Source organism: Paraburkholderia phenazinium (assembly GCF_900141745.1).
In the GTDB taxonomy this organism is placed as follows: Bacteria; Pseudomonadota; Gammaproteobacteria; order Burkholderiales; family Burkholderiaceae; genus Paraburkholderia; species Paraburkholderia phenazinium_B.
On record NZ_FSRM01000001.1, the window covers coordinates 3,442,083 to 3,557,425 of the forward strand.

At 62.6% G+C, this 115,343-nt stretch carries 93 protein-coding genes (2 of these 93 cut by a window edge); 42 read left to right on the top strand and 51 right to left on the bottom strand.

Annotation, left to right across the window (positions count from 1 at the left end):
- Positions 1-195 carry the beginning of a LysR substrate-binding domain-containing protein gene (locus BUS06_RS15470; protein WP_074265061.1) on the bottom strand. 693 nt of this gene lie to the left of the window's left edge, so 195 of the gene's 888 nt are visible here — the first part of the coding sequence; its start codon is at positions 193-195; the stop codon falls past the left edge of the window.
- Between the two features lie 145 nt (positions 196-340).
- Here BUS06_RS15470 and BUS06_RS15475 point away from each other — a divergent pair, with 145 nt between their 5' ends.
- Together BUS06_RS15475 and BUS06_RS15480 are read left to right on the top strand one after the other, a co-directional pair.
- A complete protein-coding gene (locus BUS06_RS15475; RefSeq protein ID WP_074266115.1) occupies positions 341-1,237 on the top strand; it encodes an NAD-dependent epimerase/dehydratase family protein in 897 nt (298 codons plus the stop codon).
- A gap of 162 nt (positions 1,238-1,399) precedes the next feature.
- The gene (locus BUS06_RS15480; protein ID WP_074265062.1) at positions 1,400-1,582 is read left to right on the top strand and encodes a hypothetical protein; all 183 of its coding nucleotides are present in this window, start codon (positions 1,400-1,402) and stop codon (positions 1,580-1,582) included.
- A gap of 62 nt (positions 1,583-1,644) precedes the next feature.
- Here BUS06_RS15480 and BUS06_RS15485 read toward each other — a convergent pair whose 3' ends face one another.
- From BUS06_RS15485 to BUS06_RS15500, 4 genes are all read right to left on the bottom strand, one after another.
- Entirely contained in the window at positions 1,645-2,376 is a 732-nt protein-coding gene (locus BUS06_RS15485) for a DUF899 domain-containing protein (RefSeq protein WP_074265063.1), read from the bottom strand.
- A gap of 21 nt (positions 2,377-2,397) precedes the next feature.
- Positions 2,398-2,826: an SRPBCC family protein gene (locus BUS06_RS15490; RefSeq protein WP_074265064.1), complete on the bottom strand. Its 429-nt coding sequence runs from the start codon at positions 2,824-2,826 to the stop codon at positions 2,398-2,400.
- Positions 2,733-3,158 carry an ArsR/SmtB family transcription factor gene (locus BUS06_RS15495; protein WP_074265065.1) on the bottom strand — a complete coding sequence of 142 codons (426 nt, stop codon included), beginning with the start codon at positions 3,156-3,158 and terminating at the stop codon, positions 2,733-2,735. The genes BUS06_RS15490 and BUS06_RS15495 overlap by 94 nt, the downstream gene beginning before the upstream one ends.
- Before the next feature lie 259 nt (positions 3,159-3,417).
- Complete coding sequence (locus tag BUS06_RS15500) at positions 3,418-4,800, bottom strand: NCS2 family permease (protein ID WP_074265066.1); 1,383 nt, start codon at positions 4,798-4,800, stop codon at positions 3,418-3,420.
- Between the two features lie 588 nt (positions 4,801-5,388).
- Between BUS06_RS15500 and BUS06_RS15505 the strand changes: the two genes are divergently transcribed.
- Complete coding sequence (locus tag BUS06_RS15505; protein ID WP_074265067.1) at positions 5,389-6,384, top strand: PRC-barrel domain-containing protein; 996 nt, start codon at positions 5,389-5,391, stop codon at positions 6,382-6,384.
- A complete protein-coding gene (locus BUS06_RS15510; RefSeq protein WP_074265068.1) occupies positions 6,381-7,625 on the top strand; it encodes an MFS transporter in 1,245 nt (414 codons plus the stop codon). The genes BUS06_RS15505 and BUS06_RS15510 overlap by 4 nt, the downstream gene beginning before the upstream one ends.
- Positions 7,626-7,704: 79 nt before the next feature.
- Here BUS06_RS15510 and BUS06_RS15515 read toward each other — a convergent pair whose 3' ends face one another.
- Entirely contained in the window at positions 7,705-8,598 is an 894-nt protein-coding gene (locus tag BUS06_RS15515; RefSeq protein WP_074265069.1) for a LysR family transcriptional regulator ArgP, read from the bottom strand.
- A gap of 98 nt (positions 8,599-8,696) precedes the next feature.
- Between BUS06_RS15515 and BUS06_RS15520 the strand changes: the two genes are divergently transcribed.
- The 4 genes from BUS06_RS15520 (at position 8,697) to BUS06_RS15535 (ending at position 12,679) form a co-directional block, all read left to right on the top strand.
- On the top strand, positions 8,697-9,341 hold the full coding sequence (locus BUS06_RS15520; protein WP_074265070.1) for a LysE/ArgO family amino acid transporter: 645 nt from the start codon (positions 8,697-8,699) through the stop codon (positions 9,339-9,341).
- Positions 9,342-9,471: 130 nt separating this feature from the next.
- On the top strand, positions 9,472-10,383 hold the full coding sequence (locus tag BUS06_RS15525; protein ID WP_074265071.1) for a LysR family transcriptional regulator: 912 nt from the start codon (positions 9,472-9,474) through the stop codon (positions 10,381-10,383).
- 132 nt (positions 10,384-10,515) lie between these two features.
- Positions 10,516-11,706 (top strand): CaiB/BaiF CoA transferase family protein, encoded by a 1,191-nt coding sequence (locus BUS06_RS15530; RefSeq protein WP_074265072.1) that lies wholly within the window; start codon positions 10,516-10,518, stop codon positions 11,704-11,706.
- A 22-nt stretch (positions 11,707-11,728) separates the two neighbouring features.
- Positions 11,729-12,679, top strand: a complete 951-nt coding sequence (locus BUS06_RS15535) for a hydroxymethylglutaryl-CoA lyase (RefSeq protein ID WP_074265073.1) — start codon at positions 11,729-11,731, stop codon at positions 12,677-12,679.
- An 18-nt stretch (positions 12,680-12,697) separates the two neighbouring features.
- Here the strand turns inward: BUS06_RS15535 and BUS06_RS15540 are convergent, their stop codons facing one another.
- The 8 genes from BUS06_RS15540 to BUS06_RS15575 form a co-directional block, all read right to left on the bottom strand.
- Positions 12,698-13,636 carry an endo alpha-1,4 polygalactosaminidase gene (locus BUS06_RS15540; protein ID WP_074265074.1) on the bottom strand — a complete coding sequence of 313 codons (939 nt, stop codon included), beginning with the start codon at positions 13,634-13,636 and terminating at the stop codon, positions 12,698-12,700.
- A 9-nt stretch (positions 13,637-13,645) separates the two neighbouring features.
- Positions 13,646-15,019 (bottom strand): exopolysaccharide Pel transporter PelG, encoded by a 1,374-nt coding sequence (pelG, locus tag BUS06_RS15545; protein WP_074265075.1) that lies wholly within the window; start codon positions 15,017-15,019, stop codon positions 13,646-13,648.
- The gene (pelF, locus tag BUS06_RS15550; RefSeq protein WP_074265076.1) at positions 15,019-16,647 is read right to left on the bottom strand and encodes a GT4 family glycosyltransferase PelF; all 1,629 of its coding nucleotides are present in this window, start codon (positions 16,645-16,647) and stop codon (positions 15,019-15,021) included. Before pelF ends, pelG begins: the two co-directional genes overlap by 1 nt.
- Positions 16,644-17,657 carry a tetratricopeptide repeat protein gene (locus tag BUS06_RS15555; RefSeq protein WP_074265077.1) on the bottom strand — a complete coding sequence of 338 codons (1,014 nt, stop codon included), beginning with the start codon at positions 17,655-17,657 and terminating at the stop codon, positions 16,644-16,646. Before BUS06_RS15555 ends, pelF begins: the two co-directional genes overlap by 4 nt.
- Positions 17,650-19,074, bottom strand: a complete 1,425-nt coding sequence (locus tag BUS06_RS15560; protein ID WP_074265078.1) for a PelD GGDEF domain-containing protein — start codon at positions 19,072-19,074, stop codon at positions 17,650-17,652. Before BUS06_RS15560 ends, BUS06_RS15555 begins: the two co-directional genes overlap by 8 nt.
- Before the next feature lie 49 nt (positions 19,075-19,123).
- The gene (locus BUS06_RS15565) at positions 19,124-19,675 is read right to left on the bottom strand and encodes a penicillin-binding protein activator LpoB (RefSeq protein ID WP_074265079.1); all 552 of its coding nucleotides are present in this window, start codon (positions 19,673-19,675) and stop codon (positions 19,124-19,126) included.
- Between the two features lie 116 nt (positions 19,676-19,791).
- Positions 19,792-23,931, bottom strand: a complete 4,140-nt coding sequence (locus BUS06_RS15570) for a tetratricopeptide repeat protein (RefSeq protein WP_074265080.1) — start codon at positions 23,929-23,931, stop codon at positions 19,792-19,794.
- On the bottom strand, positions 23,921-26,776 hold the full coding sequence (locus BUS06_RS15575; RefSeq protein ID WP_254368851.1) for a bifunctional glycoside hydrolase/polysaccharide deacetylase family protein: 2,856 nt from the start codon (positions 26,774-26,776) through the stop codon (positions 23,921-23,923). Before BUS06_RS15575 ends, BUS06_RS15570 begins: the two co-directional genes overlap by 11 nt.
- Positions 26,777-27,552: 776 nt before the next feature.
- On the opposite strand from BUS06_RS15575, the gene BUS06_RS15580 reads away from it, so the two are divergent.
- On the top strand, positions 27,553-28,959 hold the full coding sequence (locus tag BUS06_RS15580) for a sensor domain-containing diguanylate cyclase (protein WP_083611433.1): 1,407 nt from the start codon (positions 27,553-27,555) through the stop codon (positions 28,957-28,959).
- 117 nt (positions 28,960-29,076) lie between these two features.
- On the top strand, positions 29,077-29,238 hold the full coding sequence (locus BUS06_RS15585) for a DUF1328 family protein (protein ID WP_074265082.1): 162 nt from the start codon (positions 29,077-29,079) through the stop codon (positions 29,236-29,238).
- Between the two features lie 109 nt (positions 29,239-29,347).
- Here the strand turns inward: BUS06_RS15585 and BUS06_RS15590 are convergent, their stop codons facing one another.
- The 3 genes from BUS06_RS15590 to BUS06_RS15600 form a co-directional block, all read right to left on the bottom strand.
- Complete coding sequence (locus BUS06_RS15590; protein WP_074265083.1) at positions 29,348-29,692, bottom strand: hypothetical protein; 345 nt, start codon at positions 29,690-29,692, stop codon at positions 29,348-29,350.
- A 51-nt stretch (positions 29,693-29,743) separates the two neighbouring features.
- Positions 29,744-30,376, bottom strand: coding sequence for a GNAT family N-acetyltransferase (locus BUS06_RS15595; RefSeq protein WP_074266117.1), 633 nt, complete (start codon positions 30,374-30,376; stop codon positions 29,744-29,746).
- A gap of 152 nt (positions 30,377-30,528) precedes the next feature.
- Positions 30,529-31,569, bottom strand: coding sequence for a glycosyltransferase (locus BUS06_RS15600; RefSeq protein ID WP_074265084.1), 1,041 nt, complete (start codon positions 31,567-31,569; stop codon positions 30,529-30,531).
- A 307-nt stretch (positions 31,570-31,876) separates the two neighbouring features.
- Here BUS06_RS15600 and BUS06_RS15605 point away from each other — a divergent pair, with 307 nt between their 5' ends.
- The gene (locus BUS06_RS15605; protein ID WP_143787525.1) at positions 31,877-33,325 is read left to right on the top strand and encodes a hypothetical protein; all 1,449 of its coding nucleotides are present in this window, start codon (positions 31,877-31,879) and stop codon (positions 33,323-33,325) included.
- Between the two features lie 50 nt (positions 33,326-33,375).
- On the opposite strand, the gene rfbC is transcribed toward BUS06_RS15605, so the two are convergent.
- Both rfbC and BUS06_RS15615 read right to left on the bottom strand, forming a co-directional pair.
- Positions 33,376-33,927: a dTDP-4-dehydrorhamnose 3,5-epimerase gene (rfbC, locus tag BUS06_RS15610; RefSeq protein ID WP_074265086.1), complete on the bottom strand. Its 552-nt coding sequence runs from the start codon at positions 33,925-33,927 to the stop codon at positions 33,376-33,378.
- Positions 33,928-34,155: 228 nt separating this feature from the next.
- Entirely contained in the window at positions 34,156-35,403 is a 1,248-nt protein-coding gene (locus BUS06_RS15615; protein ID WP_074265087.1) for an oligosaccharide flippase family protein, read from the bottom strand.
- Between the two features lie 134 nt (positions 35,404-35,537).
- Here BUS06_RS15615 and BUS06_RS15620 point away from each other — a divergent pair, with 134 nt between their 5' ends.
- A complete protein-coding gene (locus BUS06_RS15620) occupies positions 35,538-36,809 on the top strand; it encodes a glycosyltransferase family 4 protein (protein WP_074265088.1) in 1,272 nt (423 codons plus the stop codon).
- 78 nt (positions 36,810-36,887) lie between these two features.
- On the opposite strand, the gene BUS06_RS15625 is transcribed toward BUS06_RS15620, so the two are convergent.
- Positions 36,888-38,054, bottom strand: coding sequence for an acyltransferase family protein (locus BUS06_RS15625; protein ID WP_074265089.1), 1,167 nt, complete (start codon positions 38,052-38,054; stop codon positions 36,888-36,890).
- A gap of 272 nt (positions 38,055-38,326) precedes the next feature.
- Here BUS06_RS15625 and BUS06_RS15630 point away from each other — a divergent pair, with 272 nt between their 5' ends.
- A complete protein-coding gene (locus tag BUS06_RS15630; protein ID WP_074265090.1) occupies positions 38,327-39,526 on the top strand; it encodes a glycosyltransferase in 1,200 nt (399 codons plus the stop codon).
- Between the two features lie 80 nt (positions 39,527-39,606).
- On the opposite strand, the gene BUS06_RS15635 is transcribed toward BUS06_RS15630, so the two are convergent.
- On the bottom strand, positions 39,607-41,355 hold the full coding sequence (locus BUS06_RS15635; RefSeq protein WP_074265091.1) for an FAD-dependent oxidoreductase: 1,749 nt from the start codon (positions 41,353-41,355) through the stop codon (positions 39,607-39,609).
- 281 nt (positions 41,356-41,636) lie between these two features.
- A complete protein-coding gene (locus tag BUS06_RS15640; protein WP_074266118.1) occupies positions 41,637-42,275 on the bottom strand; it encodes an LbetaH domain-containing protein in 639 nt (212 codons plus the stop codon).
- A 275-nt stretch (positions 42,276-42,550) separates the two neighbouring features.
- Here BUS06_RS15640 and BUS06_RS15645 point away from each other — a divergent pair, with 275 nt between their 5' ends.
- On the top strand, positions 42,551-43,123 hold the full coding sequence (locus BUS06_RS15645; RefSeq protein ID WP_074265092.1) for a hypothetical protein: 573 nt from the start codon (positions 42,551-42,553) through the stop codon (positions 43,121-43,123).
- 29 nt (positions 43,124-43,152) lie between these two features.
- Here BUS06_RS15645 and BUS06_RS15650 read toward each other — a convergent pair whose 3' ends face one another.
- The 10 genes from BUS06_RS15650 to BUS06_RS37455 form a co-directional block, all read right to left on the bottom strand.
- Complete coding sequence (locus tag BUS06_RS15650) at positions 43,153-44,511, bottom strand: glycosyltransferase WbuB (protein WP_074266119.1); 1,359 nt, start codon at positions 44,509-44,511, stop codon at positions 43,153-43,155.
- A gap of 77 nt (positions 44,512-44,588) precedes the next feature.
- Positions 44,589-45,734 carry a glycosyltransferase family 4 protein gene (locus BUS06_RS15655; RefSeq protein WP_074265093.1) on the bottom strand — a complete coding sequence of 382 codons (1,146 nt, stop codon included), beginning with the start codon at positions 45,732-45,734 and terminating at the stop codon, positions 44,589-44,591.
- A 1-nt stretch (position 45,735) separates the two neighbouring features.
- Positions 45,736-46,692 (bottom strand): GDP-L-fucose synthase family protein, encoded by a 957-nt coding sequence (locus BUS06_RS15660; protein ID WP_074265094.1) that lies wholly within the window; start codon positions 46,690-46,692, stop codon positions 45,736-45,738.
- 17 nt (positions 46,693-46,709) lie between these two features.
- The gene (gene gmd, locus BUS06_RS15665) at positions 46,710-47,828 is read right to left on the bottom strand and encodes a GDP-mannose 4,6-dehydratase (RefSeq protein WP_074265095.1); all 1,119 of its coding nucleotides are present in this window, start codon (positions 47,826-47,828) and stop codon (positions 46,710-46,712) included.
- A gap of 111 nt (positions 47,829-47,939) precedes the next feature.
- Positions 47,940-50,171, bottom strand: a complete 2,232-nt coding sequence (locus tag BUS06_RS15670) for a polysaccharide biosynthesis tyrosine autokinase (RefSeq protein WP_074265096.1) — start codon at positions 50,169-50,171, stop codon at positions 47,940-47,942.
- 84 nt (positions 50,172-50,255) lie between these two features.
- Positions 50,256-51,428, bottom strand: coding sequence for a polysaccharide biosynthesis/export family protein (locus BUS06_RS15675; protein ID WP_083611435.1), 1,173 nt, complete (start codon positions 51,426-51,428; stop codon positions 50,256-50,258).
- Positions 51,429-51,447: 19 nt separating this feature from the next.
- Positions 51,448-52,836 (bottom strand): undecaprenyl-phosphate glucose phosphotransferase, encoded by a 1,389-nt coding sequence (locus BUS06_RS15680; protein WP_074265097.1) that lies wholly within the window; start codon positions 52,834-52,836, stop codon positions 51,448-51,450.
- Positions 52,837-52,886: 50 nt separating this feature from the next.
- Positions 52,887-54,431, bottom strand: coding sequence for a mannose-1-phosphate guanylyltransferase/mannose-6-phosphate isomerase (locus BUS06_RS15685; protein WP_083611436.1), 1,545 nt, complete (start codon positions 54,429-54,431; stop codon positions 52,887-52,889).
- Between the two features lie 156 nt (positions 54,432-54,587).
- Complete coding sequence (locus tag BUS06_RS15690) at positions 54,588-55,586, bottom strand: GlxA family transcriptional regulator (RefSeq protein ID WP_074265098.1); 999 nt, start codon at positions 55,584-55,586, stop codon at positions 54,588-54,590.
- Positions 55,587-55,642: 56 nt separating this feature from the next.
- Positions 55,643-55,930, bottom strand: a complete 288-nt coding sequence (locus BUS06_RS37455) for a hypothetical protein (RefSeq protein ID WP_143787526.1) — start codon at positions 55,928-55,930, stop codon at positions 55,643-55,645.
- Between the two features lie 51 nt (positions 55,931-55,981).
- On the opposite strand from BUS06_RS37455, the gene BUS06_RS15695 reads away from it, so the two are divergent.
- The 3 genes from BUS06_RS15695 (at position 55,982) to BUS06_RS15705 (ending at position 59,874) form a co-directional block, all read left to right on the top strand.
- Positions 55,982-56,251, top strand: a complete 270-nt coding sequence (locus BUS06_RS15695) for a hypothetical protein (protein WP_143787527.1) — start codon at positions 55,982-55,984, stop codon at positions 56,249-56,251.
- Between the two features lie 509 nt (positions 56,252-56,760).
- Positions 56,761-59,301, top strand: coding sequence for a hypothetical protein (locus tag BUS06_RS15700; protein WP_143787528.1), 2,541 nt, complete (start codon positions 56,761-56,763; stop codon positions 59,299-59,301).
- A 120-nt stretch (positions 59,302-59,421) separates the two neighbouring features.
- Complete coding sequence (locus BUS06_RS15705; protein WP_074265101.1) at positions 59,422-59,874, top strand: GDP-mannose mannosyl hydrolase; 453 nt, start codon at positions 59,422-59,424, stop codon at positions 59,872-59,874.
- A 77-nt stretch (positions 59,875-59,951) separates the two neighbouring features.
- On the opposite strand, the gene galU is transcribed toward BUS06_RS15705, so the two are convergent.
- A complete protein-coding gene (gene galU / locus BUS06_RS15710; protein WP_074265102.1) occupies positions 59,952-60,845 on the bottom strand; it encodes a UTP--glucose-1-phosphate uridylyltransferase GalU in 894 nt (297 codons plus the stop codon).
- Between the two features lie 250 nt (positions 60,846-61,095).
- On the opposite strand from galU, the gene BUS06_RS15715 reads away from it, so the two are divergent.
- The 8 genes from BUS06_RS15715 (at position 61,096) to BUS06_RS37850 (ending at position 70,269) form a co-directional block, all read left to right on the top strand.
- A complete protein-coding gene (locus BUS06_RS15715; RefSeq protein WP_174567531.1) occupies positions 61,096-61,464 on the top strand; it encodes a hypothetical protein in 369 nt (122 codons plus the stop codon).
- 319 nt (positions 61,465-61,783) lie between these two features.
- On the top strand, positions 61,784-62,707 hold the full coding sequence (locus BUS06_RS15720) for a LysR family transcriptional regulator (RefSeq protein WP_074265104.1): 924 nt from the start codon (positions 61,784-61,786) through the stop codon (positions 62,705-62,707).
- Between the two features lie 28 nt (positions 62,708-62,735).
- Positions 62,736-63,410, top strand: coding sequence for a response regulator transcription factor (locus tag BUS06_RS15725; protein ID WP_074265105.1), 675 nt, complete (start codon positions 62,736-62,738; stop codon positions 63,408-63,410).
- A 284-nt stretch (positions 63,411-63,694) separates the two neighbouring features.
- Complete coding sequence (locus BUS06_RS15730) at positions 63,695-66,946, top strand: efflux RND transporter permease subunit (protein WP_074265106.1); 3,252 nt, start codon at positions 63,695-63,697, stop codon at positions 66,944-66,946.
- Positions 66,936-68,153, top strand: coding sequence for an efflux RND transporter periplasmic adaptor subunit (locus BUS06_RS15735; protein WP_074265107.1), 1,218 nt, complete (start codon positions 66,936-66,938; stop codon positions 68,151-68,153). Before BUS06_RS15730 ends, BUS06_RS15735 begins: the two co-directional genes overlap by 11 nt.
- Entirely contained in the window at positions 68,146-69,633 is a 1,488-nt protein-coding gene (locus BUS06_RS15740; protein WP_074265108.1) for an efflux transporter outer membrane subunit, read from the top strand. Before BUS06_RS15735 ends, BUS06_RS15740 begins: the two co-directional genes overlap by 8 nt.
- 152 nt (positions 69,634-69,785) lie before the next feature.
- Positions 69,786-70,058 (top strand): DUF4148 domain-containing protein, encoded by a 273-nt coding sequence (locus BUS06_RS15745; protein ID WP_074265109.1) that lies wholly within the window; start codon positions 69,786-69,788, stop codon positions 70,056-70,058.
- Positions 70,059-70,119: 61 nt separating this feature from the next.
- The gene (locus BUS06_RS37850; protein WP_167379391.1) at positions 70,120-70,269 is read left to right on the top strand and encodes a hypothetical protein; all 150 of its coding nucleotides are present in this window, start codon (positions 70,120-70,122) and stop codon (positions 70,267-70,269) included.
- Positions 70,270-70,386: 117 nt separating this feature from the next.
- Here the strand turns inward: BUS06_RS37850 and BUS06_RS15750 are convergent, their stop codons facing one another.
- From BUS06_RS15750 to BUS06_RS15760, 3 genes are read right to left on the bottom strand one after another with little or no spacing between them, the layout of a single operon-like run.
- Entirely contained in the window at positions 70,387-71,100 is a 714-nt protein-coding gene (locus BUS06_RS15750; RefSeq protein ID WP_074265110.1) for a winged helix-turn-helix transcriptional regulator, read from the bottom strand.
- 38 nt (positions 71,101-71,138) lie between these two features.
- Positions 71,139-72,542 (bottom strand): sensor histidine kinase, encoded by a 1,404-nt coding sequence (locus BUS06_RS15755; RefSeq protein WP_074265111.1) that lies wholly within the window; start codon positions 72,540-72,542, stop codon positions 71,139-71,141.
- 10 nt (positions 72,543-72,552) lie between these two features.
- A complete protein-coding gene (locus BUS06_RS15760) occupies positions 72,553-73,230 on the bottom strand; it encodes a response regulator transcription factor (protein ID WP_074265112.1) in 678 nt (225 codons plus the stop codon).
- Positions 73,231-73,639: 409 nt separating this feature from the next.
- On the opposite strand from BUS06_RS15760, the gene BUS06_RS15765 reads away from it, so the two are divergent.
- From BUS06_RS15765 to BUS06_RS15795, 7 genes are all read left to right on the top strand, one after another.
- Entirely contained in the window at positions 73,640-73,987 is a 348-nt protein-coding gene (locus tag BUS06_RS15765; RefSeq protein WP_074265113.1) for a DUF4148 domain-containing protein, read from the top strand.
- Between the two features lie 913 nt (positions 73,988-74,900).
- Entirely contained in the window at positions 74,901-75,602 is a 702-nt protein-coding gene (locus BUS06_RS15770; RefSeq protein WP_074265114.1) for an energy transducer TonB, read from the top strand.
- Positions 75,603-75,682: 80 nt separating this feature from the next.
- Positions 75,683-76,603: a MotA/TolQ/ExbB proton channel family protein gene (locus tag BUS06_RS15775; RefSeq protein WP_074265115.1), complete on the top strand. Its 921-nt coding sequence runs from the start codon at positions 75,683-75,685 to the stop codon at positions 76,601-76,603.
- A gap of 3 nt (positions 76,604-76,606) precedes the next feature.
- Positions 76,607-77,032 (top strand): ExbD/TolR family protein, encoded by a 426-nt coding sequence (locus BUS06_RS15780; RefSeq protein ID WP_074265116.1) that lies wholly within the window; start codon positions 76,607-76,609, stop codon positions 77,030-77,032.
- Positions 77,033-77,047: 15 nt separating this feature from the next.
- The gene (locus BUS06_RS15785) at positions 77,048-77,476 is read left to right on the top strand and encodes an ExbD/TolR family protein (RefSeq protein WP_074265117.1); all 429 of its coding nucleotides are present in this window, start codon (positions 77,048-77,050) and stop codon (positions 77,474-77,476) included.
- Positions 77,477-77,492: 16 nt separating this feature from the next.
- A complete protein-coding gene (locus tag BUS06_RS15790) occupies positions 77,493-78,695 on the top strand; it encodes a tetratricopeptide repeat protein (RefSeq protein ID WP_074265118.1) in 1,203 nt (400 codons plus the stop codon).
- 278 nt (positions 78,696-78,973) lie between these two features.
- Positions 78,974-80,359, top strand: coding sequence for a Fic family protein (locus BUS06_RS15795; protein ID WP_074265119.1), 1,386 nt, complete (start codon positions 78,974-78,976; stop codon positions 80,357-80,359).
- Between the two features lie 54 nt (positions 80,360-80,413).
- On the opposite strand, the gene BUS06_RS15800 is transcribed toward BUS06_RS15795, so the two are convergent.
- The 12 genes from BUS06_RS15800 to uvrA form a co-directional block, all read right to left on the bottom strand.
- A complete protein-coding gene (locus BUS06_RS15800) occupies positions 80,414-83,626 on the bottom strand; it encodes a multidrug efflux RND transporter permease subunit (protein WP_074265120.1) in 3,213 nt (1,070 codons plus the stop codon).
- 11 nt (positions 83,627-83,637) lie between these two features.
- A complete protein-coding gene (locus BUS06_RS15805; RefSeq protein ID WP_074265121.1) occupies positions 83,638-84,192 on the bottom strand; it encodes a GNAT family N-acetyltransferase in 555 nt (184 codons plus the stop codon).
- The gene (locus tag BUS06_RS15810) at positions 84,167-84,739 is read right to left on the bottom strand and encodes a GNAT family N-acetyltransferase (RefSeq protein ID WP_074265122.1); all 573 of its coding nucleotides are present in this window, start codon (positions 84,737-84,739) and stop codon (positions 84,167-84,169) included. The genes BUS06_RS15805 and BUS06_RS15810 overlap by 26 nt, the downstream gene beginning before the upstream one ends.
- 4 nt (positions 84,740-84,743) lie before the next feature.
- Complete coding sequence (locus BUS06_RS15815) at positions 84,744-86,093, bottom strand: TldD/PmbA family protein (RefSeq protein WP_429287511.1); 1,350 nt, start codon at positions 86,091-86,093, stop codon at positions 84,744-84,746.
- A gap of 11 nt (positions 86,094-86,104) precedes the next feature.
- Entirely contained in the window at positions 86,105-87,541 is a 1,437-nt protein-coding gene (locus tag BUS06_RS15820; protein ID WP_074265123.1) for a TldD/PmbA family protein, read from the bottom strand.
- Positions 87,538-89,181 carry an ABC transporter ATP-binding protein gene (locus BUS06_RS15825; protein ID WP_074265124.1) on the bottom strand — a complete coding sequence of 548 codons (1,644 nt, stop codon included), beginning with the start codon at positions 89,179-89,181 and terminating at the stop codon, positions 87,538-87,540. Before BUS06_RS15825 ends, BUS06_RS15820 begins: the two co-directional genes overlap by 4 nt.
- Positions 89,181-90,293, bottom strand: a complete 1,113-nt coding sequence (locus BUS06_RS15830) for an ABC transporter permease (protein WP_074265125.1) — start codon at positions 90,291-90,293, stop codon at positions 89,181-89,183. Before BUS06_RS15830 ends, BUS06_RS15825 begins: the two co-directional genes overlap by 1 nt.
- On the bottom strand, positions 90,247-91,299 hold the full coding sequence (locus BUS06_RS15835) for a microcin C ABC transporter permease YejB (protein WP_074265126.1): 1,053 nt from the start codon (positions 91,297-91,299) through the stop codon (positions 90,247-90,249). The genes BUS06_RS15830 and BUS06_RS15835 overlap by 47 nt, the downstream gene beginning before the upstream one ends.
- An 8-nt stretch (positions 91,300-91,307) precedes the next feature.
- Complete coding sequence (locus tag BUS06_RS15840) at positions 91,308-93,248, bottom strand: extracellular solute-binding protein (protein WP_074266123.1); 1,941 nt, start codon at positions 93,246-93,248, stop codon at positions 91,308-91,310.
- A gap of 324 nt (positions 93,249-93,572) precedes the next feature.
- Complete coding sequence (locus tag BUS06_RS15845) at positions 93,573-96,278, bottom strand: TonB-dependent receptor (RefSeq protein WP_074265127.1); 2,706 nt, start codon at positions 96,276-96,278, stop codon at positions 93,573-93,575.
- A 383-nt stretch (positions 96,279-96,661) separates the two neighbouring features.
- Positions 96,662-97,237, bottom strand: a complete 576-nt coding sequence (locus BUS06_RS15850) for a helix-turn-helix domain-containing protein (protein WP_074265128.1) — start codon at positions 97,235-97,237, stop codon at positions 96,662-96,664.
- 553 nt (positions 97,238-97,790) lie between these two features.
- Positions 97,791-103,679: an excinuclease ABC subunit UvrA gene (gene uvrA, locus BUS06_RS15855; protein WP_074265129.1), complete on the bottom strand. Its 5,889-nt coding sequence runs from the start codon at positions 103,677-103,679 to the stop codon at positions 97,791-97,793.
- A 307-nt stretch (positions 103,680-103,986) separates the two neighbouring features.
- Here uvrA and BUS06_RS37855 point away from each other — a divergent pair, with 307 nt between their 5' ends.
- A complete protein-coding gene (locus tag BUS06_RS37855) occupies positions 103,987-104,133 on the top strand; it encodes a hypothetical protein (protein ID WP_167379392.1) in 147 nt (48 codons plus the stop codon).
- Positions 104,134-104,182: 49 nt separating this feature from the next.
- On the opposite strand, the gene BUS06_RS15860 is transcribed toward BUS06_RS37855, so the two are convergent.
- Together BUS06_RS15860 and BUS06_RS15865 are read right to left on the bottom strand one after the other, a co-directional pair.
- Positions 104,183-104,551, bottom strand: a complete 369-nt coding sequence (locus BUS06_RS15860; RefSeq protein ID WP_074265130.1) for a single-stranded DNA-binding protein — start codon at positions 104,549-104,551, stop codon at positions 104,183-104,185.
- An 86-nt stretch (positions 104,552-104,637) separates the two neighbouring features.
- A complete protein-coding gene (locus tag BUS06_RS15865; protein WP_074265131.1) occupies positions 104,638-105,429 on the bottom strand; it encodes an SDR family NAD(P)-dependent oxidoreductase in 792 nt (263 codons plus the stop codon).
- A gap of 231 nt (positions 105,430-105,660) precedes the next feature.
- On the opposite strand from BUS06_RS15865, the gene BUS06_RS15870 reads away from it, so the two are divergent.
- Positions 105,661-106,632, top strand: a complete 972-nt coding sequence (locus BUS06_RS15870; protein ID WP_074265132.1) for a LysR family transcriptional regulator — start codon at positions 105,661-105,663, stop codon at positions 106,630-106,632.
- 54 nt (positions 106,633-106,686) lie between these two features.
- Here the strand turns inward: BUS06_RS15870 and BUS06_RS15875 are convergent, their stop codons facing one another.
- Positions 106,687-107,580, bottom strand: coding sequence for a LysR family transcriptional regulator (locus tag BUS06_RS15875; protein WP_074265133.1), 894 nt, complete (start codon positions 107,578-107,580; stop codon positions 106,687-106,689).
- Between the two features lie 183 nt (positions 107,581-107,763).
- On the opposite strand from BUS06_RS15875, the gene BUS06_RS15880 reads away from it, so the two are divergent.
- The 8 genes from BUS06_RS15880 to BUS06_RS15915 form a co-directional block, all read left to right on the top strand.
- Positions 107,764-108,510 carry an SDR family oxidoreductase gene (locus BUS06_RS15880; RefSeq protein ID WP_074265134.1) on the top strand — a complete coding sequence of 249 codons (747 nt, stop codon included), beginning with the start codon at positions 107,764-107,766 and terminating at the stop codon, positions 108,508-108,510.
- A 54-nt stretch (positions 108,511-108,564) separates the two neighbouring features.
- Positions 108,565-109,458, top strand: a complete 894-nt coding sequence (locus tag BUS06_RS15885) for an SDR family oxidoreductase (protein ID WP_074265135.1) — start codon at positions 108,565-108,567, stop codon at positions 109,456-109,458.
- A gap of 97 nt (positions 109,459-109,555) precedes the next feature.
- Positions 109,556-110,362 (top strand): hypothetical protein, encoded by an 807-nt coding sequence (locus BUS06_RS15890; RefSeq protein WP_074265136.1) that lies wholly within the window; start codon positions 109,556-109,558, stop codon positions 110,360-110,362.
- 129 nt (positions 110,363-110,491) lie between these two features.
- Positions 110,492-111,538 (top strand): LacI family DNA-binding transcriptional regulator, encoded by a 1,047-nt coding sequence (locus tag BUS06_RS15895; protein ID WP_074265137.1) that lies wholly within the window; start codon positions 110,492-110,494, stop codon positions 111,536-111,538.
- Between the two features lie 245 nt (positions 111,539-111,783).
- A complete protein-coding gene (locus BUS06_RS15900) occupies positions 111,784-112,728 on the top strand; it encodes a substrate-binding domain-containing protein (protein WP_074265138.1) in 945 nt (314 codons plus the stop codon).
- A 19-nt stretch (positions 112,729-112,747) separates the two neighbouring features.
- The gene (locus BUS06_RS15905; protein WP_074265139.1) at positions 112,748-113,539 is read left to right on the top strand and encodes an ATP-binding cassette domain-containing protein; all 792 of its coding nucleotides are present in this window, start codon (positions 112,748-112,750) and stop codon (positions 113,537-113,539) included.
- Positions 113,536-114,555 carry an ABC transporter permease gene (locus BUS06_RS15910; protein ID WP_254368852.1) on the top strand — a complete coding sequence of 340 codons (1,020 nt, stop codon included), beginning with the start codon at positions 113,536-113,538 and terminating at the stop codon, positions 114,553-114,555. Before BUS06_RS15905 ends, BUS06_RS15910 begins: the two co-directional genes overlap by 4 nt.
- Before the next feature lie 3 nt (positions 114,556-114,558).
- On the top strand, positions 114,559-115,343 hold the 5' portion of the coding sequence (locus BUS06_RS15915; protein WP_074265140.1) for a phosphotriesterase family protein. 310 nt of this gene lie beyond the right edge of the window; 785 of the gene's 1,095 nt are visible here — the first part of the coding sequence; it begins with the start codon at positions 114,559-114,561; the stop codon falls past the right edge of the window.

Here is a 115,343-nt window from a genome sequence, read left to right on the forward strand (position 1 = left end):
CAGCACGCCCTCTTCCGTGAGCTGCAAGCGCCGCGTCGTCCGGCGAATCAACGCTGTATCCAGCTTTTTCTCCAGCCGCGTCAACGCACGGCTCACGCCGGAGACGGTCTGCTGCAGCTTTTCGGCGGCAGCCGTAATCGAGCCGCTGTCGATCACGGTTACGAATACCAGCAGTTCGTCGGTGGATGTCTTCATTGTTGATTTCAAATCAAGATTGATTTGAGACTAACACGCTTTTTGCCAGAATCAAGACGGCGGATACTCACGGTATGCCATCGCCGATCCGATGATCGGGCCGATGCCAATCAATGCAGTTGTTCCAGCAAGCAAGGAGAACATCTTGAAGATTTTCGTTACTGGTGCCAGCGGTTTCATCGGCGGCTCGATCGCCGCGGGACTCGTGCGCGCCGGACATCGCGTGCGCGGCCTGATCCGCAATCCTGAACACGCCGCCGAACTCGAGCGCCTCGGCATCGAACCGGTGATCGGCACACTCGACGACCGCGCGTTGCTTGTCGCGCAAGCGCAGGCTGCCGACGCCGTCATTAACGCCGCCAGCAGCGATCACCGCGCGGCAGTCGAAGCGCTGATCGAAGGGCTCGCCGGCTCCGGCAAGCCGTTTCTGCATACGAGCGGCTCGAGCATCGTCGGCGATGCGTCGGGCGGCGAAGCCGGCGCGGCCAGGATTTATAGCGAAGACGCGCTGCCCGAACCGACTGCGGATAAAGCGGCGCGTGTCGCAATCGACCGTCTGGTGCTCGAAGCAGCGCAGGAAAATATCCGCTCAGCAGTGCTATGCAACACGCTGATCTACGGTCATGGTGCTGTTGCCGGCAGCGCCAGCGTGCAGTTGCCGCGCCTCGTGCGCCAGGCGCAGAAAAGCGGTGTGGTCCGGCACGTGGGGAGTGGCGGCAACACCTGGTCCAACGTGCATATCGACGACGTGGTCGAGTTATATCGCCTCGCGCTGGAGAAGACCCCAGCCGGCACTTTCTACTTCGTCGAAAGCGGCGAGGCGTCGTTTCGCGACATGACCGCCGCCATCGCCCGCGCGACGAAACTAGGTCCTGCGCAAGACTGGCCGCTCAAGGACGCCGAACAGGAATGGGGTTATGAAATGGCGAACTACGGGCTTGGTTCGAACAGCCGGGTACGTGGCGAACGCGCTCGCAAACTGCTGGGTTGGCAGCCGCAGCGCACGTCGGTGATCGAGTGGATTGAGCGGGAGATGATGTAGCGTCAAAGGTTACTCCAGGGCGTCCACCGAAGGGCGCCCTGGAGAGCAAGTAATCTCTGTAAGCGAAGCTGTTGCGAATCCGTAAGATCAACTCGTTAGAATGCCGCCCAATTGATGGGCCGATTCGACAAAGCGAGTGGCCCCCTGAGCCCGGATTCTTCGATGAGCATCGCGCTAAATTTCGATTGGCTGACCAACCTTCTCGCGATTCTCTTCATCGTGGCTTGCCTCTATGACGCGCGCTACGACGAATACGGCACGCTGACCCTCGCGGCGGCGGCGATGGGACTGGTGGTCATGGCCATCGAGCTGTTCCTCAGGCCTGCTTTCGAAATGTCCTTATAGCGAGCGGCGCGGATGCCGTCCGCTCAACCGCACGCCGCCTGCTCCACCGCCCTATCCCCTCATCACGAACCGCATGCCGGACAACCGCGCGGCGCGTCCTCGTAGCGATCATGGTGCTTGACCCACTCGCCGAGATTCCTGACTTCGTTACGCCCCTTCGGCGCGATATCCAGATGCGTGTACGTGCCGATAAACGGCTCGCCACCGCGCGCGTAGCTTGAATACGTGTGGAAAATATTGCCGGCCTCGTCCTTGTAGAAAACGCTGTGGCCGGGTGCCTCGTCACCGGAAATCTCCTGCTCTTCGAAGTTGTAGAAGCCTTTGCCGTTTGCGACCTGCTCCGGCGTAAACGATACGTGATAGTCGAAGTTGAAATCGCTCTCATGCGACGAGACCCAGCGAAAGCGCCAGCCCATGCGCTTTTTGAACGCCTCGATCTTCTCGAGCGGTGCGCGCGAAACGGCCATGTACGAAACGTCGTGATGCTCGAGATGCGGCAACACGCCATCGACACTGTCCGAGAGGAACGAGCACCCGGGGCAGCCCTCTTTCCATTCCGGGCCCAGCATGAAGTGATAGACGATCAGCTGGCTGCGCCCGTCGAACAGCTCCGCGAGCGTCTTGCGACCCTGCGGCGTATCGAAGGTATAGGTCTTGTCGACCTTGACCCATGGGAGCGCCAGACGCTTGCGGTTGAGCTCGTCGCGTGCGCGTGTGAATGCCTTTTCTTCAGCCAGCAGCGCGCGGCGCGCAGCCAGCCATTCTTCTCTTGAGACAGTGCTATGCGGTTCCATCTGCATCTCCTTCCTCAGTGGTCAGGCAAGGTAACGCTCGAGTCCATCCAGCGTGGACGTCCAGCCCTCTGCGTGCTGGTCGCGCGTCTCTTCGTCAAGGAACTGGGCATGCGTCAAGGTAAGCAGCGTGCCGCCACCATCGGGGCGCAACGCCACCGTCACGAGCGACTCGCTCTCCGGCGCCGAGCGCCAGCTCCACGTGAAAACCAGCTTCGCGTCCGCCACGACTTCCAGATAGCGGCCACTGGCTTCGTGTTCCGCGCCGTCCGTGCCGCGCATCACGAGCCGGAAACTGCCGCCCTCCCGCGCATCGACTTCAGCATGAATCATCTCGTTGCCGCTCGGGTGCATCCACTTCAGGATTTGCGCCGGCTGCGTCCAGGCCCGGAAGACTTTGCCGGGCGACGCGTTGAGACGGCGCTGGAGCGTGAGACTGGGACGGGCGGACATGCCTCCTCCTGTTCGACAAAAGCGGCGAGACGATCGAGCTGCTCGCTCCAGAAGCGTTCATAGCGGTTCAGCCACAGCATGGCCTGCTCCATGGGCCCCGCGGACAACCGGCACGCCACCGTGCGGCCGGTTTTCGTGCGCGTGACGAGACCGGCCTCGGACAGTACGTCGAGATGCTTCATCACCGCCGGCAACGACATCTCGAACGGCTGCGCGAGTTCGCTGACCGACAGGTCGTGATGGGTGGACAGGCGCGCGAGCAACGCCCGCCGCGTGGGGTCGGAAAGCGCGGCAAACGTGCGGTCGAGAAGATCTTCTGAAAACTTAACCATAAGGTTAAGTGTAGTCGCGCGATTGTGGATGTCAAGGCGACAGTGCTTGAGGTGCGGGAAAAGATGCTGGAGATGCGCGCAGACCCGTGAGGGTAGCGTGGAGGAAAAAAAGACACGCGGCGCATCACAGCCCAAAAGACTGCAACACGCCGCGTCAAGGGTGGAGATTAAAGCGACTACTTACGCAAGCAGGGCTGCCCAGACCACCCTGCTCACGCGTCAAAACAAGGACTACCAGGGACCGCGGCAAGAGCCGCGATCAGATCGCCCAGCCACCAAGATAGAACGCGGCCAGAACAACTGCGATCGCTACCGTGCCGACGTTCAGCTTGCGATACTCGCCGCTCACGACACGGCCGATCACCAGCGTGCTGAAGCCGAGCATGATGCCGGTCACGATGTTGGCGGTCAGCACGATGAACACCGCGCACACCAGACCCGACATGGAATCGACCATGTCGTCCATATTCAGCTTGCTCACGCTCGACAGCATCAGCAGACCGACGTACATCAGCGCAGGAGCCGTCGCATATGAAGGCACCAGACCGGCGAGCGGCGAGAAGAACATCACGACGAGGAACAGCAGACCGACGACAGCCGCGGCCATCCCCGTCTTCGCGCCTGCTGCGACACCGACGGTCGATTCAATGTAGGCCGCAGCCGGCGCACCGCCGAGGAAGCCCGAGAAGATCGAGCTGAGTGAGTCCGCCGTCAGCGCACGGCCACCGTTGATGATTCGGCCGTTGGCATCGAGCTGCCCGGCCTGCCCTGCGACAGCGCGGATCGTGCCGGTCGCATCGAACACGGCTGTCATCACCAGCGCCAGCACACTAGGCAGTACCGCCAACGACAAGGCACCCTTGATGTCCATCGCACCGATCAGCGAAGCATGACCCGGCGCGCTCAGCGACGGCAGCGCAAACACGCCGTGATACGTCACCGCCGGATCGATCAGCAGTCCAAGCGCGGAGATCGCGACGATCACGATCAGGATCGAGCCCGGCACGCGACGGCGCACCAGCCCGAAGATCGCAGCCAACCCCGCCACCGACATCAGCGCCGGCAGCGCCGTGATATTGCCGAGCGAAACCGGCAGCCCCGCACCCGGGTTCTTGACCACGAGCCCAACGTCGTTGGCCGCAATCAGCAGCAGAAACAGCCCGATGCCGATGCCCGTGCCGTGCGCCACGCCCGAGGGCAGGTTGCGCAGGATCCACGAACGCACGCCCGTCACCGAAATGCCGGTGAAGACGATCCCCATCAGGAACACGGCGCCGAGCGCCACGGTCGGATGCAGGCCCTTGCCGAGCACGAGACCGAAGGCGGTGAAGGCGGTCAGCGAGATCGCGCAGCCAATGGCGATCGGCAGCCTGGCCCAGATGCCCATCAGCAGCGAGCCGAATGCCGTCGTCAAGCACACGGCCACGAATACCGCGCTGGTGTCGAAGCCCGCCTTGCCGAACATGCCCGGCACGACGAACACCGAATAGACCATCGCCAGAAAAGTGGTGACGCCGGCAATGATTTCCTGGCGCTGCGAACTGCCGCGCGAGGAGATTTCAAAGTACCGGTCGAGAAAGCCCTTGGAGTCGAAGCGTTCGACGCCGACATCGGAAATCGGCTGGGCGTGGGGTTCCATCATGATGAGTGCCTCCTTTATCAGCATGCTGAAACAGCCGGGGCACCGGCTGTCATCAGGTTCGTCTCGTTGCGTTTATGTAATGTGGTGGGCAAGGTTTTGAACGTTCGTCGCGGCGGATAGTCTGTGTTTCAGGCCGGCCCGCTTTGATCCGAAGATTCCCGACATCCCTTACAATCGGCCATCTGCTCATCGCGTTAAACCGGCAAAGTCAAACCCGCGTTAGCACCGTTCGTCATTTGCTGTCCCGAAATGTAGGCGAATACCAATATGTCTCCCATCGCATGAATGGCATGCCGGTCATGTCGCGATGCTTATATCGTTTAAGGCACGGCGGCACGCGGCTTCGGCCCGCGTGTTTACACCTACGGTCTGTAACGCACGTGTCGTATGCCTGTGGTCCCGCTTTGCGCGGACCGCAGACCGGGAGATGTCCCGTCGACGTCGCCGGCCGACTGCTTTGCAGTGGCCATGTGCCGGAACGCAGCGTGCAGCGGGTTAAACTCTGAGCCATTCGCCGTTTCAATTGCAGCGGTGGAGAGTGCGGCAAGCCAATCGCACCCTTCGCTCGCGCCCATGGAGTCTTTCTTGATGAGTGGCGGTTTTCGACGTCCAGCTTTCCGTTACCCGATCCTTCTCGTCCTCGCGGCTGTCGCCCTGTCGGGTTGCAGTCTGCTGCGCGGACCGCAGCAGGCGCCGATCACCGAGGCCGTCCCGGATCTCGTCGAACCCGCCAGTTCCACCCTCGTAGCCGGACCGCCTGAGACGACGGTGCAGACGGAAACCAGCAAGCCCGAAACGCCGGCCAAACCCAAGCGACCGCCTGCGCCGCCGCCGAAGAAGGAGGAACCGCCTCCGCCGCCGGTCGCCACGCCCGCCCCGCCGCCGCCCACGCCTGCGCCGCTGATCGTGACGCGGGTGATCGATCGCAACCAGGCGCACGGACTGCTCGACAGCGAAGTGCAGAAGCCCGACGGCAAGGTCGTGGGACGCGCCGTCGATCTCGTCACCGACCCGAGCGGCAAGCCGATCGAGATGATCGTCAATCTGCAGGGCTTCCTCGGGGTCGGCGACCGCAAGGTCAATTTCCCATGGAACGTATTCCGCTTCACGCCGGGCGCGAAGACCGCGCCCATCACGCTGAATCTCGCTCCGGGTCAGGCGCCGCCGGCCGACCGCGCAAAGGCCGCCGCGGCAGCGGCCGGCACCGCAACCGCCACACGTTTGCCGTTGCTCGACGCCACCGTTGAGCGCCCTAACGGCGCGAAAGTCGGCCGCGTGATCGACGTGCTGATCGACGCCAATGCCCAGCCGCAAGCAGTCGTGCTCGACGTGAGCGGCATGGTGAGCGCCGACCGCCGCACGATTGCGGCGAACTGGTCGGCGCTGCGATTTGCGGTAAAAGACAAGACGCTCTATCCGCTGATGGACCTGAGCGATGCAGCGATCGCCGCGTCGCCGCCGTATGCGTCGGATCAACCGATCCGCGCCGTTTCGCCTGCCCCACCCGCGCCGCCGGCCACGCCTGCGCCCGCCGCCGCTGCATCATCTACCGCGACTGCATCTACCGCACGGGCGGCCCGATGACAGGCCGGCTTATGGTGACAACACGCAGCCTGCGCGCGCTCGACTGGATGAATTTCTTCGTCGCGAACGTGCAGACCGGCTTTGGTCCGTTCATCGCGTCCTACCTCGCCTCGCACAAGTGGACCCAGGGTGAGATCGGCATGGCACTCTCGGTGGGTACGATCAGCGCGATGGTGAGCCAGGTGCCGGCAGGCGCCGCTGTCGACGCAATGAAGAACAAGAAAGGCGCTGCCGCCTGGGCGATCTTCGCGATCATCTTCTCCGCGGTGCTGCTCGCCAGCAGTCCAACCGTGCTGCCCGTGATCGCCGCGGAAGTCTTCCACGGCTTCGCGAGCTGCATGCTGGTGCCGGCCATGGCCGCGATCTCGTTCGCTTTGGTCGGACGCCAGAACCTTGGCGACCGGCTCGGGCGCAATGCGCGCTGGGCGTCTATCGGCAGTGCGATTGCGGCCGGGTTGATGGGGTTATTCGGCGAGTACTTCTCGTCGCGCGCGGTGTTCTGGTTGACCGCTGCGCTCGCCATGCCCGCGCTGATTGCGCTGAGCATGGTGCAGAACACTGGCACCGTCGACGCCATGCCCCAGGCCAAGCCAGTTCCGGACGCGGATGAAAAGCGCGAGAGCCTGCGCGAACTGCTGCGCGACAAGCGCATGCTGATCTTCGCGGCCTGTATCGTGCTGTTCCACCTGTCGAATGCGGCGATGCTCAACCTCGCGGCCGGTGAAGTGACTGCCGGCATGGGAGACAACGTGCAGCTCGTGATTGCGGCCTGCATCATCGTGCCGCAGGCGATCGTGGCGATGATGTCGCCGTGGGTAGGACGTTCGGCACAACGCTGGGGACGCAGGCCGATCCTGCTGTTCGGCTTCGCTGCGCTGCCGGTTCGCGCGCTGCTGTTTGCCGGAATCAGCAGCCCTTATCTGCTGGTGCCGGTGCAGATGCTCGATGGTTTGAGTGCAGCTGTGTTCGGGGTGATGCTGCCGCTGATCGCTGCGGATGTCGCTGGCGGCAAGGGTCGCTATAACCTGTGTATCGGGCTGTTCGGTCTGGCGGCCGGGATCGGCGCGACGTTGAGCACGGCAGCGGCGGGTTTCATTGCGGACCGGTTCAGCAATACGGTCAGCTTCTTTGGGCTCGCCGCGGCTGGGGCGCTGGCGGTGCTGCTCGTGTGGGCGGCCATGCCGGAGACGCGTGAGAGCGAGACTGTGCCGGAGGCGGAAGGGGTGCCCGAGGCGCGGTAATTACAGCGGGTCTGTTGCACAGAAAGGCCCGTGTCGCGCGAGCGATACCGGCCTTTTTTGTTTGCATCAACCAGCCGGTTCAATCCAGTAACTCCGCTGCCCGCTTGCGCAACTCCGTGCCGAAATCGTCCAGCCATCCGATCGACAAGCGCCAGCTCTGCCAGTACAGATCCACATCGACGGGCTTACCGGGCGCCATATCCACGAGTTCGCCGCTCTCGAGATGCGAGGCGATCATCCGCTCCGGACACAGGCCCCACCCCATTCCCGTGGCGCACGCTCTGAGAAAGCCCGCAACGTGAGGAATCCAGTGCAACGGCGGATCGACCTCCGCGCGAGTAATCCGGCGCATAAAGCGCTTCTGCAGCTGATCCTTCGGATTGAAGTCGATGCAAGGCGTGCGCCGCAGCGAATCGCGCGTGACCCCATCGGCGAAGTAGCGCTCGAAGAAATCCGGCGCACACACGGCCAGATAACGCATCCGTCCAAGCCGTACTGACCGGCAACCCTGCACCGGCTCCGCCTGCGTGGTCACCGCGCCCTGCACGCTGCCATCGCGAATCCGCTGTGCCGTATGATCCTGATCGTCGATGACGAGATCGAGCAGCATCTCCCGCTCCACACAGAACCCAGCCACCGCATCGATAAACCACGTGCCGACGCTGTCATCGTTGACCGCCACGCGCAAGGTCGGCCAGGACTCGACCAACGCTCCCGGCAGCGCAGGCAATCGCCCCGTCAGTTCCGATTCGAGCAACTGCACCCGCTCCGTATGGCGGCACAGCAGCGCGCCCGAAGTCGTCGCCACACACGGCTGGCCGCGTTTGACGAGCACGCTGCCCACCCGCTCCTCCAGCAATTTCACACGCTGCGACACCGCCGACGGCGTCACGTTCAGCTCGCTCGCCGCGCGGTCGAACGATCCGTGGCGCACTACAGCAGCCAGCGCATCCAGCAAAGCATAGTCGAGCATTAGCATTCCTTAATCGGCATTAACTGAATTAGCTTCTCTTACGAGCTGGAAAACCGCAGACTAGCGCCAATTCGTCTCATCCGTCTACTGGATCTCTCATGGATTGGCTTGCTTTCTCCCACGGAGCGGCGCTGTGCGCGTCGCTGATCGTCACCATCGGCGCCCAGAACGCCTTCGTGCTGCGCCAAGGCATCATGCGCTCGCACGTCGGCAAGATCGTGCTGCTGTGCGCGGTATCGGACTTCATCCTGATCGGTGCGGGGGTGGGCGGCGCATCGGCGCTGGTCGAGCGCTATCCGGTGTTCGTCCATGCCATGCTATATGTTGGGCTCGCCTACCTTGCCTGGTTCGGCATCAACGCGCTGCGTCGCGCGGTGCGTCCCGGCCATGCCGTGCTCGACGTCAGCGTCTCCGGTGACCCGACCAACGCGCCGGCAACCACAGCGACGTCCGCACAACGCACCATGCCGATCATCCTGATGACGCTCGCTTTCACGTGGCTCAACCCGCATGTGTATCTCGACACCTTCCTCCTGATCGGCACAGCCGGCGCCCGCGAAGCACAAACCGGCCGGGTGGCCTTCGCGCTCGGTGCGATGGCGGTCAGCGGCGTGTGGTTCGTCGGCCTCGGCTACGGCGCGCGAGCACTCGCCCCCCTGTTTCGCCGTGCGACGGCCTGGCGCGTACTCGACGGCGCGATCGGCAGCATGGTTCTGCTGCTTGCCGTCACGCAATTGCGCTAAGCGAACGCCAGGCAGAGCGAAGCACTCGGCAAACACAAGGACCACTACAGGGCAAACAAAGGACAATCAGCGGGACAGGAAGCCGTAGAATCGTGCTTCCTGTCCCGCTTTTTGCCTATTCGCCGCCCTCATGGTCAATCCGACGCACTTCGATCTGCATTCCCTGCGCGTGTTTCTGACGGTCGCCGAAACCGGCAGCCTGACCCGCGCGGCCGAACGCAGCCACATGACGCTCTCCGCCATCAGCAAGCGCATGGCCGATCTCGAACGGGCCACCGACTGCGCCCTCCTCGTGCGCCATCCGCGCGGCGTCGAACTCACGCCGGCGGGCCACGGGCTGCTGAATCACGCGCTTCAGGTGCTCGACCAGGTCAACCGCATGGCGAGCGAAATGAGCGACTTTGCCGTCGGCGTACGCGGTCATGTACGGATCTGGGCCAACACATCGGCCATCGTGCAGTTCCTTCCCACCGATCTGCAGCGCTTTCTCGCCAACAACCCGAGCGTCAAGGTCACGCTCGAAGAACGCCTGAGCGGCGAGGTGATCGAAGCGCTCGGCGCGGGCCGCACCGATCTGGGCGTATTCGCGGACAACGTCCCCGCGCCGATGGTGGACAAGCGCGTCTACCGGCGCGATCGGTTGATCATACTGGTCCCCGCGGACCATCCGCTGGCGGGCGTCAAAGAGATCGCCTTTGCCGACACGCTCGAATACGACTACGTCGCCCTGAACGCCGGCAGCTCGTTGCTGCTGCGCATGATGGACGCCGCGCTCGCCGCCGAAAAGCCGCTGCGGCTGCGCATCCAGATGCGCAGTTTCGACGGCATCTGCCGGATGATTGAAGCCGGCCTCGGCATCGGCATGCTGCCCGCCGCGGCAGTGCGCCCGGAAATCCTCGCAGCGGGCCTGCGCGCCGTGCAATTGACCGACACCTGGTCCGAACGCACGCTGTGGATCGGTGCGAAGGACGCCAAGGCGCTCACACCGGAGGCAGCCAGGCTGTTCGATTTCATGGCGGCCATGCCGGCGGCGGCAGGCTGAGCGGAGCCTGGCCGGCAGGCGCCGCCGCGCCCTTTCCACCCGGGAAAGGGTCCGTGAAGAATCCGACATTCCCAGCGCCGCCGCGCTGCGTCACTATCCTGTTCAACGGAACACACTCGATGGAGACGCAGCATGGCTGGACCGCTCGACGGGATCCGCGTCCTTGAACTCGGACAACTGATTGCAGGCCCGTTCGCGAGCCGGATGCTCGCCGAATTCGGCGCCGACGTCATCAAGATCGAAACGCCCGTGACGGGCGACCCGCTGCGCAAATGGCGCATGCTGCATGAAGGCACCTCCGTATGGTGGGCAGCGCAATCGCGCAATAAACGTTCGGTGACGCTGAACCTGAGAGACCCTGAAGGCCAGGATATTGCACGACGCCTCGCCGCCGAGGCCGACGTCGTCATCGAAAACTTCCGCCCTGGCGCACTCGAAGGCTGGGGCCTCGGCTGGGACACACTGCATACGCTGAACCCCAGGCTCGTGATGCTGCGCGTCTCCGGCTACGGCCAGACTGGCCCGTATCGCGACCTGCCTGGCTTCGGCGTGATCGGCGAAGCAATGGGCGGCCTGCGTCACCTGAGCGGCGAACCGGGCCGCACGCCGGTGCGCGTCGGCGTGTCGATCGGCGATTCGCTCGCTGCCCTGCATGGCGTGATCGGCATCCTGCTGGCGTTGCGTCATCGCGACCAGAACGGCGGTGAAGGCCAGATGGTCGACGTCGCCCTGTACGAATCGGTCTTCAACATGATGGAGAGCCTGCTGCCCGAATACTCCGTGTTTGGCGCGGTCCGCCAGGCGGCGGGCAGCAGCCTGCCAGGCATTGCGCCGAGCAATGCCTATCGCTGCCGCGACGGCAAATTCGCGCTGATTGCCGGCAACGGTGACAGCATCTTCCGACGTCTGATGGAAGTGATCGAGCGCTCCGACCTTGGTGAGGATCCGGCGCTCGCGCAAAACGATGGCCGGGTCGCGAACGTCGAACGGATCGATGCAGCCATAAGCGCCTGGACGGAACAGCGTTCGCTCGACGAGGTGCTGGCGCATCTGAACGAAGCGCGCATTCCGGCCGGCAAGATCTACGATGTCGCCGACATTGCTGCCGATCCGCACTACCGTGCCCGCGAAATGATTGTGGATAGCACGCTCGCCGACGGCACACCGGTGCAAGTCCCCGGCGTTTTGCCGAAACTGAACGCCACTCCGGGCACGATCCGCACACTCGCGCCCGAACTCGGCCAGCATACCGATGAGGTGCTCGCCACCCTCGGCCTGGACGATGCCAAACGCGCCGCGCTGCGCGAACGCGGCATCATCTGAACAAGTATTCAGGAGACCTTCGATGAGCGCCACCCGCCCTCGCCTGTACATCCAGGAAGTCGCCACCCGCGACGGCTTCCAGAACGAAGCCCGCTTCATTGAAACCGACGACAAGGTTGCCTTGATCGATCGACTGAGTGCCTGCGGTTTCGCCAAAATCGAAGTGACTTCGTTCACCTCGCCGCGCGCCATTCCGGCGCTGCGCGATGCCGAAGCGGTAATGCATCGCATCGAGCGCCGCGCCGGTGTGGTCTATACCGTACTGGTGCCGAACGTGCGCGGTGCCGAACGCGCGTTGTCATGCGATGTCGACGAAGTCAATCTGGTGATGTCGGTCAGCGAAAGCCACAATCGGGCAAATCTGCGCATGAGCCGGGAAGAATCGTTCGCACAACTGCGGGATGTGATCGAAGTAGTGAGCCGCACGCGAGTAGCGATTAACGTGTCGCTGTCGACCGCGTTTGGCTGCCCCATGGAGGGCGACGTTGCGGAAGACGAAGTGCTGAGCTGGGTTGCGCGCTTCGCCACGCTCGGCGTGCACGGGGTCACGCTGTGCGACACGACCGGCATGGCGTATCCCAACCAGGTCCGGCAACTGGCACAACGCACGCGCGATGAATTCGCCGGACTGGAAACCACGCTGCACTTTCACAACACGCGGGGGATGGCGCTCGCCAACACGCTGGCTGCATTGGACGCAGGCATCGACCGCTTCGACGCCTCGCTGGGCGGCCTGGGCGGTTGTCCCTATGCACCGGGCGCGACGGGGAACGTGTGCACCGAAGAACTCGTGCATATGCTGGAACTGAACGGCTACGATACCGGTGTCGATCTCACCCAGGTGTTGCAGGCTGCCGCACATTTGCCAGGGCTGATCGGCCACGACGTACCGAGCCAGTTGCTCAAGGCCGGCCGGCGGCTCGATCTGCATCCGGCTCCGGATGCGGGTGAGCAGCGACCTTCCGCGGCCTGAACGGCGGCGTTCCGCTCGTCAGGGCTGCGCGCCCGGTATCTCGTCAGGGCAGATTCCCGCACGTCCGACTCCAACGGTCTGCAGCGCGCCGTCAGCCACATACGGCACCAACCCGTCCTTGCAGATTTTCAGCACGGTGTCGCGCGTGCATTGTTCGTCGCCGGGAGCACAGTAGTCGATTGCGATCACTGGCAACTCATATTTTTCGCTCACAACCCTCGCCTGCCCCAGCAGCCAGTCGCGGTCTGCCTGTGACACCGTCGTATAACGCTGGTTCGGCTGATCCCAGCCGCTGTAGAGCGATTCGAAGGCCACCGCGTACACGAGATCGTGCACCTGCGGCAGGATCTCGAAGCCGCGGTTAAACATCAATCTGGCTCGTGGATAGCGCTTCTTGATCGCGCGGATCACCTCCACCAGTCCTGCTTGCTGGCGGGCGCGGTCTGCATCGGTTTTGGCGATCAGTTGATACGAATCGAGCGTATCCAGAAAGAAGCCGCGATAGCCTTTACGCCAGAGCGGCGCAATCACCTGCTTCACATAGAACGCTGGCCAGCCGGGTGCGTCCTGATCGACGACCTTCGACGCCCACGCGGGGTTATTGCCAGCCAGCCAGTCCTGCGGCATCGCAGCGTAGTAGGCGCGTTGCGGCGTGACTTCGCCGACGCTGACGTATGCGAACCAGGCGATATGGCGATTATGTTGGATTGCAGGATCGAGGTTGCTATCCGGCTCGACCACCACCACATCGAATCCGGACAGTGCCTCGACAGGTACCTTGTCGCCGTAAAAGAACGCCACTGAGGGCTGCATGGAAGCATTCGCCGCCGTGGCGGAGTGACTCCCCGCGCTGGCGGCGCTCTGGGCTTGCGCGAGAGGTCCCAGTCCGGCGGCCGTGCCGAAGCAGGCCACCCAGGCAGCGAAGCGGCACAGCGCGCGCACCATAAACATTCGCATCCCGCACTATCAGTTATGCAGCATGTAGGTTTCGTATTCGAGTTTGGCGAACTTGCGATCCAGCGTCAGCACCGCGCCGACTACCAGAATCAGCAGCGCCAAAGCAAAACCATACCCATACGTATTGGGACTCATCTGCAACGTGATCCACGTCAGCGCGCCGTTGAGCACCACAAACGCCACACACAGCTTCAACACCGTACGTCGTGCATCCAGATAGAAGAACACGTTCAGGAGACCCAACAGCACCACCTGCAGACTGGCCGCAATCACGTCGACGGTGAGAAGCGGCATGTATAGCGGCGAAATATTCAGCGCCGCGAGCACGTTCGACCCAAAAGCGAAAATCAGCAGCAGCACGACAACCTGAATCTTGATGATCTCATACAGACCCGCACGCACGCTGCCCACCATCATGTCGCGCATATCGTTGATGTGGCGCAGCGTCGCGCCGCTGCGCACGGCATCGTAGAACGCGTCGTAATACTCGACGAAGTCCGCCTCGATACGCACCAGGAAGGTCGCCATGCCAGGCATCACGCACACATAGGCGATGAACACCGGGATATCGTAGATCACCGATGCATGCAGCGGCCCGATGACCGGCGCGCCCGTGCCTGGCGAATACCAGAACATGAACTTGTCGAGCCACACGCCGAGATTGAAGAACAGCCCCACCAGCGCGAGCGTCGGATAAGCGAAGCGCTTGTCGAACACCTCGAAGGAAATCAGCCGGCCGCTGCGGTAGTTACGGTAGATCAATCCGGACAGACCGCCCAGCAACACCAGGTGGCCCGCAACAAAGCCGCCGAGCAGCCCCGACAGGCCGTGCCGGTTGAGCATCAGCGCGAACGCGACGGTGCAGCCGTAGCCGATCAGAAACACAAACAGGATCTGCCGGTACTGCTTGACGCTGGAGAGAAAAATCACGGCGATCCAGATGTTGCTGATCACCACGAAACCCGCCACCATCAGCACGCGATAGGCCAAAGGCTCGCTCTTGAACCCCACCAGCATTGCCACCACGCCCACCAGCCCGGAAGCGATCGTGCTGACCAGCACGACCCCGTTGTAGTTCGACAGCACCAGATCGTCGCGCTTTTCAAACAGGCGGTCGGAGATGAAACGCGTAAACGACAGTTGCAGCGGACCCGTCAAAATCAGGCTCAGCGCAATCAGATACGTCACCGATATCTGAAACTGCACGATCGCGTATTTCGGTATCACGAACGCGAGGCTCATCACCCCGATGATCAGGATACCGAAGATCGACAGGATCAACGGCCCCGAGCTGATCAGGCCAGCGTAGGCGTAAGCCCGCGCGACACCGAACAGCGTGTCGTGCTTGAGGATCTTGCGCAGTTCGAAACCAATCCCGGCCATTAGCGTGTCTCCCCGGCTTGAGCGGTGCGCGGGCTCGTCTGCGCGCCATGGTGCACCGGGCAGCCGCCCGCGGCTGCGTTGCGCGAGCCGCGCGGAACATCCGGGGCCGCTGCGAGCTTCTCGTACAGGGTCCGGTAGCTGTCGGTCATCTGCGCCTTCGTGTAATAGCGGCGCACCCGTGCGAGGCCAGCCTGCTGCGCGGCCTGCCAGCGGGCGTCGTCGTTCAGCAGCGCCACCACGGCCTGCGCGAAGGCGGCCGGATTGGCGATCTGCACCACTGCGCCCGCACTGCCGAGCGCGCGGTCTTCCGCATCGAGTCCTTCGATCATCTGGCGGCATGCGCCGACATCGGTCGTGATGGACGGAATACCGGCTGCAAACCCTTCCAGCACGACCAGTGGCAACGCCTCGCTGATCGACGTGAGGGCGATGACGTCGATTTTCGGCAGCACATCGTCGATGCGCTGAAAGCCGAGAAACTTCACGTTTGCGGCCAGCCCCAGACTCTCCACCAGCGCACGGCATTCGAGCGCGTAACCCGGATCTTCTTCTTCCGGCCCGATGATCCAGCCTTCGATCTCGGGCATGCTGCGGGAGGCCACGAACATGGCGCGAATAAACGTCTTGATGTCCTTGATCGGCACCACCCGGCCGATCAGCGCGACCACCTTGTGCGGCCCTGCCTTGCGCTGCTCGACAAGCGGTGCAAGGCCGTCGACGTCCACGCCATTCGGAATGCTGCGGGTGCGCTCGGCAACCGCGCCGTCTGCGACCTGGCGCAAGCGGTTCGTTTCGTACAGGGCGACGATGTCGTCGGCGGCGTCGTACGCGAGCTTGCCGATCGCCTCGAAAAAGCGCACCCAGAGTTCGCGGAAATAACTGATACGCGAGATGTCACGCTCGAATGCGCCGCGATTGTCGCGAATCCACTGACTCTGCAACAGATCGATCTTGCGCTCTTTCGTGTAGATACCGTGCTCGGAAATCAGCAGCGGCCGCCCCGTGCGGTAGTGCAGCAGCGCACCGAGAAAGCCTGCGTATCCCGTCGAAATCGTGTGATAGACCTTCGCCGGTATCAGCTTCTCAGCGACGTTCGCGAGTAACCACAACGGCTTGTGCATGATCCGCACGGTCCAGAAGTAGTCGGTAAACGACGGGTCGGTGCAGTGCTTTTCGTACTGCTCGACGATGAACTCCCACGACTGGCGGCTCGCCAGAAACTGCGCTTCGTTGAGCGCGCCGTGTTCGCCGAGCGTCGGCACCATCTCGGCCATCAGCTTGCCCACATCCGCACCGCGCACGTCGCGCAAAGCCGCGTGCAACTCGGCCGACTTCGCAAACGCCGCGGCGTCGCCTTCAATCTCGCGCGGCCGGCTGGCGTCTACGGAAGCCGTCTCATACAGGTAATGGGTCTCGAAGTGCACGACGTTGTCGGGCAACTTGTAGGCCGCACCGTGATAGTCCTGCTCGCGGCTGCCGATAAAGACAATCGCAAAGCGCGTCTGCGGGTACGCGCGCAGCATTTCGTTGACCCAGCTCGACACCCCGCCCCGCACAAACGGGAAGGTGCCTTCCAGCAGCAGGCAGACATCGGCATCGGCGGCACGCCGCATCAAGGACTCTTTCATGATGACCAGTAAGTCACAGCAGGTTTGAGCGTCGGCAGCGCTGCGGCATTGCCGAGCGTCGCGAGCCATTGACTGGTTTGAGCGTAGTCGCCGCGCAGGAACGCCACTTCGGCGAGCCAGGGCGTCAGGCGTTCACGCGGAAAGCCCAGTTCGAGGGCGCGTTCCATGTACTGTCCCGCTTCATCGGGGCGGCCCTCGGCAAGCGCGAGGCGGCCGCGAATCAGCCACAGCGCCGCGTCCTTGTCGTCGGTAGCGAGCGCGTCGCGTGCGTAGCGGTCGGCCTGCTCGAGCGTATGGCGATACACCGCGCCCTGCACGAGGTTCTGATAGACCAGCTCGAAATACAGTTCGGCGAGGCGCCGGTTGATCGCATGGCGCTCGCTGTCGTCCTTCGCCTGTTCGAGGGCTTTAGCGGTCGTGAAGATCTTCTGCATGATCTCGTTCTCGGCCTGGTCCAGCGTGCCGTAAGCAATCAGACGCACGTCCTCGATCGGATCGGCCAGCAGATCGCGCAACAGTGTGCCCGTGGTGCGGGTGGGCATGCTCTGGATTGCGACGAGTGCGGTAAGCCGGTCGGTCGAAGAGACCTGCGTGTTGATCAGGCGCGCCTGCAGCCGGGCTCCGCCACCGTGCGAAACGCGCGAGACGAGGTAGCTGACGAATTCAGGGCGCGGCACATCGGTCAGTTGATCGCTGTCTCTCGTGCCCGGGAACCACGCTGCCCAGATACAGCTTGCCAGCAGGACGAGGCCGGCGCCGAGCGGCACGAACGTGCACAGCACCCACAGCAGCAGGAGCGTCCAGAAGCGCGGCTCGCGGTAACGCGACGGCAGCATCACGCGCAGCAGCAGCGCCTGCACGAGCGCAACCAGCGCCTGCGCGACAAAGCCGGCCAGCAGCGGATCGACGCCCGCAGGTGCGCGCAGGAAGCTCAGGTACGCGAAGTATTCCACCAGCACATAGCCGGCGAACGACAGCACGTTGACGAGGGCGGAAATGAGCTTAGACATCGAGGCCGCTACGCTTGAGAAGGCGCTGCAGCGCCGGACCGGGATCCATGGTGCCCAGATGCAGCGTATGCACGCCGACGCGGGCGCTCTCCAGATTCAGGTTGAACTGGGCCGAGAGGCTGCCTTCGATACGGGCGAGATAACCGTCGATGCCGGTCGTGTCCGTTGCAGGCATGAGGTTGACCAGCACCGACTGCGACGCCGTTTGCACCGGCCACATCAGGTCGAGCGCACGACGGCGGCGAATCACGTGTTCGAACAGCGAGTCGCCCGCTTCGTCGCGCGGGAACGCCAACGCGACCATCGACGAAGCGATTCCGGCGTCGCGCTGCAGACGCGTCAGGCGTCCAAGGTCGAGCGCGAAATCGTACGGACAGCCAGGCACAGCGGCAAGGATGCCCTGCACGAGGCCCGAGTGCTCCACGCCGTCCGCGTAATAGCCGAGCAGCACCAGCAGCAGTTGCAGGTTATCGAAGTTCAGCGACAGGAACGGCATGCGCTTGATCACCAGCACCGCCAGCAACTGGCCGTCGGCGCTGACAAGAGGCGCGCACACCAGGTATTGCGACTGGGCGACGGGGATATCCTCGCTTTTCAGATGCGCGACGCTCATCGTGCTGATAGCGTGCGTGACAAGCTCGTCGTCCGGCGCGAGCGCGAAGTCATCGCCCACGCGGGCAGCAGCCTCGCGGCCGACCTGGCCGTTGCGCACCGGGAACAGCGCCGCGACTTCGATCTGGCATACCTGGGCGACAAATTCGAGCAGACCATGCGCGCCCGGCAACGCGCGCAACGAAGCAGGAGGTGTGACGGTGTCCTGAGCACCGCTCTCTCCCTGCACCGACAGGCGTCGCAACTCGGTAATCGAATCGCGCAGCGTGGTGGGCCGGGACAGCAGATCTTTTTCGAGCCGCTCGTGCGACAGGCGCATCAGATAGTGGCTGTTGGTGATCGCCACGAGACGGTCGTTCAGGTAGTCATTGATGGTCGAAGCACGCGCGGCGCGATGGCCCCACGTATCGCCGAAGTGACCCGCGACGATGGTCTGCAGCAGCCCGCCGGTGAAGAACATCAGGGGCCACGGCTGGCCGTGGCTGCCGCCCAGCAGATACCATGCGCCCACCGTCATCGCGCTCGCCAGCAGTCCGAGCAACGTGCCGTAGCGCAGGGCGATCACGAACGGCGCGAACCACAACCACGGGAAACCCGAATTCAGCAGCAGCGGATCCGTACGGTCGAACGCCCAGCACAGCCCGAACACCACGAGCATGAAGATGATCGTTTCGACAATAGCGAAGGGCCGTGTAACAGCGGGCGCGACCAGCCGACGCACGGCGCCAAGGTTGCCGAACGGGTTCGAGTGGCGCGGTTTCGACGCGGCGGCGCCGGTTTGCGCGGTAGCGGTAGCTGTATTCACGGCGTGTTCCTCATGACGGAGCGAATTGCGGATGACGGCGTGCCGTCACTCACGAATGCGCGTGCAGCGGTGCAAGCAGGCCACCGATCAGCGTCGTGGCGACACTCGAGAGACTCGAGCGGCTCCAGCCACTGCGCGTGCCCGTAGCACTCCAGACAACCTGGCCCGACGTCACGTCGATCAGCTGGAACGTAAGACCAGCCACCGGTTCGCCGTCGACACCGACCTTGTAGCGCCACTCTTCGACCGCACCGGTCAGCACGTACTTGATGTGCTGATCGCGCGCCCAGCCGAGTTGCTTCTCGCCCGTGTCGCGCTGCGCGGTGTCGAACATGGCGGTATTCGCGCCGTCGACCGGTGCAAGGCGCACGTCCGCGAAACCGTTCGCGCGCAGCACGTTCGCAGCGATCGCAGCTGCGCTGCCACCGGCGGCCGGCGTTTCGGTGAAGTTAGCCATCGACACCACCGCAACCGAATCCTGTGACGTCAAAGCCGGCATGCCGGTCTGCCGGATCGAGCTGCATGCGCCGAGCAACAGCGCGCATGTCGCCAGCGCGGCGGACCAGCCGGCCATACGGGACCATCCTTTAGTCTTGCTCATCGAACCACTCCTCAGTTTATGTCGTCTTTCTTGCCGAATTCGTAGCTTGTGTCTACGTTATCTACGTTACATAAGCGTTGCGGCAACCCCGCCGCCCGCCCCCGACCTCGCCCGGATCAATAAAACCAGTTGTAGCGCATACCCACCACCGTCTGCGGCGTACCCAGCCGCGACACGGACTGATGCTCGAAATACAGCGCGAGATGATCGCCGCCGAACACCGAACCCGCGAGTCCAACGCTGACGTCAGGCCCCCACCCCTGGATCGAGTTGTGCACGATGCCGACATCGAGAAACGGCCGCCATGCATGCGTGTACTGATTGAGCAGGTCGTTGCCGAAGCCGAAGTACAGGCCATACTGCGTATAGCTCTGCGGTATGAAGTCGCTGGCGAGAGCCGGCTGCAAGGCCGCCGGCTCGAGCTGCGAAATCAGGCTGTCGGCCGAACCACTCGCACCGTAACCGCCGTGTTCGCCAACCAGACGGAACGTGTAATCGGGGTAGCCCGTGCGGATCCGGTAGCTGATTTCACCGGTTTCCAGCAGCCCGCTGCCGATGTAATCGCGCGCCTGGCTGTAGAAGCGGTCGCCTTCGACGCTACCGGTCATCGTGATTTGCTGGGTTGCGCGCCACGTGAAGTCGCCGACCAGGTTGTCCTTCATGCCGCCAATCTGGAGGAACTGGTCCTCGTCTGCGAGCTGATTGCGGCCAGCGTGCACGCCGAACTGCAGATCCGAGTTGCGGCCCGTTTCCGCTGCGAGTTGCACCGTGTAGAAACTGTCGAGCGCCTCGCGGCGGCCGATCGTCACGCTCGCCGTTGAATCCACCGTCTGCCGCTGCAGGAAAAAGCTGAGCGAGCGATCGACGGACGGAACATTGACGAGCTGGGTAATGTCCGTCGAGCGCTGGAAGTTCTGCACTTCCGTCGCGCCGATCAGGTAGTGGTCGGCGATTTTCTTGCTGCCGGCGAGCGTCTGCGCGACGTAGTCGAGCGGATGTTCGACATAGTTCACGACGCTCGCGTCGATCGACTGCGGCCAGTCGAGCGCTGTTTCGGTCAGGCGTGTATGTACGTCGTTGTTGTCGGGAGCGCCGTCGAGTCCGTCGAAGGCGAGCTGCTCTGCCCGGCCCTGCCGGTCGGTTGCCACCTCGGCGTCGATGCGATCGTCCAGCGGCAGGCGCGAGCGCTCCTGCGCGAGCAGTTGTTCCATCGCGCCGGTATCGTTTTCCGCGAGTGCGATCGTGAGACGCGCATCGGCTGGCTGAGCAAGGCGCGCCGCGTATTGCTGGGCCAGCCAGCGCTTCGCGAGCGGATTGCTCTCGTGCGACACACCCCAGGCGATCGCTACGTCCTTGGCGACTGCATCGCGCAGGCGGTTATTCTGCGCGGTATCGATACCGGCTTCGGGCGCCGCGCCGGGCAAACCCTTGGCAGTACCGAGCAGCGAACGGCGGGCAAGCTTCACGCTCTCCGTCGACTGGGTGCCGGAGAGCAGATCGTTCAGCATGGCGGCCGAGTCGTCGCCGGTCTGGAAATCCGTCGAGAGCGTCACGCGCCGGCCACGAATGTCCGCGAGGGTTTCAGCGTCCTGGCCGGAACGGCCCCGCTGCGCGGCACGTGCCGCGCCGTGCAGTTTGGCCAATGCCGCTTCATCCTGCTGCAGTTGCTGCCAGACCTTATGACGGATCGACCAGGCGAGATCGGGGCGGCCTGCCATTTCCTGGGCGTCGGCATACGTCATCAGCCACAGCGGATCCCGCGACAACGACGCGGATTCGCGCCGCAGATAGTCGAGCGCGCGCACCGGACGGTTCAGGCGCATCTCGGCGGCCGCGTACGGTTCCCATAACGCAGCACTCCTGTCTTCCGTGCCACGCCAGCGTTTCAAGGTCGCATCCAGCTGCGCGTCGGTGCCGTAGTCGACCAGGGTCCACAAATAGGCCGCGCGCAGGTCCGAAGTCGCACCCGGCAGATTGACCGCGTGCTTCAGATCGTCGAGCGCCTTCTCGGGCTGGTCGGTCAGGCGATAGTATTCGGCGCGCACACCGAGTACGCCGGGCGACTGCAGCGCTTCGTCGCGCTCCTGCTCCGTGAGGCTCGCCAGCAGCGCGGCCACACGGTCGAGCGCCTGTGCGTCGGTGTAGTAGTAGATCGCGTTTTGCAGCGCACGCGGCGAATGATCGCGGCGGTACTGCAACTCGGCAACCCGTGCTGCATCGATCGGATACGGATCGAAGAAGTACGTCATGTCACCAAGGTCTTCCGGCGTGCTGTCACCGCCCGCGAGCAGGTGACGGTACGCTTCGCTCGCCTCGGCGTCACGCTGCAACAGGCGTGCGAGTTCGGCGTAGTTGCGCCAGTAGTCGGTATCGCTGTCTTTCGCATTGCCGCGTGCGCTTTGCAGTGCTGCGAACGAGGCCTCGTAATTACCCTCGCGATACAGCACGCTCGCCGTACGCAGCGCAGCGCCCGCGTTGCCGGGATCGCGCGACTGCACGGCGCGGTACGCCGCGAGCGCCTGATCGTCGTGGCCCGCGCGTTCGGCGAGCGCGCCGATGCGCTGATCGATTGCATCGGCGTTGTGTCCGCGCGGCAAGCCTCGCAAAAACGCGAGGCCGTCGTCCGGCCGGCCGAGCCGCTCGTAAGTCGCGATCACGTTGTCGACCAGCTTCAGATCGTCGGGCGACGCCTGGGACGCGTGAACGAGGGCCGCAAGATACGCGTTGTCGTCGTCGAGCATCGGTGCGATGCGCAGGACGTTTTGCCAACCTACAGGGTCGTTCGACAGTCTTGCGTAGTCGAGCCAGGCATTCAACGCGAGCGACGGATTGCGGTCCCACTCGGCGGTCTGCGCGAGACGCTTCGTCCACAGGACCGAGCGCGGATCCCGCTGGACCTGCTGCTGGGCGATTTTCTCGGCATTTGCAAGGTCACCCGATTCGACGAACGACTGGAATACGAGGTCGGCTACCTTCGGATCCTTGCCGCCGCCCGGCGCGGTGCCGTCGGAGGCCGGTGCGGGCGCCGCGGCGGGTGCCGGGTCGGCTGGCGCAACGGGCTTGGGACTGGCCGGCGCGGCGGGTGCCGGGCTGGGTGTCGCGGCGGCTGCCAGCGTAGCCGTAACGGCGGGCGCTGGGCTCGGCGCCGCAACGGGCTTCGTGCCCGGCGCCGGCGTGGGCACCGGGTTTGCACCCGTGCTCGCGGCAACCCGGATCACGCCCCACCACTCCGTCGCCTTGCGCATGCTCACCGAGGCGAAACCATGGTGCGTCGGCAGCGGACCATCCATATAGGCATACGCCGACTGCGGCGTGTCTTGCGACACGTCTCGCTCCCCACCCTGCGGAGCGTCGGATGCGATTGCAGCCGTACCATCCTGTGCCAGAGCCGTGTCAGGCCCGGATGGCTGCGCCTGCGCGTAGCGCGCGAGCATCTTCGCGTAGTAATCGACGCGATCGGGCCGGTTGGCGGCGCGCGCGAGATTGAGCAACACGACCAGGGTTGCCGGATCGGTATCGAGCGCGCCGAGATGTTGATCGGCAGCCGTCAGCGCCTCGTTCAACAGATTGCCTGACTGCAGCGTGCGGATCGCCGCAATGAAACAGCGCCGCTGTTCTTCGCGCGTCTTCGCCGCGGCCTGCTGGCGGAACCAGGCATCGGCCCCAGCGCGGTAGTCGCCCGTCTGAATGGCGTAGCGTGTGATCTGCGTATCCCAACCGTTGCGCCCGCCCGGGTCGCCCGCCGAAAGACGCGTGTAGAGTTGCAACGCCAGATCGGGCAAACCAACCGCGGCGCAACGCTGCGCCAGCCATTCGAGATCCTTCGGCGCCCACGGCAAGCGCGCGGCCTGCGTCAACTGCGCACGCAGATTCGCAAGCGCGGCTTCGCGGCGGGGGTCGTCCTCGGGAATCGCAAACGTACGCTGTTCGGCGATCGACAGCCGCAGCATCATCGCGGCAAGCCGCATGTGAGTCGAACCGAGCGCCTCCATCCGCCGGGCTACCCGGGCGGCGTCGTCCATCCGCCCGAGCGACGTGTACTGCGCACCCAGCAGCGAGAGGAATTCCTCGTTGTTCGGCTGGACCTTCGACCAGGCTTCGAGGTAGGCAGCACTCAGATCGCTCGGCGCGCCTACTGATGCCAGCCGTTGCTGCAGGCCACCGCGCGGCGACGACGCGATCATCGTCAGCGGCACCACTGCAGCAAGCAGCAGGACGAGCTTGGTCGGAGCGATACGCGGACGCTCAGCGCGCACAGTTGACCTCGACCGGTTGATAGTTCATCTGCAAATCCGCGCTCGCGGACGTGTCGAAACGCAGGGACGAGCCGTTGCGTTGTACAGCCACGGACCGGCCGGCAACCTCGACACTGCAGGTGCCAGCATTGGCCAGTTGTACGAACGGCTGGTAATAGCCACCAAACTCGAATGCCATCCCGCGCGCCGTACGTTTGAACTGACGGACGTAACCGTTGGCGACGGCGATGTAGGGCAGTTGTGCATTCGCCGTCTGCGCCGCATCGGCCTGGGTGATCGCAAATGACGCGGCGCCATCCGCGAAATGAATGTATGTGCCGTCGGCGCCCACGTCGTAACCGGTGACACCGGCCGACGCGCGCAGATCCGGTACGCTGCCTGGAGGCGCACGCAGTTCGCGCACTTCGCCGTCGCCACGCACGATCCAGTTCGAATCAGGGCTGCGTGCGGCGCCCGCCGGCGCAATCGCACGCGCAACCGCGAAGTTATGCCAGTCGAGCACCTTGTGCGTGTAATCCGTGATCCTGACCGGCAGCACCGGCTCTTTGAGCACCGTCGAGAAAATCTGGTCGAGCGCACGCAGTGATGCGACCTTGGTACCGCTGTACATGTGGTAGTAAATGTCGATCGGCTTGAAGCGCAGCGGTTTGTCGGTCAGGTCGAAGGTCTCGAGTACGCGCGTAAAACCGTAGAACGGGCCGAGCCAGTCGTTGGTGTAAACGTTCTCATCCTGATTCGGTGCGTACACCTGATACGCGCCCGGCCCTTTGTCGACACCGATCGGCGCGATATTGGTCCAGCTGTTCGCGCTCTTCGTGATGACCGTGTCCCCGCCATTGATGTTCTGGACGCCCGCCGCATAGGTTTTGCGCACGACGATCGCGGGCGGCTCGCAGTTGCCGGGCCACTGCAGGATGACCGTCTTCTTGCCCGGCGGCGCGAGGCGCGTGTTGATGTAGTCGATCGAGCCGGTAATCTCGCGATCGATATTGAACTTGTAGTTCGGGATGTTCAGCGAAAACGCCGTATCGCCACCGCCGCGATCGATCCGCTCACCCGTCGTCGCATCAATGTCCTCCCACTCGAACGGGTGAGAATAGGTGTGCGTACCAATCTCGACGTACGGCAGTGCGAACATTTTGCGAGCGATCTCTTCGAGACGCGGCGAGATCTGCGGATACAGGCCCTTCGGCCCCACTTCGCCTTCGATGACCGACAGGGTCATCGGGATCTTGTAGCGGCTGAATACCTGTTCATAGAGCGCTTCACCCGAGTAATCGGCCCCGGGGAATTCGACGCGTGACGCGAAGCCGTCGCCGTCCACGTGCGTCATGAAGAGGCGCCGGCCGTTTTCCGTCGTCACGTTGGGGGCCGGCATCTGCCGCAGGCGCAACGCTGCCGTGAGAAACGAAATGGGCTGGATCGCCCAGCGTTCCTGACCGATACCGTTGAGCGATACGATCGTGTATGGGTTCATCGCGTAGCCGCCCCACGGCGTGACCGCGACTTCATCGAGCGTGGCGTTGCCCGAGCGCACGCGCAGCAGCGAATGGCTCGCGGCGCCTACCTGAATACCGACGAGGTCGCGCGGCCCCGGTTTCGGGTCGATCTCGAAGCCGATCATCGGATCTCGCGAAACGATTTCCAGCGGATCGTTGAAGGGACCGGCAACGGCCAGCAGATCGAGCGCCGCGCCGTCGTCCTGCTCGGCGTCAAAACCGAACTGGCCAAGAAATGCGACCGGGACGTGCGCCGCCATGCGCGCCTCTACCCACGAGCGCCATGCACTGCTGTCACGCAGATCGTCGCCCTGGAACCACGCGACGACACCGGCGTACCGATCCGGGGTGATGTCGCTGGGCAACTGGCCATTGGCGTCGGCGTATTCGACGTCATAGCCGAGATAGTTGAGCGGCGTCGCGAGATCGCGCACGCCCGGAGTTTCGTCCAGCGGCAGACCCGCAGCCGGATCTTGCACCACCAGGATCTTGCGCGGCAGCACTTCGATTGCTCCCACGCCGACTACATCGGCGGCAGCGTCCGTCACATACGGCGCCACGCCCGTCGCCAGCACCGTGGCCGCCGTCGCGCGGGCGCACACGCGGTCGGCAGGCGGGCAATATTCGAGCGAAATGACCGGCACGCCGGTCTGCTGCGTGAAGGCGCGGTCAGCGGCGACACGGCTCGCGCGCGTGGCGTCCGGCACGTCGAGCAGCTGTGCACCGCCGTTGCCCAGCCCACGCACCAGCGAATCGCCAATCACCGCGTACAAGGCTTTGGCATGCGTTTGCGCCGCTTGCAGCGCGTCCGGGCCGGCGACGACGAGGCGTGCATCCGGATGGGCGGCACGAATAGCCTCGGCGGCCGCGATCGCCGCTGGCGTGTCGAGCAGGAAGCCGCGATAGCCCCGCTGCCACAGCGGCGCGAGGGATTGTGCAAAAGCGTTGGGTGTGACGCCCGGATCCGACGGGTGCGTGCGGGCTATCCACACGGTATGCGCCAGCGGGTGCGCTGCGGGATCAAAACCACGCGTGGGATCTACCACCACGGCGTCGAATGCCTGCAGCAGATCGACCGGGACGTTCGAACCGAAGAAAAGCGCCAGGTTCGGCTGTGCCGGATGGCCGGAGACGCCGGCAAGCGCCTCGCCGGCATGGGCCGGCGACGCTGCCTGCGCGTACGCAGCCTGGTTCGGCGCGAGGCTCGTTGCCAGAACGATGAGTGTAGCGGCGCAGCAACGCACCGCTCTCGTCGCCAGCGTACTCAGCTGTAGTCGTTTGATGAGCGCCACCACCCCCGGGGCCCCCACTTGCGCGCCGAATCTCGGCGCAATCCTCGTTCGCATCTGATTTCTTATGATCGCTTTGAATGTTTTATTGGCGACCGGCGATACACGGCCCAGCTATTCAGGCCAAATCTACCGATTCGACTTCATAATGCTGACCACACTACCCCGCGGCATCCCCTCCCCGGGACAAAACAGGTAACCGGATTCATGCTGCTACAGACAGGATCGATCGACGCGCAAAAGGCATCGTTTGATACGATGATTCGGCGCGCATTTTAGCGCGTTCGCCGAATAAAGTAAGTATTATTTTTGAGACAAGTGATAACGCCAATGCCAATTAGATCAACAGGTTGGCCGGCAATTATGAGATGAAGCCCCCGCCAATAGGCGCCCGCAAACGTTTCCGCCAAGGTTAATAACCACCCAATCTCCGTTGTTAAAATTTAACGATCGTTGACTATTGAATGGCAACGTACGCCAGCGAACGGTCGCACTATTTAATTGATGATACGAATAGGCCGCAAACGTTATCGTCCGCATTCGCAAAGCGCTGACTTATTTTCTATGCCGGAATAAGCGGTGCGCGAATTGTGCTCTTTCTGATGTCATTCCGGACCCCATTCTCAATCGTCATTCGACCTCAGTGTCGTGGCGATCCTGGGCGCGCGTCAATTCCCAAATATTCGGCCATCCCATCCTTCCTTACGGGTACAAGCGTCGCCCAAACGCCACACCAGTCGATAGAATGCCCGTGGGACACAAGCCACGCCCTGCTTTCATACGTCTTTCAATATTCTTTCGCAGTCCAACTCATCACTTCACTCTAGCGTCGCATGAAGAGCAGCATCATGAGCCTGCCGGCCAGCCGGCGTCATCGCCTTGCGGCGTATGCCGTAGCGGGCCTTATTCTGAGCGTGGTTCTGGCCGTGCTGCCGGTGGCAAATGTCCGCGAGCCGAATATCGCGGCCTTCCTGCCGCTGTTCGCGATGGCCGTGTTCGTTACCGAGGGCCTCACCGCCTATTTGTTGTGGACGCAGTTCATGATCACACGTGGGCCGTTTCTCGCTGCATTGAGCGGCGCCTACGCGTACACGTCCGTCACGGTCGCGATCCAGTTGATGGTCTTCCCCGGCGTGTTCTCGCCGCAAGGGCTGCTCGGCGCCGGGCCACAGAGCGCGCTATGGATCTGGGCTTTCTGGCATAGCGGCTCGCCACTGCTGATCCTCGCCGCGCTGTTCGTGCGCCGCCGCTTCCAGGCTCCAGTGCCGCATGCGAAGACGCGTCTTGTCGGCCTGCTTTCGTTAGGTGTCCCGGTTTGTTTGTCGCTGCTGCTTTGCCTCATCGCGATCCGCGGGGATGCCTGGTTGCCCCAACTGGTCGACCCCCGGTCGTACCAACGGCTGCCGAACAGTCCCTCGGGTGTGAACATCGCCATCTTGACCGCCGGGACATTTCTCTACCTGGTCTACAGCACCCGCCTGCAGACCTTGCTCGAACTCTGGCTGGGCGTAGCCCTCTTTGCCGGACTTGGCGACGTGCTGGTGACGATTGCGGCGAACTCGCGCTATAGCATCGGCTGGTACGTGGCCCGGCTCGAATCGGTGCTGGCTTCGAGCATGGTGCTCGGCGTGCTGATCTGGGAAATCAGTCACCTGTATCGCGAGTTGCACGCGGCCAATGCAAGGCTGAGCGAATTCGCGTCGCGCGACGGCCTGACCGGCATCTTCAATCGCCGCTACTTCGACGAGCGCTACCCCATGGCGTTGGGCCATGCCCAAACGGCGCGACGTGCATTGTCGATCCTGATGGTGGACATCGATCATTTCAAGCGCTTTAACGACACGCTCGGGCATCTGCGCGGCGATGAATGCCTGGTCGCCGTTGCCGGTGCGCTGCAGGCCAGTCTGCGGCGCAGCGGCGATTTTGTAGCGCGCTTCGGTGGCGAAGAGTTCGTCGTCGTGCTGCCGGACTGCGACCACGAGATGGCCACGAAGCTTGCCGAAAACGTGCACGCGGCAGTCGCACGCCTCGCCGTCGCGGCCCCGTTCACCGACGCGGGCTGCGTAAGCGTCTCGGTGGGTGTCGCGACTTCGCAGCCCGAGGCGGCCATACCGGCCGCCGAGCTTCTTGCCCAGGCCGACGCCGCGTTATATCGCGCCAAGGAAGCCGGCCGCGACCGCGTCACGGCCTGGCAAGCAACGCCGCTCGGCCTTGCCTCGATTCAGGCCCGTTCGCTGTGACGGGCACAGGAGTTGCTGCCAGACGCTCAGTGGCACGCGCGTGCTGAGCCGTTGAGGCGCAGCGCAGACCGACGTCCGCCGCTTCGACCATTCCAGCCATCCAACGAGGAGACGCCCATGCTTCGCTACGCTGCAATTTTCTTCATCATTGCCATCATCGCTGCAGTGTTCGGTTTCGGTGGCATCGCCGCCGGCGCCGCTGAGATCGCCAAGGTCCTGTTCTTTATCTTTATCGTGATCTTCCTCGTGACCTTGCTGATGGGCGTGGTGCGACGCTGACGGCTAGCGAGGGCCAAAGGAACACCGGACTGGGCCGTCGCGCATTGCAATTGTTGCGCCTCCGGATTGCAATAGTTGCGGCCCAGTTTGCGACTGCGCCTCGATGAGATCAGAGCGCCGCAGCCGCAGGATTAAGCTCGATATGCAGCACGACCAGCCAGCGCCGCGGACAATCGGCCGCGATGCGCGGCCCCGGTTGACCGTCGCGCGCGGCGGCGACAAAACCCTTCTCTTTGGCAAAGCTGAACGCGCGGCGCGCGTCGGCCTGCAGCCACATCGAAACGAGTCCGCAGGTCACGAAACCGAACACGGAAACAATCTGCGGCGAGATGCCCGCGTCGATCTGCCGTGCAAGCACCGTGAACGCAGTGGTCAGGATCTGGCTTGCCGCAATCGCGATCAACACGACCTTGAGCATGCCCCGGAACATCATCCCCGGTCTTGGGTGCACCATCTCTTTCTTCGGTCCTTCTGCTGGTTTGTTTAGGGGGTCTCGCATGGCAGCCTATGCCGCGCGGGCAATCTGGCGGCGCGGCAGTTCGAGCCGCTGCGACCACGTGGCGAGGGTTCGCGCCGCCACTGCGGGTTTGCTGAGAATCGCGCTGTCGTAGCGTTTGCCGTCAAAGCGCATGAAGTCGACAATGCGAAAGCCGTGGCCGCGATAAAACGCAACCAGATGTGCAGCGGGCTGCGGGGTATCCAGAGCGAGTTCCGCATAGCCGCGGGTGGCCGCCCAGTGATCGGCGAAGGCCAGCAGCAGCGTACCGATGCCGCGCGCCTGCCAGGCCGGTTCGACGCCGAACTGGCGCAGGCTCGCGATATCGTCGCGGCAGTACAGTTCGCAAGGCGACTCGCGATCGGGCGCATACAAGGTCATGGTGCCGACGATGCGGCCATCGCATACAGCCACGTAGCAATCGCCGCGTGAAGCCCGCGAACGCGTCACCGCGACGCTCTGATCGACGCAGCTACAGTTCAGGCCCATCGTGCCGAGCCGCTCAAACGCGCGATGCAGCATGGTTGTGAGCGCATCGAACGAATCGCGCGCCGGATCGAAGCGCCGCAGTTCGATACGGCCAAGGCCGCGCCGGACATACTCGATCCGCTGGGGCTGCTGCAGGGCTGCGCGCTGATTCATACTCACCTTGACCATCCACATTCATCATCAGGTGATTGAAGTGTAGATTTGGCCTGTGAGCACCCGCAAGAAAAAATGTCGTAAAAACTGCATACATCGCCGGGCGGCCGGGTGGCCGCCGCCAAGGCTTGCAGCAGGAAAGCGGGCGTGTATCAAACGAAGTGACCACACTCGCGGACAATTTCGCCCGTGCTGCCGACGATCGCCGCGGCCGCGATTTCATCCATGCTTGCGCTCCACCTGTCACGCACGACCTTGTCGTGAGCTTGCGCCCCCTCCATGATTTCGCTTCGTTCGAAGTGAGCTTCTGCATGCTTTATATATGCGCCGTAAGCGGCACCTTGCGGCACCAGCACGCCGAAGCCACCGAAGTTCTCCCTGAAAGTTGCGCGGTCAGGAACGACCGGACGGCAGCCACACAGCGCCGCTTCGAGAACCGGCATGCAGAAGCCCTCGAGGTCCGAGGTCGAAATGACCGTGGCGGAACGACGGTAAATACTCGAAAGTTCGTCATCGCTCAGGCCCGTGAATACCTTGATTCTCTTTGCGAGCCCTAGCGCCTCGACCTCTTGCGTCAGAACCGGCGCCGCCTCGCGCGGCACGACCATCGCGACAGTCCCCGTGCCCTCGGCGTCTTCCTTGACGTATCCCAGCACGCGCTGATAGTTCTTGTGCTCAGCCAACGTCCCCACCCACACCGCTTCGTAGCGTTCACCGGCAGGCGCCTCGCCGACAGAGGACAGAAACTGCCTGTCTATCGGAACGCCGCAGATGTGGTACGGCAACTTTCCGTAGACCTGATTGATCATGCGTCCAGTCGCATGGGTCACGCTGTAAATAAAGCCCATTTTTCTGGAAGCCCATGGCAGGTAGTAGCGATAAAACAGAAGCGACTTTCTGTTGCGCGGATAGAAGTACTGGATGATGTCGTGATAGATCGGAATCTGCTTTGAAAATGCGAACGGAACCACGTATTCCTGGGATGTCACGACAATCAACGGATAACCCGCCGAGCGCCACGCATCGAACACGAAAGCCCAGTAAATCACGAGCCAGGGAACGTGCAGCCTGCCGAGGATTCTCAATACGGCATGATTCCGCTGCGCGTCTTCCAGCTCCTTCGCCCCTAGCACGATGACTTCGCAACCGTGCGACCTGAGCGCCCCGGTCATGTGCGTCAGAAAGCGTGCCATGCTCCCCGGCCCACCCACATTGGCTCCTGGCCCGCATACCAAAACTGATTTCACCTGGCCTCCGCGCAATCGATAAACGTGCGATGAATTAATGGTCCACTGAGCTATACGCGCTCGCCCGCCAACATAGCGGCGTTCGCAGACAGGCCGTAGACGATCAACCTGACGAGTGTGCGCCACCGATCCGTGCGGCGCCGCCGAAAATTAGTCGTTTGACGCCGCGCGTCCGAATGGCGGGGTACCCACTGTTATATTCAGAAAAAAAGGGGGATACGGTCATGGCAAATACCATCTGCCGGGGCGATCCATGTGGAACAAGAGAGAGCCCGTGATGCGCAATTTCTTCACTTCGTTCTGGCTATGGATCTTCCTGTTGCCGCTCGCGCTGGACTACAAGGCGGCCGACGACGCGCGCAGCCATCTCGCGCAGATCCTGCTCGTCATACCGGTGCTAGGCGCCGGCTTCGTCCTCGAACTGATTGCACCACGCTTTGCACGCAAGGCCAAGCTTCGTTCGATCGTCAGCGTTGCGGTGATGGTGACTGTCCTCGGCAGCATCGTGCCGCAACTGCTGGAAGGTAACGATTTCGGCAACTACCTGCGCGTTCTGCTGCCATTTCTGCTGTTCCTGCTCGGCTACCGGGTAATGTGCCATCCCTGGCACGAACAACGCATCGGGCAGATCGAGAAGGCCCTGTTCTGGGCGAACGTCCTCTGTCTGCTGTTCACGCTGGTGTACGGCATGAAAACCACGGCCACCGGTCTCGACGACGTCCGCTACCGCATCGTCTCCCCCACCTTCCTGGTCCTTCAGGCTGCCCTGCTCCACGAATTCGTCATTGCGAAGCGCTTTACCAAGTTCTCTATCTTCATCTTCATGATCACGGTGGTGATCGAACTGCTAAGCGTTACGCGAAGCCTGATGCTGGGCACACTGCTCCTGCTCATGCTGGCGACCTGGCTGGGTGCGCCGTCGATCCATCGTCTGATGCGCGCAGTGCTGCGCGCGGCGCTCGTCGCCGTCATCTGCGGTGCGGTGATCGCAGGCGGAGCCTCGTTCTTCCCGACCGTCGCCGAACACTGGACTATCCGCATGTCCGCATCGAAGGCGACCGAGTCGGGCAGAGATCCCACCACGATAACGCGTCTGGCTGAAATGAAGGATCAGTATGACCAGATCACGTCTTCGCCCGATTCGCTGCTGTTCGGCAAGGGCTATGGACACTATTACCGCTACTCTCCGTCGTATTTACCGGATCTGGCAGGACAGATCAGTGCCAAGGACTTCTACGCAATCCACGAGTGGTTCGCCGGGCACAACTTCTGGGTCTACCAGTTGTTCGCAGGCGGCATCGTATTCGGTCTTGCGCTACCGTTAGCGCTGCTCTACTCGCTCTACCGCTGCTGCATCGCTTACAGAAAATGGCGGGCAGTCGCACCCAATTCACTGTACCTGCCGGTGATGGGACGCGCGATTCTGATGGTGGCGGCCTTGCCGGCGACGTCGATAGGTGGCAATCCGCTCGGCCCACGCTTTGCGGGGCTGGTGTTCGGTGTCGCCTTGGGCCTGATGATCTCGATGCACGCGCACCTGCATCGGATGCACGTAGCACGCACTCGCCGCGCGATGCCGATCAACGTTGCGCGCGCCAGGCTGAACGCGGGCGTCACGGGTGTGAAGGGCATGCCGCACCTGCCTGGTGTGCCCGGGGTGACTCGTGTGCCGGGCTCGTCCGGAATGCCGGGCATGCAATAGCGCAGCCTGGCGACGAGACAGAAGCAGAAGCGATTACGCGTAATGCCTGCCTACGCGTAAAACTCGCTCTCGTACAGCCGCTTGCCGGCTTCGTCCTTGGGCGCGAGGATGGGCGCAAACTCGATCGGCCAGTCGATGCCGATATCCGGGTCGCTCCACAGGATGCTGCGCTCGTGTTCGGGATACCAGTAGTCGGTTGCCCTGCACAGGCACTCGGCCATATCCGACATCACCACGAAGCCATGCGCGAATCCGGGCGGCACCCACATTTGCCGGCGGTTGGCTGCGCTCAGATGCACGCCGATCCATTTTCCGAAGGTATGCGAACTAAGGCGGACATCCACCGCCACATCGAAGACGTCTCCCACTACTACACGCATGAGCTTGCCCTGCGGGCGGTGAATCTGGTAATGCAGACCACGCAACACGCCGCACTTCGAGCGTGAATGATCGTCCTGTACGAATTCGACGCCACCGGCCACCGACTCGGCGAATTCGTCGGCGTTGAATGTTTCGAACGAGCTGCCCGCCTCGTCGCAGAACAGGTCTGTTTCGACGATCTTGACTTCCGGAAGCGCCGTTCGTGTCACCTTGATGCTCATGCCGCTCTTCCCGTGAAGAGGTGCTGCCGTCCCGCCATGAGGACCGGCGCGTCGACTGGCTAGCCGTTCGTAACCGCTGCACACACTGCGCGTGACGCCCTGCTTCGCAGCATGTGAAAAATGTGCGCTCATGCGATCACTCCTTCGATCCCGCGGGCGATCGCCAGGCACCGCTTCGCCAGAGATCCTGCGCCCCGTCGACGACACGTGGGCACTCAAAAACCTGCATCACGTCCTCTTCACACTCCGGTAAAACATCCAGCCGGCGCTGCCGACGAGACCCACTGTCATGGACCACGCCACACCCGTGACGCCCCAGAAGTGCGTCGCAGGCGGCACGGTGATGACGAGCGTGATGATCTGCAGAACCGCAGCCTGGGTCGCTACCTTCGGCAACCCGATTGCACGCACGTAGGCAACCAGCACGGCGATGAGCGAGCCGATCGCCATGTTGATGACAAAGATCCTGAAGAGTGGTACCGCAGACATCCAGGCCGGTCCGAGCACGAACATGAACAGCGGCCCGGCGACGGCGCGCAACACGAGCACCAGAAGCACCAGCCCAACCGTAGCGATGGCAAAGTAGCGCACAAACAGCTTTTGCGCCGAGCCGTCCTCGCGCCGATGATGGGCGGAAAAGGTCGGAAACAGGTACTGCTGCATGGCGATGGCCGCGTCCGCGAGCAACATCTGCGCAAACTTCGACGACATCTGATAAGCGCCCAGCGCCGCCGGCCCAAGCAGTTTGCCGACCAGCACCTTGTCGAACTGGTTGAGCAGCAGGTTGACGATACTGCCCGCCCAGATCCAGCGGCTGAAGTTCACGTAATGACCAATGCCGTGCCACGACAGACGAACCGGCGGCCGTGGCGACATCGTGGTCCACGTCAGCGCCGTCTTCAGCGTCTCTCCGGCGATCATGCCGATCAACATGGCGTAAGCACCTGTACCCGCCCAGGCACACGCGAGTCCGAGCGCGCAATCGGTAAACGCCGCTGAGGTTTCGACGCCAGCCAGCTGCTGAAAACTCCGCTCGCGCTGAAGCATGAAATATGCTGGCGAGGCGAGGCCACGGATCAGCGGCAACGCAGCGGCCAGTTGCAACAGCAACAGCGAACCGCCCAGATGGAATTGCGAATTCATGAGCGGTGCAAGCGCGATCAACAGCAGCGCAATCATGGCGCCACGTGTGGTCAGCGTCGTCCACACCGCACCGAGTTCCGTGCGAGTGGGCGTGCTCTTCGCCTGCACCACGGCCTGGGCGAGGCCGGTATCGCTCAGGGACTCGGCAATCGCCACCGCGAGCAACGCGACACTGACGCTACCGATCGCAGACGGTCCGAGCAGACGTCCAATCGCGAGAAATTTGATCGCCACGAGGCCACGTACGACAATCTGCTGGATCAGGACCCAGGTCGCCGCACTGCTATTGAAAGCAGGCCTCATCGAGACAAGCGGAACCCTGATCGATCTCACAGCGGACCTCCCCTTTAGTATTTGCTACAGCATGCCTGACACGGTAACGCGGCTGTTTATGCGGGGACCGCCATCTCCTAGCCGATATCGGCCCCGCGCAGGCCTGTGACAATGTTTTTCGCTACCTTCGGGGTATGACAAAAGACACTATCCTCGTGATCGAACCCGACTTCTCCGGACACCGTTGGCGCTATGCCGAGTGGGCCGGACAAGCGTGTGTCGAAGCCGGCTACCAGTGCGTCATCGTGACCGCCTCGGCGAACGCGACGCATCCGCTTGCGCAACGCCTTGCCGCCGGTAACCGCAACGACAACGGCACCGGCAGCAACGCGGACCTGCAGATCACCTTCGTCGACCCGCCTGCCGAAGCGAGCCGCGCGAGCCTCAGCTCAGTGAGCTACGTGCGCTACTTCCGCCATTTCCAGCACATCTATCGCACCGTCAGCCGCGAGTACCGCGTGGTGCTGGCAGTCGTACCGTATGTGGACTACTTCTTTTATGCGTTGCCATTTCTCGGCTCACCGTTCGGCAACACACCGTGGATCGGCATCACGATGCGTGCGGCCTTCCATCATCACGAGGCTGGCGTGCGCGCACCGCGCCGTCCGCTGGTCAATGCCATCAAGGAGCAGCTATTTCGCCGCGCAGTGCGGACAAGCGGCCTGAAAACCTTGCTGACCATCGACCCGACGCTCTCCGACTGGTGCGCGAGCCATCCTGAACCCGGCGCTGCGCCGGTGCAGTATCTCGCCGACCCCTCCCCTGATGCCGTGCCTGGCGACCCGTGGCTCGCCCGCGAGCGGCTCGGTCTGCCCGGCTACGGGCAGTATGTGCTGGTGTATGGCTCGATCGGCGAACGCAAGGGCATCTTCGAGCTCATCGAGGCGCTGGCTGCGCGAGAGGACGCACCGACGCTGGTGATCGCCGGCGCCCAGGAGAAGGACGCACGAGCGCCTCTGCGCGACGCGCTCGCGCAACTGAGCCCCGAGCCCGTGGTGCTCGACCGCTTCATCGACAGCGACGCCGAACAGGATCTCTTCTCGGCCTGCGACATCATCTGGCTCGGCTATAAAGGACACTACGGCATGAGCGGCGTGCTGGTGCAGGCGTATCGCGCAGGGCGGCCGGTCATCGCCACAGCGGACGGACTGATTGGCTGGTTTTGCCGGGACGGCGAACTGGGCCCGGTGATCGACGATCTCACGCCAGACTCGATCAATCAGGCTCTCGACACGCTGCTGGATTCCATCTGGGTGAGGCCGGGCGCATCGAACGGCCATCTGCTCGAGCGCAACACCCTGGCTCACTTCAAGCAGACGCTGCAGTCCGCGATTCAAGTGTCGTCGGCGCGCCAGACTCGCGGCGCGGCCTCACTGCCCACTCAGGCGGCAGTGCCACGCCCATAAGTGGCTCCTTGAGCAGTTCCCTGAGCAGGGATTTAAGCGAAGAACCCCTAAGCAATGCCTGCCAGTGGGGTTCCTCTGTTACGAGACCTGTCCGCCGACCGCCGGCACTTCCAGTTCCTCCGGCATGCCCTCGCCCTTCGCGCCCTTGCGGCGAGCCGGGAAAATCGCATCGCGGATACGCAGGAACGGGAACTCGATGGCGCGCGTCGTCACATAGCCGATCACGATCGCAATCGCAAACTGCGCGATCAGCACCGGCGCCCATGCGGCGATGGCCGGCACATGCAATGCGGCGAACTTGCGGATCAACATGTCGCCGGGTGCAAGCGCCAGCGAGTGCCACAGGTAGATACCGTACGAGTAGACGCCGATCCACGCCACCGCACGGAACAGCCATGCTTCGCGCAGCTTCTGCGAGTACTCGATGGTCAGCACGATCAACGCGCAAAAGCCGAGCGCCTGGATCGTGTAACCGATGCTCTCGTCGAGCGGAATGTTCTTCGTGGCGAGCACGAGCCATGCAACAAGCGCCAGCACCAGCGCTATCAGGGTTTTCTTGTGCGCGGCCAGGCGGCGATAAAGCTCCGGCTTCATCCAGTACACCGCCGCCAGAATCACGCCGAACAGCAGGCTGTCGATGCGGTATTGCGTGTAGAAGAACGCGGCATCCAGATTGCCGTTCGCGACCACCGCGCAGCGCGCCGCCAGTACGATCACGCAGATGGTCAGCAGCGTGGCGATGACCGCATTCGCCCGCAGTCTGAGCGCCGCGACGATCATCAGGAGTGCTGGCAGAAACAGATAGAAGTGCTCTTCGACCGCCAGACTCCACGTCTGACTAATCGAGGAGCCCAGATAGTTCTGCATATGCGTGAGATTCTGAACCAGGAAAGTGCTGGCCGGATGGCGTCCCGAGAGCACATGGAACAGGATCAGCACATAGTAGGCGGGCCAGATCTTGAAGATCCGCCGGATAATGAAGCGTCGCGCATCGATGTGGCCCACCTTGGCATACTGCTTGAGCAGCAGCCCACCCACGAGGAAACCGCTCAACGTGAAGAACAAGTTGACCCCTTCACGGCCGAAACTCTTCAGCGGATACTCGATGGCCGCGATAATCGCACTGCCCGTTTGTACGCTGTGGAAATGAAAACCCATCACCGCAATGATCGCAATGCCCCGAATGAAATCGAGCTCGATCGAGCGTTGGGGCCCTTTGCTATTTTCTGTCCCAAACCAGCGCATGATTTTTCCCCCTGACACGGAATTGACGTGTTCAAAACGTGTTTCCGCGATCCGTCCTCTTATCTTCTTGTGACGGATACGGTTTGATCCGCCAACATCACGGCTTTCACGGCCATTGTGTGTACTGTTGGCGAACTCCAACACCCGTGTGCGAAGACGTACCAAGGCAGCAGTCGATTCACGCCGAAGGCTAGCCGCCTTGCGCCTCGCGAGGCGGTTACGCGAATGTGCACTGCTATATTCGAAACCATAATTGGGGGGAATACGGTGCCATGAAGATTCTGCATTTGCTGTCGACGCTCGACCCGCGCGCAGGTGGTCCCACGGAAGGCGTGCGGCAAAGCGGCGTGAACATGACAGCGCTCGGCCATCGGATTGAAGTCGCGACTGTCGACGACCCGTCTGCGCCATGGCTCGAATCGTTCCCACTCCCCGTTCATGCACTCGGCCCCGCCAGAGGCTCGTACGGCCTCACGCCGAAGCTGGTGCCGTGGCTCAAGGCACACGCTGCCTCATTCGATGCCGTGATCGTCAACGGTCTATGGCAGTACCACGGCTACGCCGCCTGGAAAGCACTGCGGCATCTCGACGTGCCGTATTACGTGTTTCCGCACGGCATGCTGGATCCATGGTTCAAGCGCACCTACCCGCTCAAGCATCTCAAGAAGTCCCTCTATTGGCCGTGGGCCGAGTACCGGGTCTTGCGCGATGCGACGCGTGTGATGTTTACCGCCCAGGAAGAATGTCGCCTCGCGCGCGAATCGTTCCGCCTCTACCGGGTCAATGAAGAAGTCGTCGCGTTCGGGACCAACCGGCCGCCCGCCGACGCGGGAAGTTTGCGCGAAGCGTTTTACGCGACCTATCCGGCCCTGCGCGGCAAGCGGTTGATCCTGTTCCTCGGCCGTATCCATCCCAAGAAGGGTTGTGACCTGCTGTTGCAGGCGTTTGCCGCGGCGCGCGATCTCGATCCAGCGGCACATCTTGTGATGGCCGGCCCGGACGGCGGCCAGTGGAACGCGACGTTGAAGACCCTGAGTGCCAAACTCGCGATCGAGAGCCGCGTCACATGGACTGGCATGCTGCAGGACGATCGAAAGTGGGGGGCGTTCTATGCCGCTGATGCGTTCGTCCTGCCGTCACACCAGGAGAACTTCGGCATTGCTGTGGCCGAAGCGCTCGCCTGTGGCCTGCCAGCGCTGATCTCCGACAAGGTGAATATCTGGCGCGAAGTCGAAGCGGATGGTGCGGGCTTCGTGGCGCCTGATACGGTTGCAGGCACACTCGCCAGCCTCACCCGCTGGCTGCAACTCGACGCAACCGATGCGCAGAAGATGCGCAAGCAGGCCTTGCACTGCTTCGAGCAGCACTTCACGGTGGATGCAATGTCGGCCGATCTGCTGCGTGTGCTGCAGCAGGGCCGCCGCAAGCAAGGCGCAGAGGAGCGTTCGCCGCTAGCGCTGGGGCAAGGTTAGGTTTAGTCAGGTTACCGAAGCATAGTCGCCAAAGCCCAGAGCCCCACGCGCGCCCCAACTCCGGGCGCCCGCGCTTCTCCTCACTTCTTCGCCAGAAACAGCAGATCCTCGCCCAACGGCCGCACCTCGGCTGCGAACGGCAATTTTTCGCCCACCAGTTCCCCACCCGCCGCCGGCGCTTGCGTCAGCGTAGCGAGGTTCGCCTGCAGCCCGGGCTCGCGGCCCTTGAGCGCGTGCGCCACGTGTTCGGCGAGCCGCAACGTCAGGGCCACAATCGTGATGGTCGGGAAATTTGCGCCCACGGTCGGAAACACCGAACTGCCGGCTACGTACAGATTGGCAATGCCATGCACCTTGCAATCGCGATCCACTACACCCTGGCGCGGCGAATCGTGCATGCGGGTGGTCCCCATGTGGTGCCATGTGCCTTCGATCTGTTCCGGCCATGGCCGCCCTTCGAGCGGTGCATCGAGCGAGACGCTCGCCACCCCGCCCAGTTGCATCTCCTGTGCGAGCAATGCGTTGGTGCGGTCGAAGGTGCGCTTCACCAGTTCCGTCAACTGCCAGTCCACTTTCACACGCTGCATGCCGAGACGGTCGCGCTGCGTCGACAAGGTCACGCGGCTATCGCGATTCGGCTCTGCCTCCACGATGGTCTGGAACTTCACGTCGGTGATCAGCGCGCGCGGCTGAAACAGGCGCGCCGCGCCAAAGCAGCCAGCCTCGACCGGATGCAACGCCATCGTGGCGATATCGCGGCGCAGGCTCCAGCCCGGCTGGTCCTTTTTCAGCAAGGCCTGCTTGCAGCGGATCAGTGCTTCAGCACCATCGGTGTTCTCACCATAGAACATCGAATAGAACCACACGCGCGCGTTGAGCAGCTTCTCGCGTTCGAGCACCTCCTGGGTCAGCGCGAACTGCGACGAGATATGCTGGCCGTGAGCCTTCACCGCGTCGTTCTGGTAGTGATACTTGATGTCGTAGAGCTTGTTGCGCGCCCACGCCGGATTGAAGCGAATGCTGCCCGACATGATGCGCGGATGGTCCATGAAATACCGGCCCACCAGATCGTGGCCATTGCCGAGACCCACCGCCTGCACCTTGTTGGCCGCCAGCAGCAGACGCGCATTCTCGATGCCGCCCGTGGCCAGAATGAAGATCTTTGCAGTCACCACGAAGTGGCGCCCGCTCAGCGTGACGACCTGCACGCGCGAAACGTTCTGCGCCTGGGTATCCGTGTCGATGTCGAGCACGTTGGCGTTAAGGAAGACGCGCACATGGTGCGACTTCTGCAATTCGCCGCGGTACAGTTTGCCAAAGCGCACCGGCGGGCTGAACTGCGAGATCGTGTCGCGTACGTTGCCGCTCGGCAGCGGATGCCGGCGCACATCGGAACGGTTGATCGAGCTCTCCCAAAACGCCGGATCGAAATTCTGCGGTCCGAGCTTGAGCAAGCCATGCGTCGCCGCGTAATAGGGTTTCAGTTCCTCGAGCCCGAACGGCCAGCCGCTGTCTTTGACCCAACCACGCTTTTCGAAGTCCCAGGGATCGAGCGGGCGGCACCAGCCACCCCAGCAATTGCTGCTGCCGCCGAGAAAGCGGCTGCGGCTGCCATCCGCGAACGTATAGGGAATGCCGACGTTCTCGCCGCGATACAGGTCGCGTGTTTCGTCGTCGGCCTTGTAACCGCCGCTCTCGAGCAGGCATGTGTCGATGCCGAGCTTGTTCATTTCGAGCGCGAACGTAATACCGGCTACGCCTGCTCCGATTATGCAAACGGTGGTCCTAATGACCGACCGCTCTTCCACACCCCGGCTGTCGATGAACATCCCCGCTCCCGTGATTCTTGTGCAGCCGCCGTACCGGCACTCCACGCCGTGCCACCCAATGTTCCTGAGCACTGCCGAGGACCTTTGCGGTACACGCACTTGCCATGCCGCCACCTGGCCCGCGGCGACATTCAGTGGTACGTGTTCAGGCACCTCTGCACTGCTGTCGACATGCCGCTCGATACGGTCTGCTGTCGCCCGGGATGAACGGTCCCGAATACGCCAAGTACTGCCATCTATCTTTCATGCGGATTGCGAACAACGGTGTGCGCTATCACGCATTACTGCACGCGTTGTGGCGCAAACCGCTGCTTGATAAATCGCGCCGGATTGCCTCCATAGACACCGTTGGCCGCCAGCGATCGATGCACCACCGAAAGCGGCGTCACGAGCGCAGAACGGCCGATCGTCACGCCCATCTGCACGACGCATTTCGACGCTATCCACGCACCGTCTTCAATCACGATCGGCGCCACGCGCAGATCCATGTTGGTGGCGTAATCGTGTGAACCGGCGGTGAGAAAAACGCCCTGCGAGATGCACACGTTCGAGCCGATACGGATCAGCGCCTGGTTATAGATCCACGCATCGACGCCGAACCACGAGTTCGCACCGACCTCGAGATTCCATGGCGCCTTGATGCGGAGTGGATGCACGAAGCGACAGTTGGGGCCGATCTTCGCGCCGAACCAGCGCAACAGTGTGACGCGCAACGCCGAGAACGGCACCAGCTTGTTGTTGATGACGCACGCTTCCACCACGAACCACAACGCTTCGGTCAGGCGGCTCACCTGCCGCACATAATTGCCCTTGCCCGCGAGGCTGAGATCGATGACCGGGCAAAGCGCCGGCGTCGCCTTTGCGGCATCCGCCTGCCATTCCCTCGCTGCATCGAGTTCGTTGAGTTCGTCGCGTTTCATCTGAGTATTGCGCTCCACTTGCATGCTGCTACCTCGATGTGGACCTTCGTCCATCGTCGCTGCCAGGCACTATTTCGCCTTGTAGCATTACGTAATAAATTGGCACAGTCCTCGCAAGGTTTCGTTCTTGCTAGCGACGATTGGCTTGATGCGCACAGGCTTTGTCGGCTTTGGACTGGCATCTTATTAGGGACGTTGCGCGGTTGACACTACCATTAGCATGACGCAGCGCGATAGCGCGTGCCGCCAACCTGTAGTACCCCGGACGCCTTGCCATGAAACCTCGTGCCCTGCGCATCACGCTCTCCTTCTCCCTCGCACTGGCCAGCACTGCAACCTGCGTTGCGAGCTATGGCCAGTCGCTTGCAACCTACGGCAACGCCCCCGCTGCCGAAGCAGCAGGCGCAGCTGCCGCTGCGAATCGCGCTGGCGACCGGGCCGCGTTTGCACCCGGCACTAACGATGCCTCGCTACTGGGCGGCCCGACTGCGTATGGCGAGGTCTACCGCGCACAGACGCTTGACGACGACCAGCAGCAAAACGTTCCTGCTACGGCGGCCAATCCGCAAGGCCGTGGCGTCACGCCGGTCGAACATATGCTCGCCACCCCCGGCACGCCTCAGCCCGGCGGTGTTGCCCTGCGCACCGCAAACGCCGGCACCCCAGGACTCAAGGCTGGCGGCAATGCCGCCACTGCGGGCCGTGGCGTCGCCACAGGCGTGTTGAGCGAGGATCCGAATATCGCCGCACAGCAGCTCTACGGCAGCAGCAAGGCGACACAACAGCTCTATGGCGGCGGTGCAGCAGCCGGTGCCGGTCAACGCGAAATCTACAAGTCGCCCTGGTAAAAGCCGCGCGTCCAGCGGGGCGATCACGCTCAGTCGACCTGGGTCGGCTCCAGCGGTGCAGCCGCCAACTTCTCCTGTACCAGACCGTTGCCCGTGTTCGGGCCTCGCACGACACCGCCAGGACCAGCGCCCTCAGCGCCGCTTACCACCGCGCTATCCCGTCCACACAACTCCAGTAGTTTCCTGTTCAACGCACCGAACACGCTTGTGCTCGACAATGCGCGTTCGGCATATTCGCGTCCCGCTGCACCGAGCGCTGCACGACGTGCCGGATCGGCGGCCAGCGTCACGATTGCTTCAACCAGCGCGCCGACGTTCTCGGGCGGCACAACCACTCCGCGCGGCGCCACGACGTCATGGAGCTCGGTGCCTGGGCATGCCATCGCGACAATCGCGCGGCCGCTCGCCAGCATGCCGTTGAGCTTCGATGGCATCACCAGATCCGCAGCGCCACCGCGTTGCGGCAGCACGTGAATGTCGGCGAGATTGAGCAACTGGTTCAACTGACGCGCAGGTTGCAAAGCCATAAAACTGCAGTTCGGCAGGTCCATGCAACGCGCTTCGAGCATCGCCCGCGCCGGCCCGTTGCCGCAAAACACGAAACTGATGTCCGTGCGCCCCGCAAGTTGCACCGCAGCTTCGGCCAGCACTTCAAGTCCTTGCTTCGATCCCATGTTGCCGGCATACAGAATCACCGTCTGCGGCAAACTGCGCTTCTCGAGTCCGAGCAGCTCGCGGTAATAGCGGGCGTGCACGAGGGGAACGATGGCGCGGGTATCGACCCAGTTCGGCAAACAGTACGCCTTGAGCGGATCGACTCCCTTGAGGACGGCGCGCTCGACCATCCTGGTGGAGAGACTCGACACGACGTCGAAGCGCGTCAACAGCCAGCGCTCGATCGCAAGCGCGACACGCCGCGCACGCGAGCCCTGAATGAGTCCGAGATCGAACGCCGCGTCTACCTCGTAGTCCTGAATGTGAAGCCACGCGCGCGCCCCGCTCAAACGTGCCACGAGCCAGGCGGCAGGCGCGCTCATGAGGCTCGGCGCAATGCTCATCACAACCTCGGGACGCCACACGAGTTGCGCCGCTAGCACCGGCAGCGACGTCAGCGAATAGCTCGCCAGATGCAGGAGACGCGCAACGCCGGTGGGCCTTTCCGGCACCCACAGCGGTACCCGCTGCACCCGCACCCCGTTGCGCATTTCGCGGCGATAGCGCCAGGCGCTGAAGCTTTCGGCGACGCGCCACTGCGGGTAGTACGGCGGCCCGCAGACGACCCGCACCTCATGACCTTCGGAGACCAGTGCTTCCGCCATCTCGGCGGTATATTTGCCGACTCCGGTGAGCTCTGGCGCGTAGTTGAGCCCAACAATCAGTATTTTCATACCCATCCCCATTCGGCACATCACGCGGCGCGCGCCGGCGCCTGCGTGTCAATTTTTTCAACCACGGCCTCGTCAAGCTAGCTTGCGAGCATCACCGCGCAGCCTCGTGCAATGTTCGATGCCGCATTCGGTGGATCGAAGCGCTGGATGACGTCCATGCAGGCGCGCGCGGTTTTCTCCGTATCCGCAAACGCCTCGAGGGCCTTCAGCATCGTGCGATGCAGCGACGCGCCGTCGCCGGAGCGGAACGCGTACCCCGTCACGGCGTCGATCACGAGTTCGGGCACGCAGCCGCAGTTGTCGCTGACCACCACCGGACAGCCATGACTGAGCGCTTCGTTCACGACAAGACCCCACGGCTCGCTAAAGCTCGGCAGCACCAGGCACGATGCGCCGAAATATTCGCGCGACAACCCTTCGTCCTGCAGACTACCGACGAAGCACACGGCTTCACCGAGTCCGCTTTCGTTCACCCGATTCTGCAGCTGCTCGCCCTGCGGGCCGGTGCCGACGATGCGTAACTTTGCTTGTGGAATGCGCTGGCGAATCGCGGCAAACGCATCGAGCAATGCGTCGACGCCCTTCTCCTGCGAAAGCCGGCCAACGAACAGGAACACCGGGTCCTGATTGCGGCGCGCATGCAGACGCTCGTCGAGCGCGCGCTCCGGCACGAACGACCACGGTAACGCCGCCGCCTGACACGGCACGAAGATACGTTCACGTTTCGCGCCGAGTGACATCAGATATTCGCGGCTGCGCTCGCCAAAACCGAAATAGCCGTCGCACAAGGAGAAAAACACTCGCTTCGGGATCGACGTCAGCAGGCGGCGCGGCCGGTCGCGCCCGGTGGAGTCGCAGAACACCGCGCGGCGCTTGCCGGTCGCAATGCAGGCAAGCAGCATCGCCCAGTACTCGGGCCGATGGTAGCCCGGCAGCACCACGAGATCGGCCGGCGTGCGCAGGACTTCCATCGTGAGACGGTACATCATGCGCCACGTCGGCACGTCCTCGTAGCAGCCGTTGAACAGCGTGCGCATCGGATAGCGGTGGTATGAATAATCGACCTCGGAAAAGCCGAGCCGGAAGTGTTCGGTCTCGGAAATCTGAACGATCGAATATTTGATCGGGCTTGCCGCCGAGATCGTATGCAGTGCCGAGAAAACGACAGCCTTGTGGCGCGACCAGACCACGTTATGAAAGATCGTGACCGAACCCGTTGCCATGTCACACCGTCCCTTCGGAAAGCGTGGCCGCGCCGAAGCGCGTAACGAAGTCCCGATAGGTCGCCTCGATCCCTTCATGCAAGCCAATGCGTGCCCGCCAGCCCATACGTGCAAGACGTGACACATCGAGCAGTTTGCGCGGCGTGCCGTCGGGTTTCGAGGTGTCGAAAACAATCTCGCCGTCGAAGCCGACCGCCTCGGCGACCTGCTGCGCCACCTCGCGGATCGACAGGTCATCGCCCATGCCGACGTTCAACAATCCGTCGGCCACTTCGCGATCGAGCACGAACTCGGTGGCTGCCGCCAGGTCGTCGACATGCAGAAACTCGCGACGGGGCGTGCCGGTGCCCCACACGGTCAGCACGCTGTCACCATGCAGTTTTGCTTCGTGTGCCTTACGGATCAGCGCCGGCAGCACGTGACTGCTGCGCAGATCGTAGTTGTCGTTCGGGCCGTACAGATTGGTCGGCATCAGCGCGACGAACTTCGTGCCGTACTGGCGGTTGTACGCCTCGCATAGCTTTAGCCCGGCGATCTTGGCAATCGCATAAGGCTCGTTGGTCGCTTCGAGCGGTGAGCTCAGCAGATATTCTTCTTCGATCGGTTGCGGGCAGTTCTTCGGATAGATGCAAGACGAACCGAAGAATACGAGCCGCGTCACGCCTGCCTGATAGGCGGCGTGAATCACGTTGGTTTCGATGGCGAGATTCTGATAGATGAAGTCAGCCGGCTGCGTGGCGTTGGCAAGAATGCCGCCCACGCGCGCTGCCGCCAGCAGGACGACATCCACGTGTTCAGCGGCGAAAAAGCGCTGCACCGCCTTCTGATCGAGCAGATCCAGCTCGGTGTGCGTTCTCGTTAAAATGTCCGTGTAGCCGTCTTCCTGCAGACGGCGTACCAGTGCCGAGCCGACCATACCCCGATGGCCGGCCACGAAGATGCGTGCGCTCTTGTCCATAACCGTCACTCTCGATGTTATTCGTGATGTTCGAGGGCCTTGAAACCGGCCAGCGTCACCAGCGCGTCGCGACGCGCAATCTGGAAGTCCGATCGCACCATTTCCTTGACGAGTGTCAGGAACGGCGTGGTCGGTCTCCAGCCCATTTTGGCGTGCGCCTTCGACGGATCGCCGAGCAGCGTCTGCACTTCAGTCGGACGGAAGTAGCGCGGATCGACCCGCACCAGCACGTGACCCGGCGAAAGGCGTGTTTCTTTGCCCTCCACCCTGTCCACGATGCCGACTTCATCCACGCCCTGGCCTTCGAAGCGCACCATCACGCCCAACTCGGCGGCTGCGGCCTGGACGAACTCGCGCACGCTGTACTGCTGGCCCGTGGCGATCACGAAGTCTTCGGGTTCCTCCTGCTGCAGCATCAGCCATTGCATCTCGACGTAGTCGCGCGCATGGCCCCAGTCGCGCATGGCGGACAGGTTGCCAAGGTACATGTCGTCCTGCAGGCCCACCGCAACCCGTGCGAGCGCGCGAGTGATCTTGCGCGTCACGAAGGTTTCGCCGCGCACCGGTGACTCGTGGTTGAACAGGATGCCGTTGCAGGCATACATGCCATACGCTTCGCGATAGTTGACGGTGATCCAGTACGCGTACAGCTTTGCCACGGCGTACGGGCTGCGTGGATAGAACGGCGTGGTCTCTTTCTGCGGCGTTTCCCGCACGAGCCCGTACAGTTCCGAGGTAGACGCCTGATAGAAGCGGGTCTTTTTCTCGAGTCCGAGAATGCGCATCGCCTCCAGAATCCGCAACGTGCCGAGGCCGTCTGCATTGGCGGTGTACTCCGGTTCCTCGAACGACACTGCAACGTGGCTTTGCGCGGCCAGGTTGTATATTTCGTCGGGCTGCACACGCTGGATGATGCGGACCATACTCGACGAATCGGTCAGATCGCCGTGATGCAAAAAGAAATGCCGGTCGGCCACGTGCGGATCGCACATCAGGTGATCGATCCGATCGGTATTGAACAGCGACGTGCGCCGCTTGATACCGTGCACATCGTAGCCTTTGGCGAGCAGCAGATCGGCAAGATACGAGCCGTCCTGGCCTGTTACGCCGGTTATCAAAGCGACCTTACGATCCATTGTGTTCCCCTCGTCGAAACGTTTGACTACAGTGCTGCACGTGCGGCGGCCCACCGCGCGCGCGTAGAAATCGTCTAGCCTGACCGCACGATCTGTGACGCCCGCGCAGCGTCAATCCGCGCGGCTTTCGTATCCGTAATAGCCGGTGTAGCCACCCAGGTTGAGCTTCGGCGGCGGCACATCGGTCAACAGCACGCCGTGCAGGTTGACGCCTGCATTGACAAGGCGTTTAAGCGCTTCGGAGATTTCCGTCGGCGGATGGCGGCCGTGGCGCACCACCATCAGCGTCGTGCCCGCGTGCTTGCCGATCAGCGCGGCGTCGGTCACGGCCAGCACCGGCGGCGTATCGACGATCACCAGGTCGTAGACCCGCCCGAAATGTTCGAGCAAAGTCCGGAAGCGGTCGCTCATCAGCAGCTCGGATGGATTGCCCGGCAAACCGCCCTTGGTGAGGACGTCAAGGCCGGGCAGCACGTCGCGCAGCACGCACTCCTGAATATCTGCGCCATTCAGTACGTCCGCGAGACCCGGGGTATGCGGCAAGCCAAAATGCTTGTGGATATCGCCCCGCCGCATATCGCCGTCGATCAGCAGCACCCGCTTGTGTGCCGAAGCCACCAGCGCAGACAGGTTGACCGACATGAACGATTTGCCGGCATCCGGCCGCGAGCCGGTCAGCATGACGACGTTATTGCGTGCCGAGGTTAGCGCGTACTGCAACGTGGTGCGCAGGCTGCGCACGCCTTCCACGGCGACGTCGTCCGGCGCCTGGGCGGCAAGCACGTGCACACCGGCGCGACGCAAGCCGACATTGCGCTGCACGCGAATCTGCAGGTTGCTGCGCGGCACTACCGCACACACCGGCACGCCGAGCAGCGATTCGATTTCCGTGGTGTTCTGCACGCCGCCATACAGCGTCTTGCGCGTGAATGCCGCGAGGATGCCGAGGACGAGGCCCAGGCCGGTGCTGATCAGGATCAGCAACGCGCGTTGCGGGCGGACTGGATCGTCAGCAGGCTCCGCATAGTCGACCACGCGCACATTACCCACCTGCCCCGCCTTGACGATGCGCAACTGCTGGGCACTGTTGAGCAGGTTGGTGTAAAGCTCGGTATCCACGCGGACGTCACGCAACATCCGCAGTGCGGTTTGTTCCGTGTCCGGCAGCGTCGACACGTTATGCGTCAAGCCGCCCTGCACGCTTTGCAACTGGGCGATCTGCGCGTCGAGCGCGGCTACCGCGGGGTGCGCTGCGGTAAAGCGCGTGGCCAGTTCGGCGCGCTGTTGCTGCAGGTCCACGAGCTTGGTCTTGTTCTCGACGATCTGTTGCAGCAGCAGCCGGCTTTCCTCGCTCAGATCGACCGTACCCTCCTTGTTGCGGAAGGTGTTGTAGCGCTGCTCGGCCTGATCGAGTTCGGTGCGCAACTGCGGCAACTGCTGGTCGAGAAACGCCAGCGTATGCTCGGCCTCGGCCGACTTGCGGTCGATGTCCTGCTGCACGTACTGGCGGGCGATGTTATTGACGATCGCCGCCGTCAGTTCGCTATCGGCGCCTTCGAGCGTCACCGCGATGATGCCCGACTGCACGGTCGTCTCTACGACATTGAGTTCTTTCTGCAGCTTGTTGACCGTATCGAGCGTCGACGCGCGGCTCAGACTGAATTGCGTGCCGGGACGTGCGATCAACTGGTCGATCTGCAGCCGCACAGGGCCGCGCGAAGTGGTGCCGACCGCGAGTTGTCCGGTCCGCGCACGCAACACTTCGGCGCCGCTTTCGTCGGTCACCACATACGAGTCGTCCGGCAGTACGGTCAGCGCAAACGGCTTGTCGTACATGTCCTTAGGCGTGTCGAACAACGAGACCGTGATCTGCTCGCCGCCCCATCCGTACTGCGGCATGCCGAACAGCGGCGGAGCAAGCCCGTCGCTGCCGCGCCAGCGCGCCAACATCTTGCCGATCACGGGGAAATGATGCGGCGCCGCGGTGATGTCGAGATGGAGCTTGCGCACCGTCTCATCGATCACGAGCCGCGAGCGGAGCAACTCGATCTGTGCCGAGGTCACCGCCTTGGTGTCGAAGATCGACGCCATGGTCTGCAATGCGTCCTTGTTGCCGTTGGCATTGCCGCCGTTGCCGTCGTTCGCGGTGTCCACCTGGATCATTGCGTCCGCGCGGTACACCGGCGTCTGCACGAACGCCACCGTGGTGCCGATCAGCAGCGCCGATAGCGTCACCACGAGGATCATCCGCCAGTGCTGCGAAATGACGGTCAGATAGTCAGACAGACGCAGCTCGTCGGCGGTCTGGACATCGACATATCGGTTTTCAAAATTGGTAGCCATAGTGTCATCAATCCCGCACAACAATTACGTTGAATCGGCGTGCCGCGCCGGGTACGTTCTTGCCCCAACGTGCCCGGCTACGGCTTACTTCGTCACGATTGCCGCGGTCAGTCCTGCGTTGACCAACGGCAACAACAGGTTCAGCACACGGTTAAAGCGCACCAGGCCGCCCGCGTCCACATACACCACGTCTTTCGGCTCCAGATCGAACTGGTTCGCGAGCAGCATCGAGACCGGCGAAGTAGCGTCGAGATGCCAGACCTGCGGCTTGATTCCGGGGCCGCCGCGAATCACGTAGAGTTCCTTCGCGGCCGCGGTGGTGGAATTCAGGCTGCCTGCCTGCGAGATCGCCTCGCCGAGCGAGAGCTTGCCGTTCTTCATCGGCAGCACCGTTGCGGGCTTGTTGACTTCGCCCATCACGTAGACGCCGTAGTCTTCGCGCGCCTCGACCCGCAGCAGATCGCCGTTCTGAAGCACGATCTTCGAGGGGTTCTGGTTGTTGTGCAGCATCTGCGAGACATTGATGTAGTAGGTCTTGTCGTCGCGCACGATCACCACATGGCCCTGGTCGGCGGTCGGCGCAAAGCCGCCCGCGCGGCTGATCGCTTCGGTCAACGTCATCGGAATGTCGTTGATGGTTTGCGAGCCGGGCGCGCGCACCTCGCCGTCGATGTAGACCTGCGACGCGCGGAACGACGCAATGCGCACCGTGACCTGAGGCTTGACCATCACCTTGCCAAGGTCGGCGGTAATCCTGCGCTGCACCTGCTCCGCACTTTCGCCGGCTACATGTAGCGTGCCGACATACGGAAACTGCAGGTTGCCTTCGTGATCGACCAGAAAGCCCAGCGCGGCATCCGAGGGACGCGAGGGCGCGACCGGCTGACCGAGCGCGGCCGCCAGCTCCGGGTGATCCCAGACGGTAATCTGCAGCACGTCGCCGGGGCCGATCTTGTAGGGTCCGACGGTACCCAGCAGCGGCGTCAGATCATTGCCGTCGCCGCTCACCATAGCCTGATGCTCCTGCTGGATGGTTGCGAGCGTGATATCGGTGATCGGAATCTCTTGCGAACCGGTGGCCTTGCCATCGTCAGTATTGCTAACCGGCAGGCTTGGTGGCTGCACCATGCGCTGGCCGGGTACAACCGAGCACGCTGCCAGCATCGCAACGGCCGCCATGATGCCGAACAGACGCGCACGCTCAATTGCCGTGTGCCTGACACCAACCCTATACGTCGCGCTTTTTATTTGACTCATTTCAGTCTCCCTCACCGCGTCAATATGCATTGTTATGTACCAGGCCTTTGACGATCGTTGCCGCGATGATGCGCATGTCCAATCCAAAGGACCAGTTACCGAGGTAGTACAGGTCATGCTCCACACGCCGCTCCATTTTTTCGATCCGATCAGTCTCGCCGCGATAGCCGTTGATCTGCGCCCATCCCGTGATGCCCGGCTTGATCCGGTAACGCTGGATGTAGCCGGCCACCACCTTCTGATACAGATCGTCATGCTCAAGGGCGTGCGGGCGCGGTCCGACGACCGACATATCGCCGCGTAGCACGTTGAAGAATTGCGGCAGCTCGTCGAGACTGGTGCGGCGCAGGAACGCGCCCACCCGGGTGATGCGCTCGTCGTGACGGGTCGCCTGACGCAGCGCTCCGGGCTTTTCCGTGTGCAGCCGCATGGAGCGGAACTTGTAGATCGTGAAGACGCGGCCGTCGGCGCCCTTGCGTTTCTGCCTGAACAGAACGGGGCCACGCGAGGACAGCTTGACCGCGATCGCAATGCCCAGCAGCAGCGGCGCGAGCGAAATCAGCGCGACGGCGGCGAACACGCGATCGAACATCTCCTTTTGCAGTTCGGAGGTCTGCGAGAGCGGCGAGGCGACCAGGTTGATGGCCGGCACGCCGAGCAGATCGATCATCGAACTCTCGAACATTGCGACGCTGCGCAGATCGGGCATGAAGCGGATGTTGACGAGGTCTTCACGCAGCTCCTTCACACACTCGTAGATCGTGTGTTCTTCGGATAGCGGCAAGGCCAGCCACAACTCATGGACGTCCTGCGCGCGGATATAGTCGGTGAAGGTGTGCAGATCGTCGAAGGCGGGCACCGTCGGAATCACGTTGCTGAGCGCCGGGCCATCGTGCAACACGTCGAGCACCGCCGCGGTACGAAAACCCGCTGCCGTGCAGCCGTCGATCTTGCGCACCAGTTCCGCCGCATGCGAGCCGCGCCCCACCACCGCGACCTTGCGCAGATTCAGGCCGGCCACGCGCATGCGCGCCAGCACGCGGTGCACGACGATTCTCGAGGCGATCATCAGGGCGCCGGTCATGGCGGTCCAGTAAGCAAACCACAGACGTGAGACGAAGTCGCTACGGTGCAGGGTGAACATCAACACGAGCGCGCAGGTTTGTACGGTCAGCCAAGCGAGCGACACCTGCCCGGCCAGCCCCATCTTCGAGCGGCCGCGCCATGACTCGTAGACGCCGAAGGCGGGGAAAAGCGCGAGGGCGAACGCAGCCGCGAACGCGACGAAGGCGTAATAGAAGCTGCGCTGCCCAATGTCATCAAAGCGTATCTGGGACGCGAAATAGGCGCCCGAAACGACCAGCACGACATCCAGCACGCGCGCGGCCAACGCTACAGGCTTGATCATTTTTCTCTCCCCACCACCTGCATTGAAACGGTTTCGCCAACTACGCAGACTCAATTGCAGCGGCCGTACGTATCGTCGAACCGCACGATATCGTCTTCGCCGAGATACGATCCTGATTGGACTTCGATGATTTCGAGCGGCACCTTGCCGGGGTTTTCAAGCCTGTGACGTACGCCGAGCGGAATGTAGGTCGACTCGTTTTCGCTCAGTAGAAAGCGCTCCTCGCCGCGCGTGACCATCGCTGTGCCGCGCACGACGACCCAGTGTTCCGCGCGATGGTGATGCAGTTGCAGCGAGAGCCGCGAGCCCGGCTCGACCACAATGCGCTTCACCTGGAAGCGGTCGCCCTGGTCGATGGAATCGTAAAAGCCCCACGGGCGCCGCACCTTGCGGTGTGCGTCGGCTTCGGGTGAACGGTCGGCCTTGATGCGTGCGACCAGCCCCTTGACCTCCTGCACGTGCGAACGGTCGGCGACCAGCACGGCGTCCGCCGTTTCGACCACGACGATATTGCTGATGCCTACGCAGGCCACCAGACGCCCTTCCGAATGCGCGTACGACGAGGAGCTGCCTTCGAACACCACGCGGCCACGGCCGACGTTGCCGGCGTCATCCTTGTCGAGCGCATCCCATACCGCGTCCCACGATCCCAGATCGGACCAGCCCGCCACCAGCGGCACGACGACACCCTCGAAGGGCTGGCCTTCGGGTCCTGCTGTATTGAGCCGCTCCATCACGGCGTAATCGATCGAATCCGACGGCGCCTTGGCAAACGCCTCCGCCTGCGGGCGGAAGAACGTGCCATCCGTCTTGCCGCCGGCAACGGCGGCGAGGCAAGCCTCGGCCATGGCAGGTTGCAGGCGTTCGACCAGTTCAAGCCATACCGAAGCGCGCACGACGAAGATGCCGCTGTTCCACCAGTACGCACCCGAGGCGACGTATTGCGTGGCCAGTTCGAGCGCGGGTTTTTCGACGAAGCGGTCGATGCGGAAGGTGTCCGGTTCGATCTCGGCGCCGAGGCGGATATAGCCGAATGCCGTGTCGGGCCGCGTCGGCGGCACGCCGAGCGTGGCGATTGCGCCGCGCTGCGCATGCTCGGCGGCGCGTGCGAGGGCCTGCTGGAACGATGCGGTGTCGAGCACGGCGTGATCGGCCGGCATCGCGACCAGAATCACGTCGTCGCCGTCGGCTATCGCCAGTGCGGCAGCGAGCGTCAACGCCGGCGCCGTATCGCGGCGCGCCGGCTCGACGATGAGCTGTGCCTCGACGCCGTTCTCGCGCAACTGCTCGGCCGTCACGAAGCGATGCTCTTCGCCGCAGATGATGATCGGCGCAGACCTGACCGTCCATTGCGCGGAAAAGCCTTGCATGCGCGAGACGGTGTCCTGCAGCAGCGATTGCGTGCCGATTACGTCGATCAACTGTTTGGGGTGGTTCTCGCGCGACAGCGGCCAAAGGCGGGTTCCCGAGCCGCCAGCAAGAATCACCGGGGCAATGCTCAAACCGCTCGACGGCTGTTCGGTAAATGTCAGCTTGTCCGCGCCATCGCCGGTGCTGCCGTCCTGGTCGGCGTTATCCCGGTACGCATTTTCCATTTTTAGTACTCCTACACCTAAATAGGGCGTTCTTTTCGTTGACAGGCCGAGGTGCGCGAACACGCGCATCCAACCCACGCTCACGGGCGGCCTGCCCCGTTCGCACCCCCAGATCTCAGGCGGCGATGCCGCTCGCCATTCCCGGATCCGTCGTGTTTAGTCCTGCGTAACAGTACGGCTGCGAGCGCGGTATTCCGTCGGTGAGAGCGCCATGCGTTTGCGGAAGATTTTCGCCAGCCGGTCGCCATTGCCGGTGCCGCTGCGCCGTGCAATCTTGTCCACGGGCAACTCCGTTTCCGTAAGGAAGTTGCATGCGATGCGCAAGCGAACCTGCAACAGGTAATCGGACGGCGTAACGTGCATCTCATGCTTGAAGCGGCGCAGGAAATTACGCTCGCTCATGGCCGCCACATGCGCGGCATCGGCTACCGACACCGGTCGATCGCAGTTGGCCTCCATCCAGCGTGCCGCCGCGCGGATCTTTTCGCCGACGCTCATCGTGCCGCCCTCGGCGAGCCGCGGCATCAAGGCAGCGCCCATGCCGGGCATGACGCGATCGGCGACATTGCGGGCCACGTCGAGACCCAGATCGCGCTTGATGGACATCAGCGCGCTCTTGCTCGAGTCATGATGGTCGTTCGCTTCGCTGAGCGTGCTGTCGTTCGCGACGTGCGTCAGATATGGACTCGTATGTCTGATGTCGTCGTGTTCGGCGAGACCTGCAGCGGCCAGGATCAGACGGCCCTCGGCGATTGGTTCGATGGTGCGGGTGCGCGAGCGCACCGAGCGCAGCCAGCCGAGCAGGCGTTCGTCGCGAGCCGCCAGGTTGGCGCCATAGCCGCCTGCTACGAACAGCACATCGAAGCCGGTGTTGTAGCGTGCGTCGACGCCATCCGTCCACATCCGCGCGGACGACGAGCTGGCAATGCTGCCGCCTTCCATCGAGAGAAATTGCACTTCGTAAGGTGGGTCGTCGCCGCCATGCGCGGTGGCGATTTCGTTGGCCGTATGGAACATCTCGGCCACGATGCCCGCGCCCAGCAAGCCGAATCGTTCGAACAACAGGATGCCTACGCGGCGCGCTGCACATCGCACATTCACGTTAGGCGTATGCAGCCAGGTAATCCTCGCGGTATCAACGGACATATGCGGCATGATCTTCCCCTACCATGTCATGCGTTGCGGGCCGAATCTTCTGATTTTCTAACTTTTTAATAACATTGCACTGCATCATATCCACGCCGAAAATCGCCGTTGATGACAGTGACCGAAATGCGCGCGATGTTGGCGGATTGCGTCGCTATATATAAATTCGCAAAATGGAAATCGATGCGAACGTACAACAGCTTGGCTAATCGCGACATTTGACTCATTGATATCCTTGTGCCGCATTTTAGCGGAACGTATAAAACATCAGATGAATCAAAACGGTCTACTGGACGAGCGCAAGCCGGTACGGCAGGCGAAATTGCCGGTGAAACGGCAATGTTGCTCTGCATGTGAAAGGAGTCCGTGGAGGAATCCTCGTACGATGGCCTGTTTTGAACTTTATGATGCATCGCACCAAGCACGTCGCGTACCAGCCTGATGTGGCGGGGGATTGCGGGGAGCAGCACCTCGCCGTGCTGTCCCGGACGGCGAAAAACGTTTCAAAGGTGAAATTGATTGAAGGAGCCAGATCGGCTTTAAGCAATTGGAACGAAGAAGTGAGGCTTTTATTATTTTATGAAATCGCCGGCAATACCCTATTTACAGCCCACAACCGGATTTGTTTCAAAACCGTACAGAGTCCGGAGGTGTCGAAAATGTTTCAATATTGAAACGCCATGCAAATTCAATAAGTCTGATCTATTCGTCCGACCGGATTTCGAATCGGCTCCGCATAAGCGGCCAGTTATGACGAGAGCGTTTCATCCGGGTAACTATTTCGCTCGTCAGACGATTTATTCCGACGGGCGCAAGCATCTATTACTGATTAAAAAAACGGCGCGATCATAGCATTGCATATTTTGTCTGTAAGCTCGCGCGGATTGCACAACGCGCGACGTTTATTGCTCCGATGACCTGGAGTTTGTCGTGGCGTACCAGGTACGCGTCCCCTATGCTGAGATTTGACACCACAAGCGGGCGTACGCCGGCGATGAGGGTGCTAACGCTGCACCACGTTGACGAATCGCTGCACCGCGCGTGGAACGGCCGAAGACAACACGCGAGCTGCGTGGTGTAGCGCACTGGACGGGGTTTTATCGTGTGCCTGAATGATGTGAGTATTGCTTCCGCCATGTTCACAGCGCTACTCGCGCGCCGCTGCGTCGTTCTTCGGACCACCATGAGACACACACCGTCCTCGCAGCACGAGCTTGCGCCATCTGTGTCCCTCTTTCGGCGTGGCGGATTTTCACTGACGACGCTGGCGCTTCGTCTGATGGTGGCGCTCACCATCGCCGCCTGCAGCCAGCACGATGTCGCTGTGAACGCGGCCACGGAAAACGACCCGCAAGCCCCACAGGCATCATCGGCGCAGACGGCCAGCCCGGCGACGCTGTGCGCAGCAGAGCGCGGGTTTTGCCGCTTCTCCGGCACCGAACAGGTTCGCTACGGCACCTCGAACCGCTACGTCGTGCTCACGCTCACCGGCGGCAAGCCTTGCAATAACAGCGTATTCGGCGACCCGGCACCGGGCTCGCAAAAGAGTTGCTGGATCGTGCGCACCTCGGCGACGAACGCCGCGGCGCCACCGAACCCAGCCGCAACGCTTGTCGCAGACGGAACCGATGCCCGCTCTCAGGATCCGCCACCGGCCGCCACCGCCGCGCCCCACCGTGCCGCTATCACCTGGACCGCGTGCGCCAGCGAGCGCGGCACGTGTGCTTTCTCAGGTACGCACGACGTCAAGTACGGCAGCGATTCAAAATATGTCATCCTGACCTTTACCGGCGGCACGGCGTGCGACAACACCGTGTTCGGCGATCCGGCGCCCGGCGCGCAAAAACGCTGCTGGTACGACAGCGGCGTGGCGCCGGCACCCACGCCGACATCGATCATCGCGACGCCTGGCAAGAGTGCGCTGACCTGTGGCGCACCGTCCGAACCGGCCAACGCGGCGGCCGACGGCCCCGCCATCGAAGCGGATACACCCGGCGGCGACGGTACGCGCATGTTCGCCAACGGTCGCCCCTTCGCGGTGGAACTCACCACGCGCGCCAGGCAGCGCGACACACTCGACTGGCAGATTCTCGATACGTGGAGCAACGTGCGCGCATCTGGGCAATTCCAGGTCGCGAGCGGCCCGCAGGTCGTCACGCTCAATTGCGTATCGACGCTCGCCGGTTACTTTGCCATCTCCGCGAGCCTGAGTTCGGCCGGCGCAGAACTGCCGGCTCGCGGCACGCGGCCGGTCGGCATGGCGAGCTTCGGCGTTCTGCCCGATCTGTCTGGCGTCCTCACTCCCCCCACCTACGCGCGTGAGGACCTGCACCGGTTCGGCGGCCAGGGCTCGGCCTATGTGACGCCCGGCCAGCACTGCTGCTCGGGCGACGGCTACCGGCCGCTCTACCCCGATCTGGGACTGCGGTGGGTCAACGATAACCGCAACTGGTACATGATGGAGCCGAACGGCCCGAACACCTTCAACGCCGCGTCCTATCCGCTCGCACCGTTCCTCAAGGGCGGCGATCTGCTGCGCCTGATCCAGCTGGACGGGATTCCCGCATGGGCGAGCCCCACGCACGTTGCCACCCACAGCTATCTGCCGGTCTCGGTGCCGGCGTATCAGGCCTTCATGACCAAGGTCGGCCAGGAGTCGAACCAGGTGCGCACCCAGCACTTTCCGCGGCAATCGCGCAACTACTATCAGGTGACGTGGGAGCCCGATTACAACAGCGGCTTGCCGTGGAAGGACACGGACGCCAATCTGGTCGCGCTGTATCAGGCCACCTGGCAGGCCATTCACGCAAGCGACCCCAATGCCGTGATCATGGGCACCACCAACGCCTCGGTCGCCACCAATACCGAATGGCTGCAGCGGCTCCAGCCGCTCGGCATCGCGAAGTACCTCGACGGCGTGTCGATTCATGGCTACTACGACGTCGGCACCACGCCGTCTCATCCACCCGAGCGGCTCGTGGGCGACAGCGATCCCGCCAAGGCGGCCCAGTCGCTGCGTGCGACCATGCGTGCGCTGCGCCAGCAGATTGCCTCGACGCTCAAACCCGGCGCGCGTCTGTTTGTCACCGAAACCGGCATCAGCTACGACATCGGCTCGAAATATGGCCCGAACTATCCGACGCCGAACGTGCTGTACGCCCAGGGCGCGCTGGTCGCGCGCACGCATCTGATCCTGCTCGGCGAGGGTGCCGATGTGACCTATCTGTTCTATGCGACCGACTTTCCGGACCAGGCTGGTTATGGATTGTTCTTCGATCTCGCCGATCCGCAAGGTGGCTACGGGCCGTCCGCCATCAGTCCGAAGCCCGCGGCCATGGTCACCGCTGCGATGACCCGCCTTATCGACGGCACCAACACGCTCGGCCCGCTCAACAATCTGCCGGCCGGTGTCTACGCGTATGCGTTCCAGCAGTTGAATAACGGCGCGGTGGTCACGGCCCTATGGACCCATAACAATGCAGACTGGAACGCGAGCAAGGGCTTCAGCGCAACCTATCAGGTGCCCTACAGCCTGCAGGTCGACGCGCCGGGCAGCTCCGGCCAGGTGACGGTGCTCGACATGATGGGCAATCCGTCGAGCCTGCCCTACAGCAACGGCGTGGCTGCGCTCACGCTGACTGAGGCGCCCATCTACGTGATTTCGACCAACGCAGGCGTCGCTCGCGCCAACGTCACGACGCCGGCCGGTTACGTCGCGCAGTGAGCTTGTCCTGATGCGCAGAGAGTTCGGCGCATTTGGCAGGGATGCCGCTGGCGGATGCGCCGGCACGAAACGCTAGACTGAGATCTGCTCGCGCAGACGACTGAGGAGATCGACGCTACCATGCTTGCCCGCCCCGAATTCCTCGACGTCGTCCGCCTGACGCCGCTCATCTCGATCGACCTCATCGTCGTCGACGACCAGGGACGGGTGCTGCTCGGACGACGCGTCAACCGCCCCGCACTGGGCGCGTGGTTCGTGCCCGGCGGAAGGATCCACAAGGACGAATCGCTAAGCGGCGCATTCAGCCGGATCGCGCGCGAGGAACTCGGGCTGGAGAATCAGTCGCAGAATGCGGCCTGCTTTCGCGGCGTATTCGAACATCACTACGACGAAAACTTCGCCGGCGCGGCCGATATCTCAACTCACTACATCGTGCTCGGCTATATGCTGGTGCTGCGCGAAACTGCGCGTATCGGTCGCTTCGAACAGCACAGCGACTACGTCTGGATGACGCCGTCGGAACTGCTGGCCTGCAGCGACGTGCATGAGAACACCAAGGCGTATTTCCGCTAAGAAAACTTAGAAGCGCTTAATACACAAGCACACAAGCGCGGCTGCAGGCTTCTCAGCCGCGCATTGTCACACCCGGCTCATTCGGCCATTTCCAGGCTATCTGCCGCGAGTTTTGCATTCAGATAAGCTTCAAAGCCCGCTTTCACCTCGGGATGCCTGAGCGCGAACTCAACCGTCGCCTTCAGATAACCGAGCTTGCTGCCGCAGTCGAAACGCTTGCCGTGGTAGCGGTAGGCGAGCACCTGTTCGTCGGCGAGCAGCGACTGGATCGCATCGGTCAACTGGATCTCGCCGCCGGCGCCCGGCTGCGTCTTGCGCAGATGCCCGAAAATCCCCGGCGTCAGCACATAACGCCCCACGACACCTAGATTCGACGGCGCCCGCGCCGGTTCGGGTTTTTCCACCACGCCCGACATGCGGAACACGCGGTCGTCCCACGCCTTGCCCTCTATCACGCCGTAGGATCGCGTTTCCTGCGGCTCGATCTCTTCCACGCCGATCACCGAACAGTGGTAATGGTCGAAGACGCCGATCATCTGCGTCAGCACGGGTGGGCGGCCGTCGATCAGATCGTCGGCCAGCATCACGGCAAACGGCTCATCGCCAATCAGCTTCTCAGCGCACAGAACCGCATGGCCGAGGCCGCGCGGCTCCGACTGCCGCACATAAAAGCAATCGACGTGGCTCGGCTTGATGCCGCGCACCAGAGCAAGCAGATCCTGTTTGCCACGGGCCATCAGTTCGGCCTCGATCTCGTATGACTTGTCGAAGTGATCTTCGATCGCGCGCTTGCCGCGCCCCGTGACGAAGATCATTTCGGTAATGCCGGCGGCGATCGCTTCTTCGACCGCATACTGGATCAAGGGCTTGTCGACGATCGGCAGCATCTCTTTGGGGCTGGCCTTGGTGGCGGGCAGAAATCGCGTTCCGAGTCCGCCTACGGGAAAAACCGCTTTATGAACGTTGCGCATTTTCTTCACTCCCCTTTCGTGTCGTTGTTTCCGGTTTCCCGCTATGTGAATCCGAGCCTATTCCGCAGCTGTCGAAATTACCTGCCAACTGTTCGCCGTTTCCCGCCGCCGGTGGCGAAGCCAGCCTATACCGGGTCACGCGTTACTTAAATTAAGTTTCATCAAACGATTGCCCTGTTTCAGCCAACGCGCGCGGCCGCCGATCCATAATTTCCTCAACGTGATACGTATTGAGGAGACGGACATGCCGATGAGCATCGAGATGATCAACGAGTACGGTGACAATGCAGTACGGGTTGCCGTCGACGACAATTCTGTACTGCTGGCGGCGAGCGAAGTCGACGCGGTCATCGAGCGCCTGAGCCTGCTGCGCGCCGCGATGCGGCCTGAAGTGCCGAAAGAGCCGTCGCGCACGCACCAGTATGTAATCGAAATGGATCCTTGCTGGCACACGGAGAAACATCCGCTCTATGACGGCGCCGTGCTGTTCATGCGACACACCGGTCTCGGCTGGGCCGGCTTTGCGCTGCCCACGGCAAGCCTCGCCAAACTTAACGACGCCTTGTCGAAGCATCTCAAGCAGCTGGAAGTGGAAGAGGCGCACGCGCTGATGAATTGAAGCGTTGCAACGATTTGTTCCGCTTTGTGCAGCAATGTATTTCAAAGTTCGTCTCCACTGCGCACATGCGACACCCTATACTGACCTTTCCGCATCACTGCGGTCTTTTTCAAGATCTCCTTACAGCGCGGCTTGTCCGCGCTTTTTTTTGCCTGTCGCTTTTGCAAGGCGACCCGCGCACCGCGCCTCCGACGCGCGCAATGTATCCACGCAGTTCATGAACATTGCACAAAATTAAAAAAGACTTAATCAAGCTGGCAGTGCCATGTTATCTGCGAGCGCCCATGATGCACGCATCGTCCTTTCCTAGTGTACGAACATGAACCAGCTACAAGCGATGCGTGTCTTCACACGCGTAGTCGATCTCGCCAGCTTCAACCTGGCCGCGAGACAACTGGGCATGTCGGCTGCCGCCGTCACGCGCAGTGTCAGTATGCTCGAGGCGCATCTGAACATGCGCCTGCTCAACCGCACGACGCGCAGCCTGTCGCTCACGGAAGTGGGCAAGGAGTATCTGGACGGCTGCCGCACGATCATCGAAAAGCTCGATGAAATGGAATCGAACCTCGTGCAGACCACCCGCGACCCGCGCGGCACCTTGCGCATCGCCACACCCATGACCTTCGCGACCTCAGGGCTCGGCAACCTGCTCGCCTCCTATCGAACGCTGCATCCCCGGGTCGATTTCGACATCACCACCTTCGACACGCATATCGACATGGTGGAAGGCGGCTACGACGTGTGCTTCTCCGACGACCGCCGCCTCGCCAGCTCCACACTGGTAAGCCGCACACTCACGAGCATCGAGGAAGTCACGGTCGCTTCGCCGTCGTATCTGGCTCGCCACGGCACGCCGCGCGACCCGGCTGCACTGAATCGTCATGGCTTGCTGACGGTCTCCGACGGCACCTCGCGGACCTGGGAATTCGCGGATGCCGACGGCGTCTACCGCGTCAACACCGGTAGCGCGTTGACGGCGACCAGCAGCGCGATGGTGCGGGTGGCCGCTCTCAACCACATGGGCATCGCGTTGCTGCCGCTGCCGTTCGTTGACGAAGACCTCGCTCACGGCACGCTCGTGCCGGTGCTCGAAGAGTACCAGGTGAATGGCGGTCCCCGTCATGTGTCGATCCTGTACTCCGGCCGCAACTATCTGTCGATGAAGGTGCGCAGCTTTATCGACTTTGCTGTGAGCCAGTATCGCGCACCCGACAAGCAGGTCGCGTTGCGGGTCGTCGCCTGATGGCCCTGAAGAAATACGCTAGCGAACCATGCCGAAGATACTGACGATCGAAGACGATGAACTGATCGCGGACGATATCGTGCGCACGCTCACATCGAGCGGTTTCTCGGTCGACGTGGCTCGCACCGGCCGCGAAGGCATGGCCAAGGTCATGGCAGGCGAATACGACGTCGTCACGCTCGACCGCATGCTGCCGGATCTCGACGGTCTGACGATCGTCGCCACCATGCGCGGTGTGGGCATGGAAACGCCGGTGCTGGTGATGAGCGCGATGTCCGATGTCGATCATCGCATTCAGGGGCTGCGCGCCGGTGGCGACGACTATCTGACCAAGCCGTTCTCAGCCGACGAGATGTTTGCACGCGTGGAAGTACTGCTGCGGCGGCGTCCGCGTAATGCCAAGGCCGAGACCTTGCTGCGTACCGGTGCGCTTGAGCTCGACCTGGTGCGCCGACGCGTCACCCACGGCAAGCGCGAACTCGAACTGCAGCCGACCGAATTCCGCGTCCTCGAATTCATGATGCGTCATGCAGGCCAGGTGCTAACGCGCACGATGATTTTCGAAGCGGTGTGGGGTTGCCGCTTCGATCCGGGCACCAACCTCATTGACGTGCACGTGGGGCGTCTGCGCAAGAAGGTGGACGTGCCGGGCGAGCGTCCACTGATCCGTACCATTCGCGGCTCCGGCTACCTGTTCGGTTGACGCGCAAGCGCGTCGCCGCCCTCTCCCCTCTCATCGAACACAGCGTGCCCAATGCGGCGCGCTGTGTGTCTTTGCACGTGATCGCGCTGCCGCACGGCCAACGCATCGTCACCGTACTGTGAATTTCGTCATGCCTGGCAACTAAAACTTGTTTCATTTTTTTAGTCGCAGGGTGTTAGGGCCTGCTCTACAGAATACCGACATCGGGTAATCCACCAGTGGGATTTGCCCTAACCGACTGACGCCGCCGAGTCATCGCGCCATTCTGAACGGAGCAGCTTTCGATGTTAAAAATAGTCCGGCTAGCGCTAACGCGGCCTTACACGTTCATCGTGCTTGCGCTGCTGATCGTCCTGATCGGCCCGCTGTCCGCGTTGCGCACGCCAACCGATATCTTCCCCGACATCCGTATTCCGGTGATCAGCGTGGTGTGGAACTACGCGGGCCTGCAACCGGACGACATGGCCGGGCGCATCGTCACGTATTACGAGCGCACGCTCGGCACCACGGTCAACGATGTTCAGCACATCGAATCGCAATCGTTTCGCGGCTACGGCATCGTCAAGATATTCTTCCAGCCGAACGTCGATATTCGCACGGCCACGGCGCAGGTCACCTCGGTTTCGCAGACCGTACTGAAGCAGATGCCGCCTGGCACGACGCCGCCGCAGATCCTCAACTACAACGCCTCGACCGTGCCGGTTCTGCAACTGGCGCTCACCAGCAACACACTCGACGAACAGAAGCTCGCCGACTACGCGACCAACTTCATCCGTCCGCAACTGCTGAGCGTGCCCGGCGTGGCGATTCCGACCGCCTACGGCGGCAAGACCCGCGAAGTGCAGATCGACCTCGACCCACAAGCGCTGCAGGCAAAGAAACTCTCCGCGCAGGATGTCGCCGACGCCCTGGCGCAGCAGAACCAGATCATCCCGGCGGGCACCGAGAAGATCGGAAGCTTCGAATACAACATCAAGCTGAACAACAGCCCGCTGTCGCTGCAGGAACTGAACAACTTGCCGATCAAGACCGTGGACGGCGCAACCATCTATATTCGCGACGTCGCCCACGTGCGGGACGGCTATCCCCCGCAGACCAACATCGTACGCGTGGACGGACACCGCGCGGTACTGATGAGTATCCTGAAGAACGGCTCAGCCTCCACGCTCGACATCATCGCGGGTGTCAAGGCGCAACTGCCGCGCATCGAGGAGACGCTACCACCCGGGCTCAAGCTCGTTACGATGGGCGATCAATCCACCTTCGTGAAGGGCGCCGTGAGCGGTGTGGCGCGGGAAGGCATCATCGCCGCGGCGCTGACGTCGCTGATGATTCTGCTGTTCCTCGGCAGCTGGCGCTCGACGCTGATCATCGCGGCGTCGATTCCTCTCGCCGTGCTGGCAGCGATTGCCGGCCTCTCGGCGATGGGCGAAACGCTCAACGTGATGACGCTAGGCGGTCTTGCGCTTGCGGTCGGGATTCTGGTGGACGACGCCACCGTCACGATCGAAAACATCAACTGGCACCTCGAGCAAGGCAAGGATGTCAGAAGCGCGATCATGGATGGCGCCGCGCAGATCGTCGGGCCGGCGTTCGTCTCGTTGCTGTGTATCTGTATCGTGTTCGTGCCGATGCTGCTGCTGAACGGCATCGCCCGCTTCCTGTTCGTGCCGATGGCCGAAGCGGTGATCTTTGCGATGGTGGCGTCGTTTGTGCTGTCGCGCACCTTCGTGCCGATGCTCGCGCAGTATCTGCTGAAGCCGCATGCGTCGGGCGGTCATGCCTCCGGCGAACTGGCGGCGGCGATGGAACCGCACGGCGGCCACCATCACCCACCCGCATCGCGCAATCCGCTGGTGCGCTTTCAGCGGGGCTTCGAGCATCGCTTCGAACGCGTGCGTGCTGTGTATCGCATCGTGCTTGGCCTCGCGCTGACCAACCGCAAGCGCTTCGTGGTTGGCTTTCTGATCGTGGTCGGCGCGTCGTTCCTGCTTGCGCCATGGCTGGGGCGCAATTTCTTTCCCGACATCGATTCGGGCGAAATCTCGCTTCATGTCCGCGCGCCGGTCGGCACGCGCATCGAAGATACCGCCGCCGAGTTCGATCACATCGAGAACGCCGTGCGCAGTGTAGTGCCGCCCAATCAACTCGGCAGCATCATCGACAACGTCGGGCTGCCGAACAGCGGTATCAACCTGACCTACAACAATAGCGGCACTACGGGGCCGAACGACGGCGACATCATGATTTCGCTGAACGAAAATCATGCACCTACCGCCGGCTATGTGAAAACACTGCGCAAGATCCTGCCGCGCGAATTCCCCGGCACGACCTTCTCGTTTCTGCCGGCTGATATCGTCAGCCAGATTCTGAACTTCGGCTCACCGGCACCGATCGACCTGCAGGTGGCGGGCCCGAACCAGGATGCCAACCATCGCTACGCCAACGAAGTGATGCGTCGCATGCGCCTGATTCCGGGCATTGCCGATACGCGCATCCAGCAGGCGTCGACTTACCCGCAGTTCACCGTGGCGGTCGACCGGTCGCGCGCGGACGAACTGGGCATCACCGAACAGGACGTGACCAATTCCGTGGTAGCGAGCCTCTCTGGCACGAGCCAGGTGTCGCCCACCTACTGGCTGAATCCGCATAACGGTGTGTCGTATCCGATCGTCGCACAGACGCCGCAATACCGCATGGAGTCGCTCTCGGCGCTGAACAATTTGCCAATCACAGGCAAGAACGGCCAGTCGCAGATTCTGGGTGGCATTGCGACGATCGAGCGCGGCGTCGGCGATGCGGTCGTCTCGCACTACAACATCGAGCCGCTCTACGACGTATTTGCAACCACCCAGGGGCGCGATCTGGGCGCAGTCGCAACGGATATACAGCACATCCTGCATGCCACGGCGAAAGACGTGCCGAAGGGCTCGACGGTCACCTTGCGCGGCCAGGTCGAGACGATGAACAGCGCTTTCCTCGGACTCTCGCTTGGCCTCGTCGGCGCGATCGCATTGATCTACATGCTGATTGTCGTCAACTTCCATTCGTGGTCCGATGCATTCGTCATCGTCACCGCGTTGCCTGCTGCGCTCGCCGGGATCGTCTGGATGCTGTTCACCACGCATACGCCGCTCTCGGTGCCGGCGTTGACCGGCGCCATTCTCTGCATGGGCGTGGCCACGGCCAACAGCATTCTGGTGGTGAGCTTCGCACGCGAACGCCTCACCGTCACGGGCAACGCGCTGGTCGCAGCAATGGAAGCCGGCTTCACACGCTTTCGCCCAGTGCTGATGACCGCGCTCGCGATGATCATCGGCATGGCGCCGATGGCGCTCGGTCTTGGCGACGGCGGCGAACAGAACGCGCCGCTTGGACGCGCGGTGATCGGCGGTCTGATCTGCGCAACCTTCGCCACGTTGCTGTTCGTCCCGGTTGTGTTCAGCCTGGTGCACCGTCGCGATGCGGCGAAGCACCCTCCTGTCAAAGAAAAAAATCATCCTACTTCCGAAACCGGAGCCCTCCATGTCCACTGAGATCGAGATCAATTCGCCCAAGCGGCTACGTCATCTGAAGCTGGTTGGCATCGTCGTGCTGCTCGCTGCTGCGGGGATCGTGACAACCGGCATCTTTACCCGCGTGCACGCCAAACAGGAAATGACCGCGTGGTCTGCCGCGCAGGCCATTCCGACCGTCGCCGCGCATACGCCGGGTCAACAGGGCGCAACGCAATCCCTGGTTCTGCCAGGTCATCTGTCCGCCTTCGTCGACGCACCCATCTACGCACGGGTGCCGGGCTATCTGCACGCGTGGTACGCGGATATCGGCACGCATGTGAAGGCCGGACAACTGCTCGGCCTGATCGATACGCCCGATCTCGACCAGCAATTGCTGCAGGCCAAAGCCGACTTGCAGGACGCGCAGGCGAACGAAAAGCTCGCGGCATCCACCGCCAAACGCTGGACCGAAATGCTCAAACAGGATTCCGTCTCGCAGCAGGACACCGATGAGAAGACCGGCGACCTGGCTGCCAAGCAGGCGATCGTGGCAAGCGCCCAGGCGAATGTGAACCGTCTCGAAGCACTTGAATCGTTCAAGCGGATCACCGCGCCGTTCGATGGCGTCGTCACCGCGCGCAAGACCGATATCGGCGACCTGATCAACGCAGGCGGCGGTGACGGTCATGAACTGTTTACGGTTTCCGACGCGCGTCAGTTGCGGGTGTATGTCAGCGTGCCGCAAAGCGACGCTGCAGCCATCAAGCCGGGCATGACGGCAACGCTGACCATGCCTGAGCGTCCCGGGATGACATTCGAAGCGAAGCTGCTCGACACCGACGATTCGATCACACAGTCTTCGGGCACATTGCTCGTGCAACTCGAGGTAGATAACCAGAACGGCCTGCTGATTCCAGGCGAATACACCGAAGTCCACTTCGCAATGCCCACCGACCCTCATGCGCTGCTCGTTCCAGCCAGCGCGTTGATCTTCCGGCAAAGCGGCTTGCAGGTGGCGGTGGTCGGCAAGGGCGATCACGCGATACTCAAGCCCGTCACCATCGCCACGGATCTCGGCACCCAGGTCGAAATCGGCTCGGGCCTCGAGGCCAGCGACCGCGTGATCGACAACCCGCCCGACTCGATCGCCACAGGTGACGCGGTGCGAATCGCGGCGGCGCACGCCGCCAACCCATCTTCCACGTCGCTCGCCGACCATGGCGACGCGGAGCGCGCCCATGGCTAGGCTCAAGTTAAAGCGCAGCCTGTGCGTGGCGCTGGCCGTCAGCGCACTGTTTAGCGGCTGCTCGTTCGCACCGGTCTATCAGGTGCCGCCCACGGCCATTCCGACGGCCTTCAAGGAAAGCGGTGCCTGGCAACTGGCCAAACCCGCCGATCAGGTGCCGCGCGATGGCTGGTGGCAGGTATATCGCGACCCGGTGCTCGACAAGCTCGAAGTGCAGGTGGCGGCGGCCAATCCGAACGTCGCTGCTGCAGTGGCGCGCCATGACGAAGCCGTCGACTATCTGGCGCAGGCGCGCTCGGGCCTGTTCCCGACCATCGGCGCGCAGGCCAATGTCTCGAGCAACCGGCAATCGGAGAACCGGCCGTTGCGCGGCTCCGGCGAACCTTCGGTGTATGGCTCGAACACGGTCGACGTCGGCATCAACTACGACCTCGATCTGTGGGGCAAGGTGCGCAACGAAGTAGCCGCAGGCCAGGCGGCCGCCCAGGCTAGCGACGCGGATCTCGCCTCCGTGCGTCTGAGCTTGCAGGCGAGTCTTGCGGACGCCTACTTCAATCTGCGCGGACTCGACGAGCAGCAACAACTGCTGGCGGACACGATTACCACCTATGAACGCGCCTTGCAGCTCACGATGAGCCGTCACGCCGGCGGCATTGCTTCGGACCTCGATGTATCGCGCGCGCAGACGCAACTCGCTTCGGCGCGTGCCGCTGCCGAGGACGTCAAGGCTCAACGCGCACTGTACGAACACGCCATTGCATCGCTGACCGGTGTGCCGGCGTCGTCGTTCTCGCTCACAGCATCGACCGGCCTCGCCTATCTGCCGTCCATTCCAACCGGCCTGCCCTCGGCGCTGCTGCAGCGGCGTCCCGATATCGCCGCTGCCGAGCGGCGCGTGGCTGAGGCGAACGCAAAGATCGGCATCGCCAAGGCGGCGTTCTTCCCGGACGTTTCGCTGGGACTCGACGGTGGCTTCCAGAGCGACACGCTTTCGCCGTGGATCATGGCGCCCAACGAAATCTGGTCGATCGGTCCGAGTCTCGTGATGACCCTGTTCGACGGCGGCCGCCGCGAAGCCATGACACAGGAAGCGCGTGCAAAGCTGGCGGAAAACGGCGCGAAATACAAGGCAGCGGTGCTGCTCGCGTTCCAGCAGGTCGAAGACAATCTGGCCCAGCTGCATCATCTTGGCGATGAGGCGACGCAGCAGGACGAAGCGCTCACCGACGCGCAACGCACCTTGAATCTCTCGATGTCGCGCTATCGCGATGGAACGGTCAGCTATCTGGATGTGGTGACCGCGCAGACCACTGAACTGAATACGCAGATCCTCGCGTTGAACGTGAATACGCGGCGCTTACTGGCTTCGGTGGGACTGATCGAGGCGCTGGGCGGCGGATGGTCGGCGGATCAGACGGCGGTGGCAGCCGCGCCTGCTACGCCGGTTCAGGCAAAGGCGCTATCCGCTGCACGTGGATAAATTTCTTTTCACGTTTAGATCGTCGAACCGCTATCCCCCGGCGACTATCCTTCTAATCAACCGGGCAGCGAATTCTTTACTTCGCTTTTAACTTCGCGCCGCGGTCAGGCAACCCGATATAGACCGACCACTAATTCGTAAGGACAACCAACATGAAATACCTGATGATCGCTATCGCTTTTGTGGGCGCCACGGCTACCGCTTCCGCTTTCGCGCAAACCAGTGCATCGACCACGCAGCAACCGGCCGCTTCGGCACAACTGGCACAGAACTCGAACTCCACCGTCGAGCAGGCCGGCCAATGGGTTCCGCCGTATGGCGAGGAACAGGCCCCCAAGACGCGTGCGCAGGTCTACCAGGAACTGGTGCATGCCGAACAGGATGGCCAGATGCAGTATCTCAACTCGACGATCTACGAACACTAAGGCTAGCGGAATAGACGCCGCTGCGCGCGCTGTCCATACCGCTTCACGCCGGATCAGAGCCATGAAAGCCCGTACCGTACTCAAGCGCGCCGTAATTTACGCGCTCGCCGCCGCCGGACTGCTGCTATCCGGCTGCGCGGCGCCCGGCCCCGACACCGCCAACGGCTGTGTCGGACCGCCCGGCTTCTGCACACCGTATTTCGGTTCATGAGCGTCAGCATGAACGACACGAGCGCGCTCCCCATACGGGTTAGCGCGTTCGTTTCATTGCGGCTTCGTCTTAAGATTTGAGGCGTATCACCCTGAGGAAAGGGGTGGGCGGCGTCCCTCAGTGCGATCCAGTACTGATCTGGTAGCCGTAACGGCTGACGGTCTCGATGTGCACTTCCGGCAGATATTGTGCGAGCTTGCGCCGCAAACGCGAGACCACCAGATTGACGCTCGACGGGTCGACATCGTCCTTCTCGGGCCACGCATAGCGAATCAGTTGCTCGCGCGGGACCGGCGCGTTGAACTGGCGCATCAGGCATTCGATCAGCAGATACTCGCGCCGCGTCACCACCAGCCGCCGTTCGCCGTCGACCAGTTCATGCGTCAGCGGATCCAGTGAGAGCGTGGCGCTCGCCTCACCGGGAGCGGTCGCCATCGCCGGCGGCAAATCGTGTGCAGCGCGCGAGGCCGCCGTGCGCCGCAACGCCTGCAGACGCTCGTGCAGTTCGATGAAGGAGTACGGTTGCCCGAAACAGGCGTCGGCGCCCGCACGCAGCACCCGGCTGCGGTCCTGGGCGTTCGAGTGGCCAAGCACGGCGATGATCGCCGCGCCCGCACCGGCCGTGACGAATTGCGGCAGCGTCTCCAGCAGGCTTGCATAGGACGAGGCGTCGAGGGCCATCACAACAATCGCGTCGAACGGCTCCTGCGTGGTCAGAAACGCGCCGTCGCGCACGTCCTCGGCGCGTTGCAGACTGTGTGCGCTCTCCTGCAGCGCTTTATAGAGCCAGGCGGATTCGGGATGGGACGCGGCGACGAACAGGATACGCATTCAACCTCCCGTGCAGAAGGGAAAGAGAGCGGGAAGGCTCACGCGAGCGTCCTCGACCAGCATTCGATGCTCACCCACGCGCCAGGCTCCGCATTACCGATGCGGATCGTAAAGTCATGCACACGCATCACGGCAGAGACGATCGAAAGCCCCAGACCCGAGCCCGCCAGATGGCGAGTACCCTCGCCGCGATAAAAGCGTTGCAGCACCGCGTCGCGCTCATCGAGCGGAATGCCAGGCCCGTTGTCGACGATCTCGACCAGCGGCCCTGCGGGCGTTTGGCGCAACGACATGCGCACCACGCCGCCGGCCGGTGTGAACTTGAAGGCATTGTCGAGCAGATTGCTGAACGCTTCGAACAGCAGCGCACGATCGCCGTGGATCGGCTCGACGGCTTCGGATTCGACAACAAACTGCAGCGAGCGAAGCTCCGCCAGCGGTTCGTACAGTTCGCCGACTTCCTCGATGAGCGCCTGCAGTTCCACGGTCGCAAAACCGCCGCGCCGCTGCAGCGTGCCGATCTCCGAAATGCGCAGCATGGCGCGGAAACGGTCGAGCAACGCGTCGGTCTCGTCACGGGCACGCGCGACCAGCGCCGACACGGCAACGTCATCGAGGATATCCGAGCGTTCCGCGATGTGCCCGAGCAACGTCCGCACGTGTGCGAGCGGCGTGCGCAGATCATGGGCGATACCGTCGCACGCGCCCTTGACCTCGTTCATGAGGCGCTCCACTTCCTCGAGCATGTGATTGACGAGGTGCCCAAGCATGTCGATCTCATCGCGCCCGCCGATCGGCAAACGCTGACCGAGATCGCCCTGGGCGATGCGCAGCGTGACGCGGCGAATCGCCTTCAGGCGGCGCATTTGCCGCACGCTCAGCGCAAGGCCGCCCACCACGCCGGCAACGAGACACAACAGCCCGCCGCCGATCAGCGCGTTGATGATGGTCTGGCGAATCCGCAGGATATGGGTGAGGTCGCGCGCCAGCACGAGGGTCTCGCCGTCGCGACGGCGTTCGGCCATTGCGCGAACCACGGGCGAGGGCTCCCCGCTCAAGGTCTGCAGGCTGTTGCGGGCGAGTGTCACGCCGCCCCGGTCAGGTGCCAGTCCCGGCGGCAGCGCAAGCACGTCACCCGCGACATAGTGGCCGTCAGGCGAAAACAGACCGTAGTAATTGGCATGCATGCGCTCGTGCTCGAGCCGGCGATGGATCGCATCGGCCAGCGCGCTATGCGGCATCGAATCGAAGTAGATGAGCTGCCACTGCATCACGACGTCGGTCTCGTGCTCCATGTCGCCGGTGACCGCGGCGCCGATGAAGCCCAGCAGCGACATGACGGAAATGGAGAAGATCACGGCGTACACCGCGATCAGACGAAACGTCGTGGAATGCCAACGGCGCCCCAGTGCGGATTGCGCGGGGAAAGAGTTGTCCGTCAAGGTTATCTGCTCACGCGAGGATGTAGCCCGAGCCCCGCACGGTCTGGATCATCTGTTTCACGCCGGGAGGATCGATCTTCTTGCGCAGACGTCCCATGTGCACGTCGATCAGGTTAGTGCCCGGGTCGAAGTGGTAACCCCACACCGCTTCGAACAGCATGGTGCGGGTAATGGTCTGGCCGGCGTGGCGCATCATGAATTCGAGCACGCGGTATTCGGTCGGCAGCAGCACGATCTCCTCGCCATCGCGCTGGACCTTGCGCGAGATCAGATCGAGTTCGAGCGGGCCGACGCGTAGCGTAGTTTCGAACTGCGTGGCCGGCGTTTGACTGCGGCGCAGCAGGACTTCGAGGCGCGCGGTCATTTCTTCGGGGTCGAACGGCTTGGTCAGATAGTCGTCGCCACCCGCGCGCAGACCACGCACGCGTTCGTCCACGTCGCCGAGCGCGCTCAGCATCAGAACCGGCGTCTGGATACCGATGCTGCGCATGGTGGTGAGGATGGTCAGGCCGTCGACGCCCGGCAGCATGCGGTCGAGCGTGATGACGTCGTATTCGTCGCTGACGGCGCGCGCCATGCCATCACGGCCGTTCGCCACCCAGTCCACGGTGAAGCCGCGGCTTTTTAGCTCGCCGACTATTTCGTTGGCGGTGATCTCGTCATCTTCGATTGTCAGCACTCGCGACATGATGATTTCACGCGCGACAGCGAACTCAGCCGACCTGAGCGGCGTGCGCGACCGGTTATCAGTAGAAGTACATGATGCCATATTCGGCTTGCAGGTTTGAGTTCGGAAGCGGACGGCGCGCCGGGCGCCGCAACGTGGACAACAGATGGCCACAGGCTACGCGCGAGGCCGTAACGCTCACATATCGGTTTCATTAAAAAATATTTAAACAAGGAAAAGGCGCCCAGAACTCACGGGGATCCGCGCGCAGCGCACGCTTTGACGCCCTCCCCGGCGGCGGCGCAAAGATGAACGATCTTTCATCGTTAAGAGGGCGAAACGGTATGGGCCCTCCACTAGCCTGTTTGCATCCGGTAGCCACTTTTTCCTGGCTGCCTTTGTACGAAGTACTCCACCAAGGGATGCAAACATGAAACTCGCGACACGCACCGTTTTGATGGCCCTGTTGCTCGCCGGCAGCGCTTCTGCAATGGCCGCTCCCGGTCTCACGCCAAAGCAATGCAACAGTTATCCGTTCACGAAGCTCAAGGGCGAAGTCACGCACAAGCAGTTGATGCGCGAACTCGGCGAACTGGAGGCCATGGGCTACAACCCCGCCACGGACGAAAACGTCTACCCTGCCGACCTCGAGGCGGCCGAAGCGAAGCTGCAGGCCGAATACCGCGCCGACTGCATGCCGCCCGCTTCAGCGACCGATGCGCACCCTGATAACACCGCGGCACCGGCAACGACCGGCGCAGTGAACCCGGCGAGCTGACCGTGCATCGGGCAAGCGCTCACGTGCCTTTGAAATCCGCCGCACAGACCGTCGAAACCAGGCGTCTAGGCGAATACCCTGCAAGCGCGCTTCTCGCGCTTGCAGTCCTCATCCCGCTCTCATCATTTGCAGGCGCCGCCCTTGTCACGCGCGAACTTCGCGGACATTGCACGATGCGCGTGGCTATCCATTTCGCACACCCCGCGGTACGTTTTTTTCCCGTGCAGCCAACCGGCGACCTGCTTTAGAATCGTGTCGCGTAGCGCAAGGCGTTGACGCTGTTTTTTATCGCGTCGTAAATCAGTATTAACGTCAGCCTTCACAAGCTTACAAAAGCATTTGGCATAACGTTGAAGTTAAACGACTTTTTCGCCCCAACCATTCACTCTTGTAAGCTGGCCGGCGAAATGCGCTCCACATGATTAGAGCGCATCCTCTAAACACAGTATGCCCCCATCAAAAAAAGTTTGACGCGAGATTTTGAACTGATATCGTTCCGTCGCAGGAATTACAGCCGCAGCTAATGACGGTCTGTGAAATACGTGTGACGTTCGAGCATCTTTTCGTCCGTCACGGCCTGCGCCAAAGCGAAGGGGATGTATCAAATACCGTCTATTAGTACTTCTACGCAGATAGATTACTGGCTGTTTCCGCTCATCCCCGCGGACCGCTCAGAATCTGTCCGACGCGGGCATGCGCCTTGCACACAGACGGCCTATAGCCGTTGCAACCCGGGATCTGAACCCAAGGCGCAAGCCTTTAGGCTCGAGTCGAGTGCTACGGCCCGCCCATCTGGAGTCCAAAAAGAATGTTGCGCGCCCTCGTTAGGGCTGAAGGAAACAATGTTTCGACGTAGCAAGAACGCTGCAGTCACGGAAATGGGCGGTTCACGCCGGGAGGAACGAAGGTGGTTATGAAAGTTGAAGGGCAGTTTCCGGCGGGCACGACCGCAGTTCACAGAACTGGGCGCCCGCGCGAATTCGGGAAAAAGCAGCAGAACCCCGTGCGCCGCTTTGGCGGTATTGCCGCCGTTCTTCTCCTCCATATAGTGCTGATCTATGCACTGCTCAATGGCCTCGCCACCAAGGTGGTGCAGGTCATTCAACATCCGATTGAAACCAAGATCATCGAGCCGGTGAAGCCGCCGCCTCCGCCGCCGTTGCCGACCGTGCAGTTGCCGCCGCCGAAGTTCGCGCCGCCGCCGCCGCCGTTCGTGCCGCCGCCGGAAGTCAACGTGCCGACTCCGCCGCAGCCCACCATTACGCACCAGGCCGCTCCGGTCGTGGCGCAGCCGGCACCGCCGCCTGCCCCGCCCGCTCCGCCGGCCCCGTCGAAGCCGGTGAGCGCCCAGGTCGACGTGGCGTGCCCGAACTCCGACCAGATCCGCTCAACCGTGGTGTATCCGAAGGAAGCTCAGGAAAACAACGTCACGGGTGACGTACTCATCGAATTCGTAGTCGATCCGCAGGGCCATATTACGGATGAGCATGTCGCGAAATCGTCGGATGACTCTTCCCTCGATCGCGCGGCGTTCAATGCGGTAAAGAAGTTTAGTTGCGTTTCCCAAGGCCAACCTGTCCGTGTCCAGGTTCCGTTCTCGTTCAACCTGAACTGAACTGAACCCACGAACCGAGCGGTACCGGTAGCGATTTATTAGTCACGTTGTACAAGTTCAACGCATGAACTGGAGCAGACATGAAGAAGCGTTCTCTCGCCGCAGTGGCGGCAAGCATGGTGTTGACCGTAACCACGGCAACGACCTTTGTCGCACCGCAAATTGCCTACGCGCAAGCTAGCGACGCAACCGTAGCAGCATCGGCAACCGACGCCGCACCGACGGCCGCACCCGCAGCAGCACCGGCGGACCAGGCTGTGCCGCCGCCGGCACCCGCCACCTCCGAAACCGTCAACAACCCGTACGGTCTTGGCGCCCTGTGGAAAAACGGTGACTTCGTTGCCCGCTTCGTGCTGATCCTGCTGGTGATCATGTCGATGGGCAGCTGGTACATCATGATCACGAAGTTCTTCGAACAGTTCCGTGCGAACCGCCGCTTCAAGAGCGCGGACGAACAGCTGTGGACCGCGCCTTCGCTCGCCGAAGGCGCGAAGATGCTGGACGAAGGTTCGCCGTTCCGCTTCATCGCCGAAACCGCGATCGATGCCGGTGAACACCATGACGAAGCGCTCCTCGAAGCCGTCGACCGCAACACCTGGATCGACGTGTCGGTCGAGCGCGCTATCACCAACGTGTCGAACCGCCTGCAGGACGGCCTCGCCTTCCTCGGTACGGTCGGCTCCACGGCGCCGTTCGTCGGCCTGTTCGGTACGGTCTGGGGTATCTATCACGCACTGACGGCTATCGGTATCGCCGGCCAGGCTTCGATCGACAAGGTGGCAGGTCCGGTCGGTGAAGCGCTGATCATGACGGCAATCGGTCTGGCAGTGGCAGTTCCGGCGGTGCTCGGCTACAACTTCCTGGTTCGCCGCAACAAGTCGGTGATGGAACGCGTCCGCGGCTTCGGCGCACAACTGCACACCGTCCTGCTGGCCGGCAGCGGCCGCGCAAAGCGCCCGGCTGCAGCCCAGAAGGCTACGTTGGTCGAACACGCGGGGTAAGCCATGGCTATGAGCGTCGGGCAAGAGGGGGATGAGGACGAAGTCATCTCCGCCATCAACACCACGCCGCTAGTCGATGTGATGCTGGTTTTGCTGATCATCTTCCTGATCACGATTCCTGTTGTTACGCACACGGTGCCGGTGAAGTTGCCGAATGAGGCAGTCCAGCCGCTGCAGACCACGCCCAAAAGTATCGTGATCGCGGTCAACCGCGATGGCGATTTCTTCTGGAACGAGAAGCACGTGGATGCAGCGACGCTGCTCACGCAGTTGAAGACCGTGTCGGTGATGCAACCGCAGCCGGAAGTCAACGTGCGTGGCGACCAGAACACGCGTTATGAGTTTATCGGCCGCGTGATCACCGCCTGCGAGCGTGCTGGCATCGCCAAGGTGTCATTTATCACTGAGCCGCCGCCGCGCGGGGGCTGAGGAAGGGAATCGATTATGGGAATGAACGTCTCTTCAGGTAAAAGCGGCGAACCGGATGTGATGGTCGACATCAACACCACGCCGCTGATCGACGTGATGCTGGTGTTGCTGATCATGCTGATCATCACGATTCCGATCCAGACGCACGCCATCAAGATGAACCTGCCAGTCGGCAACCCACCTCCTCCGGCGGTCCAGCCGGAAGTGGTGCAGATCGATATCGACTTCGACGGCACGATGATGTGGAACGGTACGGTTATTCCGGACCAGGCCACCCTCAACTCGAAACTGTCTCAGGTTGCTGCCGAGCCGGTGCAGGCTGAGATTCATCTGCTGCCGAACAAGCTGGTGCCGTACAAGGATGTCGCTGCCGTGCTGGCTGCCGCACAACGTATTGGCGCCACCAAGATCGGGTTGATCGGCAACGAGCAGTACATGCAATAAGGATGTGAGAGTGCTAATGATCCATCAACGGTTCAAGCGTGCCGTGATAGCGGCCGCTTTCGGGGGGTTGTCTGCCCTCGTCGTGCTGCCGACCGTGTCGCATGCTGCCGACACCCTGCGTCCCGAAGTGGCCAAGCCGCTGAACGCGGCGCAGGATTCGTACCGGGCTCACAAGTATCAGGACGCGCTGGCGAAGATCGCGCAGGCCGACGCAGTCCCGAACAAGACGCCCTACGAAAACTACATGATCGAAGAGATGCGCGGCGCGGCTGCCGCTGCGGCCGGCGACTCCGGTACCGCAGCGAAGGCCTACGAAACGCTGCTCGCTTCGGGCAAGCTGACGGGCGCCGACGAGCAACGCACCACCGCTGCTCTCGCTGGCATCTACTTCGAGGGTAAGAACTATCCTCTGGCGATCAAGACCGCGCAGCGTTACATGAAGGCCGGCGGCACGGATCCGGACATGCGGACCCTGCTGATCCAGTCGTACTACCTGTCGAACGACTGCGGCAACGTGGTGAGCCTGCTCAAGCCTACGGTGGATGCACAGGCGCGTGCCGGTCATGCTCCGGACGAATCGCAGCTGCAGTTGCTGGGCACGTGCGCGCAGCGCTCCAACGACTCGGCCACCTATCGCGGTGCGCTCGAAAAGCTGGTGGCGTACCACCCGAAGCAGTCGTACTGGGATGATCTGTTCTCGGCGATCCGCAGCAAGCCGGGTTACGCGTCGAATCTGGATATCGACACCTACCGTTTGCGCCGTGCTACCGGTTCGCTGACGACGGCTGACGACTATATGCAGATGACGCAGTTGTCGATCCTTGCCGGCACTCCGGTTGAAGGCAAGCAGGTGGTGGATCAGGGCTTCTCGTCAGGCGTGCTCGGCAAGGACGCCGGTGCGGACCGCGAAAAGCGTCTGCAGGCGCTGGCGACCAAGCGTGCGACGAGCACGGTCGACAGCAACGGTGTGCCGATTCCGCCGTTCGATCTGGCGTTCAACCAGGTCTTCGCGGGCCAGGCGCCGCAAGGTCTGGCGACGATGGAAGGGCTGATTGCCAAGGGCGGTCTGCCGCATCCGGATCAGGCGCAGCTGCATCTGGGCGAAGCGTATTACTTCGCCGGGCAGAAGCAGAAGGCGATTCAGGCGTTCAAGGCGGTCAAGGGCGACGACGGCTCGGCTGACCTGGCGCGGTTGTGGATTCTGGTGGCGTCGAAGTAAGCGCTCCTCCTTCGCTGTACACGCTGTACCTCGCGCCGCAAGCTGGACTCTCCGAGTCCCGGTTAGCGGCGCGATTCTTTTTTGCTCCCTTCCCTTCGTTTCGTCTCCCCGCTGACGCCGGCTTAGATCAATCTTGGATCATTCTTAGATCAATTTATGGGTCTTGAATCATTCTTAGATCAATCTTGGATCATTCTTGGTTCATTTTCCGTCCGTTTTGAGCTAAGATTGATTCAAGAATCAATCTTGAATCAATTTTGCAGGTATCCAGCGAGAAAATGGCGAAGCGCGGACTGTACGACACCGTTCTGAGGTTTCTGGCCAGGCAGCGCGATCTGGGACACCACGAGTTGTCCCGGTCGTACATCGCGGCGGCACTGGGTGAGCCGCCGGCGACGGTACTCCGCTACCTGAACCGGCTCAAAGCGGACGGAAAAGTAGTCCAGTCGGGAAGTACCTCGGCCTCCCGTTACAGCCTTGCCAGTTTCGAGGGTGCGGTGCAAGCACCCGCGCCTTCCTCCGTCACACGTCCCGGCTCAGTAATTCCAACGGGATCCCCCTCGTGGTCTCCGTCTTCAAGCGATCTCCTCGCTGCTCTCGAGGTGCCTCTCGGCGCCCGTCAGCCGGTAACTTATCAGCGCAAGTTCGTCGACGATTACGAACCCAATCAGACGTTCCTGCTGCCTGAGTCGCTCGCAAACGATCTCTATCGAGAAGGACGGATGCAAGGACAACAGCCCGCCGGCACGTACGCGCGCAATGTCATCGAGCCACTGCTGATCGACCTGTCTTTTTCGTCGTCCCGGCTCGAAGGCAACCGCTACACCCGGCTCGATACCGAGGTCCTGTTCCGGTCGGGGCACGCCAACCCGCAGGACAAGGACGCGATCATGCTGCTCAACCACAAGCGCGCGATCGAGTTCCTGATCGACGAGGTGCCGCTCTATGGGCTCACCGTGATGGTGATCCGGAACATCCATACCTTGTTGATGCAGGGCCTGCTGCACGACGAAGATTCGCTCGGGGCGATTCGCCAGAAGGTCGTCAACATCAGCAACACGGCGTATGTGCCGGCACATATGCCTTCGCTGCTCGAGGAGATGCTCGGCATCATCGTTGCGAAGGCACGTGATATCAAGAATCCCGTAGAGGCCGCTTTCTTCCTCTGGGTGAACCTCGCCTACCTCCAGCCGTTCGAGGACGGCAACAAGCGAACCAGCCGGCTCAGCGCAAATATCCCGCTTCTGATGTACAACTGCGCGCCGCTCAGTTTTCTCGACGTGACGGACGACGACTATAGTCGCGCGAGGATCGGCGTGTATGAGAAGCTGGACGTCAGCATCGCTGCGGATCTGTTCGCGTGGACCTACCGCCGCTCGATCGGGAAATATGCCGTGCAGATTCAGGCGGCGGGCCTGCCCGATCTGTTTCGCGCGACGCATCGCGATGCCATCAACGAACTGGTGAGCCGCGTTGTGCGAGAAGGCCATCCGCTCGGGGCGGCCATCGCCGAATTTGACCTCCCTGCGCAGGATGCCGAGAAGCTCGCCGAGATCGTCAAAGGAGATATCGTCCGGCTCGGCGAGCATAACTTCGCCCGTTACCGCCTGACGCTACGCGAGTTGATGCGTTGGGTCGATGCAGGACGCCCTGTCACCGAGTAGCGAAGAAAGGCGCGCCGTCGGCGCACATGGCATGAGCCGACGACATCGCTTTACCTACTGCGACTCCATCTCCCGGTCCGAGCGCGCCGGGCTCACCGGCCCATCCGGCCTACGCTCATCCGCCGCGACATGCCCGGCGTCAGCCAGACGCCGGCGCTTGCCCTGCGTCAGCGACGCAACCGCGTGGAACGCCACCGGCGCGAACACCAGGCCAAGGAGCGTGGCCGCCAGCACCCCGCCGAATACGCCGGTACCGATCGACTGACGGCTCTCGGCCCCTGCTCCGCCCGATATCACCAGCGGCGCCACGCCCAGCAGGAACGCCGCTGAAGTCATCACGATCGGCCTGAAGCGCGCGGCCGAGGCATCGATCACCGCACGCGTCAGCGGCAGGCCGCGCGCATGCAGATCGCGGGCGAACTGCACGATCAGAATCGCGTTCTTCGCCGACAGCCCGATCACGGTGATCATCCCCACCTTGAAGTACACGTCGTTAGGCATGCCACGCATCAACACCGCCGACACCGCGCCGATCACGCCAAGCGGCACCACCATCAGCACCGCGAACGGAATCGTCCAGCTTTCGTACAACGCGGCGAGCGCCATGAAAACGGCGAGCAGCGACAAACCGATCAGCAGCGGCGTCTGCTTCTCCGCCAGCGTTTCCTCCCGCGCGGCATCCACCCAGTCGTACGCCACGCCTACCGGCAACGCCGAGGCGAGCCGCTCCATCTCCTTCATCGCCGCGCCCGAACTGTAGCCGCGCGCCGCGCGGCCGCTCACGTCGAGCGACGGGTAGCCGTTGTAGCGGCTCAACGCCACCGGCCCGACCGTCCACTTGCGCGTCGCGATAGCCGACAGCGGCACCATGGCCCCCTGCGAATTCATCACGGAGAGCGCCATCAGATCGTCGTCGGTCATGCGAGTCGACGCGTCACCCTCCACCACCACGCGCCGCATCTGACCCGAAGCCGGGAAGTCGTCGACATAGGTCGAACCGAAGGTGCTGCCCAGCAGGTCGGAAAGCTTGTCGAACGACACACCCAGCGCATAGGCCTTGGCCCGGTCGATCGTCAGCTCGACACGCGGCGCGTCGGGCAGGTCTTCGGAATGCACATCGGCAAGGACCGGATCGGCTTTGGCCTTCGCGAACAGGTCCTCGCGCGCCGCCTTAAGCGCGTCCAGACCGACGCCGCCGCGATCCTCCATGCGGAACACAAAGCCGTCCGAGCGCCCCACCCCCGGTACCGACGGCGGCAACTGCGCGTCTACCCTGCCATCGAGAATGCTCGCGAATTCGCTATTCAACTGGTCCTGCAACTGGATTGCGCTGACTGTGCGCTTGTCCCAGTCCTTCAGTTCGACGAAGGCCATGCCGACGTTCTGGCCACTGCCCTGGAAACTCCAGCCAATCAGGCTCGTCACGTGCGCGATCTCGGCGTGGCGATTCAGGATCTGCTCGACCCGCTTGATCACCCCCAGCGTGCGCGCCTGGGTCGAACCGGCCGGCAACTGAACCATCACCTGCAGTTGTCCCTGATCTTCCGTCGGCAGAAAGCCGCCCGGCATCTTCCAGTAGAGCAAGCCGCAGACGCCGACCAGCACCGCATAGATGGCGAGCATGCGCCCGATACGTTGCGAGGTGCGCGTGGTAAGCCAGCGGTAGCCATGCGAAGCCCCGTCGAAACCCTCGGCGAACTTCGAGGCGGCGCGCGCGAACAGGCCGCGCAGACCGCGGCGCGCTTCGCGCTGGTGCGGCGTCGAGCCGGTCGGTTTCAGCAGGTTGGCGCAGAGCGCCGGCGTGAGCGAAAGCGCCATGAACGACGACACCAGCATCGAGGCGATCATCGCCACCGAAAACTGGCGGTAGATGCCGCCGACGCTGCCCGGAAAGAACGCCATCGGCACGAACACCGCCGTCAGTACCGCGGTCACACCCACGATCGCACTGCCAATCTGCGACATCGCCTTGCGGGTCGCCTCTCGCGGCGGCAAGCCCTCCTCTTCCATCACGCGGTGCACGCTCTCGACCACCACGATCGCATCGTCGACCAGAATCCCGATCGCCAGCACGAGGCCGAACATCGTGAACACGTTGATCGACAGGCCGAACGCCCACATCGCGAGGAACGCGCCCATCAGCGTGACCGGGATCACCACCGTCGGCACCAGCGTATAACGCAGGTCACGCAGGAACAGCCACATCACGAAGAACACTAGCACCACAGCTTCGATCAGCGTGTAGACCACCTCACGAATCGCGATCTGCACAAAGTGCGCACTGTCGAAAGGGATCTGCATCTGTATGCCGGGCGGCAAGCTCTTCGACAGTTCGGCGAGGCGCGCTCGAATCGCGTTCGAGGTTTCCAGGGCATTACCACGCGGTCCTAACTGAATCCCGACGGTCGCGGACGAGCGGCCGTTCAGCCGCGACCAGAACGAGTAATCGTCGCGGCCGAGTTCGACGCGTGCCACATCGCGCAGGCGCACGGCCGATCCGTCCGGCTTCGCCTTCAGCACAATCTGGCCGAATTCCTCCGGCGATACCAGTTGCCCCTTGACGTCCACCGAGGCCACCAGCTCCTGCCCCGGCACCGAGGGCGCGTCGCCGAGCGTGCCGGCCGTCACCGTGGCGTTCTGGGCCGTGATCGCGGCGTTGACGTCGCCGGCGGCAAGTCCGTATTCGCGCAGCTTCATCGGATCGAGCCAGATCCGCAAGGCCTGATCGGAGTCCCACAGTTGCGCCGAACCCACTCCGGGCGCGCGTTTCAGCTCGCGTATCACGTAGCGGTTCATGTAACTGCCAAGGTCGGACGAATCGCGCGTGCCGTCGGTGGACGTGAGCGCGACCAGCATCAGGAACGTATTCGAGGCCTTGAAGACGCTGATGCCGTTCTGCACCACCTGCTGCGGCAAACGCGGCTCGACCTGCTTGAGCCGGTTCTGCACATCGACCATCGCGATGTCGGGATTGGTGGCGGGCGAGAAGGTCGCGTCGATTTCCAGATTGCCCTGACCGTCGCTGCTGGTTTCGTAGTACAGCATCCCATCGGCGCCATCGAGACTCTCCTCGATGATGCTGCCCACGTCGCCGTCCACCACCTCGGTGGCTGCGCCCGGGTAGCTCGCGACGATCACGATGCGCGGCGGCGAGAGACGCGGATATTGGGCGACGGGAAGCTGCGGAATGGCGATCGCGCCTGCCACCATGATGGCAAGCGCGACAATCCATGCGAAGACCGGCCGGTCGATAAAAAATGAGGGCACTCAGGTTCCTGTCAGTGCTGCACGAAGGACGGCGCGTCGACGAGACGGGCCATGTGCAAGACATCGGCCAACTGGCCGTCGCGCATGGCATAGCCACGCGAACGTCCCTCTTCGACGAAACCAAAGCGGCGATAGAGCGCAATGGCCGCCACATTGTCCGCAAACACGGTCAGTTCGAGGCGGCGCAAACCGAGCGAGCCATCCGCGCATTCGACCAGCGCGGCGAGCAGCGCGGCACCCACACCGCGCCCCTGGAAGGCGTCGTGCACGGAGATGCCGATGGCGCCGATATGCGCACGGCGCGGCGTTTTCGCCAGCAGGCCGGCATGTCCGACCACGCGGCCGTCAAGCTCCGCGCACACATTGATACTGCCGGCGGGCAGTTTGGCGAGCCACTCCCGCAAGCCTTCCGCGGTGCGATAGCCGATCGTCAGCGTGCCACGCCGGACACCCGGTTGACACATGACGTCGGCGATCGCCTCCATGTCGGACGCTTCGCACGCGCGCACGACCACGCGCGGTGTCACCTGTGCTTCTCTCTCAAACCTCACGCTGCTCGTGTTCATTATTGTGGTCCGTTGCGAATGGCATCGGCTCACGCAACCGCGCCATGAAGTAGCAATCGATCAGTACACCGTCACGTAAAGACGCTCCACGATGTAGTGCTTCTACTTCGAAACCGTATTTCCGGTAGAGCGCGATGGCCGGACCATTGTCCGTGAACACATAGAGTTCGACGCGCCGCAGACCCAGCCAGTTATCGGCCAGGTCGAGCATTTCGGCGACCAGCGCATTGCCGACGCCGCGGCCATGCCACGCTTCATGCACGCCGAGGCCGATCATGCCCGCATGAGCCCGACGCAGCTTGCCGGGGACCAATCGTCCGAAGCCGACCAGTATATCGCCGACCATCGCGGCAATGGCTACCTCGGGTAAAGCAATTTTCTCGATGCCCTCACGAGTCTTTTCGAGGGTCGGATACGGTGGATGCGGATGGCCGCGCAGCATGGCGGGCTGCAGCTCCAGTGCATGGAACTGCGCCGCATCCGCGACGCGCAAGGCGCGCAGCGTGAACGCTTCAGGCAGTGATTTTGCTGGCGCGTTCTTATCCATCCGCTTAAAGCGTCAACTCGAACGAACGCGTGAGGACCCCAGGCAGATGCATCCCGCCGGTCGCGCGTTCTCCGTAGGTGGAATCGTTCAACAGCAGTTCCGGTTGCGCGCCCAGCCGTTCCAGCTGATCGCCGAGCAGCCTGTACATGCTGTCGTCAAAGCGCATCGCCTCGACCGGCGCGAGGATCTTGCCGTTCTCCACCCAGAACGTCGCGAAGCGCGTCATGCCGGTCAGGCGGCAATTCATCCGGTCCGAGAAATTCACGTACCAGAGGTTGCCGATGTAGAGGCCGGTGTCGAGCTGCGTCAGCACGTCCTCCTCGGCGAGGTCGCCGCCCTCCATCGACAGCGCAACAGGCGATTCGGAGTCCAGTGCGCCGTTGGGCTGCAGGCCGTATTCGCGGGCGCTGCGGGCATTGGTCAGACGCTCCAGGCTGCGACCGTCCTGAATCAGCGGCACGCTGGCGCGCAGATAACCGTCTTCGTTGAATCCCGGTGTGATGCCGATGCTCAGGTCTTCAGTCAACGTCACGCGTGGATCGAGCGCCGCTTCGCCGGTATGCAGCTTGTATAGCGAGCTGCGCGACGTAGCCTGCGCGCGGGCCGAGAAGCCGCTCCACGAGGTCACGCCCAATAGTTCTTCGAGCGCAGCGGGCGCAAGATACGACCGGTAGCGCCCCGGCGCCAACGCCCGCGGTGTCAGCGCGAGAATGGGCAGACGGGCTGCCGCCTGCTCGACCTTGCGGGCGAACGTGACGTCGCTCCAGTGGTCGCCGGCGTAGCTCGTCTTGATAGCGCGGCCGCTCGGGTCGTACAGCGACCAGCTGAAGTTGAAGTTGCTGACTTCGTACCAGCCGCGGCTGCCTTTGGTCGATGCGAAACCGCGCACAATCGTGCCACCGGCATAAAAGCCCACGAAATCGAGCCCCTTCGCGCATTCGTCTACGGTACGTACCAGCGCTTGCGGCTCCGGCACCTTGCCGTCGCGGCGCGTCGAGCGTTCCCACTGCGACGTATCGAACAGCAGATGAGGATCGTCCGGTGCATCGCGCAGTCCGTCGCGCAGCGTGGCGAGCGCACGGCTCACGTCCTGCAGGTCGCTCTCGGTTTCGCCGCAGACAGTCAGCGTGGAATACGCCTGACGTGCCCCGTCGATCACGCGCAGCGTCAGCTTGCCTTGCGAGACACTGCCGATCTGCCGCACCTTGGCCGCGTTGAAGCGGATGAAATCGGATTGCTCAGCCGAGAACGAAATCAGCGTGATTTCGGCACCCCGCTGCGCATGCTCGACGGCATCGGCGAGCAGCAGGAAATGACGATACCAGTCCACCGTCGACGCATTTTGCAACATCATGGAGCCGCTCATCATGCGCCTCCAAAGACATCGATATTGCTGAACACGCAGGCAGGCGACGCATGGCCGACCCGGATCGCCTGGGCCGGCTCACCTTTGCCGCACATCGGCGTGCCGAACAGCTGGCGGGTGCTCGCGTTGCCGACCGCGGAAAGGCTGCGCCAGAAATTCGCGGAGATGCCCCGATAGTTGGGCTGCTTCACGACCTGGGTGAGCTTGCCGTTTTCGATCAACTGACCGAACTCGCAGCCAAACTGAAACTTGTTGCGATGGTCGTCGATCGACCACGACGTATTGCTGCGCATCAGGATTCCGTGTTCGATATTGGCGATCATCTCGTCGAGCGACTGGTCACCCGGCTCGATATTCAGATTCGCCATCCGGTCGATCGGCGGCCGGTTCCAGTTCGACGCGCGCGAATTCGCGACACCCGGCAGATGCGCACGCTGTTGCGATAGCGCGCCGCCCAGCGGCCGCTCGAGCAGGCCGCCGCGAATCAGATAGTGCTTGTGTGCCGCGCTGCCGTCGTCGTCGAAGGCGTAGGCCGCCGCTTCTTCGCGCAGTTCCGGATCGAACGTAACGTTCAGCAGTTCGGAGCCGTATTGATAGTGGCCGAACATCTCCGCCTTCACGAAACTCCAGCCGGCGTAGTTGCGCTCGTCGCCGAGAATACGGTCGAGCTCGAGCGGATGGCCGATCGACTCGTGAATCTGCAGCATCATCTGGTCGGGCATCAGCAGCAGATCGCGCTTGCCGGACGGGCAATTCGGCGCGTTGAGCAGTTGCAGCGCCTCGTGGGCGATGCGCGCGCCGGCGCCGTCGAAACCATAGCGCGCCAGCACTTCGAGGCCGCCCTGCGCGAGCGTGCCGTAGTTACCGCCCAGCGTGCGCACTTGTGTGTCGCCATTGGCATGCGCGGCGACACTCAACTGCGGCATCACAAAACGGAAATGCTGGTCGATCCGCACGCCGTCGCCGGTCATGTAAAGCTGATCGGTGTGCGTCACCTGCACGCTCGCCGCGCGCTCGACGATGCGCGGGTCGATATTGGCGGCCGCGCACTCGCGCGAGAGCCGGTCAAGCCAGTCGCGCCGGCTCGGCAATGCGTGCTCCGTGTTCGGCGACACGTAGTGGCCGCTCGCGGCCGGACGCGCGATCTCGCGATGATCGATCAGCGACAGCTCGCTGCTCGCCCTCGCGCGTGCGGTTGCGATATCCAATGCAGCCTGCAAACCGGCTGCTGAGAGATTGGCGGTGGCCGCATAGCCGGCACCGGCGCCGGCATAGGCGATCAGCATGGCGCCGCGGTCACGCACGGTGCGCAGCGGCTGGGCGACATCGTCGCGGACTTCATGATCGTCGATCGTTTCGTCGACGACGCGCAGCGACCAGAAATCCGCGTCGCTTTTCAGCGTGCGGGCAGCTTGCGCCCACCTTTCGTCAATCATGCAATTTTCTCTTGGATATCGGACACGGGCGCGATCATCGACGACGCCAGCAACGACTGGGTATACGGGTGCGACGGCGCGTGCAGCACGTGCATCGTATCGCCCGCTTCGACGATGCGGCCCGACTTCATCACGATCACGCGATGCGCCATGGCTTTCATCACCGCCAGATCGTGGGTGATGAACAGGTAGCTAAGCTTGTACTTTTTCTGCAGATTTGTCAGCAGATTCAGGACCTGCTTCTGGATCGACACGTCGAGTGCGCTGGTCGGCTCATCGAGCACCAGCAGTTCGGGTTCGACGGCCAGCGCGCGCGCGATGGCAATACGCTGACGTTGGCCGCCGGAAAACTCGTGCGGGTAACGCAGCATCGATTCAACCGGCATACCCACTTCTTCGAGCAACGCGCCGACGCGATCGCGCCGCACCCTCGCGTCGATGTCGGGCCGATGCACGGCCAGGCCTTCGCCGATGATCTGCTCGACCGTCATGCGTGGCGACAGCGAGCCGAACGGGTCCTGAAACACCACCTGCATGCGCGCGTACAGCGCCCGCTTAGCCTTGGCGTTTTTCAACGACGAGAGCGCCAGCCCGTCAATATCGATCGTCCCGGCGGCCGGGTGCTGCAGGCCGAGGACGGTCGCAGCGAGCGTCGATTTGCCCGAGCCCGATTCGCCGACGATGCCGAGCGTCTCGCCGCGGCGCAACGTCAGGTCCACGTCGTGCACCGCGCGGAAGGTCGACTTGCCGAAGATCGAACGCAAGCCTTTCGCCGACACGTGATAGTCGACGGCCAGACCCTTTACGTCGAGAATCTGCCGTGCGTCCGCCTCGACCGCGTCGATGTTCCGTTGCGGTTCGCTATCGAGCAGGCGCTTTGTATAGGGATGCTGAGGATTCGCAAACAGGGCCTCGGTAGTGTTGGTTTCGACCAGCACGCCCTTTTCCATTACCGCGACGCGCTGCGCAAAGCGTTTCACCAGATTCAGGTCGTGCGTGATAAGCAGCACCGCCATACCGCGTTCGGCGGCTTCCTGTTCCTGCAACTCGATCAGCAGATCGACGATCTGCTGTCGCACGGTGACGTCGAGTGCGGTGGTCGGTTCGTCGGCCAGCAACAAACGCGGTCGACAGGCGAGCGCCATGGCGATCATCGCGCGCTGACGCTGGCCGCCCGACAACTGGTGCGGGAAACTGTCGATGCGACGTTCCGGCTCGGGAATCCCGGTACGGCGCAGCAGCTCGATGCCGCGCTCGCGCGCCGCGTTCGGGCGCATGCCCTCGTGCAGGCGCAAGCTTTCGGCAATCTGCTTGCCGACCGTGTAAAGCGGATTCAAGGCCGTCATCGGCTCCTGAAACACCATCGCGACATCCGCGCCGCGAATTCCGCGCATCTGCTGTTCGGTCTTTTGCAGCAGATCTTCGCCGTCGAGCAACATGCGCCCGCTCAGATCCGCCTGGTCCACGAGCCGCAGGATCGACAAGGCGGTCACGCTCTTGCCCGAGCCCGATTCGCCGACCAGCGCGACGCGTTCGCCGCGAGCAATCGACAGGCTCAGTTCCTGCACCGCGACTTTTTCGCCGAAGCGCACCGAGAAGCGGTCGATTTCCAGCAAAGGCCTGTTTAAAGGTTTGTTCATTACTTGCCACCCCCGAACGCCGAAGCGCGCATGCGCGTATCGAGCGCGTTGCGCAGGGCGTCGCCCATGAAGGTCAGCAACAGCAGCGTGATCACCAGCGCGGAGAACGCAGAGATCGAAATCCACCATGCATCGAGATTGTTCTTGCCTTCGGCGAGCAACTCGCCGAGGCTCGGCGTCGGCGGCGGCACACCCAGGCCGAGGAAGTCGAGACTGGTCAGCGACAGGATGGCCGCGCTCATGCGGAACGGCAGAAACGTGATCACCGGCGTCAGGCTGTTAGGCAGCACGTGTTTCCACATGATCTGCCAGTTCGACAGGCCCATCGTGCGGGCAGCCTTCACGTAATCGAGCGAGCGGTTGCGCAGGAATTCGGCGCGCACGTAGTCCGACAGCACCAGCCAGCCGAACATCGACAGCAGGATAAAGAGCAGCCATAGCGTCGGTTCGAAGATCGAAGCGAAGATGATCAGCAGGTACAGGTCCGGCATCGAGCTCCAGATTTCGATCAGACGCTGGCCGATCAGGTCGGTGCGTCCGCCATAGAAGCCCTGAATGGCGCCCGTGAGCACGCCGATCACCACGCCCGAAATCGTCAACGCGAACGCCATCAATACCGACAAACGGAAGCCGTATAGCAGCCGCGACAGCACATCGCGGCCGAACTGGTCGGTGCCGAGCCAGTTGCTCGACGACGGCGGCGCCGGATACGGATGCGCCGCGAAGTAGTCGATCGTGTCGTAGTGGTAATGGTTCGGCGGGTACACCGCGAAGTTGCCGTTGCCCTGAATGCGCGAACGGATATATGGATCGAGGTAATTGGTCCTGGCCGGGAAGTCGCCGCCGAACAGCGCCTCCGGATAGTCCTTCACGATCGGAAAATAGTAGTGGCCGTCGTAATGCACGATGAGCGGACGGTCGTTGGCCAGCACTTCGCCGAACAGGCTGATCACGAACAGCGCGCCGAAAATCAGCAGGCTCCAGTAACCGAGACGCTGGCTCTTGAAACGCTGCCACGTGCGCCGCCACGGCGACACAGAGGCGACGAGCGTGACTGCCGACGGGTCAGCGGCCCAGGCGGTTGAATTGGATGCGGGGGTCGACGAGGACATAGCAGACGTCAGCAATAAGTTTGGTTACAAGACCGATCAGCGTGAACAGGAAGAGCGAACCGAGTACGACGGGGTAATCGCGGCGGATCACGGAGTCGTAGGACAGTTGGCCCATACCGTCGAGCGAGAACAGGGTTTCGATCAGCAGGTTGCCGTTCAGGAAGGCGCCCACGAAAGCGGCGGGCAGACCTGTCAGCAGCGGAATCGCAGCGTTGCGCAGCACGTGCTTCCACAGCACGTCGCGCTCCGGCGCCCCTTTGGCTCTTGCGGTCAGCACGTATTGCCGGCCAATCTCCTCAAGGAAGGTGTTCTTCGTCAGGATCGTGACGATAGCGAAGTTGCCGACCACCGATGCGGTGACAGGCAGCACGATGTGCCACAGGTAGTCCAGCAGCTTGCCGAACAGGCTCAGGTCCTGGAAGTTATCCGAGGTGAGACCGCGCATCGGAAACACCTGCCAGAAGGTACCGCCGCCGAACAGCATCAGCAGCAGTACACCGAGCACGAAGCCCGGGATTGCATAACCTGCCAGCACCATAACGCTGGTGACCGTGTCGAACCGTGAGCCGTTGCGCACCGCTTTCGCGATGCCCAACGGCACCGATATCAGGTAGGTCAGTATCACCGTCCATAAGCCGAGGGTGATCGACACCGGCAGCTTGGACTTGATCACGTCCCACACGCTGTCGTGCTGATAGTAGGACTGCCCAAGATTGAAGGTCGCGTAGTTCTTCATCATCAGGAAGTAACGCGTGAGCGGCGGCTTGTCGAAGCCAAACTGCTTCTTGATCTGCTCGATCTGCTGCGGATCGACGCCCTGGCTGCCGTGATAGCCGCCGCCACCCGCCCCCGCCTCTCCGCCACGGCCTTTGCCGTGGCGGAGTTGCGTCATCACCTGTTCGACCGGCCCACCCGGCACGAACTGCGTGACGACAAAGGTTAGGGTCACGACGCCGATCAAGGTCGGCACCATCAACAACAGACGTCTAAGAATGTAAGCAAGCATGGTGAACCTCAGTTTGCTGCGGATGGAGCAGAAACCGGCGTGGCCGCGGAAAGCGCCGCCTGCGATTTCTTGTACCAGTAGTCGATGATCCAGTCTTCCGCCTGGTACGTGACCGGCACGATCTTCGGATACGCCATTGTCGTCTTGTAGCCGATGCGGGAGTTCGCGTTGTAGTACTGCGGCACGAGGTAGTACTCGTTGATCAGCACACGGTCGAGCGCGCGGGTGGCCGCTTCCAGGTCGTCCAGGTTGTTCGCGGAGAGCGCTGCATGAACCAGCGCGTCCACCGCTTTCGACTGGATGCCCGGGTAGTTTTCCGAGCCCACCTGCGTCGCGGCCTCGCTGCCAAACCGGCGCTCCAGCTCCGCGCCCGGAATCGTGACCGGCGGGTAGATGAAGGTGGTCATGTCGTATTCGAAGTTGTCGAGACGCTTCTGATATAGCGCGCTGTCGATTTCGCGCATGTGTGCCTGAATCCCGAGCGTACTGAGAGCCTGCATGTACGGCAGGATCAAACGGTCCATGCCGGGTTCGTCGTCCATGACCTCGATCGTCATCGGATTGCCGTTGGCGTCACGCAGAGCGCCATCACGGTAGTGCCAGCCGGCTTGCGCGAGCAGATCGCGAGCTTCGACGAGGTTGCCGCGCAGCGAGTTCGGCGGCAACGTGTTGGCCTGCTTCACTGCCGGGCCGAACACTTCAGGCGGCAGGTCCGCGCGGAACGGCTCGAGCAACGCGAGTTCCTTCTGGCTCGGCATACCCGTCGCGCCAAACGGGCTGGCGTCGAAATAGCTGTTCAGACGCGTGTACTGGCCGTAGAACATCATCCGGTTCATCCAGTCGTAGTCGAACGCAAGCGCCAGTGCGTGGCGCACGCGGACGTCCTTGAACATCGGCCGGCGCAGATTGATCAGGAAACCTTGCATTTGCGCCGGGCCGTCCGGCACATCGACCTGCTTGAGCAGACCGTTCTTGAAGTTCTTGCCGACATACTTGCGCGCCCATTGAGTGGCGCTGTATTCGACCCGGACGTCCGAATCGCCGGCCTTGAAGGACTCCAGCATCGTGTACTGGTCCAGATACAGCTTGAAACGGATGCGGTCGAAGCGGAACATGCCGCGCCGCGTCGGCAGATTCGCCGCCCAATAGTTCGGATTACGGACGTATTCGATGTCCTTGTCGTTCTTGCGCTGGGCGATCAGGTACGGGCCGCTTGCGATCGGCGGCGTTACTGCGATCTGGTCGAACGGCGGACGTTTGCCGTCAGCCGTCATACCCCACTTTGGCGAAAACACCGGCAGGTCACCGGCAATCAGGGGCGCATCGCGCTCGGCTCGCTTGAAATCGAAGCGGATCGTCATCTTGTCGACGACCGTCGCGCTTTTGATGATCGAGAACTGCGCGTTGAACAGTGGCGAGGCCTGCGGGCTCGTCAGCGTATCGAAGGAATATTTGACGTCGGCGGCCGTGATCGGGTCGCCATTCGAAAAGCGCGCGGCGGGATTGATGTGGAACGTCGCGGAAGTCAGGTCCGGCGCCACATCCACATTGTCCGCAATCAGGGCGTATTCGGAAGCGAGTTCATCCCAACTGCGCTGCATCAGCGTATCGAACATCAGGTTCTGGATGTCCGGCGCGGGCGCGCCGCGAACCAGAAACGGATTGAGCGAATCGTAGCTCTGCAGTTCGTTGTAGTTCTCGAAATTCAGCGTGCCCGTGTTCGGCGCGTCAGGGTCCGCATAGTCGAAATGCGTGAAATTGGCGGGGTATTTGGGCTGGTCGTATTGGGCGATCGCGGAGGCGGCATGGGCCGGCGTCACCGCCAGACTCATTGCACCAAGCAGTGCGGCAACCAGCGCCGGAGCAACGCGCGTGGCAGCTTGCCGGGTCGCCAGAGCGCAAGAGATCGTCCATGCGGCGCGCGGCAACCGAAACTTCACAAGTCTCATCATCAGTATGCGTAGGTCGCGCGCTGGCTTGTGGCCGACACGCGGTTCGTCGGATCGACCTGGGCAATGCCAACCGCCATCGCCCGGATCACTTAAGGCGTCGCATGGCGCCTTGGGTTACGGGTAGCGTCGCACGACAAGTCCCGAACAGCAAGACCACATCGCTTACGCAATCCCTGCGTTCCTCTCGCGCTGGCCGGTCCGGCATGACATGCCCGTCACGGCGACGTACGGAGAAGCTCACAGTGTGCTACTTACGAAAAAAAGTCGCTCCGGCGGCACAAAGAATGCCGGAGCGACAATCGTCAACAGGCTTACAACTTGTTAGAACTTATACGTTGCACCCACTTGCAGGTAACGGCCCATGTACGTGTACAGGGACTGGTCGTAACCGGTCAGGTCGGTTGCATTGACCCACAGCGGATCGTACGGAGGCGCACGATTGAAGATGTTGTTCATGCCGCCGTAGATCGTCCAGTGCTTGAAGCCCGTGTACGCCACGTTCAGGTTGAACACGCTATACGAACCGGTCGTGTAGTTCAGACCCAGCGCGTCGGAGTACGGCCCCGTGTATTGCCATTCCAGATCGGCATTCCACTGGTGGAAGTTCCACGACAGGTCCGTGTTGCCCTTCCAGCGCGGGAACGAACCACCGAACGGCTGCGCGAGCGTCAGGTCGTTACCTGCACCGTCAACCTGGGAGGCAAGGCCACCCACGCCGTTCATGTAGAAGTGCCACACATAGGCCCAGTCAGCCGTCAGCTTGAACGTACCGATCGGGGTCGGCAGCGCCTGCGAGAACGTCGTTTCAAAGCCGTCCGTGTCGAACGAGCCGAGGTTCTCGTACTCGTTGACCATGTACGCAATCGAACCATCCGCGTTGAAGACGGTGGCCGCCGGATCGGTCTGCGTGCCGATCGCCTTGTCGACGTGAATCTTGTACCAGTCGAAGCCGATGTCGGTGTTACGCGTCGGCGACAGCTCGAAGCCGATGTTGTAGTTCTTCGTGCGTTCCGGTTGCAGCGCCGGGTTGCCCTTCGTCACGACGTTTTCGTCCTGACCGTTCGGACCGATCGGCTGAATGCCCAGGTTCGACGAGTTCGTATTTTCGAGGAATTCCGGTGCGCGGAAGCCACGGTTATACGAAGCGTAAGCCGTGAACTGCTGGATCGGCTGGAAGCGCAGGGCGAAACGCGGCGAGAACGCACCGCCGAAGTCGCTGTAGTGGTCGTAACGACCCGACTGGCTGAACGTCAGCATCTTGTCGATCAACGGCACATCGACCTGGTAATACACAGCCGCCACGTTGCGGTCACCGGCCACTTCCTGCGTGTTCGGGTTCAGCGTGTTGGGGCTCAGGTAAGCGCCGCCTTCTTCGATCAGTTCGCTTTCGTGCAGGAACTGGGCACCGAGGCCGAGGCCGACGTCGCCGGTCGGCAGATGGAACAGGTTCGGCGTGCCAGCCGTTGCGTCGAGCGCGTCGAGCTTGGAAATACCGAGGTTGTTCGCCGTCGTCAGGATGTTGCTCAGTGCGCCCGGCGTAGCCGACGGATTCACGTAGTTAAACGTGCCGTTGGCCAGCTCGTTGGTCAGCGCGACCGGGTTGACGATGCTGCCGTAAGTATTGCTGACCGTGCTCATGGAATGGGTGTAACCCACGTTCCAGTCCCAGTCTTCCTTACCCAACTCGTAGCTGCCCTTCACGCCCATTGCTGCGCGCCAGTAGTTCGCGTCCGTGGTCGAGCTGTACGTGGTCGGCAGGACGCCAAAAATTTCCTGGGCGACGCCGGTCGTGTTGTACGGATTGTTCGCTGCGGCAATGAACGAAATCGGGTTGACCGAGTGCGTGGCCGGGTTGTACTGAAGGCCGTTGCCGTAACCTGCATAACCATCGTTGACGGTGGTCGTGTTATTGCTTTCCCACAGGTCAGCGTACGCCGTCGTCGTATCGTTGATCTTGAAGTCGGCGTGAACCTTGGCGTTCAGACGCTCGGTCATCGGCTCGATCGAGTAATCTTCAGCCGTGTTGCGTTCGCAAACGGTACCGCCGGTGATCGCGCCTGCGCCGGCATTCGTCGCGATGATGTTGCTGCCCACCGGCACTTGCGCACCCGGTGCACAGCCAAAGCCTGTGGTGACGCCCGTGTTCGGATTCAGGTAATACGACGGGCCTTTAATGGAGCCGCCATAAGGCTGGTTGCTGAAGTCCTGGTTCTGGGTCGTATCGCGATCGGCCAGCGTGTAGCCGTTCGACTTGTAGTAGCTGGCCGCCGCCGTGACGTTGAAACCGTCTTCCGTCAGATTGCCGAAGCCGCCGAGGATGCCGAACTTGGTCGTGCCGCCGCCGCCTTGTGTGGCGCCGCCGTAGCTACCGTCGAGCTGCAGGCCCTGGAAGTTGTGCTTGGTGATGATGTTGACCACACCACCAATTGCGTCCGAACCGTACTGCGACACCGCGCCCGTCTTCACGACTTCGATGCGGTCGACCACGTCCAGCGGAATCGTGTTCAGGTCGAAGAACTGGTCCGAGCTGTTCACAGCAAATGCGTACGGTGCAACACGTTGACCGTCGACGAGCACCAGCGTGTACTTTTCGCTCAGGCCGCGCAGGGCGATACCGGAACCGCCGGCCGCAAAGCTGTCGGAAGTCGATTCAGCCCAGCTGTTGGCCGAGTTGGCCGAAATCTGGCGCATGTAATCGGATACGTCCTTCGCACCGGAATCCTGGATCTGCTTCGCGGTAACCACCTGGACCTGCTGGAAGCCCACTTTGTCCGACTGGCGGATCAGCGAACCCGTCACCTGGAACGTCTGCAGCTGCTTGACGTTCTTGCCGCCCGTCGCTGTAGCGCCCGATGCTGCCGCCGGAGCGGCCGCCGCTGCTGTGCCCGAAGCCGCTGCGGCAGGTGCCGGCGTCTCCGTGGTAGCCGGCTGACTTTGCGCGAACGCCGGAACGGCGATTGCGGTCGTCAATGCCAGTTCGGCCCAGATTATTCGTCTGATGGCCAACGCCAATGCCCGTTGTTTCATTTTTCCCCTTCTCACTCGTCAGTAAGGCCACACACCTGTTTGTGCGAAGAGAGGTCTTTTGAACCTCTCTACTCGTTTGCGGCGACGTTCGCCGCGCGCCGTCAAAGTTGCCCTGCGGTCGTATAACTTGAAGAAACACGACCGGTTTCCAATCCATTGCAGCGAGATAGAAAGGGCACTTCGACTTATTAATTTCTAACTACAAAAACATTACAATTTAGTTGTATTAACTTTCATTTTCATTTCAATCATTCGGCGAACATCAGCTTATGACCGAGCCGTTCGCCAGTCGATTGGCACTGCAAATTCACGTTACGGGTTAACCTGTAGGACTACTTAGGGATGTATTCAGACCGCCCCAGTACAAACACAATTGACCGTTACTAAAATAATCTTGGTGTGCCTACCCAGACGAGCACCGTCTCTTCGCCCGCGGTATTAGCCCATGCGTGCGGGACCGTTGACTCGTAGTGCGCGGTGTCACCGGCCTGCAACACGAACGTCGTACCTTCGAGCGTCAGAGCAATCTGTCCGCTCATCACATACAAAAACTCTTCTCCTGCGTGCGTCGTCACTTCCGACGGTTGCTGGCCGGCTGGCATCTTCACCAGAATCGCTTCCAGCTTCCGGTCGACCGACAGGTTCGTCAGCCTGCCGAACAGGTTCGCCGAATCGGCAAACCCAAAAAATTTCAGTTCATCTCCGCGGCACACCGACTTCGCTTCGGTCGGCGTTTCCACGAAGTACTGCACCGTGACGCCGAGTGCCTGGGCAATGCCGACTAGCGACGTGAGAGACGGCGTGGCCTGCCCTCGTTCCACTTGCGACAGGAACGGCTTCGAGATACCAGCCGCTTTTGCCGTTTCATCTAACGTGCGCTTAAGCCGTTGTCGCAACGCGCGAATCTTGCTGCCCATTGCGAGTGCGGCTGCGGCCTTCTTATCGAGTGGCGGAACCATAGCAAGACAGAATCCAGTAGTCAAAATTTGTTTGATCTAGGCAAATTAAGTTACATCGAGTGAGCGATGTCGGGCGCAAAGTCAGTTGAGAAATTGGGTTAGTGATCGCCCCGGGCGATAACCGGACGAAACCGGTCACCTGGGCGAGGATCGAATTCATCCAGTGCCATGAGATGGTTGAATGCACAACTAAAGTGCGAGCGCATTCCCTTCCCAGCCTGGAATCGTTGAATTGGAATAGAAAACCTTGTGCGCGAAACCGGCGAAAATCTGGCCGGCAGGCGCAAGCGCGTTGACGCGCCTGATGGAGAGTGACGATATCAAGACAAAATCGTCCGTCAAACTTTTTTTGATGGGAACAGATAGTGTTTAGAGTCTTTCCTCCAATTACAGGGTGAACTTGTGGCGCCAGACGGCTTGCAAACGCTGTTTTAGGATTGATAGTGACGTCTGCCGCAAGCCGGGAAAACCCTCGTCGCAAATACGCTACAAGGGCCTCCCGTCAGGCTCAGTTGAGAGGCTCTTTGAGAAAGCCCCCTCCTGATTGGCTACTTCAACCGTGGGTGCCTTCGCCGGCCTCGACCGGTACGGCCGCCTCGCGTTTGACGCCACGCGCCAACACCGGGCGCAGCGCTGCCCCGGTGTGGCTTTCTCGAACGCGCACAAGCCCCTCCGGATCCGTCGCCGCGACAATCGAGCCGCCGCCGACTCCCCCTTCCGGGCCGAGGTCGATGATCCAGTCGGCCTCGGCGATCACGTCCAGGTCGTGCTCGATGACGACGACACTATGACCGCCGTCCACCAACCGGTGCAACACGCGAATCAGCCGTGCCACGTCCGCCATATGCAGCCCAACCGTGGGTTCGTCCAGCACATAGAGTGTGTGCGGCGCCTTCTGGCCGCGCCGTGTGATGTCGTCGCGCACCTTGCTCAACTCGGTGACGAGTTTGATGCGCTGCGCTTCGCCGCCCGAGAGCGTCGGCGATGGCTGACCTAGCGTCAGATAGCCGAGGCCGACATCCTTCATCAACTGCAACGGATGCGCGATATTCGTGATGGGCGCGAAGAATTCGACGGCCTCGTCGATCTCCATGGTCAGCACGTCACCGATGTTTTTGCCGCGCCACGTGACCGCCAGCGTCTCCGGATTGAAGCGCTGACCATGACAGACGTCGCACGGCACCTTCACGTCCGGCAGGAAGCTCATGCCAATGGTGCGCACGCCTTGGCCTTCACAGGCCGGGCAGCGGCCTTCGCCTGTATTGAACGAGAAGCGCGAGGCCGTATAGCCACGAGCGCGGGCTTCCAGCGTGCCAGCGAACAGCTTACGGATGGCATCCCATACGCCTATATAAGTAGCGGGACAGGAACGCGGCGTTTTGCCGATTGGCGTCTGGTCGACTTCTAGCACGCGGTCGATGCTCTCCCACCCGGTGACCGCATCGCAACCCTGCCACGCATGCGTGACGTTCAGTTGCGTCCGCGGTGCGCTGCGGGCCAGCACGCTCGAGCGCCGGTTGGCGGCCGGTTCGTCTTGCGCCGCCTTGCGGGCACGACGGGTAGCCGGCGACGACAGCACGGAGCGCCCCACGGCATCCAGCAGGTTCGCCATCAGCACGTCGCGCGCGAGCGTCGATTTGCCCGAGCCGCTCACCCCCGTCACCGCCACGAGGCGCGCCAACGGCAACCCCACGGTTACATTGCGCAGGTTGTGCAGCTTGCCGCCATGCACCGTCAGCCACTGCTCCGGCACCGCCGCTGCGCTTTTGACCTTCGGCTTCACCGTGCGGCGCGGCTGCAACGGATGCACGATCGGGTTTGCAAGGAATTGCCCCGTCAACGAGTCTGATTGCGCTGACAGATCGGCCACGCTGCCCTGCGCGACCAGCGTGCCACCGCGCTTGCCCGCACCGGGGCCAATATCGATGATGTGGTCGGCACGCCGGATGGTGTCCTCGTCATGCTCGACGACGACCAGCGTATTACCCTTCTCGCCGAGCTTGCGCAGCGCGTTCAGCAGAATCTGGTTGTCGCGCGGATGGAGACCGATGGTCGGCTCGTCGAGTACGTAGCAGACCCCTTGCAGGTTGCTGCCCAGTTGCGCCGCCAGCCGGATGCGTTGCGCCTCGCCGCCCGACAGGCTCGGTGCCGCGCGGTCGAGGCTCAGATAGCCAAGCCCCACTTCCTCGAGAAACTGCAGCCGGCTGCCGATCTCGCTTACGACGTCGCGGGCAATGTCCGCGTCGCGGCCCGTCAGGTCCAGCGCGTCTACCCAGCGGCGCGTGTCGCTCACCGTCCATTGCGCAACGTCGACGATCGCCTGGGCCTCGAAGGTCACCGCCCGCGCGGTCGGATTCAGGCGCGTGCCGTGGCAATCCGGACACGGTTCGTCGACTACGCCTTCCGGTTCCTGCTCTTCCGAGGGCAAGCTCTGCTCCCGGCCGCGGCCGTCTTCGGCGACCACCGTATCGTCGTAGGCTGCGCGTTGCTCGCGCGTGAGTGCGAGGCCTGTGCCGACGCAGGTCGTACACCAGCCATGCTTGCTGTTGTACGAGAACATCCGCGGGTCCAGTTCCGGATAGCTCGTGCCGCACACCGGACAGGCGCGCTTGGTGGACAGCACCTTCACCGTCCCTAGCCTTGCGGTGGCGCTGCCGCTCTTCAACGCGTTCTGCAGGCCGTCGAGCGGCGCGAGCAAATGCATCACGCCCTTGCCGATTTCGAGCGTTTCGTCGAGCAGGCGGCGCAACTCCGCTTCGTTGTCAGCGGACACGACGACGTCGGCCACCGGCAACTCGATCGTGTGCTCGCGAAAACGGTCGAGCTTGGGCCACGGGTCGACCGGCAGGAACTCGCCGTCCACTCGCAGATGGGAATTGCCACGCGCCTTCGCCCATTTGGCGAGATCGGTATAGACGCCTTTGCGGTTCACCACCAGCGGTGCGAGGAAGCCGACGTGTTGCCCCTTGTGGTCACGTAGCAACTGCGCTGCGATCGATTCCACGCTCTGTGCCGTGACCGGTGTGCCGTCGTGGATGCAATGTTGCAGTCCGAGCTTGACGTACAGCAGCCGCAAGAAATGCCAGACTTCCGAGGTGGTCGCCACAGTACTCTTGCGGCCGCCGCGCGAGAGGCGCTGCTCGATGGCCACGGTCGGCGGAATGCCATACACCGCGTCGACTTCGGGACGCCCTGCCGGCTGCACGATCGAACGCGCATAGGCGTTGAGCGACTCCAGGTAACGGCGCTGCCCCTCATGGAACAGGATGTCGAACGCGAGCGTCGACTTGCCCGAACCGGACACGCCCGTGATTACGTTGAACTTGCCATGCGGGATATCGACGTCGAGCGATTTCAGGTTGTGCTCACGCGCGTTGACGATGCGCACCACGTCCTCGCCTTCCACGGCACGACGCGCACGCGCCGCGGTCAACGCCTTTTGCAGCGGCATGCCTTGCGCGGCAGGATCTGCCGCCGCATCCATGGCCGCGTCGTACTGAAGCAGCGCCTGGCCGGTGTACGACTCGGCGCAGCGCTTGACCTGTTCCGGCGTGCCCGCGCACAGCACCCGGCCGCCGCCGTCGCCGCCTTCCGGCCCGAGATCGATCAGCCAGTCGGCCGCGCGGATCACGTCGAGGTTATGCTCGATCACGATCAAGGAATGGCCGCCCGCCAGCAGTTTGCCGAACGCCTGCATCAGCTTGGCGATGTCGTCGAAATGCAGCCCCGTGGTCGGCTCGTCGAACATGAAGAGCCGCACTGCGGTTGCCTGCTTCGCGCTGCGCGCGGTCTTCGCCTGCGCCGCCTCGGCGAGGAAGCCGGCCAGCTTGAGCCGCTGCGCTTCGCCGCCCGACAAGGTAGGCACCGGCTGGCCCAGTTTCACATATTCAAGACCCACGTCGACGATCGGCTTCAGCACGCGCAGCACTTCCGCATCCCCGGCGAAGTACGCGGTTGCCTCGCTGACGGTCAACTCCAGCACGTCGGCGATGCTCAACGCACGCGCCGGCGTGCCGCGCTCGATCTTCACTTCGAGCAGTTCGGCGCGATAACGACGACCATCGCAATCCGGGCAACGCAGATAGACGTCGCTCAGGAACTGCATCTCGATGTGCTCGAAGCCCGAGCCGCCGCAAGTCGGGCAGCGGCCGTCGCCCGAGTTGAAGCTGAACATGCCCGGACCGTAGCCGCGTTGCTGTGCGAGCGGCACCTTGGCAAACAGCTTGCGGATCTCGTCGAACGCGCCCACATAACTCGCGGGGTTCGAGCGCGCCGTCTTGCCGATCGGCGACTGGTCGACGAACACGACCTCGTTCACCTGATCGGCGCCGAGCAGACGCCGGAACGCACCGGGCGATTCCGTCGCGACGCCGAGATGACGCGCCAGCGCCGGATACAGAACGTCCTGGATCAGTGTCGATTTGCCGGAGCCTGAAACGCCGGTAACGCACACGAGGCGTTGCAACGGAATTTCGACGGTCACGTCCTGCAGATTGTGCTGGCTCGCGCCTTCCAGCACGATGCGCGGCGTCTCCTTCGTGACCGGCCGGCTCGACCAGAGCGAGACATCGGCCACGTGGCGGTGTCCGCCGAGATACTCGCCCGTTAGCGTGCCCGACGAGCGGATGTCTTCGGGGACGCCGTCAAAAATGATCGTGCCGCCGCGCTCACCCGGACCGGGGCCCATGTCGATCAACCGGTCCGCCGCCAGCATCACCGACGGATCGTGCTCGACCACCACCAGCGTGTTGCCCGCATCACGCAAACGGTGCATCGCTTCCACGATGCGGTTCAGATCGCGCGGATGCAGCCCGATGCTCGGCTCGTCGAGCACGAACAGCGTTTTGGTGAGCGACGTGCCGAGCGCCGTCGTAAGGTTGATACGCTGCACCTCGCCGCCCGACAACGTGCGGCTCTGGCGATCCAGCGTCAGGTAGCCGAGCCCGACATCGCACAGATACTTCAGGCGCGTGCGTACCTCGGCGAGCAGCAGCTTTAGAGCATCGTCGAGCAGCGCGCTCGGGAGGTTGAGGTTGTCGAAGAAGCGCCGGATACGCTCGATGGGCAGCAGCATCAGATCGTGCACCGTCAGACCTGGCAGCGCTTCGAGTTGCGCGCGATTCCAGTCCACGCCGCGTGGCAGGAAGCGCTGCACCGGTTCCAGCACGGCGTCCGCATTGACCTTCGTGCCGAGACGCCACAGCAGCGATTCGGTCTTCAGACGCGCACCGCCGCAGACCTCGCACGGCGTGTAGCTGCGGTATTTCGACAGCAGCACGCGGATGTGCATCTTGTACGCTTTCGATTCGAGGTATTCGAAGAAGCGCTTCACACCGTACCAGTGGCTCTGCCACTTGCCGTTCCAGTCGGGCGAGCCGTTGATGACCCAATCGCGCTGCGGCTGGGTCAAAGCGGACCAGGCCGTGTCACGCGGGATGCCAGCCTTGGCCGCGTAGCGCATGAGGTCATCCTGACACTCCTTCCAGGCCGGCGTTTGCATAGGCTTGATCGCGCCGCCGCGCAAGGTCTTGCGCTCGTCGGGAATCACCAGGCCCAGATCGACGCCGATCACGCGGCCAAAGCCGCGGCAGGTTTCGCACGCCCCATAGGCGGAGTTAAACGAAAACAGCGCGGGCTGCGGATCGGCGTAGCGCAGGTCGCTGTCCGGGTTGTGCAAGCCAGTGGAAAAACGCCAGATCTGCGGCTCGGCTTCGGCGGACTCTTCCGACGCTTGCGGCAGCACATAGACGTTCACACGTCCGCCGCCGCGCTTCAGCGACGCTTCAATGGCTTCGACGGCACGGCCCTTCTCGACCGCGCTCAGACGGAAGCGGTCGGCCACGACGTCGAGCAGCTTGCGCGGGCCAGTGGACGACTGCACCTCGCGCTGCGCCTGCACGCGCGTATAGCCGCTCGCGGAGAGCCATTGCGCGACCTCTTCTTCGGTGGCGGACTCAGGCAATTCGACCGGGAACGTCACTACAAGGCGCGGATCGTCCGCCGCCGTGCGCGCGGCCAGATCGCCATAGATCGTCTCAGGCGAATCGTGCCGCACGGGCTGAGCCGTCTTGCGATCGAACAGTTCGGCCGCGCGCGCATACAGCAGCTTCAGATGATCGTTGAGCTCGGTCATCGTGCCGACTGTGGAGCGCGAACTGCGCACGGGATTGGTCTGGTCGATCGCGATGGCCGGCGGCACGCCGTCGACACGGTCTACCTGCGGCCGGTCCATGCGGTCGAGGAACTGCCGCGCATACGCGCTGAACGTTTCGACATAGCGTCGCTGCCCTTCCGCGTACAGCGTGTCGAACACGAGGCTCGACTTGCCGGACCCCGAAGGCCCCGTTACGACCGTCATCTCGCCTGTCTGCAGGTCGAGATCGAGGTTCTTGAGGTTGTGCTGACGCGCTCCGCGAATGCGGATTTTTCCTGTAGATGACAATTTGCCCGACCGTCTGAATGAGTTGGCCACATCTTACGGCCGCTTTGCGACCGTAATGATTCACCGCGCCCGACCATATGGATCAATCGCCGCAGGGCGGATTTGAAGGGAACACTATACTGTATATTTATACAGTTTTCCATCGATGGTGCGGCCATGCGGTGTGGGTCTCGTTGCAAGCGTTGGGCCTGCTATGCCCAGCCGCGGTCAATGCCACAAAAACCCCGTAAGGCGCCGATAGTTTCAGAAAGACCCATAAAGACAACTAGTTGCTACGATGCGCGCGTACTCACGGGGAATTCAAAAAATGAGTCGCATAATCAAGGTGCTAATACTGGCGGGCGTGCTCAATCTGCAGGGTTGTGCGTCGTCGGTCGAGACGTTTGCTACAGGGGTCGTGGTCGGCGCAGTGGCCGGTGTGACGGCGGTGACCTGTGCGGTCGTGTGTCACTGACGCGGATGACCAGGCGGGCATCGCCAGGCGGTCGCCACCGCCACCTCACTCAAAGCGGATCGTCCAGATGCGCGCCATCCTCTTGCGGCGCCTCTGAACCCATCGCCGCCCGCTTGCGCCGCACGTGATACGCGCTCAGCAGACCATGCGCCACCATGTCGAGTGCTGGTTTCACGAGCCCGTTCTTGTCAGTCCAGACCTTCGGCGTCAGCGCACCGCTCAAGGCCACGCTATCCGCATCGCTTAGCGCGAGCAAGCCCGTCTGCACCTCGTCGTCGAACGCAATCACGTTGACGAACAGCGTATCGCCGTCACCGGTGGTCGCACGCACCTTGCACGTCACAAAACGCTTGCCGTTCTGTCCAGTGCGGATCTGGGCTTCTCCATAGAGCCGCCCGCCTACCAGTCCATCGATCATCTCATCCGCTCCTGTTTCCTGTGGCTCGCGAGGCGTGAGCGCCTTGCGCGAGCCGTATGATCCCACGAGCGGAGCCGATCTCCGCGTTAAAACGCGCTCTTCACCACGCCGCCGTCGACGCGCAATGCAGCGCCGGTCGTCGCCGATGCCAGCGGACTCGCAACATACGCCACCAGCGAGGCCACTTCCTCGGTCGAAGCAAAGCGCTTGATCAGCGAAGTCGGCCGCACGTGTTCGAAGAACTCCTTCTCGACCTGCCCGGACGTTTTGCCGTCGGCCTTGGCAAGACCGTCGACGAAGTCGCCCACTCCGCGCGATTTGGTCGGACCCGGCAGCACGGTATTGACGGTAATGCCGGTGCCCGCGACAGATTCCGCAATGCCGCGCGCCACCGCAATCTGCGCCGTCTTGGTTACACCATAGTGGACCATTTCGACGGGAATCTGCAGCCCGCTCTCGCTCGAGATGAAAATGATACGCCCCCAGTTGGCCCGCTTCATCGACGGCAGGTAGAGCCGCGCCAGACGCACTCCGCTCAGCACGTTGACATCGAAAAAGCGCTGCCAGTCCTCATCCGGGATCTCTTCGAATGGCTTCGGCTCGAAAATGCCGAGATTGTTGACGAGAATCTCCACATCCGGATAGCGCCGCGCGAGTTCGTTAGCCACGTCGGCCTTGCTGAGGTCGCCGGCGAAACCCAGCACGTCCCCACCTGTGCTCGATTTCAGTTGTGCGACCACTTCATCCACCGCTTCCTGCTTGCGTCCGTTGACGATCACGCGCGCGCCTTCCTGCGCCAGAGCGCTGGCAATGGCGAGGCCAATGCCGGCAGTGCTGCCGCTCACCAGCGCCAGTTTGCCTTTCAGTTGCAGATCCATTCTGTTTCCTCTCTATCGGTAAGTCGGGCAAGTCGCATAAATCGAAAAGCCGCCGGTCGAAACCGCGGAAAGGCGCCGCATGCGCCCAAAGCGCGGCGCAATCCCTCTGTACTCAATCTACCGCAGAACGCTGGCCGAGCGCGCCGACGACGCGATCGAACCATTCTGGCGATACGCCGCCTATTTGATAATTGGCGTAGCATTTGAATAACTTTCAAATTCAGGCAGGCAATGGCAACCGATCGACTCGGCGATATGCAGCTATTCGTTGAAGCAGCAGCAGCCGGCAGCCTGTCGGCGGCCGGCCGCAAACTGGGCCTCTCGCCGGCTGCCGCCAGCGCGAGGCTTCTCAAGCTCGAGGCAGCATTGCACGCGCGCCTTTTCGAGCGCACCACCCGCCAGTTGCGCGTAACCGATGAAGGGCGGCTCTATCTGCAACACTGCCGTATCGCGCTGCAAGCCATCGAAGATGCCGAAGCCGCTCTCCAGGCGGGACAAAACCAGGTGCGCGGCAAGCTGCGGATTTCGGCCACCTCCGATTTCGGTCGCAACCTGCTGTATCACTGGCTCCACGAATTCAGCTCGCTGCACCCGGAGGTGAGCTATGCGCTCAGCTTGTCGGATTCGGTCTCGAACCTGCTGCAGGAAGACATCGATCTGGCGATCCGTTTCGGCCTGCCGCTCGACAGCTCGCTGGTGGCACGCCGCCTCGCGCCGAACCGGCGCGTGTTGTGCGCGTCGCCGGACTACGTGGCGCGGCATGGCGAACCGAAAACACCGGCTGACCTCGCCAATCACCGCTTCATCGTGCTGGTGACAGCGGCCGGACCGCTGAACGAATTCCGCTTCGCACAGGACGACGAGCGCGTGACCTACACGGTGCCCATCGAACGGTCCTGGGAAACCAACGACGGCGCGCTTGCGCGAGCGTGGGCGCTGGCAGGTCATGGCATCGTCCACAAGTCGATCTGGGATATCGCGGCGGACGTGCGCGCCGGCACGCTGACCATCCTGCTGCCGGACTGGTGCACCAACGAGGCGGGCGTCCACGCGCTATTCCACGGCAACCGCTATATGGCGCCGCGCGTGCGTGCGCTGCTGGACTTCCTGGTCGCGCGTTTTGAGCAGGCCGCTGACGAACTGCTCGGCGATCTCGCGCACTTGCCGGAGCGCCTGCAAAAAGACCTGTCCCGCAAGCGCTGAAGATGCGCCGCGGTGTGCCTGCGGCATTAAGCTAAAGGCACAGAGAAAACTCGGCTACACACTAGCCGCCTCGAAGATATCGCGCAGCCACTGCGCAAACACTCGCACCCGCGACGACAACTGCCGGCTCTGCGGATACAGCACGGAAACCGGCATCGGCGGTGGCGGAAAGTCCTGCAGAATGATCTTCAGCTGTCCCGTCTTCAGCTCCTCCGCCACGCGGTAGCGCGGCACCTGCACGATCCCCAGTCCCGCCACGGCGCTACCGGTATAAAGATCCGCGCCCGCCACCGACACCACCGAGCCGAGATTCACCGCGCTCACCTGCTCGTCGATCGTAAATTCAAGCGGCAGCGCCTTTCCGGTTGCACTTGAGACGTAATTGACCGCACGATGCGCCGACAACACCGCCGGATCGCCCGGCTCCCCATACTTCGCCAGATACGCGGGGCTCGCCACGGTGACCTGCGAAAGCTGTGCGACGCGCCGCCCCACCATCGACGAATCCTGCAGGCTCCCAACCCGCAGCACGCAATCGACGCCCTCGCGCACGAGGTCGACCAGCCGGTCGTCCTCGCCGAGGTGCAGTTCGATCTGCGGATACTGCGCAAGAAACGCCGGCAGCGCGGGCACGACAAAAGTGCGCGCAAGCGTGCCCTGCAGATTGGCCCGTAACAGACCCTTGGGCGCAGTGTTCCTGAACGACTCCTCCGCCTCCTCCAGATCGGCAATCAGGCGCACGCAACGGCGGTAATGGGCCTCGCCATCGTGCGTCAGACGCACCGTCCGGGTGGTACGCTCGAGCAGCCGCGTGCCGAGCCGCTGCTCCATGCGCTTGAGCAGATTGGTGACGGTGGCGCGTGGAATCTGCAGATCGTCCGATGCGTGGGTAAAGCTCTGGCGCTCGGCGATGCGTACGAACACCCGCATTTCCTCGAAGCGGTCCATGGGCGGCGCTCCCGGTCATTATTAAAGTGAATGGAACGATGATACCAAGCTAGGCCAGATTATCTTCAAAACGGAATGATCCATGATTCACCTCACGGACCCGCCGCGCTCAAGAGACGCACCTAGGAGACCGAGCAAGGACAACCGGGTCGCCCCGAACCACCCACCCTGAGGAAACGAATCATGAACACCGCAAACAACCCGTCCAAAGTCGCTCTCGTCACCGGCGCTTCGCGCGGCATCGGCGCAGCTGTCGCCCGCCGTCTCGCCAGCGACGGTTTCTCCGTAGTCGTCAACTACGCATCCAGCTCGAACGAAGCCGACGCGCTGGTCGCCGAACTGAAAGCTGCAGGCGCGCAAGCGATCGCCGTGAAAGCCGACGTCGCCAAGGCCGACGAGGTACGCCACATGTTCGAGATCAGCGAACAGCAGCTCGGCAAGGTCGACGTGCTCGTGAACAACGCCGGCGTGCTGAAGACCGTGCCGCTCGCCGACACCTCGGACGCCCTGTTCGACCAGACGCTCAACATCAACCTGCGCGGCACCTTCAACACGCTGCGCGAAGCGGCGGCACGCATGAGCGACGGCGGCCGCATCGTCAACTTCTCGAGCACGACGCTCGCGCTGAACATGCCCGGCTATGCGGTCTACAACGCAACCAAAGCAGCCGTCGAAGCATTCACGCATGTGTTCGCCAAGGAACTGCGCGGCCGCAACATCACGGTGAACGCCGTGGCGCCAGGGCCGATCGCCACCTCGCTGTTCCTCGACGGTAAAACCGACGAGCAGATCCAGACCTTCGCGAAGATGCCGCCGCTGCAACGCCTCGGTCAGCCGGACGATATCGCGTCGGTCGTGTCGTTCCTCGCTGGTCCCGACGCGGGTTGGGTCAACGGTCAGATCCTGCGCGCCAACGGCGGAGTCGCTTAAGCGCGACCGGCTACCAACCTCATAACCAAACAACAAACCTTCCGGAGAAAAATCATGCACAACGTCATTCTGGTTACGGGCGCCGGCACAGGCATCGGCAAACTCACGGCCCAGGCACTCGCCGAGGCTGGTCATATCGTCTACGCGACGATGCGCGACGTCGAAGGCCGCAACAAGCCGCGCGCCGACGAATTGCGCGCGCTCGCCAAAGAACGCGGCATCGCCTTGCATCCGCTCGAACTCGACGTGCTGTCGCAGGACTCCGCCGATGCAGCTGCCGCAACGATCATGCGCGAGCAGGGACGCATCGACGTGGTGATGCAAAACGCCGGGCATCTGGTAGTCGGTCCCGCTGAAGCCTTCACGCCCGAAGAGATGGCAAAGGTCTTCGACACCAACCTGTTCGGTGCGCAACGCGTGAACCGCGCTGTGCTGCCCTATCTGCGCCAGCAGGAGACCGGGCTGATGCTGTGGATCAGCAGCACCACGACCAAGGGCGGCTTTCCGCCGTTCATGGGCCCGTACGGTGCAGCGAAGGCTGCGATGGATTCGCTCGCCGTCACCCTCGCGTATGAAATTGCACGCTTTGGCATCGAGACTTCGATCGTCGTGCCGGGCGCTTTCACGCAAGGCACTGACCACTTTCCGAGCGCAGGCAAACCGGCTGACACCGGTATCGCCACAGCGTACAGCCGGTATGACGGCGTGATGGATCAGATCGGCGCGCGTCTCTCGTCGCTCACGCCGGCAGACGCCGATCCGCAAGCGGTCGCCGATGAAATCGTGCGGATCGTCGGCTTGCCGAAGGGCACCCGGCCGATGCGCTCGGTGATCGACTTCGTCGGCGACGGTGCGCGCGAAGTGCTCGAAGTATCGGAGCGTGTGCGAATCGACTTCGCAAAACGGATCGGTATGGGCGATCTGCTCGAAGCCAGGGTCACGCGCTAAACTGCTCGCGAACGCGAGGCTCCCGTGCCATGATGGGATATGAACCCGCAGCGGCGTCAGCCGTCTGCCGAACCCCATCGAGGCACTGGAGTTGTCAATGACCGATCGCGAGACGCTGCATCCGTTGCGCCCCTTGCTGAAGAACTACGTGTGGGAGCATGGCAAGATCGGCACGCGCTATCTTGACTGCAGCAACGGCGAGATCAAGTTCGACGACGGCAAGAAGTCGCGCTTTGCCGCTGAAAAATACATCTACGTGCCGCTCGGCAAAGACGCCGTCGACGACCCGCAGATCGACGGTCCCTCGATCCAGGAAGCAGCGCTCGCGCGCTTCCTGCGCGCCGCCCAGCTGGGCAAACCGGAAGAAGCCGGCTCGCCGGCAGATGTGCAGCGCGCGGCGCAAGACTGCATGGAACTGGCCGTGTTCAGCGCCTATCAACGCGAGGCACACGAAGCCCAGGCGCGCTACGCCGAGGAAGCGATGTTCGACGACGAAATCCGCGCGGCGGTGGTGAGCGATATCCGTCGTCTGTACGCGGGCATGCGCGAGCATCTCGCACTCTACGACTTCACGGTGCTGCTCGGTTTGCCTGCACCGCTGCTCTTTAGCGACATGCCCTTCATCGACTGGCGGGTGCGTGTCAAACCCGCGCTACCGCTCGTCTCGTTGCCGCTTGGACCTTACTCGCTGCTGGTGGGAACGCCCTCGGGCCGCACCAGCAAAGTGGCGCCGGTGATGTGGAAGACAGCAGCCTCCATGGGCGTATTGAAGGACCACAACCGCCTGATGGTGGAAGGCGCACACCTGTGGCTGGTGGCCACCTCGGACGACCAGCTCGTCGCGGTGCAGGAGCGCTTTCGTCCCGCAGAACCGGACGCAACGCCCAATGCAGCGCAACCGTAACAGCAGCATGCCGCTCTGCCGCGCGCCTGACCCGGGCGCGGCTTTCAGGCGCTCCACAGACTGCCCAGATGAACCAGGCGCAAAAGCGAGGCACGGTACACTAAGCCGAACATTCCGGGAACCGCTCAATTGGCAAAAGTCTCAACGATCCGCGACGTCGCCGAATTGGCCAACGTGTCCAAGGCCACTGTCTCGCGCTACCTGAACGGTACGCTCTCGCTGCCGCCGGAAACAAAGAAACGCGTCGACGATGCCGTTATCGCACTCAACTATCGGCAAAACAGTCTCGCGCGCCGCCTGAGCCTCGGCAGCAGCGAAACGATCGGCCTCGCCATGCCCGACGTCGCCAATCCGTTCTTCGCAGAGCTCGCCGACGCCGTCGAGGAAGCCGCCTCGGAAGGCGGCTTCGGCCTCTCGTTGTGCATCACACGCAATCGCCTCGAACGCGAAGCGCTCTATCTGAGCTGGCTCGACACTCGCCATCTCGACGGCCTGATCTTCGCAACCAACCGTCCCGACGACGGCTCGCTCAGACAACTGATCGGCGAGCGCGGCAACATCGTGCTGATCGATGAGGACGTGCCGGGTGTCGATGTGCCAAAGGTATTCGTCGACAACAGCGAGGGCGGCTATCTGGCCACGAAGCATCTGATCGACGCCGGCCATACGCGGATTGCCCACGTCACCGGGCCGGAGCCGCTCCTCACCGTGCGCGAGCGCTACGAAGGCTATCGTCGCGCGCTCGACGAAGCCGGCATCCCGCTTGACCCCGCCCTCGTACTGTTCGGCGCCTATGACCGCAGCTTCGGCGAGGCAGCCGCGGCTGAGCTGGCCTCGCGCGAATTCCCGCCAACCGCCGTATTCGCCTCCAGCGATTACCTCGCGGTCGGCATGCTCGAAACGCTGCGCGACAGAGGTCTGGATGTGCCGGGCGACATGTCGATTGTCGGCTTCGACGATATGGAGTTCGCCAGTCTGCTGATGCCGCCGATTACCACCCTGCGGCAGTCCGCACGCGAACTCGGCCGCGCCGGCGTGGCCATCCTGCTCGCCATGCTGGCCGGCGACAGCGACGCCCCGTCCCTTTCGCCCGACGCCACGCCCGGCAAACCGGTCCACCGTCTGCCGGTGCGCCTGATCGAACGCGCCTCGGTGGCGCCTCCGCGCAAACGGTAGCCGCGCACCGCAGACCGCCAGGCATAGGCCGTCAAGCGAGTCCTCCATGCAAGCCAGGGCGCTCCTAAGTAGTTTCCCTTGGTCTTTATTGAAAACATTGACACCGAAATACTCGCCACTTACTTTTAATAAACCGGTTTACAAGAAGGCGGACGCGATGTCGGTTGCGTCCTTGAAAGTCTTTTCCACTCCCCGGGGCAGTCGCTTTGCGCGTGCTGTCCCGACCACCCAGAAAAGGAATTTCGATGAACGCAGCTATAGCTTTGCGCCGTCTCGCCGTCACTGTGCTCGCGCTCTCGACGCTCGGCGCCAGCGGCCTCGCCTGTGCCGCAGGCAAAAAGATCGCCCTCGTGCAGATCAACCAGGAAGCGCTCTTCTTCACCCAGATGGATGAAGGCGCGCAGAACGCGGCTAAGGCGGCCGGCGTCAACCTCGAGATCTACAACTCGAACAACGACCCGAACGCGCAGAACAACGCGATCGAGACGTACATCCAGCAGAAAGTGGACGCCATCCTGGTGGTGGCAATCGACGTCAACGGCATCAAACCGGCCATCACCGAAGCGAAAAAAGCCGGTATTCCGGTGGTCACCATCGACGCCATCGTGAACGGCGACAACTCGGTCCAGGTCGGCGTGGACAACAAGAAAGTCGGCGTGGACATCGGGAAATTTACGGCTAACCTGATCAATAAGTCGCTTGGCGGCAAGGCGCAGATCGGCGTGGTCGGGGCGTTGAATTCGTTCATCCAGAACGTCCGGCTCGACGGCTTCAAGGAAGGCGTCGCCAGCGCACCCGGGGCGAAGATCGTCGCCACCGTCGACGGCCAGAACGTTCAGGATCAGGCGCAAACTGCAGCAGAGAATCTGATTTCGGGTAATCCGACCCTGCAGGTCGTCTATGCGACCGGCGAGCCGGCCCTGATCGGTCTGGTGGCCGCGGCGCTTTCGCAGAACGCGACCGATCATCTGAAAATCGTCGGGTGGGATCTGAGCGCGCAGGCCATCAAGGGTATCGACTCGGGCTTCGTTGCCGCTGTCGTCCAGCAGGATCCGGAAGGCGAAGGCAAGGCGGCGGTCGGCGCTGCGCTCAAACTGATCAACAAGCAGCCGGTCGAAAAGAATATCTCGGTGCCGGTCACGATCGTCACGAAGGCGAACGTCGACAAGTACCGCGCGATTTTCAAGTGAGCCGGCAGAGGACACGCACATGAACAGCGACGCCATCCCTCCACGCGTACGCATGGAGAACATCACCAAAAGCTACGGCGCGGTGCAGTCGCTGCGCGGTGTGAATCTGGAAGTGGCGCCCGGCGAGGTGCTGGGTCTCGTCGGCGATAACGGCGCGGGCAAGTCGACGGTCTCCAAGGTGCTGTCCGGCGCGGTGATTCCCGATAGCGGCACGATCGAGATCGACGGCAAGCCGGTCCGTTTCGCGGATCCCGGCGACGCCCGCGCGCATCGCATCGAAATGGTCTATCAGGACCTGTCGCTATGCGACACCGTGGATGTCGCCGGGAACCTGTTTCTGGGCCGCGAACCGATGCGGCGTCTGCTCGGCGTGCCGATGCTCGATCACGCCAAGATGCACCACGATGCGCGCGAGATGCTCAACGGCCTGGGCATCCGCATTCCGGACACCCGCCTCGATGTCGAGAATCTCTCGGGTGGTCAACGGCAGGCCATTGCGATTTCACGCGCGGCGTCGTTCGATCCGAAGGTGCTGATCATGGACGAACCGACCGCGGCACTGGCCGTAGCGGAAGTCGAAGCCGTGCTCGAACTGGTGCAGACCATCAGCAAACGTGGCGTGAGTGTGATTCTCATCAGCCATCGTCTGCAGGACATGTTTCTGGTTTGCGACCGGATCAGCGTGATGTACGAAGGCCAGAACATCGCGGAGCGCAAGATTGCCGACACCAATCTGGAAGAGATCGTCGACCTGATCGTCGGACGCAAATTCAAGGCACGCTCGGCGCGGGCTCTTGCGGAGAACGAATGATGGAAATCGCCATGCATAAGGAGAAGGATCAGCAGGAACAGAAGGCGTCGCGGCGCTCGTTCAGAAACCGGCTTGGCGGTAATGCCGGGGTTGCCAGCATCGCGGTGTTCTTCCTGTGCTGCGCGGTAGCCTTCAGTTTCGCTACCGATACCTTTCTCACCACGGGCAATCTGCTGAACGTATTGCGCCAGAGCGCCCCGCTGCTGATCGTGGCAACCGCGATGACGCTCGTGATTACCACCGGCGGCATCGATCTGTCGATCGGCTCGACCCTCGCGCTGGTCGGCGCGCTGGCCGCTATCGCGCTGCATGCGGGCGCACCGGACAGCGTGGTGCTGATTGGCGGCATCCTGCTCGGTGCGCTTATTGGTGCTATCAACGGCTATTTCATCGCATGGGCCGGTATGCCGGCGTTTATCGTGACGCTCGGGACGCTCTCAGTGGTGCGTGGTCTCGCGCTGCTGATCACGCAGGGCTATTCGGTACCGATCGAAAACGACGGCTGGTTCGTGCAACTCGGACGTGGACATCTGCTCGGCGTGCCGATGCCTGCGGCAATCTCGATCGTGATTCTGCTCGCCGGATGGTTCGCACTGCGTCATATGCGTTTCGGGCGTTACGTGGTGGGTATAGGCACGAACGCAGAAGGGGTGCGGCGTGCGGGTGTCAACGTACGCGTCGTTACCTTGAAGGTCTACATTCTGAGCGGCGCGGCGGCCGGGCTGGCTGGTCTCATCACCACCGCGCGCCTGGGCAGCGGCTCGTCGAATCAGGGCGTCGGTTTCGAACTCGCGGTCATCGCCGCCGTCGTGCTCGGCAGTACGAACCTGTTCGGTGGACGCGGCACGATTCTCGGCACCCTGCTCGGTGCGCTGACCATCGCCGTATTGGGCAACGGCCTGATCCTGATCCACGTATCGCCGTTTTATACCCAGATCATCCAGGGCGCCATCATGCTGCTCGCCATCTGGATGAACACGCGCATTTTCACGCCGCAACGCGGCCGCAAGGGTTGAGTCATGACGTCGATCTTTCGCCCGGTTGATCCGCTGCCGGTCGGCGTAGATAGCGGCCACGTAATGACCGTGCTCGGACCGCTGCCAGTCGCACAGATGGGCGTGACGCTGATGCACGAGCACATTCTGCTGGATGCGTCGGGCAAGTGGGTACCGCCGACCTGCTGCGGCGAGCGCGAGATCGGCGAGCAGAAGGTGCATATCGGCATTCTCGGCGCGTTGCGGATGAACCCGCTGATGAACCGCGACAACTGCCAGTTGTTCGACGTCGAAGCCGCGATCGATGAACTGATGCGCTTTCGCGAACTCGGCGGCAATACGGTGGTGGATCCGACCAACCTCGGCATCGGCCGCGACCCGGCTGCCTTGCAGAAAATCGCGCGGCGTACGGGCCTGAACATCGTCATGTCAACCGGCTTTTACCTGGAGCCGACGCATCCGCGCTATGTCAGCGAGCGCTCCATCGACGATCTGGCCGCGCAACTGATTTTCGAAGTCGGCGGTGCGGACGAGAAGCCCGAAGTGGTGGCCGGCCTGATTGGCGAAATCGGCGTGTCCGCGGCTTTCACCGCGCACGAAGAGAAATCGTTGCGGGCAGCCGCGCGCGCCAGCGCGGCGACCCATGTGCCGTTGTCGATCCACCTGCCCGGTTGGGTGCGGCACGGCCACCGTGTGCTCGATATCGTCGAACAGGAAGGTGCAGACCTGAATCACACGGTGCTGTGCCACATGAATCCGAGCCACATGGATACGGAATACCAGCACGCGCTCGCGCGTCGCGGCGCCTG

Excerpts from the sequence above, each read along its gene's own strand:
- BUS06_RS15480 (WP_074265062.1), top strand. The coding sequence starts at position 1,400 with ATGAGCATCGCGCTAAATTTCGATTGGCTGACCAACCTTCTCGCGATT.
- BUS06_RS15485 (WP_074265063.1), bottom strand. The coding sequence starts at position 2,376 with ATGGAACCGCATAGCACTGTCTCAAGAGAAGAATGGCTGGCTGCGCGC.
- BUS06_RS15490 (WP_074265064.1), bottom strand. The coding sequence starts at position 2,826 with ATGTCCGCCCGTCCCAGTCTCACGCTCCAGCGCCGTCTCAACGCGTCG.
- BUS06_RS15495 (WP_074265065.1), bottom strand. The coding sequence starts at position 3,158 with ATGGTTAAGTTTTCAGAAGATCTTCTCGACCGCACGTTTGCCGCGCTT.
- BUS06_RS15500 (WP_074265066.1), bottom strand. The coding sequence starts at position 4,800 with ATGATGGAACCCCACGCCCAGCCGATTTCCGATGTCGGCGTCGAACGC.
- BUS06_RS15505 (WP_074265067.1), top strand. The coding sequence starts at position 5,389 with ATGAGTGGCGGTTTTCGACGTCCAGCTTTCCGTTACCCGATCCTTCTC.
- BUS06_RS15510 (WP_074265068.1), top strand. The coding sequence starts at position 6,381 with ATGACAGGCCGGCTTATGGTGACAACACGCAGCCTGCGCGCGCTCGAC.
- BUS06_RS15515 (WP_074265069.1), bottom strand. The coding sequence starts at position 8,598 with ATGCTCGACTATGCTTTGCTGGATGCGCTGGCTGCTGTAGTGCGCCAC.
- BUS06_RS15520 (WP_074265070.1), top strand. The coding sequence starts at position 8,697 with ATGGATTGGCTTGCTTTCTCCCACGGAGCGGCGCTGTGCGCGTCGCTG.
- BUS06_RS15525 (WP_074265071.1), top strand. The coding sequence starts at position 9,472 with ATGGTCAATCCGACGCACTTCGATCTGCATTCCCTGCGCGTGTTTCTG.
- BUS06_RS15530 (WP_074265072.1), top strand. The coding sequence starts at position 10,516 with ATGGCTGGACCGCTCGACGGGATCCGCGTCCTTGAACTCGGACAACTG.
- BUS06_RS15535 (WP_074265073.1), top strand. The coding sequence starts at position 11,729 with ATGAGCGCCACCCGCCCTCGCCTGTACATCCAGGAAGTCGCCACCCGC.
- BUS06_RS15540 (WP_074265074.1), bottom strand. The coding sequence starts at position 13,636 with ATGCGAATGTTTATGGTGCGCGCGCTGTGCCGCTTCGCTGCCTGGGTG.
- pelG (WP_074265075.1), bottom strand. The coding sequence starts at position 15,019 with ATGGCCGGGATTGGTTTCGAACTGCGCAAGATCCTCAAGCACGACACG.
- pelF (WP_074265076.1), bottom strand. The coding sequence starts at position 16,647 with ATGAAAGAGTCCTTGATGCGGCGTGCCGCCGATGCCGATGTCTGCCTG.
- BUS06_RS15555 (WP_074265077.1), bottom strand. The coding sequence starts at position 17,657 with ATGTCTAAGCTCATTTCCGCCCTCGTCAACGTGCTGTCGTTCGCCGGC.
- BUS06_RS15565 (WP_074265079.1), bottom strand. The coding sequence starts at position 19,675 with ATGAGCAAGACTAAAGGATGGTCCCGTATGGCCGGCTGGTCCGCCGCG.
- BUS06_RS15575 (WP_254368851.1), bottom strand. The coding sequence starts at position 26,776 with ATGCGAACGAGGATTGCGCCGAGATTCGGCGCGCAAGTGGGGGCCCCG.
- BUS06_RS15580 (WP_083611433.1), top strand. The coding sequence starts at position 27,553 with ATGAAGAGCAGCATCATGAGCCTGCCGGCCAGCCGGCGTCATCGCCTT.
- BUS06_RS15585 (WP_074265082.1), top strand. The coding sequence starts at position 29,077 with ATGCTTCGCTACGCTGCAATTTTCTTCATCATTGCCATCATCGCTGCA.
- BUS06_RS15590 (WP_074265083.1), bottom strand. The coding sequence starts at position 29,692 with ATGGTGCACCCAAGACCGGGGATGATGTTCCGGGGCATGCTCAAGGTC.
- BUS06_RS15595 (WP_074266117.1), bottom strand. The coding sequence starts at position 30,376 with ATGAATCAGCGCGCAGCCCTGCAGCAGCCCCAGCGGATCGAGTATGTC.
- BUS06_RS15600 (WP_074265084.1), bottom strand. The coding sequence starts at position 31,569 with ATGGCACGCTTTCTGACGCACATGACCGGGGCGCTCAGGTCGCACGGT.
- BUS06_RS15605 (WP_143787525.1), top strand. The coding sequence starts at position 31,877 with ATGTGGAACAAGAGAGAGCCCGTGATGCGCAATTTCTTCACTTCGTTC.
- rfbC (WP_074265086.1), bottom strand. The coding sequence starts at position 33,927 with ATGAGCATCAAGGTGACACGAACGGCGCTTCCGGAAGTCAAGATCGTC.
- BUS06_RS15620 (WP_074265088.1), top strand. The coding sequence starts at position 35,538 with ATGACAAAAGACACTATCCTCGTGATCGAACCCGACTTCTCCGGACAC.
- BUS06_RS15625 (WP_074265089.1), bottom strand. The coding sequence starts at position 38,054 with ATGCGCTGGTTTGGGACAGAAAATAGCAAAGGGCCCCAACGCTCGATC.
- BUS06_RS15630 (WP_074265090.1), top strand. The coding sequence starts at position 38,327 with ATGAAGATTCTGCATTTGCTGTCGACGCTCGACCCGCGCGCAGGTGGT.
- BUS06_RS15635 (WP_074265091.1), bottom strand. The coding sequence starts at position 41,355 with ATGTTCATCGACAGCCGGGGTGTGGAAGAGCGGTCGGTCATTAGGACC.
- BUS06_RS15640 (WP_074266118.1), bottom strand. The coding sequence starts at position 42,275 with ATGAAACGCGACGAACTCAACGAACTCGATGCAGCGAGGGAATGGCAG.
- BUS06_RS15645 (WP_074265092.1), top strand. The coding sequence starts at position 42,551 with ATGAAACCTCGTGCCCTGCGCATCACGCTCTCCTTCTCCCTCGCACTG.
- BUS06_RS15650 (WP_074266119.1), bottom strand. The coding sequence starts at position 44,511 with ATGAAAATACTGATTGTTGGGCTCAACTACGCGCCAGAGCTCACCGGA.
- BUS06_RS15655 (WP_074265093.1), bottom strand. The coding sequence starts at position 45,734 with ATGGCAACGGGTTCGGTCACGATCTTTCATAACGTGGTCTGGTCGCGC.
- BUS06_RS15660 (WP_074265094.1), bottom strand. The coding sequence starts at position 46,692 with ATGGACAAGAGCGCACGCATCTTCGTGGCCGGCCATCGGGGTATGGTC.
- gmd (WP_074265095.1), bottom strand. The coding sequence starts at position 47,828 with ATGGATCGTAAGGTCGCTTTGATAACCGGCGTAACAGGCCAGGACGGC.
- BUS06_RS15670 (WP_074265096.1), bottom strand. The coding sequence starts at position 50,171 with ATGGCTACCAATTTTGAAAACCGATATGTCGATGTCCAGACCGCCGAC.
- BUS06_RS15675 (WP_083611435.1), bottom strand. The coding sequence starts at position 51,428 with ATGAGTCAAATAAAAAGCGCGACGTATAGGGTTGGTGTCAGGCACACG.
- BUS06_RS15680 (WP_074265097.1), bottom strand. The coding sequence starts at position 52,836 with ATGATCAAGCCTGTAGCGTTGGCCGCGCGCGTGCTGGATGTCGTGCTG.
- BUS06_RS15685 (WP_083611436.1), bottom strand. The coding sequence starts at position 54,431 with ATGGAAAATGCGTACCGGGATAACGCCGACCAGGACGGCAGCACCGGC.
- BUS06_RS15690 (WP_074265098.1), bottom strand. The coding sequence starts at position 55,586 with ATGCCGCATATGTCCGTTGATACCGCGAGGATTACCTGGCTGCATACG.
- BUS06_RS37455 (WP_143787526.1), bottom strand. The coding sequence starts at position 55,930 with ATGCAGAGCAACATTGCCGTTTCACCGGCAATTTCGCCTGCCGTACCG.
- BUS06_RS15695 (WP_143787527.1), top strand. The coding sequence starts at position 55,982 with ATGATGCATCGCACCAAGCACGTCGCGTACCAGCCTGATGTGGCGGGG.
- BUS06_RS15700 (WP_143787528.1), top strand. The coding sequence starts at position 56,761 with ATGAGACACACACCGTCCTCGCAGCACGAGCTTGCGCCATCTGTGTCC.
- BUS06_RS15705 (WP_074265101.1), top strand. The coding sequence starts at position 59,422 with ATGCTTGCCCGCCCCGAATTCCTCGACGTCGTCCGCCTGACGCCGCTC.
- galU (WP_074265102.1), bottom strand. The coding sequence starts at position 60,845 with ATGCGCAACGTTCATAAAGCGGTTTTTCCCGTAGGCGGACTCGGAACG.
- BUS06_RS15715 (WP_174567531.1), top strand. The coding sequence starts at position 61,096 with ATGAGCATCGAGATGATCAACGAGTACGGTGACAATGCAGTACGGGTT.
- BUS06_RS15720 (WP_074265104.1), top strand. The coding sequence starts at position 61,784 with ATGAACCAGCTACAAGCGATGCGTGTCTTCACACGCGTAGTCGATCTC.
- BUS06_RS15725 (WP_074265105.1), top strand. The coding sequence starts at position 62,736 with ATGCCGAAGATACTGACGATCGAAGACGATGAACTGATCGCGGACGAT.
- BUS06_RS15730 (WP_074265106.1), top strand. The coding sequence starts at position 63,695 with ATGTTAAAAATAGTCCGGCTAGCGCTAACGCGGCCTTACACGTTCATC.
- BUS06_RS15735 (WP_074265107.1), top strand. The coding sequence starts at position 66,936 with ATGTCCACTGAGATCGAGATCAATTCGCCCAAGCGGCTACGTCATCTG.
- BUS06_RS15740 (WP_074265108.1), top strand. The coding sequence starts at position 68,146 with ATGGCTAGGCTCAAGTTAAAGCGCAGCCTGTGCGTGGCGCTGGCCGTC.
- BUS06_RS15745 (WP_074265109.1), top strand. The coding sequence starts at position 69,786 with ATGAAATACCTGATGATCGCTATCGCTTTTGTGGGCGCCACGGCTACC.
- BUS06_RS37850 (WP_167379391.1), top strand. The coding sequence starts at position 70,120 with ATGAAAGCCCGTACCGTACTCAAGCGCGCCGTAATTTACGCGCTCGCC.
- BUS06_RS15750 (WP_074265110.1), bottom strand. The coding sequence starts at position 71,100 with ATGCGTATCCTGTTCGTCGCCGCGTCCCATCCCGAATCCGCCTGGCTC.
- BUS06_RS15760 (WP_074265112.1), bottom strand. The coding sequence starts at position 73,230 with ATGTCGCGAGTGCTGACAATCGAAGATGACGAGATCACCGCCAACGAA.
- BUS06_RS15765 (WP_074265113.1), top strand. The coding sequence starts at position 73,640 with ATGAAACTCGCGACACGCACCGTTTTGATGGCCCTGTTGCTCGCCGGC.
- BUS06_RS15770 (WP_074265114.1), top strand. The coding sequence starts at position 74,901 with ATGAAAGTTGAAGGGCAGTTTCCGGCGGGCACGACCGCAGTTCACAGA.
- BUS06_RS15775 (WP_074265115.1), top strand. The coding sequence starts at position 75,683 with ATGAAGAAGCGTTCTCTCGCCGCAGTGGCGGCAAGCATGGTGTTGACC.
- BUS06_RS15780 (WP_074265116.1), top strand. The coding sequence starts at position 76,607 with ATGGCTATGAGCGTCGGGCAAGAGGGGGATGAGGACGAAGTCATCTCC.
- BUS06_RS15785 (WP_074265117.1), top strand. The coding sequence starts at position 77,048 with ATGGGAATGAACGTCTCTTCAGGTAAAAGCGGCGAACCGGATGTGATG.
- BUS06_RS15790 (WP_074265118.1), top strand. The coding sequence starts at position 77,493 with ATGATCCATCAACGGTTCAAGCGTGCCGTGATAGCGGCCGCTTTCGGG.
- BUS06_RS15795 (WP_074265119.1), top strand. The coding sequence starts at position 78,974 with ATGGCGAAGCGCGGACTGTACGACACCGTTCTGAGGTTTCTGGCCAGG.
- BUS06_RS15805 (WP_074265121.1), bottom strand. The coding sequence starts at position 84,192 with ATGAACACGAGCAGCGTGAGGTTTGAGAGAGAAGCACAGGTGACACCG.
- BUS06_RS15810 (WP_074265122.1), bottom strand. The coding sequence starts at position 84,739 with ATGGATAAGAACGCGCCAGCAAAATCACTGCCTGAAGCGTTCACGCTG.
- BUS06_RS15815 (WP_429287511.1), bottom strand. The coding sequence starts at position 86,093 with ATGATGTTGCAAAATGCGTCGACGGTGGACTGGTATCGTCATTTCCTG.
- BUS06_RS15820 (WP_074265123.1), bottom strand. The coding sequence starts at position 87,541 with ATGATTGACGAAAGGTGGGCGCAAGCTGCCCGCACGCTGAAAAGCGAC.
- BUS06_RS15825 (WP_074265124.1), bottom strand. The coding sequence starts at position 89,181 with ATGAACAAACCTTTAAACAGGCCTTTGCTGGAAATCGACCGCTTCTCG.
- BUS06_RS15830 (WP_074265125.1), bottom strand. The coding sequence starts at position 90,293 with ATGTCCTCGTCGACCCCCGCATCCAATTCAACCGCCTGGGCCGCTGAC.
- BUS06_RS15835 (WP_074265126.1), bottom strand. The coding sequence starts at position 91,299 with ATGCTTGCTTACATTCTTAGACGTCTGTTGTTGATGGTGCCGACCTTG.
- BUS06_RS15840 (WP_074266123.1), bottom strand. The coding sequence starts at position 93,248 with ATGAGACTTGTGAAGTTTCGGTTGCCGCGCGCCGCATGGACGATCTCT.
- BUS06_RS15845 (WP_074265127.1), bottom strand. The coding sequence starts at position 96,278 with ATGAAACAACGGGCATTGGCGTTGGCCATCAGACGAATAATCTGGGCC.
- BUS06_RS15850 (WP_074265128.1), bottom strand. The coding sequence starts at position 97,237 with ATGGTTCCGCCACTCGATAAGAAGGCCGCAGCCGCACTCGCAATGGGC.
- BUS06_RS37855 (WP_167379392.1), top strand. The coding sequence starts at position 103,987 with ATGAGTCGCATAATCAAGGTGCTAATACTGGCGGGCGTGCTCAATCTG.
- BUS06_RS15860 (WP_074265130.1), bottom strand. The coding sequence starts at position 104,551 with ATGATCGATGGACTGGTAGGCGGGCGGCTCTATGGAGAAGCCCAGATC.
- BUS06_RS15865 (WP_074265131.1), bottom strand. The coding sequence starts at position 105,429 with ATGGATCTGCAACTGAAAGGCAAACTGGCGCTGGTGAGCGGCAGCACT.
- BUS06_RS15870 (WP_074265132.1), top strand. The coding sequence starts at position 105,661 with ATGGCAACCGATCGACTCGGCGATATGCAGCTATTCGTTGAAGCAGCA.
- BUS06_RS15875 (WP_074265133.1), bottom strand. The coding sequence starts at position 107,580 with ATGGACCGCTTCGAGGAAATGCGGGTGTTCGTACGCATCGCCGAGCGC.
- BUS06_RS15880 (WP_074265134.1), top strand. The coding sequence starts at position 107,764 with ATGAACACCGCAAACAACCCGTCCAAAGTCGCTCTCGTCACCGGCGCT.
- BUS06_RS15885 (WP_074265135.1), top strand. The coding sequence starts at position 108,565 with ATGCACAACGTCATTCTGGTTACGGGCGCCGGCACAGGCATCGGCAAA.
- BUS06_RS15890 (WP_074265136.1), top strand. The coding sequence starts at position 109,556 with ATGACCGATCGCGAGACGCTGCATCCGTTGCGCCCCTTGCTGAAGAAC.
- BUS06_RS15900 (WP_074265138.1), top strand. The coding sequence starts at position 111,784 with ATGAACGCAGCTATAGCTTTGCGCCGTCTCGCCGTCACTGTGCTCGCG.
- BUS06_RS15905 (WP_074265139.1), top strand. The coding sequence starts at position 112,748 with ATGAACAGCGACGCCATCCCTCCACGCGTACGCATGGAGAACATCACC.
- BUS06_RS15910 (WP_254368852.1), top strand. The coding sequence starts at position 113,536 with ATGATGGAAATCGCCATGCATAAGGAGAAGGATCAGCAGGAACAGAAG.